The sequence below is a fragment of the Vibrio sp. B1FLJ16 genome (genome assembly GCF_905175385.1).
GTDB lineage: Bacteria > Pseudomonadota > Gammaproteobacteria > Enterobacterales > Vibrionaceae > Vibrio.
On sequence record NZ_HG992750.1, the window covers coordinates 1614503 to 1695417 of the forward strand.

At 45.4% G+C, this 80915-nt stretch carries 66 protein-coding genes and 3 pseudogenes (1 of these 69 cut by a window edge); 27 read left to right on the forward strand and 42 right to left on the reverse strand.

Going from position 1 to position 80915, the window contains the following annotated elements:
• The 3 genes and pseudogenes from KHN79_RS21205 to KHN79_RS21215 all read left to right on the forward strand — a co-directional run.
• On the forward strand, positions 1-206 hold the end of the coding sequence (locus KHN79_RS21205; protein WP_182011141.1) for an AraC family transcriptional regulator. Its footprint begins 637 nt before the window's first position; only the last 206 of its 843 coding nucleotides appear in the window; its start codon lies beyond the left edge, outside the window; its stop codon occupies positions 204-206.
• A gap of 354 nt (positions 207-560) precedes the next feature.
• Complete coding sequence (locus tag KHN79_RS21210) at positions 561-1157, forward strand: response regulator transcription factor (RefSeq protein ID WP_182011140.1); 597 nt, start codon at positions 561-563, stop codon at positions 1155-1157.
• 197 nt (positions 1158-1354) lie between these two features.
• Positions 1355-1778, forward strand: a pseudogene (locus KHN79_RS21215) (GNAT family N-acetyltransferase).
• A gap of 88 nt (positions 1779-1866) precedes the next feature.
• Here KHN79_RS21215 and KHN79_RS21220 read toward each other — a convergent pair.
• From KHN79_RS21220 to katG, 6 genes and pseudogenes are all read right to left on the reverse strand, one after another.
• Positions 1867-3667 (reverse strand): annotated as a pseudogene (locus KHN79_RS21220) (amidohydrolase).
• 136 nt (positions 3668-3803) lie between these two features.
• Positions 3804-4895: a nucleotidyltransferase family protein gene (locus tag KHN79_RS21225; protein ID WP_182011138.1), complete on the reverse strand. Its 1092-nt coding sequence runs from the start codon at positions 4893-4895 to the stop codon at positions 3804-3806.
• On the reverse strand, positions 4879-5781 hold the full coding sequence (locus KHN79_RS21230; protein ID WP_182011137.1) for an HprK-related kinase A: 903 nt from the start codon (positions 5779-5781) through the stop codon (positions 4879-4881). The genes KHN79_RS21225 and KHN79_RS21230 overlap by 17 nt, the downstream gene beginning before the upstream one ends.
• A gap of 12 nt (positions 5782-5793) precedes the next feature.
• Positions 5794-6096, reverse strand: a complete 303-nt coding sequence (locus tag KHN79_RS21235) for a hypothetical protein (protein WP_182011136.1) — start codon at positions 6094-6096, stop codon at positions 5794-5796.
• The gene (locus KHN79_RS21240; RefSeq protein WP_182011135.1) at positions 6096-6929 is read right to left on the reverse strand and encodes a hypothetical protein; all 834 of its coding nucleotides are present in this window, start codon (positions 6927-6929) and stop codon (positions 6096-6098) included. Before KHN79_RS21240 ends, KHN79_RS21235 begins: the two co-directional genes overlap by 1 nt.
• Before the next feature lie 452 nt (positions 6930-7381).
• On the reverse strand, positions 7382-9553 hold the full coding sequence (katG, locus tag KHN79_RS21245; protein WP_182011134.1) for a catalase/peroxidase HPI: 2172 nt from the start codon (positions 9551-9553) through the stop codon (positions 7382-7384).
• A gap of 303 nt (positions 9554-9856) precedes the next feature.
• Here katG and KHN79_RS21250 point away from each other — a divergent pair, with 303 nt between their 5' ends.
• Positions 9857-10942: an AarF/UbiB family protein gene (locus KHN79_RS21250; RefSeq protein WP_182011133.1), complete on the forward strand. Its 1086-nt coding sequence runs from the start codon at positions 9857-9859 to the stop codon at positions 10940-10942.
• Between the two features lie 485 nt (positions 10943-11427).
• Here the strand turns inward: KHN79_RS21250 and KHN79_RS21255 are convergent, their stop codons facing one another.
• Entirely contained in the window at positions 11428-14175 is a 2748-nt protein-coding gene (locus KHN79_RS21255) for a M16 family metallopeptidase (RefSeq protein ID WP_182011132.1), read from the reverse strand.
• Between the two features lie 313 nt (positions 14176-14488).
• Here KHN79_RS21255 and KHN79_RS21260 point away from each other — a divergent pair, with 313 nt between their 5' ends.
• Positions 14489-16375 (forward strand): methyl-accepting chemotaxis protein, encoded by a 1887-nt coding sequence (locus tag KHN79_RS21260; protein WP_182011131.1) that lies wholly within the window; start codon positions 14489-14491, stop codon positions 16373-16375.
• 82 nt (positions 16376-16457) lie between these two features.
• On the opposite strand, the gene KHN79_RS21265 is transcribed toward KHN79_RS21260, so the two are convergent.
• A complete protein-coding gene (locus tag KHN79_RS21265; RefSeq protein ID WP_182011130.1) occupies positions 16458-16907 on the reverse strand; it encodes a DUF302 domain-containing protein in 450 nt (149 codons plus the stop codon).
• Positions 16908-17084: 177 nt separating this feature from the next.
• On the opposite strand from KHN79_RS21265, the gene KHN79_RS21270 reads away from it, so the two are divergent.
• Together KHN79_RS21270 and KHN79_RS21275 are read left to right on the forward strand one after the other, a co-directional pair.
• Entirely contained in the window at positions 17085-19076 is a 1992-nt protein-coding gene (locus tag KHN79_RS21270; RefSeq protein WP_182011129.1) for a U32 family peptidase, read from the forward strand.
• A gap of 33 nt (positions 19077-19109) precedes the next feature.
• On the forward strand, positions 19110-19487 hold the full coding sequence (locus KHN79_RS21275) for a hypothetical protein (protein WP_182011128.1): 378 nt from the start codon (positions 19110-19112) through the stop codon (positions 19485-19487).
• Between the two features lie 566 nt (positions 19488-20053).
• Here KHN79_RS21275 and KHN79_RS21280 read toward each other — a convergent pair.
• From KHN79_RS21280 to KHN79_RS21290, 3 genes are all read right to left on the reverse strand, one after another.
• Positions 20054-23167 carry an efflux RND transporter permease subunit gene (locus KHN79_RS21280; RefSeq protein ID WP_182011127.1) on the reverse strand — a complete coding sequence of 1038 codons (3114 nt, stop codon included), beginning with the start codon at positions 23165-23167 and terminating at the stop codon, positions 20054-20056.
• Positions 23164-24486, reverse strand: a complete 1323-nt coding sequence (locus KHN79_RS21285) for an HlyD family efflux transporter periplasmic adaptor subunit (protein WP_182011126.1) — start codon at positions 24484-24486, stop codon at positions 23164-23166. Before KHN79_RS21285 ends, KHN79_RS21280 begins: the two co-directional genes overlap by 4 nt.
• A gap of 127 nt (positions 24487-24613) precedes the next feature.
• Complete coding sequence (locus KHN79_RS21290; RefSeq protein ID WP_182011125.1) at positions 24614-24964, reverse strand: EF-hand domain-containing protein; 351 nt, start codon at positions 24962-24964, stop codon at positions 24614-24616.
• 372 nt (positions 24965-25336) lie between these two features.
• Between KHN79_RS21290 and KHN79_RS21295 the strand changes: the two genes are divergently transcribed.
• Both KHN79_RS21295 and nqrM read left to right on the forward strand, forming a co-directional pair.
• Positions 25337-25804, forward strand: a complete 468-nt coding sequence (locus tag KHN79_RS21295) for a NifB/NifX family molybdenum-iron cluster-binding protein (protein WP_182011124.1) — start codon at positions 25337-25339, stop codon at positions 25802-25804.
• A 49-nt stretch (positions 25805-25853) separates the two neighbouring features.
• The gene (gene nqrM / locus KHN79_RS21300; protein ID WP_182011123.1) at positions 25854-26063 is read left to right on the forward strand and encodes a (Na+)-NQR maturation NqrM; all 210 of its coding nucleotides are present in this window, start codon (positions 25854-25856) and stop codon (positions 26061-26063) included.
• Here nqrM and KHN79_RS21305 read toward each other — a convergent pair whose 3' ends face one another.
• Positions 26064-26345: a DUF134 domain-containing protein gene (locus tag KHN79_RS21305; protein ID WP_182011122.1), complete on the reverse strand. Its 282-nt coding sequence runs from the start codon at positions 26343-26345 to the stop codon at positions 26064-26066.
• A gap of 49 nt (positions 26346-26394) precedes the next feature.
• Between KHN79_RS21305 and KHN79_RS21310 the strand changes: the two genes are divergently transcribed.
• Positions 26395-26790 (forward strand): PaaI family thioesterase, encoded by a 396-nt coding sequence (locus KHN79_RS21310; RefSeq protein WP_182011121.1) that lies wholly within the window; start codon positions 26395-26397, stop codon positions 26788-26790.
• A gap of 259 nt (positions 26791-27049) precedes the next feature.
• Here KHN79_RS21310 and KHN79_RS21315 read toward each other — a convergent pair whose 3' ends face one another.
• Both KHN79_RS21315 and KHN79_RS21325 read right to left on the reverse strand, forming a co-directional pair.
• A complete protein-coding gene (locus tag KHN79_RS21315) occupies positions 27050-27826 on the reverse strand; it encodes a choline kinase (RefSeq protein ID WP_182011120.1) in 777 nt (258 codons plus the stop codon).
• Between the two features lie 144 nt (positions 27827-27970).
• Entirely contained in the window at positions 27971-28504 is a 534-nt protein-coding gene (locus KHN79_RS21325; RefSeq protein WP_182011119.1) for a GNAT family protein, read from the reverse strand.
• 117 nt (positions 28505-28621) lie between these two features.
• Here KHN79_RS21325 and KHN79_RS21330 point away from each other — a divergent pair, with 117 nt between their 5' ends.
• On the forward strand, positions 28622-29638 hold the full coding sequence (locus KHN79_RS21330) for an IS110 family transposase (RefSeq protein WP_182011118.1): 1017 nt from the start codon (positions 28622-28624) through the stop codon (positions 29636-29638).
• A 346-nt stretch (positions 29639-29984) separates the two neighbouring features.
• Here the strand turns inward: KHN79_RS21330 and KHN79_RS21335 are convergent, their stop codons facing one another.
• The 14 genes and pseudogenes from KHN79_RS21335 to KHN79_RS21395 all read right to left on the reverse strand — a co-directional run bounded on the left by KHN79_RS21335 (position 29985) and on the right by KHN79_RS21395 (position 42651).
• A complete protein-coding gene (locus KHN79_RS21335) occupies positions 29985-30518 on the reverse strand; it encodes a cysteine hydrolase family protein (RefSeq protein ID WP_021706455.1) in 534 nt (177 codons plus the stop codon).
• Positions 30519-30655: 137 nt separating this feature from the next.
• On the reverse strand, positions 30656-31207 hold the full coding sequence (locus tag KHN79_RS21340) for a hypothetical protein (protein WP_182010477.1): 552 nt from the start codon (positions 31205-31207) through the stop codon (positions 30656-30658).
• A 156-nt stretch (positions 31208-31363) separates the two neighbouring features.
• On the reverse strand, positions 31364-31825 hold the full coding sequence (locus KHN79_RS21345; RefSeq protein ID WP_182010478.1) for a GNAT family N-acetyltransferase: 462 nt from the start codon (positions 31823-31825) through the stop codon (positions 31364-31366).
• 26 nt (positions 31826-31851) lie between these two features.
• Positions 31852-31989, reverse strand: a pseudogene (locus KHN79_RS21830) (DUF3265 domain-containing protein).
• Between the two features lie 409 nt (positions 31990-32398).
• The gene (locus KHN79_RS21835) at positions 32399-32536 is read right to left on the reverse strand and encodes a DUF3265 domain-containing protein (protein ID WP_079858596.1); all 138 of its coding nucleotides are present in this window, start codon (positions 32534-32536) and stop codon (positions 32399-32401) included.
• A 518-nt stretch (positions 32537-33054) separates the two neighbouring features.
• Positions 33055-33381, reverse strand: coding sequence for a hypothetical protein (locus KHN79_RS21355; RefSeq protein ID WP_182010479.1), 327 nt, complete (start codon positions 33379-33381; stop codon positions 33055-33057).
• 157 nt (positions 33382-33538) lie between these two features.
• Positions 33539-33850, reverse strand: a complete 312-nt coding sequence (locus KHN79_RS21360) for an antibiotic biosynthesis monooxygenase (protein WP_182010480.1) — start codon at positions 33848-33850, stop codon at positions 33539-33541.
• 345 nt (positions 33851-34195) lie between these two features.
• On the reverse strand, positions 34196-35194 hold the full coding sequence (yjfF, locus tag KHN79_RS21365) for a galactofuranose ABC transporter, permease protein YjfF (protein WP_182010481.1): 999 nt from the start codon (positions 35192-35194) through the stop codon (positions 34196-34198).
• Positions 35187-36212, reverse strand: a complete 1026-nt coding sequence (gene ytfT, locus KHN79_RS21370) for a galactofuranose ABC transporter, ATP-binding protein YtfT (RefSeq protein WP_182010482.1) — start codon at positions 36210-36212, stop codon at positions 35187-35189. Before ytfT ends, yjfF begins: the two co-directional genes overlap by 8 nt.
• A gap of 7 nt (positions 36213-36219) precedes the next feature.
• Positions 36220-37728, reverse strand: a complete 1509-nt coding sequence (gene ytfR / locus KHN79_RS21375; protein ID WP_182010483.1) for a galactofuranose ABC transporter, ATP-binding protein YtfR — start codon at positions 37726-37728, stop codon at positions 36220-36222.
• Positions 37729-37792: 64 nt separating this feature from the next.
• On the reverse strand, positions 37793-38752 hold the full coding sequence (gene ytfQ, locus KHN79_RS21380; protein WP_182010484.1) for a galactofuranose ABC transporter, galactofuranose-binding protein YtfQ: 960 nt from the start codon (positions 38750-38752) through the stop codon (positions 37793-37795).
• A gap of 316 nt (positions 38753-39068) precedes the next feature.
• The gene (araH, locus tag KHN79_RS21385) at positions 39069-40058 is read right to left on the reverse strand and encodes an L-arabinose ABC transporter permease AraH (protein WP_211907292.1); all 990 of its coding nucleotides are present in this window, start codon (positions 40056-40058) and stop codon (positions 39069-39071) included.
• 17 nt (positions 40059-40075) lie between these two features.
• Positions 40076-41593 carry an L-arabinose ABC transporter ATP-binding protein AraG gene (gene araG / locus KHN79_RS21390; protein ID WP_182010485.1) on the reverse strand — a complete coding sequence of 506 codons (1518 nt, stop codon included), beginning with the start codon at positions 41591-41593 and terminating at the stop codon, positions 40076-40078.
• Between the two features lie 59 nt (positions 41594-41652).
• The gene (locus KHN79_RS21395; RefSeq protein ID WP_182010486.1) at positions 41653-42651 is read right to left on the reverse strand and encodes an arabinose ABC transporter substrate-binding protein; all 999 of its coding nucleotides are present in this window, start codon (positions 42649-42651) and stop codon (positions 41653-41655) included.
• Positions 42652-43027: 376 nt separating this feature from the next.
• On the opposite strand from KHN79_RS21395, the gene KHN79_RS21400 reads away from it, so the two are divergent.
• The 6 genes from KHN79_RS21400 (at position 43028) to KHN79_RS21425 (ending at position 48918) form a co-directional block, all read left to right on the forward strand.
• Positions 43028-44725: a ribulokinase gene (locus KHN79_RS21400; protein ID WP_182010487.1), complete on the forward strand. Its 1698-nt coding sequence runs from the start codon at positions 43028-43030 to the stop codon at positions 44723-44725.
• A 36-nt stretch (positions 44726-44761) separates the two neighbouring features.
• On the forward strand, positions 44762-45463 hold the full coding sequence (locus KHN79_RS21405) for an L-ribulose-5-phosphate 4-epimerase (protein ID WP_182010623.1): 702 nt from the start codon (positions 44762-44764) through the stop codon (positions 45461-45463).
• Positions 45464-45473: 10 nt separating this feature from the next.
• Positions 45474-46976 (forward strand): L-arabinose isomerase, encoded by a 1503-nt coding sequence (gene araA / locus KHN79_RS21410; RefSeq protein ID WP_182010488.1) that lies wholly within the window; start codon positions 45474-45476, stop codon positions 46974-46976.
• A gap of 208 nt (positions 46977-47184) precedes the next feature.
• The gene (locus KHN79_RS21415) at positions 47185-47697 is read left to right on the forward strand and encodes a hypothetical protein (RefSeq protein WP_182010489.1); all 513 of its coding nucleotides are present in this window, start codon (positions 47185-47187) and stop codon (positions 47695-47697) included.
• A gap of 65 nt (positions 47698-47762) precedes the next feature.
• The gene (gene araC / locus KHN79_RS21420) at positions 47763-48602 is read left to right on the forward strand and encodes an arabinose operon transcriptional regulator AraC (RefSeq protein ID WP_182010490.1); all 840 of its coding nucleotides are present in this window, start codon (positions 47763-47765) and stop codon (positions 48600-48602) included.
• A 70-nt stretch (positions 48603-48672) separates the two neighbouring features.
• Positions 48673-48918, forward strand: coding sequence for a DUF3297 family protein (locus KHN79_RS21425; protein ID WP_182010491.1), 246 nt, complete (start codon positions 48673-48675; stop codon positions 48916-48918).
• A 262-nt stretch (positions 48919-49180) separates the two neighbouring features.
• Here KHN79_RS21425 and KHN79_RS21430 read toward each other — a convergent pair whose 3' ends face one another.
• Both KHN79_RS21430 and KHN79_RS21435 read right to left on the reverse strand, forming a co-directional pair.
• On the reverse strand, positions 49181-49543 hold the full coding sequence (locus KHN79_RS21430) for a hypothetical protein (RefSeq protein WP_182010492.1): 363 nt from the start codon (positions 49541-49543) through the stop codon (positions 49181-49183).
• Positions 49544-49673: 130 nt separating this feature from the next.
• Positions 49674-50129, reverse strand: a complete 456-nt coding sequence (locus KHN79_RS21435; protein WP_182010493.1) for a hypothetical protein — start codon at positions 50127-50129, stop codon at positions 49674-49676.
• Between the two features lie 438 nt (positions 50130-50567).
• Between KHN79_RS21435 and KHN79_RS21440 the strand changes: the two genes are divergently transcribed.
• The 3 genes from KHN79_RS21440 to KHN79_RS21450 are packed head-to-tail and all read left to right on the forward strand — an operon-like array spanning position 50568 to position 54938.
• Positions 50568-51347, forward strand: coding sequence for an ABC transporter ATP-binding protein (locus KHN79_RS21440; protein WP_182010494.1), 780 nt, complete (start codon positions 50568-50570; stop codon positions 51345-51347).
• Entirely contained in the window at positions 51334-53835 is a 2502-nt protein-coding gene (locus tag KHN79_RS21445; protein WP_182010495.1) for an ABC transporter permease, read from the forward strand. The genes KHN79_RS21440 and KHN79_RS21445 overlap by 14 nt, the downstream gene beginning before the upstream one ends.
• Positions 53835-54938 carry a lipocalin-like domain-containing protein gene (locus KHN79_RS21450; RefSeq protein WP_182010496.1) on the forward strand — a complete coding sequence of 368 codons (1104 nt, stop codon included), beginning with the start codon at positions 53835-53837 and terminating at the stop codon, positions 54936-54938. The genes KHN79_RS21445 and KHN79_RS21450 overlap by 1 nt, the downstream gene beginning before the upstream one ends.
• A gap of 252 nt (positions 54939-55190) precedes the next feature.
• Here KHN79_RS21450 and KHN79_RS21455 read toward each other — a convergent pair whose 3' ends face one another.
• The 4 genes from KHN79_RS21455 to KHN79_RS21470 all read right to left on the reverse strand — a co-directional run bounded on the left by KHN79_RS21455 (position 55191) and on the right by KHN79_RS21470 (position 59718).
• The gene (locus KHN79_RS21455; protein ID WP_211907293.1) at positions 55191-56159 is read right to left on the reverse strand and encodes an ABC transporter permease subunit; all 969 of its coding nucleotides are present in this window, start codon (positions 56157-56159) and stop codon (positions 55191-55193) included.
• Complete coding sequence (locus tag KHN79_RS21460) at positions 56159-57010, reverse strand: taurine ABC transporter ATP-binding protein (RefSeq protein ID WP_182010497.1); 852 nt, start codon at positions 57008-57010, stop codon at positions 56159-56161. The genes KHN79_RS21455 and KHN79_RS21460 overlap by 1 nt, the downstream gene beginning before the upstream one ends.
• 31 nt (positions 57011-57041) lie before the next feature.
• A complete protein-coding gene (gene tauA, locus KHN79_RS21465; RefSeq protein WP_182010498.1) occupies positions 57042-58073 on the reverse strand; it encodes a taurine ABC transporter substrate-binding protein in 1032 nt (343 codons plus the stop codon).
• A gap of 214 nt (positions 58074-58287) precedes the next feature.
• Positions 58288-59718 carry an aminotransferase class III-fold pyridoxal phosphate-dependent enzyme gene (locus KHN79_RS21470; protein ID WP_182010499.1) on the reverse strand — a complete coding sequence of 477 codons (1431 nt, stop codon included), beginning with the start codon at positions 59716-59718 and terminating at the stop codon, positions 58288-58290.
• Positions 59719-59952: 234 nt separating this feature from the next.
• On the opposite strand from KHN79_RS21470, the gene KHN79_RS21475 reads away from it, so the two are divergent.
• From KHN79_RS21475 to KHN79_RS21500, 6 genes are all read left to right on the forward strand, one after another.
• On the forward strand, positions 59953-61431 hold the full coding sequence (locus tag KHN79_RS21475) for a PLP-dependent aminotransferase family protein (protein WP_182010500.1): 1479 nt from the start codon (positions 59953-59955) through the stop codon (positions 61429-61431).
• 237 nt (positions 61432-61668) lie between these two features.
• The gene (locus tag KHN79_RS21480; protein WP_182010501.1) at positions 61669-62394 is read left to right on the forward strand and encodes a TSUP family transporter; all 726 of its coding nucleotides are present in this window, start codon (positions 61669-61671) and stop codon (positions 62392-62394) included.
• Between the two features lie 50 nt (positions 62395-62444).
• Complete coding sequence (locus KHN79_RS21485; protein ID WP_182010502.1) at positions 62445-63206, forward strand: SDR family NAD(P)-dependent oxidoreductase; 762 nt, start codon at positions 62445-62447, stop codon at positions 63204-63206.
• 578 nt (positions 63207-63784) lie between these two features.
• Positions 63785-64342 (forward strand): alkyl hydroperoxide reductase subunit C, encoded by a 558-nt coding sequence (gene ahpC / locus KHN79_RS21490; RefSeq protein WP_182010503.1) that lies wholly within the window; start codon positions 63785-63787, stop codon positions 64340-64342.
• A 175-nt stretch (positions 64343-64517) separates the two neighbouring features.
• Entirely contained in the window at positions 64518-66086 is a 1569-nt protein-coding gene (gene ahpF / locus KHN79_RS21495) for an alkyl hydroperoxide reductase subunit F (RefSeq protein WP_182010504.1), read from the forward strand.
• 423 nt (positions 66087-66509) lie between these two features.
• A complete protein-coding gene (locus tag KHN79_RS21500) occupies positions 66510-68081 on the forward strand; it encodes an arylsulfatase (protein WP_211907294.1) in 1572 nt (523 codons plus the stop codon).
• A 133-nt stretch (positions 68082-68214) separates the two neighbouring features.
• On the opposite strand, the gene KHN79_RS21505 is transcribed toward KHN79_RS21500, so the two are convergent.
• Both KHN79_RS21505 and KHN79_RS21510 read right to left on the reverse strand, forming a co-directional pair.
• On the reverse strand, positions 68215-69453 hold the full coding sequence (locus KHN79_RS21505; RefSeq protein WP_182010505.1) for a DEAD/DEAH box helicase: 1239 nt from the start codon (positions 69451-69453) through the stop codon (positions 68215-68217).
• A 254-nt stretch (positions 69454-69707) separates the two neighbouring features.
• Positions 69708-70709 (reverse strand): arginine deiminase-related protein, encoded by a 1002-nt coding sequence (locus KHN79_RS21510; protein WP_182010506.1) that lies wholly within the window; start codon positions 70707-70709, stop codon positions 69708-69710.
• A gap of 1032 nt (positions 70710-71741) precedes the next feature.
• Between KHN79_RS21510 and KHN79_RS21515 the strand changes: the two genes are divergently transcribed.
• Positions 71742-72449 (forward strand): DUF445 domain-containing protein, encoded by a 708-nt coding sequence (locus KHN79_RS21515; protein WP_182010507.1) that lies wholly within the window; start codon positions 71742-71744, stop codon positions 72447-72449.
• 74 nt (positions 72450-72523) lie between these two features.
• Here the strand turns inward: KHN79_RS21515 and KHN79_RS21520 are convergent, their stop codons facing one another.
• The 6 genes from KHN79_RS21520 to KHN79_RS21545 all read right to left on the reverse strand — a co-directional run bounded on the left by KHN79_RS21520 (position 72524) and on the right by KHN79_RS21545 (position 80914).
• The gene (locus KHN79_RS21520) at positions 72524-73000 is read right to left on the reverse strand and encodes an Lrp/AsnC ligand binding domain-containing protein (RefSeq protein ID WP_182010508.1); all 477 of its coding nucleotides are present in this window, start codon (positions 72998-73000) and stop codon (positions 72524-72526) included.
• Positions 73001-73466: 466 nt separating this feature from the next.
• Positions 73467-73715 carry a hypothetical protein gene (locus KHN79_RS21525; RefSeq protein WP_182010509.1) on the reverse strand — a complete coding sequence of 83 codons (249 nt, stop codon included), beginning with the start codon at positions 73713-73715 and terminating at the stop codon, positions 73467-73469.
• Positions 73716-74252: 537 nt separating this feature from the next.
• A complete protein-coding gene (gene putP, locus KHN79_RS21530) occupies positions 74253-75746 on the reverse strand; it encodes a sodium/proline symporter PutP (protein WP_182010510.1) in 1494 nt (497 codons plus the stop codon).
• Positions 75747-75879: 133 nt separating this feature from the next.
• Entirely contained in the window at positions 75880-76587 is a 708-nt protein-coding gene (locus KHN79_RS21535; RefSeq protein ID WP_182010511.1) for a 1-pyrroline-5-carboxylate dehydrogenase, read from the reverse strand.
• Positions 76588-76598: 11 nt separating this feature from the next.
• Positions 76599-79730, reverse strand: a complete 3132-nt coding sequence (gene putA, locus KHN79_RS21540) for a bifunctional proline dehydrogenase/L-glutamate gamma-semialdehyde dehydrogenase PutA (RefSeq protein ID WP_182010512.1) — start codon at positions 79728-79730, stop codon at positions 76599-76601.
• A 371-nt stretch (positions 79731-80101) separates the two neighbouring features.
• Positions 80102-80914 carry an AraC family transcriptional regulator gene (locus KHN79_RS21545; protein ID WP_182010513.1) on the reverse strand — a complete coding sequence of 271 codons (813 nt, stop codon included), beginning with the start codon at positions 80912-80914 and terminating at the stop codon, positions 80102-80104.
• Position 80915: the final 1 nt, after the last annotated feature.

The following is an 80915-nucleotide window of genomic DNA, read 5'->3' on the forward strand; positions in this document are numbered from 1 at the left end:
TTAGTCGCGCAATACGATGCCAATCAGCAGTTTACGATATCAATCACAGCAACAATCTCACATTTTCTGATCTGGCCACAGATCTGGGCTTCAGCGACCAGCCACACTTTCTGCGCGAGTTTAAGAAATTGGTGAATGTGACCCCACTGGATTACCAGAACAGAGTAAAAGAAAAGACCTATTTAGAGCGCATTCACTGTTATTAAATGCACTTTCAAGGTGCAGAATTTGCTCCATTTTCGTACAACACAGAGATAGGTTTAATAGTTCTGGCAGCTACGTAGAGCAATTCAGTAAATCTAATAGTCAGGCTTTGTAATAACATTTAATTATGGCATCAAAGTAACCCATAAGATTGGTAATCGGTTGTACAACCTCCTAGTTTACGCCAGCTAACCCCACTGTCAGATAAGACATAATCAGAAGTCATTTTCGTTTTTAGAAAATCTCGTTTTCATATCCCCTGCATTCAATCTGGCTATAATTCAATCAATGTCAGAATGTGATGTCAGACAGTACTTCCAGGGAATGGGTCATTCAACTATGAAAAGGCTCGAACTATGTCAAAACAACTAACAATTCTAATTGCCGATACTCAGCCAATTTATCGAGAAGGACTAAGCGCTGCGATTACACAGAGAATGGATGTTAACGAAATCATCTTTGCTCGCACACAGGCTGAAGTTCTATCTGCATTACGAAACCATACTATCGACCTCATCGTTATGGATGTCGTACTGCAAGATTGTAATGGCCTCCAACTGGCTAAATCTGTATTCAGACGAGATTACCAAGGTGCAATTGTATTTTTGACTGCGCAGGATAATAACCATTACTCAAAACTGGCTTCACAAATCGGTGCGCACGGTTGCCTGAGTAAAGATGAAGATAGCCAGGTTGTTATTGATGCATTAATTTCAGCGTCTAAAGGCTACCGTGTTTTCAAGAACAACTTCGTCTCAGATAGCATTACGTTGTCAATGAGAGAACAGGTCGTCCTCGATTACTTAATGAAAGGCTACAACAATAAGAAAATTGCCAACATCCTGTCGTTAAGTGACAAGACCGTCAGTACATATAAGCAACGAGTACTTAAGAAATTTAATGTCTCTTCACTCATGGAAGCTGCCAGTCTGAATCAAGCCTCCGCTCATTAACAAGAAGCTTTCTGAGTCTAAAGTCAGCACGCAAAGTGCTGACTTGTGTCATTCTAAATCCTTAGCAAGCACTGCTACCCGCTCACTTCATTTGTTTCCCTGCATCTTCTACAACCAAACTTTAAGATAACACTTATTTCCTGGCACAATTTGCACTACAGTAGATATCTGAAATGGCCAGATAGTAAAGATGAACAATGCCACAGATTAATTTTACTAAGGGACCTGCCCTCTCAGCAGCAAAAAGAATTAACAGCGGGCTTCGAAACCCATAGCGAGATGCAATCCGCACCGCCTTTCCATAAAGAACGTTTGAACTGGACAGTACAAAATGAGCAAGGCAATCTCATCGCAGCGCTCACCGCTGATTTACTTTGGGACTGGCTTTATATCGATGAACTCTGGGTCGATGAAAGCTGCCGGGGTACAGGTATGGGGAAACAGTTGATGCTCCAAGCAGAGGAGTATGCAAAAGCCCAAGCTTTATCAGGCTTATGGCTTTGGACACAAAGTTGGCAAGCTCCGGCTTTTTACCAGCGACTCGGTTTTGAGGAATTTACTCGCTTGGAGAGCTTCCCTAAAGGCCATAGTCGGATAGGGCTAAGAAAGCCACTCTCATAGATCATACTTGTTTGTAGAGAGCTGATATAAAGATAGGAAGCGCGGTGGCTTCCTATCTAAATGCTTATAACTCATATCGGAATTAAACTCAGTGGGAATGATGCAATAGTCCCGCAGAAATCATCGCAGTAGTAGCGATTGCCTGACAACGTGCAGAGCTTATACAACTATCAGCCGCCACTTGTTGATCACTTGAGTACACCGTCTGACCTTTTTTTTATCGTTTCTAGCACTTTGATATCGGCCAATGTTTCAGGTTTTACCGTTAATGGGTTTTCAGACAAAATGACAAGGTCGGCCAGTTTTCCTACTTCCAGAGAGCCTTTGCTTTTCTCTTCTTTGTATTGAGTCGCCGCCCATAATGTTTGTGCTTTTAGTCCGTCAAGCGCGGACACACGCTGTTTTGGCCCCAATACGTGGCCCGTACGGCTGACACGGTTCACTGTTGCTGAGTAAACGCGCATTGAGTTAGGTAAAGCAACCGGAGAGTCATGATGAGAGGTGTAGATCATTCCCAGATCTCGCGCCCATCCGGTCGGTGAGATATTCTCTGCACGTACTTTGCCTAAAACAGAATTCATGTGCCAGTCACCCCAGTAAAAAGTGTGCATTGGGAAAAACGAAGGGAACACACCTAAGCGCTTAAATCTCTCAACTTGATCTTTACGGGCGGTCTGGGCATGAATTGCGATAAAACCTCTGTCAGGTATACCATGTTTTGCTTCACTCGCTTCAACCCCATTCAACAGCTGATCGATAGCCGCGTCACCATTAACGTGCGTCAGCAACTGCCAGCCATTACGCTGTGCTAGTTCAATAAGTTCAGCCGCCTTCTCATCACTCATGCTTGGATAACCCTTATAGCCCTTCTCCTGACCAACAGGGGGAACGAGGTAAGGCTCAGTCAGCCATGCCGTCTTGCCTTGAGGCGAACCATCAAGATTGAGCTTCGCTCCCGCGACACGAAATCCGTTAGAATACTCACTTGAGTAATACGGCGGAGCGATGACCTCCTGAGCGACCTGGATATCCGGATAAGCAGCGACGTCGATAGGTAGCTTTTCCCGCTGAGCTAAGTCATACATGGTTTTTACTGCGGACGTAGAAGCCCTGCCTTCCTGAGCCGTCGTATAACCAAAGCTCGCATAAAGCTCCATACCTGCTTTGAATATCACTTCATTTTCTTTTGCGTTGAGTTTTGCAAATAACGGCAGCAAGGTTCCGAAGAAAGCGGTTTCTTCCAGTACTCCATTCGGAGTTTTTCCGTCACTCTCACGACGGATTTTACCACCGTCAGGATCAATGCTCTCTGTCGTGAAACCAGCCAACTCTAACGCTTTAGAGTTCAGCGTTGCTAAATGACCTGATTGATGAATGATAAGAACAGGAAGATCTTTTGATACTTCATCCAGCTCCTGTCGCGTAGGATGTCGTTGCTCTTTTAACTGAGAGTCGTCATAACCAAACCCCAGAATGATTCCGTGCTTGCTGTTTTCAGGCTTCGCAACCCAAGTTCTTAGTTCTTCTTGTAACGAAGCAATGCTGTCCACGTTGCCGTCAGGAGCTGCGAGTAAATTCGCCGACAGAGCCTGAACACCAGTATTAAAAACATGCCCGTGGCCATCGATAAAACCGGGGATCATCGTCCTGCCATCTAAATCAACAATCTTTGTACTGTCATCTCGTAATGCCATGAGCTCTGATTCTTTACCAACCGCCAATATACGACCATTCTTAATCGCTAAAGCCTCAGCGCTTGGGGCAGAGTCGTTCACGGTTACGATATAGCCACCAACATAAATGGTATCAGCGAAAGGTTTTGTTGGACTTGTAGCAACGGATGTACAACTGATCGAACTTAAAGCTAATGCCAAAGGTAAGATTCTCATTATGTTTCCCTCAAGGACTGGCAAAAAACGTAATAATACGTGCTTGGTTTCTGCTAATTAGGCTAGTTCAGACCAGGCCATTGTTCACTTAATCACACTGTAAAATTGAAGACCACACGAAAGAATAAGAGTTACCTCAGATGATATCCCGTACTTCTTCTTCCTGAATTTTCAATTTATCTATCGACTTCTTAGTCAAGTGTGGGATGAGCAGCCTTAGCGGCATTCTTTTTAAATGCCCTCTCAGGTAAAGCACGCCTTCAGAAAAACTGTGGCCAAGCTTTTTGTGTGGTGGATACATAGACGTGAAAACGTTTAAAAAGCAAAAATCTAAAATAGAGAGATAGAATTTATTAGGCTTGTAGCGGTCGTAGTGCTCAAGTACTGTGGAAGGGATGGAAGCGTTATAGACCATCTTACTGTAGCGAAGCGCCAAGTATATCGATTCTTCATTACCAATCTTACTTTGCAGATCGATTAAGTCGTCCCAGAAGTTCTCTTGCGCAGAATAATTTTCGATCAGAATCCATATATCATAAAGATCTCTCAGACCCTTGTGATATTCACTTTCATAAAACAGGTGAATAGCACTATGGATGAGCATCGCATGAGGTTTTAACACTTTTTGAAAGGGTCTTGAGTCCATCGGAACTGCTTGCTCAAACAAGTATTTTCCATCGACGGTTTCTTTAAGAGTTTTGGGCAAAATATTGAAATGCACGTCCAGTTCAACCTGGCGGTAAAGATGCCTCAACGGTGGAATTTCTTGTGACCAACTGCGATAAAATTTTTCGTCATAGTTACTGATTTTTGCGGAGACCCAACTATTGTCCTTAAACGCAGCTTCGACTCGGCTTATTGCCGACTCTTCTACCAAAATGTCGATATCACTCATCATACGGCCTGAAAAACCAGTCATGCCATTCAGATGGTAAGCGCCGCCCTTTAAATACATCCATTGCACATTCAAAGGTGTAAGGACTTTGGTTATCTCTTCAGCTTCAATTTCCAGCTTTCTTCTTTGATTTTCATAAAACAGTGACGCGGAAGATAAATGTGATGTGAATTTTTTCGGCAACGAAGACCAGTATCCTTTGCTTTCACAAAGATACTTTAATTGAGCCAACATGTTGAAATATCGGGCTTCAGAAACGATGTCCGAAAGAGCTGAAGGGGGAACCTCCAATAACTTTTCTGGTTTAACTAATACATCAACTAGCTTTATCACAGTAGTCCTCTTCACTCAGATACCCACTTAATGCCTGCTCACACGCTTTTAAATCGCTGTACTCAACATATACTGTGTCGCACTCTGTAACCAGACGTTTCGCGCATTGAAAGCCTTTCATATTCAGCAAACCAAAATTAAAACTGTTCTGGATTACTTCCGTTAAAGCAATTGGGCTCTGAACAGTCTCAATAAAGAGTTTTTCATTTTGATTGTAATTAACAAAGACTATCAGCTTAGGGGCTACCGGCGTACTCGCTTGCTCAATGCTAGAAAGAGGAGGCTTAAGCAGACAGATTGTCCCTTTATGCGTATCCACAGCAATTCTACTAAAGTGAGAATCATCAAAATACGGTTTGATTACATCTATCGATTGATTTTTTAAACTGATAGGGCGAGATAACCCATGCATTTGTAGGGTTTCCGGGTCAATCATTGCGAGTTCGTCAGACAACAAACGCCAACCTTGAGAAACTAGATATGCGCAAAGCGTACTTTTACCCGACCCAGAAGGCGCGGCAATAATAATGCCTTTACCATTTTTTTCTAACGAAGCGGAATGGATCAGCAAATATTGATGCGCCTGAGTAGAAAGAACCCAATTCATTCCCCACTCTAACAGGGCGTGCGCCTGCGATAACGGAAGAGGTTTAAATGGGGAAAGATTACAGTATCGAAACTCTACTTGAGGCTTGAAAAAACGTCTGTGCCAACTGCTGTGTTTAACCGATATTTGATAATCGACAAACACGTCTTCAGTACTGGTTATCAAGTTTTTGTCGTAGTGATTAAAAAGATAGTCTCCTAAAGAGGAGACATCTGACTCAATTTCAAACGTAAACTTACCGACCTGTAACAGGTACTTTTTAGTTGTAGAAAAAATCAAATACCTAATCCTTTACTTATTGAGCAAAACAATCCTCATTGAGATCAGTTTAGACAAAATTTCATTAAAGAAATGAGGGGTGAGTTCACGAACTTCTTCGATAGATTGATATCTGTTGCAATCGATTAGTGCCCCTAAAGTATCAAGTATCGTCTTTTCACATAGTAAGGTCTCTGCAGTAATCGGACTAAAAACAACGACTCTATCACCCTTACAGAATGTGCATTCATTCAGAGTAAAGGCTTCATTTATTTTAATATCTTCTATCTTAATATCTTCGAAAGGATGCCTAACAGCTTCCAAAGGATTACTCATCACACATCCCAATCGTCCCAAGTATTAAGATCATCACTCAATGCCTTCATTGGCTCTGAATAGGCGACCGAACCAAAACGGAACATCATACGGGCTGCACTACCAGTACGTGTTAAGCCAGCGAGACAAGCATCTGCACTATCTTGCAATGTTACTGCAAACCTACCTAACACATATTGTTCGTCTCCGAGGTAAGCAAGTGGGGTCGGATGGAACAAGCCATTCAGATACGCTGCAACCATAATCGCATGAAAATTAGGCACATTTTCAGTGAGGTTCACCATCTGACTTTCTCTGGCATCGTCTAGATTCTTATCAAAGTCCAACGATAGGTTGAAATCCGTATTCTGTAAGGCTTGCAACAGAGTTGGGTTATCACTGAGTTGGTTAATCCTGTAAGACCACGAATCCCCGTTCTGATCGAAGAAGTCCCCTTTTCTCCAGCTCTGAAAAGCAGTAAGAGGAAATATTTGAAAAAATAGCGTATTTGCAGTTATGCCCCGTTTAGCCAGTTCATCTTCAACAAGCTTATTACCACCAGAAAAAACATTCTGCCAATACGTGATATCTCTAGATTCACACCCTATCTCCGAAGGATTTGATGGGTTACCGGACAGAAATACAGTAAGACTACACTGCTCACGATAAAGCCCTGTATTACCCCACGCTGTTGGGCTTTTTACAGACAGTATTATTGGCGATGCGATCGCCGCAGAACGTAAGAATCGTCTTCTAGAGAAACGAGATGCGGCGTCCTTAACTTCGCTAGTCTGTACCCCCACTGGTACTGACTCATCCGTTTTCGTTGAATTTTGATTTGTTTTGCTATCCATAGAACCCACCAATTTGATTTCGGAAGAGCATTATTTGCTCAATCAAATACAGTGTAGCTTAACTATTCTTCATCAGTGAAAAAATTACGCTACAAGTAGAATATATTTTGACCATTGATTGATAATCATCAAGGTGCACCTCAATACTAAGTATAGATGCACAAATTGCCATCTCACACATATGCTGGCCCATTAACCATGAACAATTTTAATTTCATTAAGTTAACTGATCTTTAAGCGATAATTTATCACCGTTAATTTACGGCTTTATCAGCAAATTCTTACTAATGAGAAGAGCCATTATTGTCTTCATGAAAGTTTTGCGTCACAAAGTGAGTCTATTGAAATTTAGTCCCCCTCTCCCCCAAAAGAATTGAATAAAAAAACCAGCAGATTTACTGCTGGTTTTTGACTGGTACTGGACAACCCGGTACTTGAAACGAGTTTGTTCGTTAAGCGATATCGAATCGGTCAGCGTTCATCACTTTAGTCCAAACCGCGATGAAGTCTTTAACAAATTTCTCTTGGTTATCGTCTTGTGCATACACTTCAGCGTAAGAGCGCAAGATAGAGTTTGAACCAAATACTAGGTCAGCACGCGTTGCGGTGTATTTCACTTCACCACTCTTACGGTCACAGATATCGTAAGAGTTACGACCTGTTGGCTTCCAAGTGTAAGCCATGTCGGTTAGGTTAACGAAGAAATCGTTAGTCAGTACACCTTCACGCTCTGTGAACACACCATGCTTGCTGCCACCATGGTTGGTACCAAGTACACGCATACCACCAAGAAGAACAGTCATTTCAGGTGCAGTTAAACCAAGCAGTTGAGCGCGGTCTAGTAGCATCTCTTCAGGTTTCACTGTGTAATGCTTCTTCTGCCAGTTACGGAAACCGTCTGCAAGAGGCTCTAGTACGTCGAATGATTCCGCGTCAGTTTGCTCAGCAGTTGCATCACCGCGGCCTGCCGCAAATGGTACTTCGAAGTCGTAACCTGCCGCTTTAACCGCTTGCTCGATACCAACGTTACCTGCAAGAACGATAGTATCTGCAACGCTGATACCAAATTCTTCAGCTACTTGAGTCAACTCACCTAGTACACGCTCTAAACGTGCTGGCTCGTTACCTTCCCAAGCGTTTTGCGGAGCAAGGCGAATACGTGCACCGTTCGCACCACCACGAAGGTCAGAACGACGGAATGTACGAGCGCTGTCCCATGCAGTAGCAACTAAATCAGCAACGCTTAAGCCTGTCGCAGCAATTTTAGCTTTAACAGCGGCAATATCGTAACCAGTCACGCCAGCAGGAATTGGATCTTGCCAAATCAAATCTTCAGCCGGTACTTCTGGACCTACGTAGTTTGATTTAGGGCCTAAGTCACGGTGCGTTAATTTGAACCATGCACGCGCAAATACTTCGTTGAAGTACGCTGGATCTTGGTAGAAGCGCTCTGAAATCTTACGATATTCAGGATCAACTTTAAGCGCCATATCTGCGTCCGTCATCATAGGGTTGTAACGGATTGAAGGATCTTCTACATCAACAGGTTTATCTTCTTCTGCAATGTCAACTGGCTCGTACTGCCAAGCGCCCGCTGGGCTCTTTTTCAGTTCCCACTCGTGCTCTAGTAGCATCTTGAAGAAGCCGTTGTCCCATTGCGTTGGGTGAGTTGTCCACGCACCTTCGATGCCACTGGTCACAGTATCACGACCAATGCTGCGAGAAGTGTGGTTGTTCCAGCCTAAGCCTTGCTCTTCGATATCAGCCGCTTCTGGCTCTGGACCTAGCTCAGCTGCGTCACCATTACCGTGTGCTTTACCTACAGTGTGACCACCAGCAGTTAGAGCAACAGTCTCTTCATCGTTCATTGCCATGCGAGCAAAAGTCACGCGCATATCTGCCGCTGTTTTTAGTGGATCAGGGTTGCCATCAACACCTTCTGGGTTAACGTAAATCAAGCCCATCATTACTGCTGCCAGAGAGTTTTCTAGGTCACGTTCACCAGAGTAACGGCTACCTTCGCCGCCTGATTCAGCCAACCACTCTTTTTCAGAACCCCAGTAAGTGTCTTTCTCTGGATGCCAGATATCTTCACGGCCGAAAGAGAAACCAAAGGTTTTAAGACCCATTGATTCGTAAGCCATGTTACCAGCCAGAATCATCAAGTCAGCCCAGCTTATTTTGTTGCCGTATTTTTTCTTAAGTGGCCAAAGTAGACGACGCGCTTTATCAAGGTTCGCGTTGTCTGGCCAAGAGTTAAGAGGAGCAAAACGTAGGTTGCCGGTAGAAGCACCGCCACGGCCATCCGCGTTACGGTAACTACCCGCTGAGTGCCAAGCCATACGAATCATCAAGCCACCGTAGTGACCCCAGTCTGCTGGCCACCACTCTTGGCTGTCTGTCATTAGCGCTTTGAGATCATTTTTTAACGCTTCGACATCAAGCTTTTTCAGCTCTTCACGATAATTAAAATCTTCGCCTAATGGGTTAGTTTTTTTATCGTGCTGATGAAGGATGTCTAGATTCAGTGCATTTGGCCACCAGTCCATAACAGTAGAACCTGTGGATGTCATGCCACCATGCATCACCGGGCACTTGCCTGCTGAATGGTTGTCTTTACTCATAAATTCTCCTTAAAGAGATAAAACGTCTAAGCGTAAGTGAATATCATTGCCGTTACGCTACCATAAGCTTTAAACGACATTTCAATCAGTTATCTCTATTAATACCATTTAGGAACGGTACGACAAGCAAGTCGGAATGGGACTACATCAAATTCAAGACCCTCCTCACATAACCACACTAATAAAAAGGTTATTTGACAAACTGCTCCTTATGCCTCCTCCTTAACTTTATGAAACAAGGATGATTTCTTTAGCAGCACTGATGATAAAATGAACAGTATTGACTCGAAGACGGATCTCAACATGAACCAACGCCAACAGCAGCAACTGTATTTTGAACAAAGCGGAAAGAACCTCATCGTTGGTAATATCGACGACTGTCCTATACCGCCGGAACAACTTGCGATAACAACCGGAGAATCGCCTTATGTAATCGAAGCTTTTCAGAGTGGGTTGACGGCTGAGGTCTTTCGAGTTCGGTTTGAAGGAAAAGACTATACGCTGAAAAAGAAGCGCCCAGAGGCAAAAGTAAAGAACCTCGACGGTCAGCTATCTTTCCTGAATGAAGTACAGCGCCGATCCGATTTGCAAAAACGGAAAGACTGTCCGGACACAACTGTCGATTTCGAGTGTATCGTACCAACAGTTTACGCCGACTATCGTCTCGGAATCATTCTGTCTGATTGGCTCGAAGGTGATCCTGTCAGCGCCGTATCTTCTTCCTTTCTTTATCAGCTTTTCTCAACCTTATCTGCATGTGAAAAGGTCGGTTTATTTGAATGGGATTTGTGTAGCGGGAATCTATTGATTGATAGCGACCAAAAACTGTGGCTGTTCGATTTCGGCTACATGTACCCGTTTGATCCATTGACGGAACTGAACAGTGACGGGCTTAATGCGCCGATATTTCAATTTTGCGAACGCTTTGAGACCCGGTTTCTGTCCGGCTGGCTTGTAAATCATCGGGGCTCACACCAGGAATCATTGGCTCAGTTCAAAAACGTTAAGCAAGAAGCGCTTAACATCTTGCTTGAGCAAAGCCGGTGGCTACGTAAACACAACGCGAGCAAAGCCGTTATTCAGGCGAAAGAAGCACAAATAGCTAAGTACCAAGCGGCCTTGCAGGATAAAGAAAGCTTAGAGAACTTATTTCTTCTTGAGATGTTCCGCTCTCACGTGCTGGATATCGAAGACGACCTCGACGGTAAGAGCTGTACTGCGACCACATTAAAACGAGTAAATACCGTGCTTGAGATGATCAACGAGCATTACGACCTCCTTAAAAGCCAAGGTGCGCTTTTCTATCACAATGAAGGAAAAACCAAATCAGAGTTAATTGATGACTATCAGGAAAAACTGGCTTTGGTAGAGAAGTATCAACTCGATTAACATCGCATATAACATTCGCTGGAATGTTCCCTTTCGGTCATTCCATCGAGCCTTAGCGAGACTAGGAATCTAATATCAGCACCCTGAGTAGAGATAGAAATATCTTTGGCAATATACCCAAATAACTTCAAGATGCTTGGTTCAGCGAGAATGACTTGGCTTACAGGCGCGGAAACGATTTGAAGATCTAGTGGTTCTAAATCAAAAATCGTTAACAAAGACTGTGAGCCAAGGCAACTCGCCCTTCGGGAGCGTGTCACTGACACGATTTCTGCGTCAAATAACTTGGAAATAGCTCGCTATTCCGCTGCGTCGTTCTTTTGCAACTGAAAGCCTTGAACTTGTGTCAGTGACAACGCTCTGAATCCTGCACCTTGAAGTCATTTGGGTATAGCGTACTAGGATAGAAGATCCTGAATCACGCTCCTTCGTCGCTGTTCAGGATGACTAACATCTGTAGTACGCCGAATGCTGTCAACAATCCATTACAATGGATTCAAAATAATAGTGCTACGTTTAACCTGCGGTCCAAATGCTGAAAGGGCACGAGCCTTAACCTCTTCCAGGGTGATGCTTTGAGCCGCTTTTTCAACATCCAACAGTTCTTTCAGCCCGTAGTCATGCACCAGATAACGGCCATATAGCCAGGCTCGCTGACTAGGGTTATCCTCCATTCCCTGCATCGCCACCACCAGTTGTCTCACTGCGATATCTACCTCTTTCTGCGAAATATTAACGGCCAGGTCATCAAAAACTTTGTTCAGCTGACTGTCCATAATCGCTACATACTTTGGGTCTACCTGCGACTCAAAAAACCAGTGAGAGACTCGCTCACGATCCTGAATCATCGGATAAACACTCGGGTTATAATCCAGACTTAACTCCTCTCGCAGCTGATCCAGTACTCGCGCCGAGCTAATACGGTGCAAGATATCAACTATCATGGTGTCTCTCCCGCTCTGAGCATCATAGTTAGCGTTGGTCAAAAGCTGCAGGTAAAGCGAAGATGGTTCATGTCCATCTGTAATGACAGATCGAGCCGGCGCATCAGGTTTTAACGAGACGTGATAATCAATCGGCTTACCCGGGCGCATCTCGATTGAAGCGACATACCTTTTCAGTAGGGGTTCAAGTTGCTCTGATGCCAAGTCGGCGACAATCACCATCTTGAAACCATCATTGAAATTAAATAACCGTTTGTGTACCGCGAGTATCTGTTCAGAGGTCACGGGATCAACACCATTGCTGTCTAACATACGATGGCGGCTATCCGGCATATACACGTTCCGGTTCGCTTCCTGAATCAACTTACCCGTTGGTGATGCAAAGAACGCGCGCCGTTGCTGTTTAAATTCTTGCTTTACCGCGCTCAGTTGACGTTCATCCACCTTTAACTCTGTGGTCAAGTTATAGATCGCATTCAACGCAGTCTCTAGGCGCGTTTTTTGAGCCGTCACTTTTACTCCGTGGCTGGTACTATCAAGCATCGGGACAAGAGAAATATTGTTAGTACGTAAGTAACTGTCTAACTCAGAACCAGAAAAGTTCCCTAGCCCACTTCTCACTGTTGCCATAGTCGCGATTTCGAACGCCGGATAAAGTGGCTTATCCAGCGCGGCTTTTCCCCCTTGGCTGGCAAAGTAAATGTATGCGCGACCAGCGGCTTTTTTATCACTTTGGAACCACACTTCCACGTTATTTGAAAGTGTATAGACCTTAAAGCCACCGGCTTCTTCACGCTCACTAATGATGCTGCCTTCCTTTACGGGTTGAAGGAAGGCGCCAGATTTCTCTGTCATCAACAATGGCTTTTCTCCGGCCCGGAGATAGGCAGTATTCAGTGCAGTAAAAGCACCGGAGAACTGTGCACGTGTTTCATTCTGCCCCATGCCGATAGAAAAATTCGGTTGCTGGGATAAAAGTTCGCTGATCTGAGTGTTCAACTTTTCTATCGTAGCGCTGTCGAGAAACGTTTCCAGACTGTAAGCGTAACTCTGCTTAGACTGGCTCACACTGTTTTGTTCTAATTGAAATACCCGTGATTCAGCGTAGCTGTCTGGTTTACGCTTACTCCAGTCTGAATCGAGATTGGCTAACTCACCTTGCCAGTTGGCCAGAATGCTGTCTAACTCGATTTGCGTCACGCCATTATCACGTAACGAAGACAATGTGCGCATAAGTAACTCGTGCATCTGTTCACGGCGCTCTGGCGAAAATGAGAGGCCGACCGCCATCACGCGGTGGTAGTTAGAATAATACGACTGAGCGTAGGCGTACTGAAATGGCACCGCCGCATCATTGAGATCAGCAATCAATCGCTGCTGAATTAACTGTCCAGCGACTTCATCCAGCCATTCCTGATGCTGCTGCTCAATAGTCTGGCGACTGATAGCACCCCGCTCAATAACAAGGTGCAAACTGGGTGATTCGGTTGAATTACTCGGCAATATTTCATTCTTCGTGTTCACTCGTATGTCACGGCGTTTTTTCAACACAACCTCAGAGCGACTTTCCCAGCTGGCGAATGTCTTATTAATCAGGTTTGAAAGTGATTCGAAATCCACATTACCGGTAACGATCAAGTCAGTGTACTGAGGTTGATACCACTGTTCATGGAAGCTTTTCAGACTGGCTGCGGTTGCATTTTCAATCGACTCCCGCGTACCAATCGGCTCATGTTCTCCATAAAGAGTGCCTTCTACAGACGCTTGATAAGCGTTGAGAGCAAAAGATTTATCATCCGGATTTGCCCGGCGCCACTCACCCATTATCACGCCTTTTTCTTTTTCAACTTGTTCTGATGAAAATGTCAGGCCATCACCGATGTCCCGCATCCAGGTTAAAGCTTCTTTCAAATGAAGATTATCAGCGAGATCCAACTTGTATGTTGTCAGCTGATAGCTCGTGAATGCATTGATATCTGCGCCAAAGCTCCCGCCAGACTGCTCGAACAGCTTAACCACTTCATTACCAGAAAAGTGGGTACTGCCATTAAACGCCATATGCTCGACAAAATGTGCGTACCCTTTCTGGTTTTCCTGCTCCTGAAACGAGCCGGTGTTCACAACCATACGAATGGATATCTCTTTATCTTGCGTCGGGTAGACGTGGTATCTCATTCCGTTTGAGAGCTGATTGACGTGCCAGTTCGTATCAGCCTGAATCGGCGTTGAGTAAGGAGCAGCTGAACAGCCAGACAGCATTAACGCCGAGAGTAACAAGACAGTACGCATAAAAGAGATCCAGTTTGAGGACTATGTCACTCAATATAGTCCTCATTATATAGCCTTGACATAATAGACAGGGTTTAAACCAGAATTCGCGTTCTAATTCCCACCTTCGATAAAGTGTTGACGGCTTTCAATCACACACAACGCTATGTAAGACAATTCCTACAAAAACTCAAATACGAGACATTGAGTCAGTATTTATTTTGAGCTATGAAATATAATCCGAAAAACTGTTCTTAGTCTCTCCAAACACTTTGCGTGTATGGCTGGATGAGAACGAAAACAACTATTAAATTAAAGATCTATTCCTATCACTATGTTGAAAAATCTATCATTAAAAAACAAACTGGCTATCTCTGCCAGTGCTGCCATTATTCTCGGGGGGATATTGGTAGAAGGTTTGTCTTTTCGGGATTCATTGCAAAGACTGGAGGTTGATGTCACACAACGCCTGGAGAGTACCAGCGCCTCTTACAATCAATATGTCAGTGACTGGATAATCTCTAAAGAACGTGCATTGGCATCCCTTTCACAAGAGTCAGAAAAATCAGCAATTGTGACGCACCTGAAGCAGTTGCGGGACTCGGGCTCATTCGACAATGTCTTTATCGCCTACCCTGATGGTTCACAGCAAAATGCTAATGGTGTGGTTTTGCCGCCAGGCAATAACGACCCACGTAAATGGGGTTGGTATATCAACGCGAGTGCCGAACCAACCAAAGTATTCATGGACAACCCTACAGTAGCGGCTGCAACGGGAGCGAATGTGGTGTCGCTGGGCAAAGCGCTACAGCTTCATGGACAAAAAGCGGTACTGGGCGCTGACGTTGAAATCGCAGACATCCTCAATAGCCTGAATAAGGTGATCCTACCCGGCGAAGGATACATGTTCATCGCTAACGATGAAGGTAACATCTTTACTCATAATGACAGTAACCTACTTAACCAACCTGTAAGTAAACTGGGCTTACAACACAGTGATATATCAACCGCGTCTGGCATGGAAGCGCAGCATCGAGTATCAATTGATGGTGTCGATCATGTGATCTACGCACGCCCGATTGAGGGAACCAAACTCACGACTGTCACTGTGCTGGATCATAACTCTTTGCTTGCACCACTTTACGAGGCAGTCTGGGGGCAAGTTATCGCGACTAGCGTAGTAGTGATCATCTGTGTGGCTCTGTTTAATCTGCTTTGCAACATTCTATTCCGCCCACTTTATAACGTCTCTAATGCCCTGTCTCAAATTGCTAACGGTAGTGGTGACCTAACACAGCGTATTAAGATTGAAAGCAGAGATGAAGTCGGAGACCTGGCAAGCAACTTTAACCAGTTTGTCGAAAGCCTCCAGTTACTTATCGGACATATTCGTCAGCAGGCAGAGGCTTTGCGTGAACAGTCTGAAGCGGGCACGTCGCGAGCAAATCAGTCGGTGGCAGATTTAAACCATCAGCAACAAGAGATCACCATGGTTGCGACAGCCGTGACAGAGATGGCATCCGCTACTCAGGAGATCGCTTCACATGCCGAGCAAACCGCGAAGGCAGCACTGGATTCATCATCCAGCACGCAAAATGGACACAGTTTGGTCATTAATACTAAAACGTCTATTAACAACCTCTCGTCCGAAGTAAACCAAGCCAGCGTCGTCATTGGTGATTTGAATCAGCACGCACAAGATATCTCAACGGTACTGTCCACCATTCGCGACATCGCAGAGCAGACCAACTTGCTCGCTCTTAATGCCGCCATTGAAGCGGCTCGTGCAGGTGAACAAGGACGCGGTTTTGCCGTTGTTGCGGATGAAGTGCGTGTACTGTCTCAACGTACTCACACCTCAACAGAAGAGATTCGCGCCACTATTGAAACCTTGCAGCAAACGACGCAAAAAGCGGTAACCATCATGGATAAAAGCTCTCAGCTAGCACAAGGCTCAGTAGATGATGCCGACCGCGCAGCTTCGGCTTTGGATGAAATCAATTCGGCGGTAGCGCTCATCAGTGATATGGCCACTCAGATTGCCACCGCAGCCGAAGAGCAAACTCATGTAACCAATGAGATCACCCAAAACGTGACATCAATTAAAGATGTTACTGACCACTTAGTCGTGGGGGCTGAGACTGCAAAACATCAATCTACCGATCTCAAGTCTCAGGCTGATGAACTGAACTCAAAAGTCGCGACATTTAAACTCGCATAACTTGCTGTCACACTGAGTCCAACACAAACCCCGCCACAATTGGCGGGGTTTTTAATTATCGAATACCAACGTACATAACTAGTTACTCCACAGCAGCGCTTGCCAAATTTTTCAGAGCTGCCGAGACCTTATCCAGCATCTCGTCACAACCAACCATATTGTGACGCTCTTTGAGATAGTAAGGATTGTTATAAACCAGCCAGGTTTTGCCACTAAGGTCTTCATAAAACAAGATTTTTTGCGGTAAGTCGATAGCAACTTCCTGAGCACAAAGGATTAAAGGTGTCCCGGCTTTCGGGTTACCAAATACAATCACCTCTGTCGGCTTTAAGTCCATATCAACTTTTTCCGCATTACCCTGATGATTAATGCGCGCAAAAACATTGAAGCCCTTCTGTTGTGCATTCGCGACAAACTTATCCGCGGTATCTTTTACTGAGTGTTTACTCTCCATTCGAACCACACTCTCTGCGGCCAGGAGCGAAAATGAAGTTAACATGGCCAACAGAATGATAATCATCGGTTTAAACATGACAAAATCCTTACTCGTTGCACTGTAAGAAAACTATAGATCAAGTCTTGTAGATGACCACCAGCAAGCAATCCTCCTTGATTAATTGACACAGATTAATAAAGCATCAACTAACCGAGCAACAACAGCGTGAAATACGTAACATGCGCCACCTGTTTGTTGAGTAAGAGAAATGCAGTGACACGCGATCAATTTGAGTTATTGGCACCCGGTGGCGATTTAGAAGCAATTAAAGCAGCAATCGCAGCAGGCGCAGACGCCATTTACTGCGGGCTGGACCGCTTCAATGCCCGCAATAGAGCAGCCAACCTCACGCTGGATAACTTAAACGGCGTATTAACACTCGCACACCAGCACAACTGTAAAATCTTCCTCACTCTCAACGTATTGATTTTAGAGAGTGAAATTCCGGCGATCGTGCGCCTGCTCAGTCAGTTAAATACGACCTCCATCGATGGTGTGATCGTGCAAGACCTCGGGCTGGCTTACCTTCTTAAACATCACTTTCCTGATTTAGATGTTCATGCTTCGACTCAGCTCAATACCCATAACGAAGGGCAGATTCTGTTCCTCAATCAGTTAACGGCGAGTCGCGTTAACCTTTCGCGTGAGTTAAATATCGACGAGATAAAACACCTCGCTCAGTTTGGTCGTGAGCATAACGTGATGATGGAAGTGTTTGTTCATGGCTCTTACTGCATCGGATTCTCGGGTATTTGTTATATCAGCAGCGCACGTAATGGCGCTTCTGGTAACCGTGGCCGTTGCAGCCAGCCTTGTCGCGAGCAGTACCAAACGACAAAAGCCGGCCATCACTGCCCGCTTAACCTAAAAGACAACTCCGCCTTTGGTGACCTGCAAGCCCTTGCCGATGCAGGTGTGTACTCGTTAAAAGTAGAAGGCCGAATCAAGAAATCGCACTACGTTTACACAGTGGTCGATAACTGGCGTCAGCAAATTGATCGCCTGTGTGACGGTTTAGAGCTATCTGACGATACGACTGAGCTTTACACCGTGTTTAACCGTGATTTCTCCAATGCCTTTTTACAGGGCAACTTCGGCAAAGCAATGTACATCGACAACCCGCGCGATCACGCCGTCAAACACTTCTCTAAGATTTATCAGTGTCAGTCTGAGAGTGAAGTCCAGCAGGTTAAAAGGAAGCTCTACGATGACAAAACGGCCATCATCGAGAAAGTCGCTACAAAGACGCAGGGTTTTGATATCAGCTCCGCTCAGGATTCTGGCAGCAGCTTGAAAGGCGCAATTGACGTACCGGATATTCCGCAGCTCACTCAGCCCGACCCCATTCAAGGCGCGCCAAAACTGTCGGTGCTGGTCTCTTCTGCGCAGGATGCCATGCTAAGTGAATATCAAAATGTCGATGTCTATTATCAACTGCCAATGGGGTTAGCGGGTGAGTTAACAGCAATGGTCGAGCTATTCCAAGCAAATCCCGCTCTAAAACCTTGGTTCCCGGCAATTTTGATTGGTGATGATTTCCAAGCCGCGCGAAATTTCCTTGAGACGATTCAACCTGAGCTTCTTATCACCAATAACTCCGGCGTGGGTATGATAGCGCTAGAGCTTGACTTAGACTGGGTTGCAGGGCCGCAAATGAACACCACCAACTCTTATGCGTTGAAGTGTTTGCAGGAAGAATTTTCCGCCAGCGGCGCGTTTATCTCCAATGAAGTGAACATGAAGCAGATGCGCCATATCAAACGCCCACAATCCATGCGCAGCTTCTACAGTATCTATCATCCGAATACCTTGCTTACCAGCCGCCAGTGCCTGTTTCAGCAAACCGAAGGCTGCCGTAAAGTGAAGGTAAACAAAGGCTGTCTAAAGCGTTGTGAAAAGCGCACGTCAATCATCAACCTCAAAGACAATCCGTATGTGCTGCAAAAACAGAAAGGCAGTCATAATTCCCTCTATGGCGAACACCATGTACTGAACCTGCAAGTGTTGCAGGATTTGCCACAACTGTTTACCGACGTGCTGATTGATCTGCGCGATATACAGACCGAAACCAGAGTATCGGTCACCAAGCCCGAGCTGATAGATGCCTTTTTGAAGCAACTCTCCGAGAGCAGCGAGCAAAACATGCAAACCTTACAGAAGATGGTTCATCCAGCCACCAACGCGCAGTACTTGAAAGGGCTTTAACAGCGAACCTAAATTCAAAGAGCCAGATATTAGATGAAACAAGAAACACTTAACTACTTTAATGACTTGAATTACACCATCACGACACAATCAGATGAGGTGTATGAGCTAAATCAGAACCGCACCGGACTAACGGTCGAGCTTAATTTTTCGGTATTGAACCAGGGAAAGCTCCCAGAATTACAAGTACAAAATACCGATAAAAAGCTGTTCTTCTTAGCGCTCGGCGACGTGGAACAAATCGGTATTGATAACTTAGAACCATTCTTTCTAAACCTCGATGAACACTGCTCGCTGGTCGTACTGGAAGAAGAGTTCTTTGAACAAAGCATGAAAGAGATTTGGATGTTCTTAGCCAAAGACCCGCGCGAACGCGATGCCTTTAAAGAGAGTAAGTACTACAAAGGCTGAAACGGTAATACCTATTCATCGCTAACAAGGCTGAGATGAAGGTTGACTGTCAACGGTTTAGCTCCTCCGTATCGCAAAGGATCTGGGTATCTCAAGGCTCTACTAATATCGAGCTGCCGATATGAGTTATGTCAAAAATATTGACCGAGAATCAGCAGAAGTCAGATTAACAGTAAGCAATAAAAAAACGGCAGTCAGTGATAGGGTTAATCGACAAATAAACCCTACATATACCCAAGTAACCTCAAGATGCTCGGTTCAGCGAGAATGGCTTGGTTCGCAGTCACGGCAACGATTAGAAGATCTAGTCATTCTAAATCAAAAATCGTTAACAAAGGCTGTGAGCCAAGCCAACTCGCCCTTCGGGAGCGTGTCACAGGCACTACTTCAGCGTCAAATAACTTGGAAAGAGCTCGCTATTCCACTGCGTTACTTACTTTGTGAATAAGCCTTGAACTAGCACCAGTGACAACGCTCTGAACCCTGCATCTTGAAGTCACTTGGGTATAAACTACCATTTTCATGCGGAGCCGAATTACTCGGTTCGGACTGTAATCCCAAGGACCTCAGAGGTTAGGTTGCGCCTCTAGCCCATATTGTGACCATTTAGTTAGCTTTAAATCATCCAAAATAAGCAGCACGCAAGGCACAACAATTGACGCGAGTAACGTGGCTGAGACTAAGCCAAACGCAATACTGGCAATTAGCGGGATCAGAAATTGCGCCTGTGTGCTAGTTTCAGTTAACAGTGGAAGTAAGCCTGCAAAAGTGGTTAACGAGGTAATAAATATCGCTCTGAATCGGTCACGCACCGCCGCTCGACAAGCATCTATCAAGCGCTCGCCTTGGGTGAAATTCTGCTTAATAAAGTTGACCAACAAAATGTTATCGTTAACGACAATACCCGCTAAGGTTGCAAAGCCAACCAGACTTGGAATAGTCAAATCAAACCCCATACCTAGATGCCCCCATACCACACCAATCCAGCCCATAGGTATCGCCAGCAGCACTGCGATAGGTTGGGTGTAACTTTGGAAAAGGAAAACTAAGATAAGATAGATCCCCACCAGGCCAAGAGCAAAGAAGGTCGCTAGTGAGGAGCCCGTATCTGAGCTTTCTTTATCCTGACCTTGAGAGGCAAAACTGACCTCTGGGAATTTCTGTTGAATTTGCGGAACAAATTCACTATTGAACTGCAGCATGACTTCACGCGCATTGGCAACCCGAGTATCGATGTTGCCTTGGACAACCACCGTATTCATCCCATTAATGCGGTGGATCCGTGAGAAACCTTGTTCTTTGTCAAACGTCGCCACACTTGATAGCGGAACAAGGGTTCCATTACCTGCCGTCACCATCAAATTATTCAGCTCATACAGGCTAGCTTGGTGAGTAAACTCATCCAATCTCACACTAATATCCACCAGCTCACCTTGTTGGAAAACCGTCAGATCAGTGCTGCCTTTTACCGCACTGCGCAGCGTTTGAGCAACATTGGAAGCATTAACTCCCATCACGCCGGCTTCATCTTTAAGGTTAACGTGGAATTCGGTCCTACCCTCACGCAGATCGGTGGAAAGGTTATAGACACCATCAAATCCCTTCAACCACTTCACAAGCGAGCGGCTAACTTGATTGAGCTGTTCTAAAGAATCCCCTTGAACTCGAATATCAATACCATTGCCGGCAATGCCACGTTCTTTATCGGTGAACTTGAGTGAAACGACATCTGCCGTGGGTCCTACTTTTTGTTTCCAATCTTGAATTAGATCTTTAATGTTCTGCTGCCTAAACTGCGCTGGTAGAAGATCGGCACTGACGGTTGCCATGTGCGGCCCCGATTCATTGGCATCAGAATTTGAGTTGAACATGATGGTGGTGCTCGCGACCAAAGGTTGTGAGCTTGGGTATTTCTCTGCGTAATCTTGATTGAGATCTTCAAGCGCGGTAGATACTTTCTCTACCACCGTCTCTGTCTGGCTAAGTAAAGTACCCTGCGGGAGCAAGATGCGCGCTTGCAGCACATCGCTTTCCAAAGCAGGCATGGCTTTGAATTTCAAAAAGCCTGACGAAATAGAAGCTGTCGAGATCATCACCACCATCACCAGTATCCCCAGTGAAAGATAAGGCGTATTCATCGCTTTGACACTCACTGGCACGAAAAATCTATCTCTGATATTTTCAAACCCAGCAATGAATTTATCCCGTATAGGGTTGGAGCGAAATTCAGTATGGCTGTGCGCCAAATGAGACGGCAGGATCAAGAAAGCTTCTGTCAGACTGACAAGTAACGTAATCAATAACACGATGGGAATATAGCGTAATACTTCGCCCATATTACCCGTGAGAAACATCAGCGGCCCTATCACCATGATGGTGGTAGCAAACGATGCGATCACACCAGGGAAAACTTGCTTGGTGCCTTCAACCGCAGCGTCAAACGCAGACAATCCTTTTTGCCTCTTGGCTGCGATGTTTTCTGCAATGATCAAAGAGTCATCCATTAGCAGACCAATGGCAACAATCAGCCCGACCAGCGTCATCATATTCAGGGTATAACCGAGAAGTTGTATCGTAAAAATAGCGCCAAGAAATGAAACCGGCAGCCCCATGGTGACCCAAAAGCTAAAGCGAATATTAAAGAACGCCCACAACATCAAAAATGCCAGTGCCAACCCTTGTACGCCATTGCTGGTAAGAATTCTCAGGCGTTCAATAATGTTAGTGCTGGAATCTTGCGTGATGGTTAAAGCGACGCCTTCAGGGGCTTTCGCTTGTTCTTTTTCAACAATGCTGACGATCGCATCCTTAACCGTCAAAGTATCCTGAAATTGTGTTTTAGACACCTGAAGCAAAGCGGCACGCTGGCCATTGAACAGGATTTGATTTTCATCGGTACTGAACTTCTGCTGAATAACGGCAACATCACCCAAACGAACCTGAGTCCCCGCCTCACTGGATTTAATCACAATATTTTCGAAGTCTCTGACGTTACTACCTAAGTGGTCGAAACGGACACTGATCTCTTCCAAGTCATTACTAAATACACCAGCCGGAGTGCTAATACTTTGCTGTTGTACCAGATTGGACAAGTCAGACACACTCAGGCCGTACTGTTGCAACTTCCACTGCGACACGCGAATTTCTATTTCTTGATCCGCAAAACCGCTCACGGTCACCTGCGTGATCATTGGACTGCCTTTTAGCTTGTGTTTAATTTGTTGGGCGTAAAGATATAAGTCCCTATCTGACATATTGCCGGTAATAGCGACACTGGCCACCGTCGCCACTCTGTCCAGTTTCGACACCGTCATCTGCTCAACCCGATCCGGAAAGTCATTTATGGCGTTAACCTGCTGCTGAATATCGCTGGTTAAGGTGTCTATGTCCTCATCATCACCGATTTCCACATTGGCGATGACCAAATTCTCTCTGGCATCACAGCTTAACTCTTTAATTCCACTCAGCTTATCGAGTGAGTCTTCTAACGGGTAACACACCTCTTCCATCATCTCAAAAGGAGACGCGCCCGGATAAACGATTCGAACTTCAATATTTTTGGTCGGGGTGAGCGGAAAAGTGTCTTTCTGAAGTTTGGGCAAGGCAAAACCCCCTAACAGAAGTACTGCCATCATCAGTACATTGGCGCCAGTGGCGTGTCGTGCGAAAAAAGCGATCATAGCTTGCCCTCTTTCTGAATCGCATTTACAGCTTTAAATCCGCTATGCGTATCCAACCAGAGGCCGATTTTCTCATCCGGTTGCGGTTGTAAAGACATCCCCTCAACGGCGGGAGAAAGTTTACTTAGTGCAACCACATCACCGAATTCCACGCCAGATTTGATCACCGCAACCTGCCCTTGGATAAAATCAACGCTCACAGGTTTGATTCTCAGTTTTCCTTCAGAGACAGTGTAAACTTTACCGTCATGAATGGCGTTTATCGGTAGCAGTACTTGTTGCTCCATAACCGGAGCTTTAAGCGTCACTTTAACAAAAGTCCCTCGAATAAGTGGTGGTTTCTCACCCGGGATCGCTTGCTGATAAGGCTGATTGATTTGAGCGACGAGGCTTTGACTTTGAGTCTGAGCATCGATTTCACCTCCGGATCGGCTGACCGCGGCAGGCCAAGTGATCACTTTATCGCCAGCCTGGAGCTCGACTGTCGCGCTCAAGTTGCTATGAACATCTTCGTCAAGCGAGTCTAAGTGATTGGAATTTCTTAGCGGGCGCATTTTACCAAGCGGAAACTGCGCGCGTACCTCGACGGCGTCAATGCCATCCGCTTTGAGCAGCAACTCCCCCTTATTGACATACTCAGCAAGCCCAACCAAGGTTTCAACAATGCGAATATCAAACGGGGCTTTAATCACGGTTTGTTCAAGATCGCGGTTTGCGAGAGCAAGTTCCGTTTGTAATACCTTCTGCTGGGCTTGATTAATCGCTAGCTGGTTTTTTTGAGTCTGGAGCTGTTGCTGGCTACTAAGCAGCTCTTTGGTCGCGCGGTCTTTCTCTGTTTTGGAGATATGCCCGGTCTCACTTAATTTGATTGAGCGTGCATATTCTGACTGTTGTACCTGAAACTCTTTCTCTGCAATCTTGAGTGAATCGATAATTGTTTGTTTTGTCAGCGTTAGTACTTCAAGCTCTGCCTGCAAGCGAGCAATAATGAGCTGATAAGAGGCGGGATCGATTCTGAGGATTTCGCTATCTTTACGAATAATGGTGCCAGTTTTGTATTGCTCGGAAACCCATACAACTGCGCCGTCGAGTTCGGACTGTGCCTGCCAATCTTGAGCGGGTTCAGTATGCCCATATCCGAAGGCTGAAGGTTGGATGTTTCGTGGCTCAACTTTCAGCACTCGCACCACCTTTTTAGGGGCGGCAGTACTCGCTTTGGGCGGTTCGGCCTTCATTCTCGGTGCCACGATCAATAGCGCGATGCCTAGTAAAACAGGAGGAATAAACAACGCCCTCTGCAACCAACTGTATCCAGTCATAACGATTCCTTTACCCTAGGTATATTAGCTGTAGCTTAAATAAAAATTAGCATACAGCCGTAAACAACTTTGCACTCAAGGTCTCAAAATAAGTCAGGCCTCGCAATGGAGACCTGATATTTTTAACTTACTGATTGTTTTTACCTTTGCCCATTCCAGCTCTAGGAATAGCTGCGCTTTGATGAGCGATAAACTCTTGCTCAGAAATAACACTGTCTAAATTCTTATCTAGCGAAGCAAACGTATGGCTTTGATTGATATTTTTCAACTTACGCCCCTCCTCTGCTCGTTGAGCAATACGCTCAGACCGCGCTTGATTAAACTCAGCTTCCGTTATCTGGCCATTGCCATCCAGATCAAACTGTGAAAATACTGGACGCGACATATTGTTGTTCATGCCTTTATTCATTCCACCAGCCACGGCTCCGAAAGCAATAGCGATGCAGAGTAACGCAATTATTGTGCTTTTGATTTTCATGACGTTTTCCTTCTCTTAAACCTTCTATTTAAGGATATGCTAATGTAGGTAACGTTACGTAATGTGATGTAAAGGTGTGTAAAGATGACTAAGCAGTTATCGCTTAATGTTCGGAGGGATATAGGGACAAGTCTTGCGTTTTGCCAAATATCACTTTTTGTATATCAAAAATACCTGACTATCTGTAACGTATTTTGAAACGTAGCAAGCTTCAGGGCATAACTTTGCTAGAGCTGCATTCATGTCAGTCAAGGCACTGAATAGCCGCTCAAAGTAGTAATACGGTGGATCCTAATTTTCCATAATTAGTTATTGGCATATGCCAATAACTAATTGTATAGTGTTCTCCTTACACAGATAAAGGAGAACACTATGTTGTTTGCCATTCCCTGCCGCGAATCTTCTCTTTCCAATCATTTTGCCAAAGCCCCTCAGATTATGCTGTGGGATAACCAAACCAATGCCAAACGAATCCTTGAGCTGCCTAAGTCATCATCGTGTTGTGGTCATAAGCACTTTTGGCGTGAAGTATTGCAAGATAATCAGGTGAATGCTGTTGTCGTTCGTTCAATTGGTTCGAATATGCTGAGTACACTATTTAAGCTCAATGTTCGTGTTCTGAGTGCACCGCGTGGGTTCTCTCTGGAGAGCTTTGATGAAAACCAATTAACTCCAGTCACTCAAATTGAATTTGCTCGGCCGTCAGCGAATAAAAATAAAGCAAGCTGTTCAAGTCAGAGTAAATCACGTTCTGCTGTGATTGGTATGCGAGAAGCATACAGTGAACGAAGAGTTACAGACCTCGAGTACTCACTAGTAAGCTTTCGCCACAAGCGATGAATCACTTGGCGAAAGCGTTTAAGTTACTCAACCAACCAGAGAAAAAATAATGATATACCTAATCAGCTTTGTGACTTTTTTGGTTGTTGTGGTCTTGATGGCGATAGGCGTGATGCTAAAACGTCAAACGATACAAGGCAGTTGTGGTGGGCTGGCTAGTATTGAAATAGAAAGAGAGTGCAACTGCGTCGAAACGTGCGATGAGCATGCGCGTGTACTTTACCAAATACAGGAACCGCAAGTGCCTTTTAGGTTCTAGCTATGATTCGCGACTAAACATGAGTGCATGACCATGAACTAAGCTCTGAGCTACTTTGGCACGAGCACGCTTTACGATATTGCCAAATGTCTGCCTAGAGACTCCCATGCTAGCCGCTGCTTCTGCTTGACTGAGATCTTCGAGATCGGCCAGGCGCAGAGCTTCGAGTTCCTCGGCCAACAGCTCAACTTTATCGAGTTGAGAAAGAGGCACGCCATTAGGTTTAAAACACTCGTATGGCGCGCTTCGGCAAATGTTGCGCTCTTTTTTTGGTCTTGCCACTTTGTTTACACCTCTAGTCTTATCGTCTTTTCTAACCGAGTAGTATTGTATGTCTATTTATATCCCCAAAAATCACCAACAATGTGCGGTTTGCTGCCAGCCTTTTTTCAACGATCATAGTGCCATCCACTTTGAGTTAACGGCTGACGGAGGTGTTGTGGGGCAAATTGTACCAACTAAAAAAGTGCAAGGCTATCAAGGTGTCATGCAGGGCGGTGTGATAGCTACATTGCACGACGCAGCAATGACTCATTGCCTATTCGCTCGTGATGTTTGCGCTATGACAGCTCGACTTGATGTTCGCTATATCAAGCCAATCCCTCTCAATTCAGTAATTCAGCTTCAGGCTCATTGCTTGATGGAAAAGAGGGGTATGTATTTAATGCAGAGTCGCATTTTTATTGGTGGGGACTGTTACTCAGCTGCTGAAGCTAAATTTATCTAATACCCTCGACATACTTGAGATGCTTGCAATCGCGTTGTGAGACAACACTGTACTAACCTCAATGTGACTGCTCAAATAGCATTCTGTGGAGTCCGATCCACTGTTGTCAGAGAGAACTATTGTTGACAAAAGAGGGAGTTCATGTAGCCCAATTAAGGTGGGAAGCGCGCTACTACAACACTCAATTTGAACGCCTTAATCACTAAGCCTAACTTAAACCCAAAATACCACGCGTGCTGAATCCCTCTTGAACTGTTTGTTATAACGTTTTTTCCACCGAAATCAACCAACTAGGTACATTTTCTCTAAACCAATTGAAGTACATAGAGGCTGATGATTTACCTCGAAATGTCAAGATATTAGTGACTTCGACAACCAACCAAACTTTCGCAAGAATCAAATGTCTTTGCAGTTTATCTTGGGACAACTTGGAAGAGTATTGGACGTATTTTTCTACTATTGACTCATAATCACGGCTTGTTCCTAAACCTCTAACCAAAGGAGCCAAATCAATTGCAGGACTACCAAAACCAAACCGCTCCCAGTCAAACAAAACAAGTTCGCCATTACCTCTAGTACCCCAGTTCCCCTCATTGCTATCGCCCGATATTAGTCCTTTAAAGTCGAATAACTCGAATGATAAATGCTGAACAGTTCTTATAGAATCTTGGGTTACCTCAGGCAAGTTTAATCTACTCAATGCAAGGTCAGTAGAGCGTGAATCCCAAGCGTGGTTCTTTACTGGAAACTCTGGCTGGAACTTCGAATTATGAATGAATGCTAATTGCTCAAAAGTACTTTTATTAGCGTGTAGACCATCGAACGTAATACTATGGGGAATGTACTCGATAACTAAGTTATTGCCACTAATATTAAGTAGTTTGGGAGTATTTACACCATCTAATGCCGTAGCTGCAAACTGATAGAAATTAAGTTCAACATCAGATGCATCTCCTTTATAAATACAAGGCTCGCCCTCAAACTCCCCAATTGAAACATGAGCCGCCCCCATTTTGGATAAGTCCTGTTTTCCCATATGCTTCCCTGCGTTATAACGCCCGCTTAAGGGGTGAACAACGCAATACTGATGCCGCCGCACACCACCTTAATCACAAAAATCAACGCATAGTAAAAATGCCACGCGTTGTGAATCCCTCTTGAACAATTGTTGTGTTTTGGCTCAAATTTTACGACTTAACCCATAAATTGCGTGATCAACAATACGACCATTTAGGTTTTCCGAACGAGTGACAATACCCTCAAGCCTAAAACCCAAACGTTCACAAACATTGCGGCTTGGCTTATTTTCGACTGCCGCTGATATTTGAACTTTTTGCATGTTTAGCTCAGTGAACGCAATTTCAACTAACTTGGAAACTGATTTGCTTACAATACCATGACCTTGATATTCAGAACTTAGCCAGTAGCCAATTTCCACTTTTTCGAGATCGTAATCAATGCTATTAAAACTAATATTGCCAACTAATTTCTCAGCGTAGAAAATAGCACAAACAAGTGATTTCCCCTCAGCGTAATCATGCAGAGATCGTTTTATAAAGCTAAGAAAGAAATCTTCGCCATCTGCGTGTGGAGGCCAAGCCAACCAGTGACTTAAATATTTGCGCTCTCTTGTGACTATTTCGAGATACAAAGGGGCAAATTGGGGCTCTACCAAAGCAAGTTGCAACCCTTTTTCAACTTCCAGTGTAAACATGATTTCCTCTTAAAAACACAACGCCCTATTAAGGTGATGAGATGTTCTCCCCCTACCACTTCACATGACTGTAAGCCATGCTTGGAGTGTTCAGATCCGAAGCAGAAGGAGAAGACCATGACTCAGCATAAAATCATCGGCATCGACTTAGCAAAAAATATTTTCTTTCTTTTTGAAATCAATCATAAAGGAAGAAACCTCAGTCGTAAAAAACTTCCACGAAGTAAACTACTTGACTACATCGCAGCGCAAACTCTCTGCATCATCGCGATGGAAGCTTGTTCTGGTGCGCATTACTGGGCTCGTGAGTTCGAAAAGTTTGGCCACAAACTCCTCCTGTATCCGCCCCAGCATGTCAAAAATCAACGTCGTAAACAAAAGAATGACTATAACGATGCTGAAGCGATTGCTGAGCTCGCTCTATACCAACGAAACTATACCGTTCCACACAAATCCATCGAACAACAAGACATTCAATCATTGATTCGAATGCGTAGATTATGCGTAACCGAGAGAACCCGATTGATTAATCAAGTTCGAGGCCTCCTTGCTGAATACGGCATTGTTATATCTAAAGGAAAAGCCTCCTTTAGACAAACCATTCCTGAAATAATGGAAAATTCTGAAAACCTACTCTCGCCAACTTTGCGTGAGCTGCTAGCCCATCAATACGAGCGTTATTTATACATCGATGAACAGATTCAATGGTTTGACGAGAAACTCAACCAAACGGTGAAACAATTCGATAATGCCAAACGACTCATGTCGATCCCTGGTTTCGGGCCTCTGACTAGCCAAGCTGTCGCTGTATGGCTCGGCTCAGGCCAACAATTTAAGACTGGGCGAGATGCATCCGCTGCAATGGGGCTGGTTCCAAAACAAGATACCACGGGCGGCAATGTCACGCTTCTAGGGATAACTAAGCAGGGCAATACTTACATTCGCTCTTTACTCGTTCACGGCGCAAGGGCGGCTTTAAGGCGAGCCAAATTCAAATCCGATAAACTCAGTAAGTGGATGTTGGACATCCAAGAGCGGCGAGGAGCCAATCGTGCCGCTGTCGCCCTCGCCAATAAATTCATGCGGATTGCCTGGGCAGTCACAACCAAGAAAGAAGAGTACCAACCAGCATAAGACAACAACCATCACCACCCCTTTGCAAAGTACGTAGTGAGATGAATATCAGGATAAATCCTACACGTTGAAAACCTTGTGCTCACACTGACTTTTAAAGTCGATAAGGTGATTAGGACTTCGTGTTCGACTGCCTCATCTTGGCCAAGGCAATAGCCGCTAAAACAGGCCGTATATATGGTAGTTAACCTGCGCTTTTAATCACACTGCTCACTTGCAAAACTGGGGGAGACCATATATGTGAAGCACGCAACCACGACACTCAATTTAACCACCGTAATCACCAAACTTAACCCAAACTAAAAATGCCAAGCGTGCTGAATCACTCTTAAATTGATTGTTAGCCCTATGCCCAAAGGTTGCGCGCCTCTACCGCTTCGATTTTGACACCGAAACTAGAAATACTAGATAACGTGGCATTGTGATGCTCTCGAATTTGAGCCCCACTGGCGTGCTCCTTATCATGAGTTGTGTGAGCATCCGAAACCAAAGTTACGGGATAGCCTAAACCTGCAGCTCTGCGAATGGTAGTATCAACGCAAAACTCTGATGCGTAACCACACACAATTAAGCTATCTACATCAAGTTCATTCAAAACACTTTGAAGATTAGTATTCAAGAACGAGTCTGGTGTTGTTTTGCGGACGAAATGGTCACCAGTTTGTGTAATTAAGCTGGACTGCAATGCCCAACCAGCACTTTCGTATTCAATAACAGATTTAGTTTGCTCGTGCTGGACAAAGATAACTGGGACAGACTTAGCACGCGCCAATTTCGTAACCTCATTAATTTTGGTGAGTACGATTTGTGATTCAAATGGTTGAGGTTCCGGGTCGAACAGAATCGACTGAACATCAATAACTAATACTGCAGATTTCATTATTTTCCTCTGATAGGGCTAACGCCGCATTAAGTGGTGAACAACGCGACCACCCAACCTAAACCTTGCCACATTTAGCACTGAAGCTGACCTTGACTGAAATCGCCAAGCGTTGAGAATCCGTCTTAAATGCTTTGTTATGTAGCGGACTCACGTCCGTACAATACGTCATTTCTATGCTCCCAGAAGTCCCATAGATCACTCTTGGTTTTGACGATCAAAGATGTGATTTTCTCCATCGAATCTTCCGTGAATTGCGCATACTCTTGGTTCATGCCTTTCTTCGACATTTTGAGCTTTATATAAGTATAGCCCTCGACATCTGTAGCTTCCCAATTAGCATGCACGACCATATTTCTGAGACGACCACTCTCATTTAGATTTGTAATGATTTGCTCGTAGCCGTCTAATTTACGATCAAGACCCACCTGAAAATCATCACAAAATCGCTTCAATAAATCTACTTTTGACGAATAATTAAGCTTATTCAACACTATTAAACCTGGTGCATCAGAACGATCTGTAAAGTGTTCGCACAAAACTGAATCGAGTTCTGATTCTAATGAATTGAAATACATAACGATTAAACCAATGTAAGGTAATATCCGATCTAGATGTTCTTCGGATTTATCTTCGTCATCAATACAATGAGAAAGGTGTTGTTGAAACTCTACTAGCTTATTTTTCAATCGCTTAATCCTTATTTCCGCTTAGCTACATAACGCCGCGTTAAGTAGTGAGCAACGCCACCACAGAACCTAGACTATTGTGCCATAAACACTTAAGCTAAACTTTGAACTGAAAACGCCATGCGTTGGGAATCTGCCTTAAACGCTTTGTTATATTTATTTTTCTCGAACCATTTGTGGGTATCCACTTTGGGCTACTTCATACACACGAAATCCAAACTTTTCATACAATTTTATCGCTGAGGTATTCTGAGGATGCACACCAAGCCTTAAACCCGAGACTGAGTTTTCAACCAAGTGTTGCATCAAAGAAGAAGCTACGCCTAAACCTCGATGTTCCGGATGCACAGCGATCGCAACTTCAGGGTAGTCAGCATATTTGTGAGTTTGGCTAGATTTGTGGCGTAATTGGATTAAACCCACCGGCTTGTCTTCAGATGAAAAAGCAAAGAAACCAAGGTCGCCATCCTTGCCCCAGTTCGCATAATACTCTTTGATATGAGGAATATCCAAAATATCAGGCTTGTGGTCTGGCTCATTATCAGGAGTCCAAAGCGCTATCAATAGAAACTCTTTCTGTAATTCTACATCCGATTCTTTAACTAATTGAAATCGCATAACTTACCTATAAATATAACGCCCAGTTAAGGGGTGAAGCACGCAATACCGATGTTACTGCATGGCACTTCAACACCGAAATCAAACGCATATCAAAATGCCACGCGTGCTGAATCCCACTTGAACTGTTTGTTAGCACGCTGCTCTTTAAGCCTTTGGCACACGCCAAGATATTGAAATATAGCACGAAACTAATGAATTAAGACACTGAAACCAAACGGGCAGCTGCCAAACTCGAAACTAACTTTAAGCGAAAGTTGGCAAGAAGAAAAACATGCTTAACTGCCCTTTTTCACCGCTTTCAAATTAGCAAAGAATACGGGCTTCGAACTCGAACAACAGCGACAAAGAAACGCTTGTTTTGCCGAAAATTTCTCAGCGCCAAAGAAACCACGCCAGAGAAATAGCCCGAAAGTTAGAAACCGTAAACGGTGAAATCCAAGCGAAAACTATACATCTAGTGCCACCGGAGCGAACGTGAAAGGCACATTTGATCAGGTGCAAAGCGAGGAAAAGAAACCAATAAAAACAGAAACTTTTAGCCTTTGATACCAACCTAGTGCTAACGCCCAGTTAAGGGGTGAAGCACGCAATAACCAAGCCGCCGTATTGCACTTCAACACCGAAACCACCGCATACCAAAAATGCCACGCGTGCTGAATCCCACTTGAACTGTTTGTTAGCACACTGCCCTTTTGGCTTTTGGTACACGCCAAGATATTGAAATATAGCACGAAATTTATGGAGTAAAACACCAAAGCCAAATGGACAACGACTAAACTAGAACTCAGCCACAAAACGCAAGTTGGCTAGAAGAAAAACATGGTTAACAGCCCTTTTTCACCGCTTTCAAATTAGCAAAGAATACGGGCTTCAAGCTTGAACAACAGAAACAAAGAAACGCTTGTTTTGCCGAAAATTTCTCAGCGCCAAAGAAACCACGCCAGAGAAATAGCCCGAAAGTTAGAAACCGTAAACGGTGAAATCCAAGCGAAAACTATACATCTAGTGCCACCGGAGCGAACGTGAAAGGCACATTTGATCAGGTGCAAAGAGAGGAAAAGAAACCAATAAAAACAGAAACTTTTAACCTTTGATACCAACCTAGTGCTAACGCTTTGCTAAGGGGTGAAGCACGCAATAAAGATGTTTCTGCATGGCGCCATAAACACCTAAACTCACCGCAAAGCGAAAATGCCACACGTGCTGAATCCCTCTTAAGCAACTTGTTATGCTCGTCTTTCCAGCAACTCTGTAATGCCCTTTTTGAGTTCATCCGACAGACGTTCGAACTGCTTTGCTGCAACCAAGTTTTCTTCACACATTAGCATAAGCTGAATAAACGCCTTATTACGAGAATGACCATCAAAGATAAGCCTCATTTGCTTTTCAGATGTTTTGGAATACTGACACATGAAATGAAACCTTTCCCCTGCCAATTCTGACTCGTTAGTAATAGTTTCTATAACGTCATTCAGCTGCCTAGTGCAATATAGCTCAATAGCTTCATTTTTAATCTCGCAAAAGACCTTCCAATCAGACTCTTTGATACTCATGCTAGCCTCCATAAAGTTCCATTTTTCAGCATAGAGCATAACGCCCAATTAAGGGGTGAACAACGCCTCCACCCAACCTAAAGCATTGTGCCATAAACACTAAATTTGAAGTAGAAACAAAAATGCCAAGCGTTGTGAATCCCTCTTAAATTGCTTGTTATAACCACATGTTCTCACGGACTTCATAGTGGCTAACATGACGATCTGGATTCAATTTGTACTTTTCATCCTCTGGATACAATTTGGCGACACTGATGTCTTCACCAGAAAATGCTTTGATACATTCAAGATCTTCCCAATAAGTCAACAACGTGATTTCAGCAATATCGCCTAAATCTCGATTTAAAATTTGAGCACCAAGGAAACCTTGTGTACTAGATGTATCTTTGATACCTGTCTCATACAGGTATGCAACAAACCCTTCTTCATACTCTTTAGGGCAAGTAGCTTTCCATTCCCTTGCTATCATAAATACTCCATTTTATGCCGTGGTTATAACGCTTTTTATACGGCTTTTAGCCGCTTTTCATACCCCCATAATGCAGTCTTTTGAATCACAGTTCAATTTATAATCAATAGGTTAATGAGAGGTATGGGGTATTAGATTGCAAAATGACGCATAGTTTTTAAAAAGCTTACTTCTACACTCCCTCGGATAACTACAGGTAAGGCAAACGTACAGTTCCCCTCAAAACTGCATGTTTTATGTTTTTAAATTTTAAGTGCTAAGAAGGGATCTGAATTTTAAACTCAGATCCCCTGTAACTTATCAGCCTACCATTACGAAAGCCTTTCTAATTTCTGTTAACAGCGCTTAACTGGTTGCAGATTTCAGTACTGCGGAATTGGCCACTTGTTTGCGCCGTTCGCCCATGACCAACAACAGGCGTTGTAAGCCAATAAAGCCAAACAACAAAATGCCAACAATAATTTTTGTCCACCAAGAACTTAGCGTACCGTCAAAAGTAATATAGGTCTGAATTAAGCCCTGGATAAGCACACCAAACAGCGAACCCAAAACCGTTCCTACACCGCCAGAGAGCAGCGTACCGCCAATCACAACTGCTGCAATGGCATCCAGTTCTACACCAACCCCAGCTAACGGATAGCCCGCAGAAGTGTAAATTGAGAACACGATACCTGCGCAGGTTGCCAGAAACGTCGACAGCATATAGATGCCAATTACTGTGCGTCTTACCGGTACGCCCATTAGCCCTGCCGAGGTTGCATTACCGCCAACCGCATAAACGTTGTTACCGAAACGTGTGCGGTGTGCAAGCAGCATCCCTAGTACCACCACCACCAGCATGATGACCGCCATTAAGCTCAAACGCCCTCCTCCCCAGATATGCCAAGCGGTACGGGAAAGATCTTTATACACCGGGTCCAAAATCGGTATAGACTGCTCGGAAATCAGAAAGCTCGCCCCACGCAAGAAGAACATCCCTGCCAGGGTAACAATAAACGCCGGTATTTTTAGCGTATCAATGATCCAGCCCATAAAGCCGCCAAACAGCATGCCCATGACGAGCACCGTAAACATTGCTACCAGTGGGTCAACATTCCAATCGCCGATCATTTTCGCCAGAAAGACCCCGGTAAACGCCACCACCGATCCCACCGAGAGATCAATCCCTCCGGAAAGGATAACAAACGTCATCCCGACAGCAAGAATCCCCAAAAAGGCATTGTCGGTCAGAATGTTACAAATCACTCTAGTTGACATAAATGCGGGAAATTCGAGCGCACAGAACACATAGCCGACCAGAAAAACACAGATGGTAATGAACAGAGGAAAGTTACGTTTAATCATGATGGAATTTCCTCTTAACAGCTTGGATCACCGCCGGAGACTGCATGACCAGCACCAGTAACACGACGACGGATTTAACAATATGGTTCCACTGCGGCTGATAGCCGGAAAGCAAAATGCCTGTGTTAATACTCTGAATGATGAAAGCGCCAACCAGAGCCAGCAGGAGGTTAAAGCGGCCGCCCATTAGCGACGTACCACCGATCACGACCGCAAGGATGGCGTCCATTTCGAGCCATAAACCGGCGTTATTTGCATCGGATCCTTTGATATCCGCTGCCACAATGATCCCGGCAAGCGCCGCCATCAGACCGCTCAGCACATAGACTGACATCACGATCACAGGGGTATTAATTCCGGCATTTTTTGCAGCCTTGATATTGATACCTACCGATTCAATAAACAGCCCTAATGCGGTCTTCTTGGTTAAGCACCAGATACCTATCGTGGCGATAATCAACAGAATGATCGGGGTCGGAAGGAGTAAAAATGAACCACTACCAAACCAAGACAGAGTGTCATTGGTAAAGGTAACGATCTGCCCCTGAGTGATCAGCTGCGCGACGCCTCGTCCTGCCACCATGAGGATCAACGTGGCGACAATCGGCTGGATCTTAAATACCGCAACCAGAAAGCCATTCCACAGACCGCAAACGACGCCAGAGAGCAGTGCGCAAACTAATATCGTCGGTGGCGAGTAGCCCTGTGAGGCCATACTTGCCAAGACCGCGCCACTAATGGCCATCACCGCCCCAACGGACAGATCGATACCGCCTGTAGCAATCACCAATGTCATACCTAGTGTGAGCAGAGCTACTGGCGCTCCGCGGTTAAAAATGTCGATCACACTGCCGAACAGACGCCCATCCTGAATATGGATGGAGAAGAAGTTGTCAGCGATGATCGCGTTAACGATAAATAGGCACAACAGTGCCAGCACTTGTGGCGCACCTTTGGGCAAACTAAATCTGGATTTAGTTGGTGCGTTAGTGCGAGTTGAATGATTAATTGTTGTCATCGGAACCTCACATCGCGATTGCTTGCATAATGGCAGGAACGGAGAGATCTTCGGTTTGGATTTCCGCTACCTGCTTACGATCCCGCAGCACTATCACCCGGTCGGCGTAACCAACTAGTTCTTCCAGCTCGGAAGAGATAACCAGTAAAGCCAGACCGTTGGCACACAAGGATTCGATCAGACGAATGATCTCTGCGTGTGCGCCAACATCGATACCACGGGTAGGTTCATCAAGAATTAAGAATTTAGGTTTGGTTAATAACCAGCGGGCCAGCAGAACTTTCTGTTGGTTACCACCAGACAGAAATTCAATCGGCTGCTCAATATTGGGTGTTTTGATGTCCAGTTGTTTGATAAAACGTTGAGACATTTCTTCCTGTTCAGCACGGGATATAGGCCGGAACCAACCGCGTTGAGCCTGTAGAGCTAAAATGATGTTTTCCCGCACCGATGCCGCACCGACAATACCGTCGGTTTTACGGTCTTCCGGACAGAACCCGAAACCATGCAGTGATGCCTGCCGGGCTGAGTTCACTTTTGTCAGGCGATTTTTCAGTTTGCAGGTACCGCTGTCATTAGACTCTATACCAAAGATAACCTTAGCGGTCTCAGTACGCCCTGAGCCAAGTAAACCCGCAAGCCCGACTATCTCACCGGCATGAACTTTAAGGTCAAACGGTTCAATCGTGCCGCGTTTTCCGTAGTTGGAAAATTCCACCACAGGCTCATCACTGAACTTGGTTTTGCCTGCACGTTTAAGTGCGTTATCTTCCAGTTCGCGCCCTAGCATCAGCTTAACCAGTTCAATCTGAGGAAGCTGGCTTGTTTCTCGCGTACCGACTAACTCGCCATTTCGCAACACGGTGATACGGTCGCTGACTGCATACACCTGGTCGAGAAAGTGGGTGATAAACACCAGACTGATGCCTTTTGCACGCAGATCGCGCATGATGCCAAACAGCATTTCTACTTCGCTGCTGTCCAGACTGGCCGTTGGCTCATCGAGAATTAGAATTTTCGCCGAAAGCGATACTGCTCTAGCGATAGAAATGACTTGCTGTATGGCAACAGAAAAACTGTTGAGTGGTTGGGTGACGTCCAAATTAAGACCATAACCGGACATGATTTGGCTGGCTTGCTGCGCCATACTTTTACGGTCGACAAGTCCCCATTTTTTCGGTTCGTTACCAATAAACAGGTTATCCATAACCGACATATTAGGTAGCAGGTTCACTTCCTGATAAACCGTTCCTATTCCTAACTGCTGCGCATGCGCGGTGTTTTGCGGTGAAATGGATTGCCCATCAAGGAAAATATCACCCGCGTCCCGTTGATATACCCCGGTGAGCGTTTTGACCAAGGTTGATTTCCCAGCCCCGTTCTCGCCGAGTAATGCCATGATCTCCCCTTTTCGCAGTGAGAAATCGACATTTTGCAGTGCCTTAACCCCGGGGAAATGCTTGCTAATCCCTTGCGCTCGTAAGACAACGTCATTGTTACCTAGATCATAAGACATACAAACTCCAAAGCCTCTCATCAAAAGTCGATGAGAGGCCTATAACTAAACGTTAATCATAGAATTAATAACCAAGGTCTTTTTTCATTTCGAGCTGTGACTGTGCGTCTTCAGGTAAATAAAGTTTTGACTCAGTCACTATTTTCTTAGGTGGTGTAGCGCCATCATTTTTATAAGCAAGCAGAGCGTCAAATGCAGGGCCAGCCATATTTGGCGTCAGTTCAACCGTCGCATTTGCCTCACCACTCATCATGGCTTTAAAAATATCAGGTACCGCATCAATAGAGACCACTAAAATATCTTCACCCGGTTTTAAACCGGCTTCTTTAATCGCTTGGATTGCACCGATTGCCATATCATCGTTGTGTGAGAATACCGCGCATATATTTTTGCCGCCATTTTCCGCTTTAATAAAGCTTTCCATGACTTCTTTACCTTTACTACGAGTAAATTCGCCAGACTGGGTACGGACAATGTTCACATTGGAAGCCTGGCTGATTGCTGCGTTAAAGCCTTCTTTACGGTCGATAGCCACACTTGCGCCAACGGTTCCTTGTAATTCCACTACATTACAAGGCTTATCTTTAACGGTATTTAGCAGCCACTCACCGGCTACTTTACCTTCAAGTACGTTATCTGCAGTTACGGCGGTCATATAAAGTGAGTCATCATCAACCGTGATGCCACGGTCTAAAAGAAAGACCGGAATACCATAGTCTTTTGCTTCTTCAAGTACTGGGCCCCAACCCGTCTGAACTACAGGTGCAATAAAGATCGCATCCACACCCTGAGCAATAAAAGAACGTACCGCTTTAATTTGGTTTTCTTGTTTTTGCTGTGCGTCAGAAATCTTCAACTTAATACCGCGCTTTTCTGCCTCGACTTTAGAAACAGCAGTTTCAGCGGCGCGCCATCCTGATTCTGAACCAATTTGTGAAAAGCCAACCGTAAGAGTATTAGCAAATACGGACGCAGACATACATAGACTGCCGATAGCAGCCGCTAAGGTAAGTTTTTTTAGCATAATCGTTCTCTATCTCTTATTTTTAATTTCACGTTAAGGTATTTGTAAGGTATTGCATTGGTGTTTATTTTTTATACCAACTTAAGATAGATAATAGATTTTACAAGAGGTTAGATCTTGGTCACAGCTAGATTCAGATAGCAATAAAGTCCATTTTCGTAGCAATTTTATAAATAATTTAGCGTTTGTTAATACAATAGTTAATATATTTATCAGTTACTTTTATTCATATTAGATCGATAAAAAACAAAAAGGCTCCTTAATAAATAAGGAGCCTTGTAGATAAATATAATTTATTTGGTCGTTAGATTTTAATCTATGCCTTTGACGTTTGCTTGTAGCGGTCAAAAATAACAGCCGCTAGCAGAATTAAACCACGAACAACGTATTGAGCAAACGGAGACATGTTCAATAGGTTCATCGCGTTTTCTACCGTACCCAGAATAAGTACACCAGCGATAACGTAAGATACTTTACCGATACCACCTTTCAGAGATACACCACCAAGTACACAAGCAGAGATAACGACTAGCTCAAAACCAACAGATGTCATTGGCTGGCCAGAAGTCATACGAGCAGCTAGGATGACACCAGCAAGCGCTGCCATAAAGCCAGAGATGGTGTAGATCATCATCTTAGTTTTTACAACGTTAACACCTGCCAAACGTGCCGCTTCTTCGTTACCACCGATAGCTAGCGTGTTACGGCCATAAACTGTGCGGTTTAGTAGGAAAGTGAAGACAGCGAAAGTAATCAGTGTTAACCAGATTGGCGTTGGGATACCGATGAAAGATGAGTTACCCAGAGCAAAGAAGCTCTCTTCTGTGATACCAACTGCTTTACCATCAGAGATGATGTAGCCAAGACCACGGGCAATCTGCATGGTAGCCAGCGTTGTGATCAGTGCGTTGATTTGCAGCTTCGCAATGACAAAGCCGTTTAGTAGACCAAACGCCACACCAGATAGTAGACCAGCGCCCACACCCAGAACAACACTGCTTGTCGCGTTAATAGCCACAGCGGTAACAACACCAGAACATGCGATGACAGAAGCAACAGAAAGGTCTAGGTCACCACAGGCAAGACAGAACAGCATGGCACACGCCACCATACCACTCATCGAGATGGCCAGACCCAGACCTTTCATATTGATAAAGGTTGCAAAGTATGGAACGAATAGGCAGCAGAGCAAGAACAGACCTGCAAACACCATTAGCATTCCAAACTTATCCCAGATTTTACCGAAGCTGAAGCCACCAGATTTTGCTTCTGACTCCATAGATTTAGTAGGGGTAGATACAGACATAATGATATTCCTTAATATTAAGCGGCTGCCGAGTCTTCTTTATCTAGCATTGCCAGACGAAGTGCGGTTTGTTCATTAAATTCGTCACGTTGAAGTTCACCCGTTACCTCGCCGTCTTTCATCACAACAACGCGGTCAGAGATACCCAACACTTCTGGTAAATCGCTGGAAACAACGAGTACCGTTACTCCGTTTTCTGCCAGCTTAAAAATCAGTTCGTAAATTTCAGATTTAGCACCTACATCGATACCACGGGTAGGTTCATCCAGTAAAATCACGCTCATCGCGGTTGACAACCAGCGACCAAGAATCACTTTTTGCTGGTTACCGCCAGACAGCTTGCCAATTGGCTGCTCTAACGATGACGCTTTTACGTTGAGTGCCTCTTTCTGTTTGGAAGCGTTTTTCTTTTCCCAATCAAAGTCGATAAGGCTCTTAAACTTCAGGTGCCAAGGGCGAGCACTGATATTGGTGTTCTCCTGAACCGACATGATAGGGACGATGCCGTCTGCTTTACGGTCTTCAGAACAAAGGGTAATACCTGCACGAATTGCATCTCGTGGGTCTTTAACACCGATTTTGACATCGTGTAAATAAAGTTCGCCGCCGGTCTTTTTATCTGCGCCGAAAATAAGGCGGGTAAGCTCAGTACGACCTGCACCAACCAGACCAAATAAGCCAAGCACTTCACCTTGCTTTATATCAAGTGAGACAGGTGCGGTTAGCCCCGGGCCTTCAAAGTTTTCAAGGCGTAAACCACTCTTACCGTGTTCACGTGGGCGGTAGTTATAAATGTCACTGATTTCACGGCCGACCATCAGCTCAACTAAGCGATCGTTAGTCAGCTCTGAAAGGTCATCAAATGATTGAACGTGCTGGCCGTCTTTGAAGATCGTTAACGCATCACACAGGTTAAAAATTTCTTCCATACGGTGTGATACATACATAATGATTTTGCCGGCATCACGTAGTTCACGGATTACTTTGAAAAGGTTTTTGATTTCACGCTGCGACAAGCTACTGGTCGGCTCATCAAATGCAATGATTTGTGCGTTGCGGCTCAGTGCTTTGGCAATTTCTACCATCTGCCACTGGCCAATAGACAGCTCTTTTAGCTGGCAGGAAGGGTCAAAGGTTTCCCCTAATCGCTCAAGCTGAACACGTGCATTTGCGTTAAGTGTTTCGGTATCTACAGTGCCGCCTTTAGTTGGCAGCTGACCAAGGAAAATATTTTCAGCGACAGTTAATTCGGGAACCAGGTTAAGCTCTTGATAGATAATTGCGATACCGTGATCCAGGGCATCGTTAGTAGAATTCAGCGCAACTTCTTTACCATCAATAGCGATATGACCTTCAGTTGGTTGGTGAAAGCCACTTAAGGTTTTCAGTAGCGTTGATTTTCCTGCGCCGTTTTCTCCCATCAAAGCGTGTACGCTACCTGCGTCTGCTCGGAAGCTAACATTATTTAATGCCTTAACACCCGGGAAGTGCTTCGAGATGTTTCGAAACTCGATGTATGAAGGGGACTTCGCCATGACATTCTCTCCGTTAAATCAGTTGGTGACGGCCAAGTTAGCCGTCACCGAAAGTGAGCTTATAGCCCTTTTTTCGCTAGTTCGTCTCTGAAGTTGTCACGAGTGATAAGGACTACGTCAGTTACTTCCACGAATTTAGTTGGTTCAACGTCTTCTTTAACCCACTTGTAAAGAGATTCGATACTCTTGTAGCCGTGTACGTCCGGGCTAGGAAGTAGAGAGCCGTAGAAGCCAGTTGCACTAGACTTCGCAAGTTCGTTAACTGCATCAACACCGTTGATACCGATACCGATTACGTTATCAGCGCCAAAGCCTTGACCTTCAGTTGCGCGTACGCCACCTAGAACGGTGTTGTCGTTCATACCAACAACAAGCCATTGTTTAACATTTGGGTATTGAACCATTAGAGAGTTAGCTGCATCCAATGCACCCGGGATATCGTTGGTTTTGGTTGGCACACGATAGATTTGGTCAGCAGGGAAGCCAGCCGCTTTCAGTGCAGAGATTGAACCGTCAACACGGCGACGTGCTGTATCCAACTCATCGGCAGTGATCGCCATTACGCCTGTGGTTGAAGCATCCCAGTTACGTTTCTGCATTTCTTTGTAAAGCTCAATACCTTGGCGTTCACCGATAGCTGTTGCAGCCATCATCACCAAAGGTACATTTGTCATTGGCTCGCCTTTAGCATTCAGGAACTGGTCATCAACAGTCACAACTTTAAGGTCGTAACTTTTCGCTTTCGCCATGATTGCAGGACCTAACTTTGGATCAGGTGTACAGATAACGAAACCTTTTGCGCCCTGAGCCGCTAGAGTGTCGATAGCATTGAGGGTTTTTTCGCCATCAGGCACAGCCATTTTTACTACTTCAAAGCCTAAATCTTTACCGGCTTTTTCAGCAAATGACCATTCAGTCTGGAACCATGGTTCTTCAGGTTGCTTAACTAGGTAACCTAGTCGCATGTCGTCATTTGAACCAAAAAATGCGTTAGCAGAAGCACTAAGCATGGTTGCGCCAGATAAGGCAGCGATTGTGAGTAGTTTTTTTAATTTCATTATTATCCATCCACTGGTAGAGGTAAGTGTTCGCAGTAAATATTTATGGATTTAGAAATATTTATAAGTGACAAGAATCACAGCAGAAAAAAGTAGCGTTTTTGTCCATTCATTTAGCAGCGGTGAACATGATGCGGATCTCAAATGGGGCGTTTTGGTGCATGAGTGATCCATAAAAGTGCGTAAGGAAACGTTATCCTAGCCATATCTAGTGTGATTCAGGTCAAACTTCAGTCTTAGGCGGTTTTTATTGTCATCAGCACAAAATCCATACCGTGGCAATTTTGTCCATACATGTAGCAAGCGGTGTCATGGCTGAATAATCCATGCAGAGGTATAAATTATAGAAAAATAGATAACCCTACATGGAGTTGTTATGAAGCAATTAGCGACACACCCTGCACATGTTATCGGTTTGGATTTTGGTTCAGATTCGGTTCGTGCGCTTATCGTCAACGCTGTAAGTGGTGAAGAAGTAGCCTCTGGTGTTACTTACTACCCGCGTTGGATGGAAGGCAAATATAGCAAGCCTGAGCAGTCTCAATTTCGTCATCACCCGAAAGACTATATAGAAGCAATGACTCAAGCGATTCGTGAAGCGCTTGCAGTGGTTCCTGCTGAAATTGCACAGTCAGTTGTGGGCATCGGTGTGGATACAACGGGTTCTACACCAGCGCCGGTTGACGCAGAAGGTAACGTTCTCGCTCTTTTACCTGAGTTCGAAGAAAACCCGAATGCCATGTTCATTTTGTGGAAAGACCACACTTCTGTATCAAAAGCGGATCTAATCAATGAACTGGCTCATGGCGGCGAGTTTATCGACTACACCAAGTACATTGGCGGTATCTACTCTTCTGAATGGTTCTGGGCGAAAGCGGCTTGGGTAAGCGAACAAGACGAGCAAGTGGCTAAACACGCTCATAGTTGGGTTGAGCTTTGTGACTGGATTCCTGCGCTGTTAAGTGGCAACGAGCACCCAAGTAAATTCCGTCATGGCATTTGTGCTGCTGGTCATAAAGCAATGTGGCATGACAGCTGGGGCGGCTTACCAGATCAAAAATTCCTTTCTGCGATTTCTCCAACCCTGGATGGCATTCGTGAGCGTATGTTTGATGAGGTTTACACTTCTGAAGATGTCGCGGGTTACTTGACGCAAGAGTGGGCTGAAAAACTTGGTCTACCGGTTGGTTTAGCAGTCGCGGTTGGTGAATTCGACTGTCACATGGGTGCAGTAGGCGCTGGTGCAGGTGAGCACGACTTAGTAAAAGTTATCGGTACGTCTACTTGTGACATCCTGATGGTTGATGCGGACAAAGTTGGCGACAAGACCATCCACGGTATCTGTGGTCAAGTGAAAGGCAGTGCGCTTCCAGGTCTAATGGCGCTTGAAGCGGGTCAGTCCGCATTTGGTGATGCTTACGCCTGGTACAAACGTGTACTGATGTGGCCAATCCAACAACTAGCGAAAGATAACCCTGAAGCAGCAAAAGTGATGGAGCAGCTTGATGACGCCATGATCCCAATGCTTGCACAAGCAGCACAGGAATATGGCTTCAATGAAAACTCGCCATTAGCGATGGACTGGCATAACGGCCGTCGTACTCCTTACGCGAACCAACGCCTAAAAGGTGCATTCACAGACCTCAACCTTGGTTCTACTGCACCAGCAATGTTTGCAGCATTGGTTGAATCGACCGCTCACGGCGCAAAAGCGATTGTTGATTGCTTTGTTGATCAGGGTATGGATGTTGAGCGTGTTATCGCTATCGGCGGTATCTCGCAAAAATCGCCTTACGTGATGCAGATGTGTGCGGATGTTATTGGTCGCGAAATCGCAGTAGCAAGCTCTGAGCAATGTTGTGCGCTTGGCGCAGCAATCTTTGCAGCCGTCGCGGCGGGCGTATATGAAGACGCACAGCAGGCACAAAAAGCAATGGCTAGCCCAATCAGCCAGGTTTACAAACCAAATGCAGCAGCGGAAACGGTGCGCAAACAGCGTTACGCAGGCTACCGTGAGCTGGGCCAGCACATCGAGCAAATTTCAGAATCGAAACTTTCTCAGGAGCGCAGCTAATGGGTAACCAAGCTTTTTTTAAACCAAGAAGAGCGCCTGAAAACACTGCGTCACGACGTTTGGCAAGCCAACCTTGATTTGGAGCGTCACAACTTAGTGACGTTCACTTGGGGCAACGTTTCAGCTATCGATCGTGAATCTGGTTTGGTGGTGATTAAACCAAGCGGCGTAGCATACGAAGACCTAAGCGCAGAAAACATGGTGGTGGTCGATCTGGAAGGTAATGTGGTTGAGGGAGATCTTAACCCATCTTCTGATACCGCGACTCACCTGGTGATGTATCGCACTTACGCAAAAATTGGTGGTGTTGTGCACACGCACTCACCGCAGGCAACCGCATGGGCACAGGCAGGTAAAGCAATCCCCGCCCTAGGCACCACTCATGCAGACTATTTCTACGGCAGCATTCCGTGTACTCGTGCGCTGACCAATGAAGAAATTGCGAACGATTACGAACTGAATACTGGCGTTGTGATTGCTGAAACCATCGGTGATGAAAATCCAATGGCAATTCCGGGCATTCTAGTCAAAGAACATGCACCGTTTTGTTGGGGTAAAGACGCTCACAACGCGGTACATAACGCAGTAGTGACCGAAGTGGTAGCAGGTATGGCTCTGCAAACACTGCAAATCAATCCTTCTGTGGAATATATCAATCAAGCGTTGCTCGACAAGCATTACCTACGTAAACACGGGGCAAATGCATATTACGGTCAGTCAGCAAAGAACAAAAAATAAAGGGTAAGTCATGAAAGTATTTAACGAAAAACAAGTTTGGTTTGTTACTGGTTCACAAACGCTTTACGGACCAAAAGTTCTTGAAAACGTAGCACAAGACAGTGCTCAAATCGTAGCAAGCTTTAATGAAACAAGCGCTATTTCAGTGCCTATGGTTGATAAAGGTACGGTTAAATCGCCAGACGAAATTCTAAACGTATGTCGCGCAGCAAATAACGATCCTGACTGTATCGGTCTGGTTCTTTGGATGCACACTTTCTCTCCAGCGAAAATGTGGATTGCAGGTCTTTCTCAACTGAACAAACCATTCCTTCACCTACACACTCAGTTCAATGCAGGTCTTCCATGGGATGACATCGACATGAACTACATGAACACGCACCAAAGTGCGCATGGTTGTCGTGAGTTTGGTTTCATCGGTACACGCATGGATATCGACCGTAAAGTTGTGGTTGGTCATTGGCAAAACCCTAACGTTCACGCAGAAATTGATGACTGGTGTCGTGCGGCGATCGGTATCGATGCAGGTCAAAACCTGAAAGTAGCTCGCTTCGGTGACAACATGCGTCAGGTTGCGGTTACAGAAGGTAACAAGGTTTCTGCTCAAATCCAGTTCGGCTATGAAGTTAACGCTTACGGCCTTGGCGAACTAACAGACGTAATCCAGTCTGTATCAGATGCAGACGTAGCGCGCATGCTTGATGAATACGCTTCTACTTACGAAATGAAGTCTGAGCTACTGACTGATCCTACGCTGCTTAAACTGATGCAACACGAAGCTCGCTTAGAAGTGGGTATGGAGCGTTTCCTTACAGATGTGGGCGCAAGTGCCTTTACTAACACGTTTGAAAACTTAACGGGTCTAGGCTCTCTACCAGGCCTTGCAACCCAGCGCCTAATGGCGAAAGGCTTCGGCTACGGCGGTGAGGGTGACTGGAAAACATCGGCTATGGTTCACATCATGAAGCAGATGGGTAAAGGTCGTGAAGGTGGTACTTCGTTTATGGAAGATTACACCTACAACTTCGGTGCAACGGATCAGGCTCTAGGCGCACACATGCTAGAAGTGTGTCCAACCATTGCTTCTGCTAAACCTAAGCTAGAAATCCATCGCCATACTATCGGCCTGAAGTGTGATGTTCCTCGACTGCTATTTAGCGGTAAAGAAGGTAACGCTCTGAACGTTTCTGTGATTGATTTGGGTAACCGCTTCCGCATGGTTGTGAACACAGTGAAAACCGTTAACCCACCACAAACTATGCCTCACCTACCTGTGGCACACGCACTTTGGGAACCAATGCCAAACCTACAAGTTGCAGCGGCAACCTGGATTCACGCAGGTGGCGCACACCACAGTGCATACAGCCAACAAGTGAGTGTTGATACACTAGCGGATTACGCTGACATTCTAGGTATGGAAATGGTTGTAATCGATGAAAACACAGAAACTCGTAAGTTCAAGCAAGAGCTAAAAACTAACAGCTTGTACTACCGTTTAGCTTCTGGCGTTTAATCAATAACCCCCTCAGCTCGCTGAGGGGGTATTATACCAATCGTAGTAAATAACTGGTCATTCTAGCTTGTTAAAATACTCGATAACTGCGTTGAAATTTTTGATTGTAGAATAACTACTTATCGAAAAATCTCGCCTAGTTCTCTAGCATTTTCCCTACGCTACTTCTGATCACTTATTTACTGTGATTGGTATTATCGAGGTAATTATGACGGTTGACGATTCCCAAGTTGCACATGCTTTAGATATTCACAGTCATCAATGGACGCTGCGCGTAGCCGAGCTATGTCCGACACAGTTTCAACTCTTTTATGGCGAGAAGCTTGTCTTTCATGGCCATCTTGAGTTGCTTAACAATGGTGAGCAGTTAGATTCTTCGCAAGCTGAATGGAAGTATCGTCACCGTCAAAATCGTATTGAACAGTGGTGCCAGCTGCAGCACGGGGATAAATTATCCATCAACATGAATTATTACTTTCACGAAAAAGCAGTGGTTATTGAGTATTTAGCTCGTAACAGTATTCCAACGCGGCTTGACATTCGTCATAAGATTACGCCGTTAGAATCAGACGTAAAAGAATCATCTAAACAAGTGAATTTATCCGATTGGCAGCGACGCAGGCATGGGCTTCCAAGCGAGTCAATTCGCCGCTCAATAAAACCCGATCTGTTTCGTGAAGCTTTTTCCGCCACTCAGTGGATCGTATTAGATAAAATGTGACGTCGAAAATCGCAATACTTTCGGCCTCAACATACACTAGACAAAATTCTAGTAACTGTTGATCTATGCAAAATACCGATCCTCTCAAGCCCGGATATGATTTTGATGCACATTTAGTTGCAGGTCTGACGCCAATCATCGAAGGCGATGAACTCGACTATACCATTGACCGTCAAAATGGTATGAAAGGGTATATCATCAATATCACTAGTAAAGGTGAAGGTACTATTTTCTCTGGCGAACATGAGTTCCATGTGAAAGCCGGCGATATCCTATTGTTCCCACCAAGTGCAGCACACCATTACCGCCGTAAAACCGATAACGCTTCGTGGTTCCACCGCTGGGTCTACTTTCGTCCACGTGCATTCTGGAACGACTGGTTAAGCTGGCAAGAAGAGCGCAACGGTGTTTACGTAACAAGCGGTTTATCTGCTCAAGATATTGACCATATTGAGAGTCTGTTCGTTGATATTGAATACACCGCTAAGTCAGATCTACCGTATCGTAATGATCTCGCGATTAATTTACTCGAACAACTGCTGATCCGCTGTAAGTCATTGCAACCGGACGTAGTGAGTAAAGCGCTGGATCCACGGATTGTTCAAGCGACTAACTACATGACCCAGAACCTGAACCAAGACTTTACACTGGAAGAGATAGCGGCACATACCTGTTTGTCTCCTTCTCGTTTGGGTCACTTGTTCCGTGACGAAATGAAAATGACGATAACCCAATGGCGTGATGATCAGAGGATCAGCCGAGCCAAGCAGTTGTTAGTCACGACGCACTATTCGATAAATCATATCGGGCGGATTGTCGGCTATTCCGATCCGCTCTATTTCTCACGCGTATTCAAGCGAAAAGCAGGGGTCAGCCCAAAGCTGTTCCGAGAGCAGATTAGTTAACGGTTATCTTGAACCAAGCGCTGACACTGTCTACAATGGCGCACTTTCTTTACGGATTCCAGGTCAGAAAATGAACGACACTACTAAACCAGATTTACCAGATCGCCTTGCGGGCAACCCACGTAGCCCATTCTTTGTGAAAGAGTGCTTTGAGCACCAAATCGGTATTCGTTTCAACGGCAAAGAGCGTACTGACGTTGAAGAGTACTGCGTGAGCGAAGGCTGGGTTAAAATCGCGTCTCCTAAAGCAAAAGACCGTTACGGCAACCCTATGCTTATTCAGCTTAAAGGCACGGTTGAAGCGTACTACGTGTAAGCCAACCATGTTGTATCGATCTTAAAGCTCAGGCAATATCGCCCTAGGCTAATAAGTTCCGGAGGGATCTGAGTTTGACTCGGGTCCCTTTTTTAATACTTAAAATTCAGTATCTTAACAATCTAAACTTTAGTAAAAAACGCACGATGATTTTCAATTAACTTTGGCATAGAAAACTAACGAGTAACAAAAGGCAAGACCTGACCTCGCTAATGATTGTAATTGACCCTTATCTCGATATCGCTAAAACGCAAATGTATCGTTACGACGAGTGTTTATAACGATCTAACACTTTCTGCATTTCCAACCTATTTGGCGTAGCATGTTTTTCAACCATAAGGTCAATAAAGTCGTAAGCATCTAAATCAGTTAAGTGATCAATAACACTTGGGTCAGCGTTCTTATCGAGCAACCAATAAAACTCTTCCAGATCATCTTTAAGAATTGCACCGTGTATCGGCATAGCTCGTTTAGCCATATTTATGTCATTACCACTATCTAAATATAACTGAGCAAAGTAATATTTACGTTCTGGATTCAGGTTAAGAAGAGAAGTTACATCGAAGTTTTCACTAAGGTCTTGGTATACTTTTTCTGAATACCCAAACACCTCAAAATAAGTCATACAGTTATCACTACTAAAAAACTTCATGGAGCCGGACATTGCGCACCTTAATAGTGTGTCTTCCCTTGGGCGTATAATTATCAGCACACTCAAAATCACCAATACGGTAAAAATAGCTTTCTTTGACATGCTAAACCCATACTCGTTTACTAATGATCTGTTCATATCTAGGTAAAATAAGTGGGTTTTTAATAGCTATTCCTGATAATAATATATTTAAATCTGACTTGAACCTTTGATTAAGAGCATCTACTACGAATTGGTAAATCTCTACGTTCCTGAGGTCTTGTGTAGTCGCATGATGAAAAAAGTGAGGGCCCAGTGAAGTTATTAGCTTCTCTATTACTTTTTTAAATGGAGCTCTTGGGTTAAGGGTGGATTTCCATAACCCCTTCACAATACCAATTGAAAATGAGGCATCAATAGCTTCTAAAAGGAGAGCTTGAGCAAAACTTATCAACTCAGTTGTGATAGATGCCACCATAATTTTATTTCTATCAGCTGGAAAAAAACGAATGAGGATTTCTCTTGCTTCCTCTTCATTGAATATGATCTCGGATTCCTTGAATACCTTTAGCGTGTTCACCGACTTATCCTTGTTCCCTCGTTAACAATCGGTTAATTTTAATCCACCGTATCTCAGGCTTAAATTTCCGAGCAACGTTTTGAGAGACATAAAGAATTATTGTGAAATTGATAAGATGGATTCTTACCTCCAGCTTCGAGAAACATTTGATTTCGCCGACTAAGAATACTTTTTATTATCTCCGAATAGGCATGATGCACAATTATGTGTTTTCCATACTCGAAGTTATTCGTGTTTTGCTAATTTAAGTAAAAAATCTAAGTAACTTTTGTCCAGAACCTTCACGGCGGGCGCTCTTCACGGCTTGTGATCACCAAGCGATTCTGTCGTACCACTACTCTCCTAATCCATCTGGTCTCGTTTTGAGTACAAATTGTCTAGACTTCATAGATAAAAAACGCCAAAAGAAACAACTCCGCATCGACTCAGGGAGAGAGAATGGGACGTCCACTTGTCACACTTAAAACAGCCAGCAAAAGCTTTGTTGATGGTAAAGAGACGCACCGCGTACTGGAAAATGTCAATTTCACTCTGGCAAGGGGAGCAAGTATCGCATTAACGGGGGCAAGTGGTAGCGGGAAAAGTACCCTTCTCAATGTGATTGCAGGCTTTGAGCCTCTCACTAATGGTGAGCTATGGTTGGATGGAGAAAACACCGCCGCATGGAAAGACGCACAATGGAGCCGCTTTCGCTATCAGAAACTCGGCGTGATCTTCCAGCAATTCAACCTGTTAACCCCACTCAATGTTAAGCAGAACATTGCCTTTCCACTGCACCTGAACCAACAAAAATGGAACGAATGGTGCGACTATCTGGTGGAAACATTAGGTATAAGCCCCCTGCTCGACAGACATGTCTCTGCCTTATCAGGTGGTCAGCAACAACGTGTGGCAATAGCGAGAGCCTTAGCCCACAAACCTAAACTCTTACTTGCTGATGAGCCAACAGGCAACCTCGATCAAAAAGCCGGTTTAGAGGTTATGAAGCTGCTCAGGGAAATAACTGCTCAGGGTAACACCTCGGTACTTTTGGTCACTCACAGCCCGGAGTGTGCCGGATTTATGCAGACCCATTTACGTTTGAATAATGGCTGCCTGAACAACGGACGTTTCAGAAATGATCAACTGACAAATGGTCTCGCGTCTGATAAGAACCTTGCTCACGAGCACCATACTCCAGAGCCGAAAAGCCGCGATCTGCACCATGATGAAAACTAGGCTAGCGCATACCCAGCTGACCCTTAACTTGTTTGTCTCGCATTACCGCCAGGCTCCCTTACAGGCAGCTGCGATTCTGATTGGGATCGTGCTGGCCGTGACGTTATTTGTTGCGGTGCAGGCCATCAACCTCAATGCCAAGCGCAGTTATGCGCAGTCCACCGAGCAGCTAAGTGTACAAGCACAAAACCTGGTTGTTCCTCCTGCCGGTCAGCGCTATTTACCCGAATCACTCTACTTTTCACTAAGACAGCAAGGACTGAGCGCCTCACTGCCGGTGATTGAAGGAAAAGTCAGGGATGAACAAGGACGTCGTTGGTCTGTACAGGGGAGTGACCTGATTGCGGCACTCTCGTCGCGGTCCCGTTACTCCGGCGATGCCGATGACAAGCACGATGCTTCCCTGTTTGATAGCGCCTTGCCTCTGCCTGAGCTCTTGGCTGGCGAGCCGATTGTCATGATAAGTCAATCTCAGTATCAGAGCGTGGGGGAAGTTGCGTTCATGATTCTGGATAACATAAAAACCAAAGTCATCGTACTGCCTGATGAATGGCAACTCGGCAGTCGGATGCTAACGGATATTGGTTTCGCCCAGCAGTTACTCAACAAACAAGGGCAGCTGAGCTATATCGCCGTTTTTAGAACAGATGGCGATACAGACAGAAATGCGCTGCCGAAATGGCAGAGTCTGGTCGGCGCAAAGGGGCAATGGATTACCAACAACCAGAGTACCGATCTTGGTTCGCTGACAGAAAGCTTTCACCTCAATCTCACAGCAATGAGCTTACTGGCGTTTGTGGTCGGTCTGTTCATCGCCTACAACGGTGTGAAGTACAGTTTACTTAAACGTAATCGTCTTTTGGTACAAATCCAGCAAGCCGGCATTGCGCCGACAATTGTGTTTGCAGCTTTGTTAGTAGAACTGACGATTCTGGTTACCATTGGCGCTTCACTTGGTTTCGTTTTAGGTATGCAACTTAGCCACTGGCTGCATCCTACTGTCGCACTGACACTTGAGCAGCTTTATGGAGCAACCCTGCTGCCAGGCACCTGGCAGTGGCAATGGTGGGCACAGGCTCTGTTACTCACTTTAGCAGCAACGCTGCTCGCGTGCTGGCAACACTTTAAACAGCGAATTCACCAGCCACTTTCTTCTCATGGCGGATTGTATCAAGCCCCAGAAACATCCAACGAGAATCAGCTCTTCATCATCGGCACAATACTCACCGTGTCCGCGTTGGCGGGGTTATGGATAAGTGAGCATCACCGCTTTACCATGCTATGGCTCGGCGTGTTAGTGGTATCTATTCCTTTGTACCTGCCGAAAACACTGGTCTCGTTAGCGCGCTGGAGCGAACAGCGCACTACATCCGGCTTACTCCAGTACCTGTTTGCCGAGCTGCTCGAACTGGTCTCGCCCCTCTCGCTCGCTATGATGGCTTTATTGCTCGCAGTGACTGCCAATATCGGCATGAATACCTTAGTCGGCAGCTTTGAATCTACCTTGAAGCAATGGCTTAACCAAAGACTGCACGCGGATATTTACGTCAGTCCGTCACAAGGTGAAATCGCCAGTGTTGAGCATGCTCTGGAGCATTTCAGCAACGTTGAGAAGGTCTATAAGCAGTATTATGTCGACGACAATCTGCAAGGTTTACCCATCTTGCTTGGCACCAAAGATAAATACACCTTAGAGCAGACTATGGTGTTTAAATCTCACGTTGCTGATTTCTGGCAGCGCTTCTACCGGGGTGAGTTGGTTGCAATCAGTGAACCAACCGCGGTGAAACTCGGTTTATCCCTCGGCAGTCAACTTAAACTCGATGCGCTGCCAAACAAGATGCTTAGCGTCGGAGCCATTTTCTTTGACTACGGCGCTCCCAAAGGTGAAGTTTTGCTCGCTCCTAAACTGTGGCGGGAGAATGGTTTTACCGATTTACCAGTTAGCCTTGGCATCAAAGTCTCAGGTGATAGAAAAGCGATGTACGAACACCTGCAACAGCAGCTGAAACTGCATCCAGGCCAGCTCTACGATCAGGCGAAAATCAAGTCCACAGCCCTGGAAATCTTCTCACAAACTTTTGCAATTACCCGAGCACTCAATAGCGTAACCTTAATGGTGGCCGTGATTGGTTTGTTTAGTGCCTGCTTCATGTTGCTCGACGCCCGTACAACTGCCATCGCAAGGTTGTATGCACTAGGCGTAAACCGCCGTAAGCTGATGGCAATGGTCGTCGGGCAAATCGCAGCTTTAGTCAGCTTCACGCTGGTTATCGCTTTGCCGCTTGGCGCATTAGTCGGATATATACTGACTGATGTTGTAACCCTGCGCGCTTTTGGCTGGAGCTTAACTTACCTCTGGAGCTGGAGTGATGCGCTGAGTATCGCCTGCATCACCATTGTCGTTGCAGTTATCGCGACCTTGATTCCTCTCTGGCGCTTGGTAAGCAAACCAATGATGGCAAGTTTGCAGAGCGAGGTGCTGTGATGAAGTGCATTGTGAAAAGCCTCATCCTGATTCTCGGCTGCTTATCTATTATTGGCTGTGAAGAACCCAAGCCACGAGATATGGGGGCGTTATTAGGGACAAATGAAGCACAAAGCGATGCATTCACTCCCGTGGTGAAAGGCGTTGAGCTCACCTTCCCGGCCGATCACCGGGCCCATGACGATTTTCGCCATGAATGGTGGTACTTAACCGCGAACCTGACCGATGAGCAAGGTCAGCCGCTTGGTCTTCAATGGACACAATTTCGTTTCGCAGCCGCACCTCAGACAAATGAGCAGCAAACAAACAAAACTACATGGCAAAGCCAGCAAATTTACATGGCACACAGCGCTGTCACCACCAGAGATAAACACTACGCTGATGAAAAATGGTCGCGGGGGCAGGCTCAGTTTGCAGGAGTAGACGGCTCGCCCTTTCGTGTGTATCTCGATGACTGGCAATGGAGGTCGTCAACCGATGACCTATTCCCTGCAACCTTAGTCACTCACTCCCGGCAGTTTGCTTACTCACTGACGCTGACCAGTAATGCGCCCTATCAAAAGCAGGGAGACCGGGGTTACAGCACAAAAAGTGCCGATGGTCAGGTCGCATCCTATTACTACAGCCAACCGTTTATTGATGTGAAAGGAGAAGTCACCATTGACGGCAAAACTCATCAGGTGTCGGGCAAAGGATGGATAGATAGAGAGTGGAGCTCGCAATTTTTGCTCAATTCCCAGCAAGGCTGGGACTGGTTTGCGCTCAGGTTAAGTGATGATACCAGCTTAGTCGTGTTCCAGCTTCGCGATTCAAAAACAGGACAAGCCAGTTACTCACATGCAAAGCTGATGCATAAAGATGGTACAGGAACCACCATCGGGCAAAGCGGAATCCGCTTACAAGTGATCAAGCAAACGAAGATTCAGGGACGAAATTACCCGACAGAGTGGCAGCTTTCGATTCCGATCCAACAAATTGACCTCACGGTTACAGCACTCAACCCAAACGCCAAAATGCCGCTGACGGTACCTTACTGGGAAGGTCCGGTAACAATTGAAGGCTCTCATTCAGGAACTGGCTATATGGAGCTGACAGGTTATTGAAGCTGACAATCACCCTTATTTAGTCATTCCAGCGAGCCTTGGCGAGACTAGGAATCTAAAATCAGCGCGCTTAAAAGACAGTGAAATATCTTTGACTGCAGAGTACTCGGGCAGAAGATCCTGAATCACGCTCCTTCGTCGCTGTTCAGGATGACAAGACTCTGTAACATGCCAGCGGCTGTTAAGCGATCGGCATGAAAAAGGCCAGCAGTGAATGCTGGCCTCTAAAAACACATTGTCAATGAGTGACGTTTAGTACCCTTTCCAAGGCACCAGCTTTTTCTCCAGATAACGCATGAACAAATCAAACGCATAGGCAATCACACCGATAATAATGATACCGGCGATCACAACATCGGTAACCAAGAATTCTGCGGCGTTCAGCACCATAAAGCCGATCCCCGCTTCAGCGGCGACCATTTCACTTGCCACCAGCGTTGTCCAGCCAAAGCCGATACCGATACGCAGACCGGTCAGGATTTCCGGCATCGCACTCTTAATGATGACGTGATAAAGCACTTGAGCTTTAGTAGCACCCATTGAATACGCTGCCTGAATCTGCTCACTGCGTGCTGAGTTCACTCCCGCCCGGGCGCTCAGTGCTATTGGCGCAAACATCGCCAGGTAAATCAGCGTCACTTTACTGGTCTCATCAATACCCAGCCAGATGATCACTAACGGCAGGTACGCAAGAGGAGGCAACGGACGGTAGAACTCAATCATAGGGTCGAAAATACCGCGAATCCAGACATTAGAACCGATAAGAATACCGATTGGCACAGCGGTAACAACAGCAAGGAAAAAGGCACCAAACACACGACCGAGACTGGCCGCCAGGTGATCCGTCAGTGATACGCCTGAGAATCCGTTAACCACCAAATCACCAAATCGCTCTATCACCGCACTGGGAGCCGGTAAGAATAGTGGTTTGACCCAGCCCATCTCAGTGACTAACGCCCACAATGCGATAAAGAATACACTCGCGATGACAGAAACAATACGCGAATCACCCTGCCCAGGCTCACCATAATAATTACCTGGTACCAGCGTTTTCTTCTTAATCGCATTGACCAGTGCATAAAACGGAGGCGTTTTGTGAATCACACTGTCCTGTTTGCTTTTTTCAACAGGTGCTTCTGTTGTCTGCTCTCTCTGTACGCATTCTTGTTTCATCTCCGGCTCCGCCGTCGCTGTTTCTTTCAAAATAGCTGCCTGGTTCATTACGCCACCTCCGGCACTTCATCCTGGTGAATGATGGAAAGGATCTTTTCACGCATCTCGATAAAATCGGGCATGGATTTCACTGCTCGCGCATCCCGGCACTCAAGAAAACGCTTATTGAAATCCAAATCAAAGCTATGAGTAATGCGTCCCGGTCTTGGTGACATCACAATAAGGCGTGATGCCATAAATAATGCCTCTTCGACACTGTGAGTGATGAAGAACATCATTTTGTTAGTGGTCTGCCACGCATCAAGCAGCAGCTCTTGTAAGGTCTCACGGGTTAACGCATCAAGCGCACCTAATGGCTCATCGAGCAAAAGAATACTTGGGTCATTGGTTAAAGCCCGGGCAATACCCACACGCTGCTGCATACCACCAGAAAGCTGATACACCTTGTGATGGTGGAAACCCTCCAGACCAACCAATTCAAGATACTTAGCCGCACGTTCCAGGCGCTCTTCTTTGCTAACGCCTCTTAGTTTTAAACCAAAGGCTGTATTTTCGATTACATTCAGCCAAGGAAATAACGCATGCTTTTGAAACACCACGCCCCGGTCAGCGCTTGGGCCATTTATCTGGTCACCAATATCACGTCCCATGACAACGCGGGGTAAGCCTTCCACCGATGAGTCGCCCAGAGTCAGATACCCTTCTGTCGGAGTGATAAACCCAGCCATCAGATTCAACAGTGTCGTTTTGCCACAGCCAGAAGCCCCGAGTGCAACCACCAGATCGCCCTGCTCTATCTCTAGATTCACACCCGATAGTGCCAGAACAGGCTCTCCACCCTGACGATCTTCATACACGACAGATACGTCTTCTATTTTCAGTGTTTTCTCTGCAGACATACGCTACTTCCTTGTTTTGCAATGATTGTGATTATTGAGCTTTTGCAGCCTGAGCGTAGCTTGGGTTAACAAATACGCTGTAATCCGGCATCAGTGCTGATATCTTCTTCTCTTTCAACAAGAAAGCAGATGTTGCTTCGAGCGCTTTCGTCGCACCGCCTTCTTTACCACAGCCCAGCCACTGACAAGAAAGCTGAGTATCCACGTCCAGGAACTCGTACAGGCTCATTGCGTCAACCACACCTTCTGGCTCGCCGCCAGACAGCTTCGCAACAGAGATTGCGATCGGGTCATTCGCGCTGAAGGTTTCTTTCCCTGCACGGTACTGCTCATCAACGTTAGCCACAACCGAGATAAACTTGGTAACAAACTCACCGTTTTCAGCCGCAAACTGCTTGTTCGCAATCATGCCGTCGAAAGTTGGTTTTCCCCACGCGCTAAGCTGCTTAGAGCTGATAAGCACGCTGCCGTCCTGCTTGATTTTGCCTAAAGCCGGATCCCAGATGAAAGCACCATCAATATCACCGCGCTGCCAAGCAGCCATAATCGCGTTTGGTTGCATGTTGATTAGCTTGACGTCTTTCTCGCTCAGACCAAATTGTTCAAGAGCAAACAGCATGTGAAAGTGGGTAGTAGAAACAAATGGGACTGCGATGCGTTTGCCTTTCAGATCAGCAGGAGAGCTGATGCCGCTGCCTTTTTTCACCACCAACGCTTCTGCATCTGCGATGTTTTCCATTACCCAGACCAACTCCATCTCAACGCCGTTACTTGCCGCGCTGGCAATCGGGCTTGAACCAGCAACGGTCATATCAACAGCACCTGCCGCCATAGCTGTGATCGCTTTCGCGCCCGAATCAAACTTGCGCCATTTGATGTCGTAACCTGTTTCTTTTTCAATTAACTTCTGGTCGATGGCATACTTCATCGGGTTAAACATTCCCTGGTACCCGATGGTCACTTCTTTCGCTGCCCAGGTATTCAGTGAGCAAAGCAAAGTGCCGATTAATACCGTTTTCGTCGCCAATTTGGTTTTCAATGATTTATTCATCAGTGTCTTCATGTCCACTTCCTTATGTGCTGTATGACATCTTCACATTACGGACTGAGGTTGTAGTTAGGTAGTACCAGAGTATTTCTTTATTGGTCCAGTTACGCACCAATACAGTGCGCTAAGTTAGTGCATTTAGTGTCATGCAAATAAAACGAAAAAGCGCCTTGGCAATCCACTGACGGGATCCCCAAGGCGCTTATATAATTATGGTTTTAAGCAGACGTTAAAGCACGGGCTCTGCGACTTTTTCGGCAATAACAGCCTCTATCACATTCGCAATTTCATCCGCCTGCTCCATCGTAAGTGTCAATGGCGGGCTCAGACACAGTGTGTTATTAAACCGTTCAAACGATCGGTTGGTACGACCGATGAGTACGCCCCGCTTCATGCATTTAGCCACAATGTCAGCAGCGACCGCTTCTTTGACCGGCTCTTTACTCACTTTGTCTTCCACCAGCTCAATACCGAGGAAAAGCCCCTTGCCTCGGACATCACCAACCATTTCATATTTCGGTTTCAGCAGCTGAAGTTTCGCCATCAAATAATCACCAACCTGTGCGGTATTCTCGATCAGGTTCTCTTCTTCAATGATTTTTAAGTTCTCCAGTGCCGCAGCCGGACCGATTGTACAGCCCCCAAAAGTACTGATGTCTCGGAAATACCCATACTTATCAGACGGATCATCCTTGAACTGCTGGAACACTTCTTCCGTTGTTACCGTGCAAGAGATAGCGGCGTACGCTGAGGCAACCCCTTTCGCCATCGTAACGATATCCGGCCTGATGCCGTAATGCTGGTAACCGAACCATTTACCGGTGCGACCCACGCCACACACGACTTCATCTACGTGGATCAGAATGTCGTACTTTGTACAGATGCGCTGGATCTCTTCGTAATACCCTTCCGGTGGTGTGATCACTCCACCACCTGCGGTGATCGGTTCTACGACAATCGCGCCGACCGTTTCAGGCCCTTCACGTAAAATTACCTCTTCCAGTTGCTGCGCGGCTTTGACGCCGTAGCTCTCAGTGCTATCGTCTCCAAGGGAAGTAAACTGACTGCGGTACTCACAACAGTGAGGGAACTCGACAAAGCCCGGTGTAAACGGACCGTACTGTTTTCTGCGCTCTTCTTGCCCGGTAGAGCTCAGGCAAGTAATGGTCGTGCCGTGATAATCGCGCTCGCGGTAAAGGATCTTATGTTTTCTTCCGCCATATTTTTTATGCGCAATCTGGCGCACGATTTTGTAAGCTTTCTCATTCGCCTCTGAACCAGAGTTAGAGAAATACACACGGCTCATGCCCGGCATTTTTTCAATCAGTTTGCTCGCAAACTCAGCCATCACCGGAGATCCCGCGGAACCTGCAAAATAGTTCAACTGCAGTGCCTGATTTTTTATCACCTCAGCAATTCGCTCACGGCCATAACCAACATTGACACACCAGACGCCACCCGAACTCGCATCTAAATAACGGTTGCCTTTGATATCCCAGACATACTCGCCTTTACCATGCGACATGATAAGCGGTGACTGGTTTTCAAACAGCGCGTGTTGGGTTAAGTGATGCCAGACATGCGCTTTATCCCACGCTTCTACCTGTTCAACATCATGCTGGGCTGGCTGCTGTGCCAAATGTGATTGTCCGTAATCCATAAACACTCTCCTTCGATTTGCTTCCACCTTAGACAAACACCTTGTCTGGCAGATAGATCCAGTTGCAGCTTTTTATGGTGACAAACCGAATTTGATACGGCTGGCAAATGACAAATTAAAAGTTGGTATGTTTGATGCTTACATTCTCTTAACAAGACACGATTTCGTTAACAAATGCTATTTCGTTAATACGCAGTTTCTTTAAAAAATAGCGACAACGTCAAAGGCTGGGTTATGAAAAGTGAATATCTGATGCACATACAGTTCTCCCCAGAGAGAAGCTTGCAGGAACAGATAAGGGAGCACTTACTTGACGCAATGCGTAAAGGCGTCTTTGAAGATAAGGCTCTGCCGTCCTGCCGTAAGCTGGCATCAATGCTACGGGTATCCCGCAATACCGTTGTGCTTGTGTATGACAAGCTGGTTGATGAGGGCTATTTAATGGCTCAGGAACGCAGCGGTTACTATCCGAATACTGAGGCATTAAACGAAGGTTTAAGTTTAAGCAGCCCTTCAGTAACATCACGTAACGACGCCATTCTTGGTGCAAAGCCTGCCCATTTCTGGACCAACCGGATCAAGAAAGACCTGCGCAGTCAGCGCAATATATCCAAAGCGAAAAACTGGCAAGATTACCCGTACCCTTTTCTGTTCGGCCAACCGGATCACTCACTGTTCCCTCTCAACCACTGGCGTGAATGCTGCCGGTTATCGCAGCGTGCAGGTGTGGTGAAAGACTGGATATCAGACTCTATCGACAGCGACGACCCAGCACTGATTAAGCAATTACAAAACAACGTGCTGACAAAACGCGGCATACAAGCCCATCACGAAGAAATTCTGGTGTCCATCGGCACACAGAATTCCCTTTATCTGCTCGCAGAGCTACTGGCAAATGAGGACACATCCATCGGCGTTGAAGAGCCTGGCTACCCGGATGTGCGTAATATCTTTGCCTCACGCGGCGCAAATATTGTTCCTATTGGCATAGACTGCCAGGGTATCGAAATTAACGACAAGCTGAAGAAATGTGATTATGTCTACGTGACGCCAAGCCATCAAGTGCCAACCAATGTCACCATGTCGATGCAGAGACGTCAGGCATTGCTGGATGCAGCAGAAAAATATGACTTTGTGATCATAGAGGATGACTACGAAAGTGAAGTCAATGTACTGAGTCAGGCGAGCCCGTCACTTAAAAGTCTGGATAAACATGGTCGGGTTATTTACATCGGCAGCTTATCCAAGTCTTTGTCTCCGGGACTCAGATTAGGTTATATGGTGGCTGAGCGACCTCTGATTCAGGCAACACGTTCGCTCAGGCGTCTGATGTACCGCCATCCACCAGCCAACAACCAACGCACCTGTGCCTTGTTTATTTCTCTCGGGCATTACGATACCTATCTGCGCAAGCTGAAGAACTGCTATCAGGAACGCTGGACAGAAATGCGTACGTCGATAGAAAAGCACCTGCCGCAATGTGTCACCACAGAAACCATGGGAGGCAGTTCATTCTGGCTGAAATTACCCAAACATATCGACTGTGAAGTGTTTGCGAAAAAAGCGCAGGATGTTGGCGTGCTGGTAGAACCAGGAACCATTCACTTTGCCCGTTTCCACATTGATAGCCGGAGGTACATAAGGCTGGGTTTCTCCGCGATCGATAAAGACAAAATAGACGCAGGGATTAAAAAGCTCGCTTCGCTGTTATAAACCAGCCATTAGAGAGCGGTTTACAGCAAGATAAACCATACATCACAAACATAAATTTTGGCGTTATTTTTATTATTTTTCATGTCCTTATCTGCACCCATAAATAACCCCAACTGGTACTAAAGAAACCAGTCTGGCCCAGGTAAAGTAACTTACAGCGTTAACCTTTATTAATAAGAACGTGATTAATAAAAAAGTGGTTAATGAGAAAGTGGTTAATGAGAAAGGAAGTACGACGTGTCAGAATTTATCATCATTTCTACATTAGTTGTCGCAGGGTTTATAAGAGGCTATACCGGTTTCGGATTCTCAGCCTTGGTCATCCTTGTACTTTCTTCGATGTATCCCGTAACGGACATGGTACCTGCAGTGCTGCTGTTAGATCTGCTAGTTTGCTTGCCTCTGGTCTCTTCTGCATGGAACAAAACCGATTTTAAAGCGCTGAGCCCCCTGCTTTGGGCGACCGGACTTGGCGTACCGTTTGGCTATCTTTTATTGCTCAACCTGCCGGATCATCTGCTCAAGGTTATCGTACCTGGGGCCATACTCGCACTGGCCGCACTCAGTCACAGCAAAAATGCCCTGTCATTACGGCTATCACGATCACCTGTGTTGTGCGGGTTTATGTCAGGCTGGACAACCAGCGCAGTATCCGCCGGAGGAGCACCCGCTGTGATATACATGCGCTACAGCAATATGCCAATTGAGGCGCAGCGCAACAGCCTGATCAGCTATTTCTTTCTCACCACCTGTTTTGTTGTCGGGAGCAGTTACGTAATAACCAAGCAGTGGCACTTTATGCCGGATCACCCACTAGGTTATGCGCTGATTGCGATGACAGCATTAATGGCGGGGAAACTGGCTTTCAAATACAAGAACGTAAAAATAATTCATCAAGGGGCATTCTATCTGATGTTAACCCTATCAGCCCTGACTCTACTTCGAGCGGTTTGGATGCTCTGACGAGACCCTCTAAATAATTACGGATGCTAAAACGAATAAGGACATTGACTATGAATTTACCTACTGTGTTTATCACCGGTGCAACATCAGGCTTCGGCCAGGCAGCAGCCCGGTGTTTTGGTCACGAAGGTTACCAATTAGTACTGACAGGCCGACGCAAGGAGCGATTGGATGCGCTCGCAGATGAGCTGTCTCAGGCGTGTGATGTCCATGTTGCGGCTCTGGATGTACGGGATGCTGAAGATGTAAAAACGGTAATTGAACAGTTACCGGAGCAATTTAAGAACATCGAAATTTTAATTAACAATGCCGGTCTGGCATTAGGAGCAAGCCCTGCTCACCAGGCTTCCTTAGACGACTGGCATACCATGATCGACACTAATGTCACCGGCCTTGTTAACGTCACCCATGCGTTGCTGCCAATACTCCTAGAACAGCCTAAAGCGACAATTATTAACTTGGCGAGCATCGCTTCTAACTGGTGTTACCCGGGCGCGCACGTCTACGGAGCGAGTAAAGCGTTTGTTGCCCAGTTTTCACGTAACTTGCGATCAGACTTCGCAGGTACGGGACTTCGTGTCACCAGTTTAGAGCCGGGCTTGTCGGAAAGTGAATTCAGTTTAGTGCGCTTCAACGGTGATCAGGATAAGTACAACCAAATTTACGATGGCACTAATCCTCTTCAGCCGGAGGATATTGCTGACATCATGCTTTGGGTTGCGGAGCAGCCAAGCCACATCAACATTAACAGTTTAGAAGTGATGCCTACCAGTCAGGCGTGGGATAACTTCAAAGTAGTTAAACGCGCTTAAGGCCTTATTAAAGAAACGTACTAGCGAGCGAAGAAACAATACAAGCAAAGCAGCCACAAGGAGTTTTGCTTTTCTCACCGCCTAAGAGTGCTTTTCAAAGCTCCACTCTAAACGCTAAAGGGAAGCCGAAGCGCAAGCCCTTTCCCCGTCAACCAGACCAAAACAGAAAACCCGTTAAATCACTCACTAAAACGGGTTTTCAAACTGTAATGCGCAAAAAACATCAGAACCGGATGACCAAGCGACTTTAAATCGTTTGCGCAACCAGCTATTAAACACGGTCACACGCATTAACATTAAATTAACATCATAATAACAAACAATAAACTTACAGTACCTGAGTTGCGATGAATAAATGCAGACCCATCGATACTCACCGGTGAGTGCAAAGCAAAACTCTATGAATAGTCGGTACAAAATCGGCGTAATAGGCTTTGTCTATTTAGGAAAATAGGAATCAGCTATCAATAAGATAGCCAAAAGCAATTTTATTTAATCTTAGTCCGGTGCCAATATACTTACCGAAAGCAAGAAAAGATTTGCTAACCCGATAAAATAACCGAAAGGAAAGTAAAGTAATGATCAATACTAAAATCAAACCATTTACAGCTACAGCGTTTAAAGAAGGCGAATTCGTACAAGTTACAGAACAAGACGTTCTAGGTAAGTGGGCAGTATTCTTCTTCTACCCAGCTGACTTTACATTCGTTTGTCCGACTGAACTAGGTGACCTAGCTGACCACTACGCAGAACTACAAAGCCGTGGCGTAGAAGTTTACTCAGTATCAACTGACACTCACTTCACTCACAAAGCATGGCACGACAGCTCTGAAACTATCGGCAAGATCAACTACTACATGCTTGGCGACCAAACTGGCAACATCACAAACAACTTCGGTGTGATGCGTGAAGGTCAAGGTCTTGCAGACCGTGCTACTTTCCTAGTTGACCCAGAAGGTACTATCCAAGCTATGGAAATCACTGCAGAAGGCATCGGCCGTGACGCAGAAGACCTACTACGTAAAGTGAAAGCTGCTCAGTACGTTGCTGCTCACCCAGGTGAAGTATGTCCAGCTAAATGGAAAGAAGGCGAAGAAACTCTAGCTCCTTCTCTAGACCTAGTAGGCAAAATCTAATTCTAGATTAGTCAGCCTAGGCTCAGCCTAAGAAACTGGTTCAGTCTAAGAACCAGACCTAATTTGAGAACACTCCGGGTTAGATACCTTGACGACCTTCTGCCCGGTTTGTTCTCTCCTCATTGTTTTTATCCAGAGTAACCACTCTTCTGTCTATTTAAAGGTAATAACGACTATGTTAGACCAAGCGATTCAACAACAACTTAAACAATATCTGGCTAATGTAAAAGAAGACGTCCGTCTAGTGGTTAGCCTAGATGAAAGCAAAGCGGCCAACGATATTCTGTCTCTGGCGAATCAAATCGCAGAAATGAGCGACCTTATTACTGTTGTTCGTGATGACGCGGCTAGCGATCGTAAGCCAGTAATGGCGGTAACAAACCCGACGAAAGGCACATCGCTTCGCTTTGCAGGCCTGCCTATGGGTCACGAATTTACATCTTTAGTCCTTGCACTTCTTCACTCCGGTGGTCATCCAATCAAGCTTGAGCCAGAAGTGATTGAGCAAATCGCTGCACTTGATAAAGATCTGGATGTAGAAATCTTTATTTCTCTATCTTGTCAAAACTGTCCTGATGTTGTTCAGGCATTCAACATGATGGCTGCTATCAACCCGAAAGTGAAAGCGACAATGATCGATGGTGCTTTGTTCCAGGACGAAGTTAAGCAGCGCGATATCATGGCTGTACCAAGCGTATTTGTTAACGGTGAGCTATTCGGCCAAGGCCGTATGTCACTGACTGAAATTCTTAATAAAGTAGACGACGGTGCAAGCGAAAAAGCAGCTAAAGCACTGGATGAAAAAGAAGCATACGACGTACTTGTTGTAGGCGGTGGCCCTGGTGGTAGTGCAGCAGCGCTTTACGCGGCTCGTAAAGGTATCCGTACTGGTGTTGTCGCTAAGCGTTTTGGTGGTCAGGTTATGGACACCATGGCTATCGAAAACTTTATCTCAGTAAAACGTACTGAAGGTCCTAAGCTGGCAGCCGATCTTGGTGAGCACTTAAAAGAGTACGACGTTGACGTAGTAACTGAACAAGTCGCTAAGAAAATTATGGGTGCTGCGCATACTGAAGATGGCCTTATCCATGTTCAGTTAGAAAGTGGTGCAACACTTAAGAGCCAGAGCGTTATCCTAAGCCCAGGTGCGCGCTGGCGTGAAATGAACGTACCAGGCGAGCAAGAGTACCGAAACAAAGGTGTTGCATACTGCCCACACTGTGACGGTCCGCTGTTCAAAGGTAAGAAAACTGCCGTTATTGGTGGCGGTAACTCAGGTATCGAAGCGGCTATTGACCTTGCCGGTATCGTGGAGCATGTAACGGTTCTTGAATTCGCTGACGTACTACGTGCTGACCAAGTACTTATCAACAAAGCGAACTCACTGCCAAACGTTGAAATCATTACAATGGCACAAACCACTGAAGTTGTTGGTGATGGCAAGCGTGTGACTAGCCTGAAATACAAAGACCGCAACACAGATGAGATCAAAGAGATTGAACTGTCAGGTATCTTCGTCCAAATCGGTCTAGTTCCTAATACTGAGTGGCTGAAAGACTCTGATGTAAACTTGTCTCCACGTGGTGAAATTGAAGTAGGCAGCCATGGCGAAACCAGCATGGAAGGTGTATTTGCAGCAGGTGACGCAACAACAGTACCTTACAAACAGATCATCATCGCGATGGGTGAAGGTGCAAAAGCAAGTTTAGGCGCATTTGACTACCTGATTCGTAAACAAGGTTAATCTCCGAATCTCCCGTGACAAAAAACGCACCGCGTTGATTTCTCGGCTATTAAAATAGCCTGCCAGATGAAAATCTCAGAGAAGAAACTCTTCTGGCAGTAAATCTTATCGGGGCGCGGTGATAAATTTCCCGGGAGTATACCTAAGTAACCTCAATTACTCGGGTATTACAAAAAGAAAGAAGCCCAAAGATTTTGCCAGCAGCCCTCTATCTGCTGGCTTTTTTTATTTGAAGAAAAGTAAGTAACAGCTACGACTATTGACCACTTTTTTGTATCGACAGTAACTCAGCCTTAAAAAGAACCGGCTGATAAACATCTACAGATCCCAACCACTACATAAAAAAATCTATTCAAACTCAAACCGAATAAAATCATTGCACTATACTCTCGTAGACAGCAAGTAGCATATGGAAACGAGTCTATGAAAATTAAGTCAATTGCAGCAATGATAGGAGCAGCTTTACCTGTAACGGCTCTGGCCGCTGAAAAGCCAAATATTGTGGTAATTTTCGGCGATGATATTGGTTGGCAGAATGTCAGTGCTTATGGCTTGGCGACGATGGGGTATAAAACACCTAACATCGACAGCATTGCGAAAGAAGGCATCATGTTTACCGACCACTATGCTCAGCCTAGCTCTACCGCGGGCCGTGCAGCATTTATTACTGGGCAATACCCGATTCGTTCGGGCATGACTACAGTCCAAATGCCAGGCGGTACGTTAGGGCTAAAAAAAGGCTCGCCTTCCCTAGCTGAGGTGTTAAAAGAAGCAGGCTATGCGACTGGACAGTTTGGTAAAAACCACCTGGGCGACCAAAACTTTTCCTTACCAACTGTCCATGGTTTTGATGAGTTCTTCGGCAATTTGTATCACTTGAACACCCAAGAAGAACACGAACAGAGAGACTTCCAGAATTTTGCTAAAGCATATTCCGGCTCAGTAGAAGAGTATGAGAAAAAATTTGGTACTCGTGGCGTATTACATTGCTTCGCTACGGAAACCGAAGACAAAACGGTTGAGCCTAGGTTTGGGGCTGTTGGTAAACAAAAATGTACTGACACCGGTCCTCTGGGTCAGGAGCGTATGAAGAACTTTGACCGTGAGGAAATGCTGCCAGCGGCAGTCAACTTTATCGACAAATCCATCAAAGACAACAAGCCATTCTTTACCTGGATTAACACCAGCCGCATGCACTTGTACACACGCTTAGATGAAAAATGGCGCTACGCTGCAGAGCACCTTACTAGTGAATATGACCTCTACGGCAGCGGTATGATGCAACACGATGATGACATTGGTTATTTACTCGAAGAGCTCAATAAAAGAGGCTTGACCGAGAACACCATCATCGTCTACTCAACAGATAACGGTCCTGAACACTCTTCCTGGCCTCATGGTGGTACTACACCATTCCGTGGTGAAAAGATGACAACCTATGAAGGCGGGGTCAGAGTACCAACTATGGTCAAATGGCCAGGCGTTATTCCTGCAGGGCAAGTACTGAATGGTATTCAAGGGCATCAGGATCTCTTTACTACTCTAGCCTCTGCTGCGGGGGTTAAAGATGTTAACGAGAAGATGATTAAAGAGAAAAAACAGTTTATCGATGGTGTTGATAACTTAGCGTACTGGAAAGGTGAATCAGATAAATCTGCGCGTAACTCTATTTTTTACTACTTTGAGAGTCAGCTGTCAGCCGTTCGCCTTGGCCCGTGGAAGTTCCACTTCGCCATTGCTGAGAACTACTATGACAACCTCTTACCATTAGCTAAGCCTAAACTGTATAACCTACGCGCGGACCCGTTGGAAAGTTACGACTCGGTAGATGCGAACGGACATTTAGTGCAAAAAATGTCGTGGTTGCTGGCTCCGGTAAGTGAAATGATGCAAGAACATGTTAAAAGCCTTGTGGATTACCCCCCAACGCAAGGAGGAACGACGTTTGACATGACAAAAATGATAGAAGACGCGATGAGCTCTACGCAGCGTTAGCGCTCATTGGATTTTCCTTTGCAAAGGAAAATCGACTGAAAAGGCGAATGATATGTTCGCCTTTTTTATTATTATCCGTCTGATCGAACGCCGCCTAGAAACTGGCGATGCCGTTAAGAGCGTGGCTTTTTGTTTACTTCGCACTCGAAGCTTGGCGTTTAGGTTTGCCTTGGAACTGCTTAATGCTCTTCTTAGCATTAGTTCGGCGGTTGGCTTTTTTATCGCGAGGCGCGCGTTTGCTCTCACCTGTCGAAGGTTTGTCCGTCACAGGAAAACCTGCCAGATCTTGCACTGGTAATGCACGTTGAGTGAGGTTGCGAATCGCGCTCAGTGCGTCCATTTCACCATGGCATACCAGCGACATCGCCACACCTTGCTCGCCCGCGCGAGCTGTACGCCCTACTCGGTGAACGTAAGTTTCTGCATGCATTGGCAGTTCAAAGTTGATCACTACAGGCAATTGCTCAATATGAATGCCGCGCGCTAGTAGATCGGTGGCAATCAGCACCTGTGTTTGCCCGGATTTAAACTGAGCCAGTGCTACTTCTCGCTCATTTTGACTCTTATTGCCATGAAGCGCATTGGTCGAAATACCCGCTTTGATTAACTTTTTCGCTAAGCCATCGGCGTTCTCTTTCGCACCGATAAAGACCAACACCTGCGTCCAAGCATTTTGTTGGATAAGTTCAATCAACGCCTTGGTTTTACTGCCTTTGTTGACGAGGTACAGCGTTTCAGCAATATCTTGGTTGGTGCTGTTTTCTTGATGCGCTGCCACCTGTTTCGGTGCGCGCATCAACTGCTTAGCTTTTTCCTTCAACTCTTCAGAGAACGTCGCTGAGAACATCGCGGTTTGGCACTGGTTCGAGGTTTGCATCGCGATGTTCTGTACATCTGGCCAAAAGCCCATGTCTAGCAAACGGTCGCCTTCATCCAATACTAGGTAATGAATATTACTCAAATCCAAGCCGTTGTTTCCTAGGTCAACCAAACGACCTGTCGTCGCGACAAGGACATGAGGATCGTTCGCTAACGCTTGCTGTTGTTTCTCTTTATCAACGCCGCCACACAAACACACTGCGTTGAGTTCAAGAGCTTGACCAACTTGGCTAATCGCTTCACTCACTTGCATTGCCAGCTCACGCGTTGGCACAAGAATTAGCGCTTTTTGCTGAGAATTTACATTGAGTTTTTCTAACAAAGGCAAAGCATAAGCAAGCGTTTTTCCGCTGCCTGTATTCGCCAATGCCAACACGTCTTTGCCGGCTAACAGTTCAGGAATCGCTAACGCTTGAATATCGGTCGGCTTCTTGAAGTCTTTTGGCAGTGCGTGAATCAGCTCGGAACTCAATGAAAGAGTAGAAAATGGCATTAGCTAAACCTTGTACTTTTGGGTGAAGAGGCAATAAAAACAATGAAGATGCGGTAAAACGCAGGCGCGGACTTTACCACAATCTGTTAGGTGAACCATCCTATTTTAGGCGCTTAAACCAAGCGTCGCCTATACAAATCGTCAGAAAACAAAAAAGCCGTTAGTCTGTACTGCCACAGAGCTAACGGCTAAAAAACCATGAAGAGAACGCTTCGTCAGCACTTCACTGCGGCTGACAAAAAATGTGTAGTTTGTTAAAGCACAGCTTTGCGACTCGGTAAGAACACTTCGCCCAACATACAGCGAACCGAGCCACCACCAATAGATTCAATGGTAGTCACATCAAAAGGTAATAACTTACCGTGCGTCGCCAACTGGTTTCTTTGCGCTGGTGAGAATGCATCGTAGGACGATTGAGACATCGCAATCACCTTGTCACCATTCACGGTTTCCAGTTGAAGAATATTGCCGCAGAACTGGTTCATCTGTTCAATCGAAATTGAAATCACTTGTTTATCTTTTGCCAGTGATTTCATGACGAAGCGACGCTCAAACTCAGGGATCACTTCATCACAGATAACGCAGAACTGCTCACCAATCGCCATCATTACGTTGGTATGATAAATCGGCGACCCAGATGGTAAACGAGTCTGGAAAGAGATCACATGGTCGTAACCAATACGGTTTGCATAATCTTCCAGAACTAAGCGGTCACAACGCTGTGACAGTGCCGCGTAAACCGTCTTATTAAAGTGATCAAAAATCATCACACCAGTACTTTCCAGATACGCTTGTTCGCTTACGTATTCCGTTAAACTGTCTTGCTGGTGTACTTCGCGGCCGGCTTTAGCTAATGCAGCTACTAAGGCGTCTGGGCGAACTTCATTCTGGCGGTTTTCACAAGCCATCGGGAATGTATATAACGTTCCGTCACACGTCGTACTGAACCAGTTGTTCGGGAACACTGCATCTGGTGTTGCAACGTCAGACAACGGGTAGTCAAACTCCACCACCTGAACGCCTTCCTGACGCAAAGTCGCTACCATCGAAGCAAATTCAGCCATGGTTTTTTTCGATACGTCTTCTTGACTGAGCGACACCTGATTTTGAAACTCATTGTCTTTCGCAGTTTCTTCGTTAAAACGAAACTCTTTAGGTGGCACCATCACTACGCAGTTTGCGGTATGGCGCAGAGCACTTTGTGTGCTTTCTTCGTTCCCATTAGCAAATTGGGGTACTGATTCGTGTAATAGCATCCGATACATTCCTTATCACTAGAATGAGGAGATTGTAAATACATTGTTAACCAAGATTTTACTGTTTTCACGATTATTTCATCCCCTCAAAAGGAACTTTTACTGCCAAATAGTAAATATACAGTAATAACTCTCCCCACCTTATCGGCTTGAAATTTTATGTGAAGCCGATTATGAATCCAAAAAATCCGTGTTATGTCTTCAAATTATAGTCAATTTTACTGAGTTAGCTTTAACAAATAGACAGTTCATCATTTATCGGGCTTTAACCTCCTTAAATTGCCTTTATATAAATCTCAATAAAAAACCCAAAAACGTGAATATAAATTCAGCAATTTCACAAAGTATATGCGGATAATTTCAGCGAGATGCACTCGCTTCCTTCTGAGTACTAAAGTCAGGTTATAACCTGATGCCCAGTAGACTGGCTGAGCTCTTAGTAGCTCTAATCCAGAGAAAGACGGAAGAATACGAATCAATTCTCATATGTGGGACAGTTATATGGGATAAAGATCACGCTTACTCTGTTAGTATCGCACCTCGTTGCGTATCTAACATTGACAGATCCATTGGCTTAATTCATTTATCCAGTCACTTCTTGATAAGCAACTATACTTAACAAACAGTTGTTCTAGGGTCTTAAAAGCCCAATAGCTGTAACTGGAGCCGAGTATCTAAAACTAGCAATAAGGTGGTTAGCTTATGTGTAGTAAATGTGGTTCAATGCAGATCGTACAAGTTAAACCGAGTTGGACTGATAAGCTATTTGGCTTCTCAGAGAAGTGGAAATGCCAACTTTGTAGTAAGATCTTCCGCATCTAAAAAATAAAAAATACTCTTAGTTTTCTAAGAAAAAGCAGTGACCCGACACTAACTAGTCGGGTTTTATTTTGCCTTCTCCCCACCAACTCCTCAGACCAAGCCCCTCGCCCGTAGAGAAGTCGTTCTCGCTGAACCTAGTATATTGAGGTTATTTAGGTATAAAATCAGCCCCACTAAATTCACTGTTAAAGTCATACATTACTGATCATTATGAACAAAAGTTTGTTAACGAATGTCCTCGCTGTGGTATTGATGGGCGCTGGCCATCATCTTGACAACGACTATCTTTGGTTTGCAGGTTTATTCGCATTTTCTGGTGCTATTACCAACTGGCTTGCCATCCATATGCTGTTTGAAAAGGTGCCTGGACTGTACGGCTCTGGTGTCATTCCGGCTCGATTTGAAGAATTTAAACTGGCAATCAAAAATCTAATGATGGAGCAGTTTTTTACTGCCGCGAATATTGACCGCTTTTTGAATAAAGAGATGACAAGTGGCGGTAGCATCAACCTCCAGCCTGTGATCGATAAAGTTGACTTCAATCCTGCTTTTGATTCTTTAGTTGAGGTAATCGAAGGATCTCAGTTTGGAGGCATGCTGGCGATGTTTGGCGGTGCAGAAGCACTCCAACCGATGAAGCAACCTTTTGTTGAGAAGATGCAGCAATCTTTAGTTGAACTCAGCCAAAGCGACTCAGTGAAAGAAGCACTGAAAGAGCAATTTGAGTCACCAGCCATGATGGATGAAATCAAACAAAATATCGAAGGCATCATTGATCAACGCCTTAGCGAACTCACACCAGCACTGGTCAAAGAAATGGTCCAAAAAATGATCAAAGAGCACTTAGGCTGGCTAGTAGTCTGGGGCGGTGTATTTGGTGGCTTGATTGGGGTTCTGACCACATTAATCAGTGGCTAATAGACTGGTATTCTGAACAATTCTAAAAAGGAGCAGCTTGCTCCTTTTTTGATCTCTATAGCATGGATGTGTCTCTAGCCGAGCAATTCGGGATTCACGCCAAATCCGGTTTTATGCTCTTCAATCACCACTTCACTGCGCGTCTGAATCACACCTGGTAGCGTACCAAGTTTACTCGACATAAATTCCTGATAGGCTTTCATACTTTTGACACGGACTTTAATCATGGTATCGAAATCCCCGGAAAGTGAATAACACTCTTCAATTTCCGGCATTAAAGCCACCGCTTTAGCAAACTTCTCAAAAATCGAGAAGCTGGTTTGATCAAGACGGATATGAATGAACACCTGAACGTCCAGACCTAATTTTTCTGCATTGAGTTCGGCGTGATAACCATTGATATAACCTTCCTTCTCTAACCTTTTAACCCGGTCAGAACAAGGAGAAGTGGTCAAGTTTATCAGCTTTGCAAGTTCAACAACTGGAATGCGCCCTCGCGCATGAAGCACTCTCAAAATATGTAAGTCAATTCTGTCCAATTGATAACTCATTAACCTGTCCTAGTTACAACTTATGGGGCTTAACAGTAATCGCTCAAACTGGATTTGCAAACCGGCAAATGAACAAAGTATGAAATCTGCTTTGTTTTCGTATTGGCTCAGCACAAAAAGCGGACACTACAACTATGTCAACCGGTGCCAACAACGTAAATTAAGAAAGAGAATGACAGAGAATGGACTGACTTAAACGCGCAGACAAAAGAAGTTAGCCAGACGTAATCAACAGGAAAGTCTGTAAAGCGAGATACAGGTAATTTAGAGATGAATTGCTAGTGGTGCTAATCAAGAAAAAATTGAACACAGTAGAAACGTATTCATTGTCCTTAAAAGATGAAAAATACAACGCCATTACTGAGGGACAGTATTGCTATAAGGAATAAACTTTAAGCAAATCTAGCTGGTCCATGAGCCATTATTTCACGTTCTGAACGGCCCTCAGTATCAGCATCAGTCAACATTACACCATTGCTGATGTTTGTCTTGTCGGGTGCGCTATGACTTCGCCAATAGCACGATGATTGCAACAACGGCAGTAATACTGTGGCTCCATTTCATAATAGTGCTGACCCGAAACAAACTTCACCATCAGTTGGGTAAAGATCAGTACTTTCCCTGAAAAAGTTTCGTCTGGTTGCGCATCACAACGTCTCATGATCACTTTGTGTTGAGTCGATTTTCTGCAAGCTGCGCAGTATATTTGTGGCATTTCATGGTCTCCTGTCTATCTTTGCGGTTATTGTCATTGACATATTTTGTTCAAAATAATTCCATGTTAAAAAACACAGTTGCCTATTTTGCGTACTATCTTCAAAAATTAGGCTCTATGCGTTAAAAAACTGGGGTATGGATCAGACATCAATTTATGTTCCACTTCTATAAGAACAATCGTCAATCAGTGTAAGAATACGGCGTAAGACAAATAAGCCTTTGTTAGGAAGGACTATTTCATCATTAAAGACATACATTAACTGTCACTGAATTGTTAGTTTTTAGTGTTTTAAATGAACAAATTACAGAGTTTTTCAGATATTTAGCCCGTACTGCCTGTTCAATAGAATCGAGCCTACATGACATGCATGCCTTACAAGTAAACAAAGTAAAGAAGCGGTCTCGATAAAATCGAAACTCCCCTAATACTGAGTAAAACGGATACGTACTGATACTAGTAGTTAAATGGAAGGGTCAGATAAAAATAAAGCCCGCTTTAAAAGCGGGCTTCAGTCATTTTAGTTATCGAGATTTATTAGTCTAAACTAACTAACTTTTGCTTGTATGACTTGTGTTGCTCCAGTACGTCGTGCGCAGCACCGCCAGTCATCTTACTTACAACAACGATAGCGAGTGTTGAGAAGATGATTCCCGGAACAATCTCGTAAACATCAAACCAACCGCCTGACAGCTGTTTCCATACAACGATTGTGATACCACCGATAAGGATACCCGCTAATGCGCCGTTACGGTTCATACCGCTCCAGTAAAGGCTAAGAACAACCGCTGGACCAAATGCCGCACCGAAACCAGCCCACGCGTAAGAAACCAGGCCTAATACTGAGCTGTCTGGCGTCATCGCAAGGAATAGCGCGAGTAGAGAAATTACGATTACACCGATACGGCCAATCATTACGATCTCTTCTGAAGACGCGCTTGGCTTAAATACCTGCTTGTAGAAGTCTTCTGCTAATGCTGAAGAAGAAACAAGAAGCTGAGAGTCCGCTGTACTCATTACCGCAGCCAGAATCGCTGCCAGTAGGATACCTGCGATCACTGGGTGGAATACAGTGTTCACTAGTAGCATGAAGATCTTCTCACCATCTTCCAGTTGCGTACCCGGATGACCGGTTACCCATACCAGACCAACAAGACCTACCAGCATTGCACCTGCCATAGACAGCGCAGTCCAACTAACAGCAATACGACGAGCAGTCGTTAGATCTTTGTTTGAGCGAGAAGCTTTAAAACGAGCCAGAATGTGCGGCTGACCGAAGTAGCCCAGACCCCAAGCAGCTAGTGAGATAATCGCGATAGCGGATAGTGGCTCGCCTTTCACGTCATTCCAAAGCGTTAGCAGTTCTGGGTTAATGCTGTGCATGTCTGAAGAAAGCTGGCCAAAACCACCTTCCATTACCGCGACAGGAACAATCATCAGAGCTGCTGCCATCAGTAATCCTTGTACTAAGTCAGTCCAGGATACCGCAAGGAAGCCACCAAACAACGTGTAAGAAACCACACACACTGTACCAATGATTACTGCGTACGTGTAATCAAGGCCGAATACTGTTTCAAACAGTTTGCCCCCTGCTACCAAGCCCGAGCTGGTGTAGAAAAGGAAGAAAAGAAGAATGAAAAACGCAGAGATAGTCTGAATCAGTTTTGAAGTATCGTTAAATCGACGTGACAGGAACTCTGGCAACGTTAGTGCATCTGTCTGGATGCTGTAAGTACGCAGGCGTTTTGCACTGATTAACCAGTTCGCCCATGTACCAATAAGCAGACCACCAGCCAGCCAAAGTGCCTCCATACCCGCAGCGTACGCGTAACCCGGCAGACCAAGCAGCAACCAGCCACTCATATCTGACGCACCTGCCGATAACGCAGCAGGCCACGGACCTAAGCTACGGCCGCCCAGGAAGTAGTCAGATGAGTTGGAAGTCCGTTTATACGCGATAACGCCAATGGCAACCATAATTAATAAATACGCCACAAATGTGGACGTGATAGCAAAGCTATTTTCTATCATTTGATAGTCCTCGTTATAATAATTTCCTTCCTTGTCTCCTTTAACATTTTGCTGTCTCAGCAATGCGTTAAAGCAAGAGACACCAATCTGGATAAGCCCTCTGGCTTAATCCAGACTGATATCACAAGTCAGGTTAGTGAGCCTCGTTCCCCAACTCCAGAAGAGTTGCGTTACCACCCACCGCAGTAATATTTATCGTTCGAGTACGTTCAGTTATAAAACGTAACGACAGATGAGGATCATGAGCCAGTTTTGGTGACTCTAAATCCGTTTCAGAGACTAGGCCGACGATGGCACCATCGCGCTTAGCCAGTTGAAGATTGAGCGCATGCTCAACCTGAGAATGCCCAACATAACCCACACTACGTACATCGCTATCAAGTAACTGAGCTGACGCATCGTACGCAACAACCTGGACTAAGTTAGATGGGAAGTTAGTTGACGACACAGCTTGCGTAACCAGCTGGTTAAGCTCTGCATTGTCGCTACAAATCACAACGCTGTTACCTGCAATTAAGGCACAGGTGATCATTGCAAAAGTACTGTATAACGCATTTGCGGAGTTTTCAGTGTTGTTCTCACAAACCACCAAAGCAACACCGCGACCGGCAGCATACAGCTCGTTAGTCTCACCCGTAGGCCCTACTAACTGATGAGTTTCTGCAAGAAGTGTGGACGCCTGTTGCAGATGGTAAGAAACCACTTTAGCAACGACGGCGTTTTGTCCTTCAAGTGCAGATTTAAATGCCAGAACGTGCTCGCATTTGTAATCAAAATCGGTCAGATTCCACTGTTCCCACGCAGAAAATGCATCTTTAAAATATGTGATCTGATGAACCATAATGCGACTCCTTATGCGTTTTCTGCTTGAGCAAGAAGTTGTTGAGTAAAGCGGTACAGGTAGTGCGGACCACCAGCCTTCGGACCGGTACCAGACAGACCCTGACCACCAAATGGCTGAACGCCCACTACAGCACCAACTTGATCTCGGTTGATGTAGCAGTTACCTACACGTGCGTGTTTTTCAATCCAGCGGTAAGTGGTTTCATTACGGCTGTGGATACCCATAGTCAGACCAAAACCAGTTTGGTTGATCTGCTCAACAACGTTTGGCAGTTCAGACGCTTTAAAGCGAACGATGTGAAGAATCGGACCAAATTGCTCTTCTTTAAGCACGTCAATACCAGAGATTTCGAACGCACTTGGTGATACAAAATCGCCGTTCTGACACGCTTCATCCAGCTGCAACTCAGCAACTTTAGTTTGTGTCTTATTCATGTGCTCTAGGTGAGCCAGAAGTTTTTGCTTCGCATTTTGGTCGATAACAGGACCAACATCCGTTTTATGCAGGTATGGCAAACCGACATGCAGCTCTTTCATCGCACCCTTGATAAGTGTGATAATGCGATCTGCGACATCTTCCTGCACGAACAACACCCGCAGCGCAGAACAACGTTGACCAGCAGAAGCAAACGCAGAGCGGATAACATCACGTACTACCTGCTCTGGTAGTGCCGTACTGTCGACGATCATCGCGTTTTGGCCGCCAGTTTCAGCGATAAACGGTACTGGCTTAGCAGAACGCTCTGCCAGTGTCACATTGATACGCTGCGCCGTTGCCGTAGAACCAGTAAATGCCACACCAGCGATTGCATCGTGAGAAGTCAGTGCATGACCAATTTCACTACCGCGACCAGGAAGCAGCTGGATGACGCCGGCAGGGAAGCCAGCTTGTAGCATAAGTTCAATCGCACGAGCAGCAATTAAGCTGGTTTGCTCTGCCGGTTTCGCAACTACAGTGTTACCTGCAACCAGTGCCGCCGTTACCTGACCAAGGAAAATTGCCAGAGGGAAGTTCCAAGGGCTGATACATACAAACGCACCCAGACCTTCACGGCTCGAAATGCGTTTCACACCATCAAAACCTTCCAGTTCAAATGGTTGCAAGTTCTGCGCTTGTTTTGCGTAGTAACGACAGAAATCTACCGCTTCACGAACTTCATCAATGCTGTCGTGAATCGTCTTACCCGCTTCTTGGTGACAGATAGCCACCAGCTCCGCCAGGTTCTGCTCCATTAAGTCAGCAAGTGCTTCTAAGCACTTCGCTTTCTGCTCAATCGCGGTACCTTTCCATTCAGGGAAAGCACTTTGCGCGGCTTGAATTGCTGCGGAAACATGATCAAGAGTAGCGAAAGCAACTTTACCAACTTCAATACGACGATCGTAAGGCGCTGTAACGATCTCGGCTGCGTTCTCCTTGATCATGCTTTCGGCAAATGACTCGCCGTTGATCACAGGACCCGCAGTCCATTGATTTGTCAGGAAGCTTTCAACCTGGCTCTCAAATGGTTTTGCTTCACTGTCGATATCAATGTTAACGCCGTAAGAGTTTTTACGCTCTGGGAAAATACCCGTTGGCAATGGAATCTTGTCGTTGTGCAAAGTATCAAAAGCAGTCAGCACATCCACTGGGTGGTGCGTTAGCTCATAGATAGGGCAACGAGCATCAACCAGACGGTGTACAAACGAACTATTCGCGCCGTTTTCAAGCAGACGACGAACCAGGTATGGGAGCAGATCCGCATGGCTACCAACCGGCGCGTAGATACGCACTGGCTGACCGTATTTGGTCATCACGTGGTTGTACAGTGAATCGCCCATGCCGTGCAGGCGTTGGAACTCGTAATCTTTGTGCTGTGCCATAACAGCAATCGCCGTCACAGTGTGCGCATTGTGACTTGCGAATTGAGGGAAGATATTGCCACGAACGCTTTCACTCAACAGGAATCGAGCACAAGCTAGGTAAGCAACATCTGTCGCTTCTTTGCGGGTATATACAGGGTAGTTTTCGTATCCTGCTTGCTGAGACCATTTGATTTCACTATCCCAGTAAGCCCCTTTAACCAGACGCAGTGGGATAAGATCGCCTTGCTCTTTTGCCAGGGCATTCAACCACACAAGCACTGGCAACGCGCGTTTCGAATAGGCTTGTACTACAAGACCAAATTTACCCCAGCCTTTAACCATATCGCTGCGGTAAATCTTTTCGAACAGCTTAAGAGACAGTTCAAGACGGTCAGCCTCTTCCGCATCAACAGTGATGGCAACGTCGACTTCAATCGCACGTTTTAGCAGTTGCATCAGCGTGTCATAAAGCTCAGTCATCACACGCTCTTCATTCGCCACTTCGTAACGAGGGTGCAATGCCGATAACTTAATCGAGACAGAAGGAGCTGGGCTGGTCTCGCTACCGTAAGTCTCTCGACCTACAGCTTCGATCGCCATCAGATAATCTTTGAAGTATTTGTTTGCATCCGCCGTAGTCAGCGCTGCTTCACCTAGCATGTCAAATGAGTAAGTAAAGCCTTTGTCGCGCATTGGACGACCATTTTTTTGCGCTTCTTCAATCGTGCGGCCACGAACAAACTGGTGACCCATGATCTTCATCGCCTGATACATGGCTTTACGGATCACTGGTTCAGAGAATTTGTTTACCAGACGGTTAACAGCCTGACTCGGGCTCTGGGTGCCTTTTTCGCCAAGACCAATCACTTTACCCGTTAGCATCAAACCCCATGTTGAGGCATTCACGAATACAGAATCAGAGTTCTTCAGGTGAGATTTCCAGTCCGCAACACTCAGCTTATCTTTGATCAAGGCATCAGCTGTTGCTGAATCAGGGATACGCATCAGTGCTTCAGCAAGACACATCAGCAGGATACCTTCTTGCGTATCTAAGCTGTATTCCAGCAGCAGTGCATCAATCATCTGAATTGACTTCTTATCGGAGCGGATAGCTTCAATAAGTTGGGTCGTTTGGATAGTGATCGCCGATTTTTCTTCCTCTGTCGGCGTCGCTAGCGGCAACAGTTGCTCTAGCCATTGAGACTCGTCCACCATATACAATGGCGAGATCAGTGACCACAACTTATCAAGCGGCTGCTCGACAAATTCCGGTGTCAACACGTTCGTAGCTGTAAACATGTGTGTTCCTCAATCTCACTCCTCGAAACCGCTTCGAGGATCATCAATGGCTGGGAGTGTATTTTGAGGCCGACAAGAATACTTGTCAAAAACTACGGTATTTTTGCTAAAAACTCGCTTTTATAACAAAACATCCACACAATCACACTCAAATAGGCAATATTTTGTGTTGTAAGTTTTAAATATTCCAGTTTAATCACAACAAAACATCATTGATATCAATAATTTTGTAGACATATTTACGTTTTTAATACGATACGAAAGAACATATTGTACGACTGGGACGGTTTAAAGCAGAAACGGCAGGGATGCCCTTAACAGAAACAAAAAGACCATGCTTTAGCATGGCCTTAAATAAGAAGCTCCCAACTCTATCCAACTTGTTTTTTATATTGGGAAGGAGATAAGCCCTGGAGACGAGTAAAGGTGTGAGTAAAAGTGCTTTGATTAGAGAAGCCAGTAAACTCTGCAATCTGTCCAAGGGATAGCTGTCCTTGTTTAATAAGCTCTCGCGCCATATCGATACGTTTACCTAACACGTACTGATGAGGTGTAATCCCCATTTGATCTTTGAACAAACAGTGAAACTGGCTTTCACCCAGAAACACACGGCCAGCGAGTTGAGCCACACTGATCTTATGGCTCAGGTGCTGCTCGATATAACGATCTATCGCTTCCAGATCAAAACGTGATTCTTTGCGGGTGGTTTCAAAGGCAGAAATATGTCGCTGCATCAAAGCAATGACCGTATCATTACACGCACGGCTTAGCAGAAGATCATCAGGATGGCTGCGCATCTCCTGAACGAGCATCTGAATCAGCTTCTGGATCTGACTATCTAGTTTGAAATAAAGATGTGAACGTTCTAGGTTATTGATTTTATCCAACATCGCAGGATCGTCATTGGTCGGCTTTGGCATGTTGAGTACCAAAATATCCGACTGATTTATCACGCCTCCGAAAGCATGATCAGAGCAAGCAGTAACCACACATCCCTGCCCCGGACCAACTAAATTTCCCTGACCACGCACTTCAAATTCAGCTTGCCCTTTCAGCCCAATAACAATCTGAGTGTAAGAGTGATCGTGACATTCCATATAAGACGGAAGTGTGATCAACTCGGCAGGACGAGGCTGCACACATTCTTTATCTAACGGGGCTTTCGGGTTATCTGAATCACTCATT

Excerpts from the sequence above, each read along its gene's own strand:
- KHN79_RS21210 (WP_182011140.1), top strand. The coding sequence starts at position 561 with ATGTCAAAACAACTAACAATTCTAATTGCCGATACTCAGCCAATTTAT.
- KHN79_RS21235 (WP_182011136.1), bottom strand. The coding sequence starts at position 6,096 with ATGAGTAATCCTTTGGAAGCTGTTAGGCATCCTTTCGAAGATATTAAG.
- KHN79_RS21240 (WP_182011135.1), bottom strand. The coding sequence starts at position 6,929 with ATGGATAGCAAAACAAATCAAAATTCAACGAAAACGGATGAGTCAGTA.
- katG (WP_182011134.1), bottom strand. The coding sequence starts at position 9,553 with ATGAGTAAAGACAACCATTCAGCAGGCAAGTGCCCGGTGATGCATGGT.
- KHN79_RS21250 (WP_182011133.1), top strand. The coding sequence starts at position 9,857 with ATGAACCAACGCCAACAGCAGCAACTGTATTTTGAACAAAGCGGAAAG.
- KHN79_RS21255 (WP_182011132.1), bottom strand. The coding sequence starts at position 14,175 with ATGCGTACTGTCTTGTTACTCTCGGCGTTAATGCTGTCTGGCTGTTCA.
- KHN79_RS21260 (WP_182011131.1), top strand. The coding sequence starts at position 14,489 with ATGTTGAAAAATCTATCATTAAAAAACAAACTGGCTATCTCTGCCAGT.
- KHN79_RS21265 (WP_182011130.1), bottom strand. The coding sequence starts at position 16,907 with ATGTTTAAACCGATGATTATCATTCTGTTGGCCATGTTAACTTCATTT.
- KHN79_RS21275 (WP_182011128.1), top strand. The coding sequence starts at position 19,110 with ATGAAACAAGAAACACTTAACTACTTTAATGACTTGAATTACACCATC.
- KHN79_RS21280 (WP_182011127.1), bottom strand. The coding sequence starts at position 23,167 with ATGATCGCTTTTTTCGCACGACACGCCACTGGCGCCAATGTACTGATG.
- KHN79_RS21285 (WP_182011126.1), bottom strand. The coding sequence starts at position 24,486 with ATGACTGGATACAGTTGGTTGCAGAGGGCGTTGTTTATTCCTCCTGTT.
- KHN79_RS21290 (WP_182011125.1), bottom strand. The coding sequence starts at position 24,964 with ATGAAAATCAAAAGCACAATAATTGCGTTACTCTGCATCGCTATTGCT.
- KHN79_RS21295 (WP_182011124.1), top strand. The coding sequence starts at position 25,337 with ATGTTGTTTGCCATTCCCTGCCGCGAATCTTCTCTTTCCAATCATTTT.
- nqrM (WP_182011123.1), top strand. The coding sequence starts at position 25,854 with ATGATATACCTAATCAGCTTTGTGACTTTTTTGGTTGTTGTGGTCTTG.
- KHN79_RS21310 (WP_182011121.1), top strand. The coding sequence starts at position 26,395 with ATGTCTATTTATATCCCCAAAAATCACCAACAATGTGCGGTTTGCTGC.
- KHN79_RS21315 (WP_182011120.1), bottom strand. The coding sequence starts at position 27,826 with ATGGGAAAACAGGACTTATCCAAAATGGGGGCGGCTCATGTTTCAATT.
- KHN79_RS21325 (WP_182011119.1), bottom strand. The coding sequence starts at position 28,504 with ATGTTTACACTGGAAGTTGAAAAAGGGTTGCAACTTGCTTTGGTAGAG.
- KHN79_RS21330 (WP_182011118.1), top strand. The coding sequence starts at position 28,622 with ATGACTCAGCATAAAATCATCGGCATCGACTTAGCAAAAAATATTTTC.
- KHN79_RS21335 (WP_021706455.1), bottom strand. The coding sequence starts at position 30,518 with ATGAAATCTGCAGTATTAGTTATTGATGTTCAGTCGATTCTGTTCGAC.
- KHN79_RS21345 (WP_182010478.1), bottom strand. The coding sequence starts at position 31,825 with ATGCGATTTCAATTAGTTAAAGAATCGGATGTAGAATTACAGAAAGAG.
- KHN79_RS21355 (WP_182010479.1), bottom strand. The coding sequence starts at position 33,381 with ATGAGTATCAAAGAGTCTGATTGGAAGGTCTTTTGCGAGATTAAAAAT.
- KHN79_RS21360 (WP_182010480.1), bottom strand. The coding sequence starts at position 33,850 with ATGATAGCAAGGGAATGGAAAGCTACTTGCCCTAAAGAGTATGAAGAA.
- yjfF (WP_182010481.1), bottom strand. The coding sequence starts at position 35,194 with ATGATTAAACGTAACTTTCCTCTGTTCATTACCATCTGTGTTTTTCTG.
- ytfT (WP_182010482.1), bottom strand. The coding sequence starts at position 36,212 with ATGACAACAATTAATCATTCAACTCGCACTAACGCACCAACTAAATCC.
- ytfR (WP_182010483.1), bottom strand. The coding sequence starts at position 37,728 with ATGTCTTATGATCTAGGTAACAATGACGTTGTCTTACGAGCGCAAGGG.
- ytfQ (WP_182010484.1), bottom strand. The coding sequence starts at position 38,752 with ATGCTAAAAAAACTTACCTTAGCGGCTGCTATCGGCAGTCTATGTATG.
- araH (WP_211907292.1), bottom strand. The coding sequence starts at position 40,058 with ATGTCTGTATCTACCCCTACTAAATCTATGGAGTCAGAAGCAAAATCT.
- araG (WP_182010485.1), bottom strand. The coding sequence starts at position 41,593 with ATGGCGAAGTCCCCTTCATACATCGAGTTTCGAAACATCTCGAAGCAC.
- KHN79_RS21395 (WP_182010486.1), bottom strand. The coding sequence starts at position 42,651 with ATGAAATTAAAAAAACTACTCACAATCGCTGCCTTATCTGGCGCAACC.
- KHN79_RS21400 (WP_182010487.1), top strand. The coding sequence starts at position 43,028 with ATGAAGCAATTAGCGACACACCCTGCACATGTTATCGGTTTGGATTTT.
- araA (WP_182010488.1), top strand. The coding sequence starts at position 45,474 with ATGAAAGTATTTAACGAAAAACAAGTTTGGTTTGTTACTGGTTCACAA.
- KHN79_RS21415 (WP_182010489.1), top strand. The coding sequence starts at position 47,185 with ATGACGGTTGACGATTCCCAAGTTGCACATGCTTTAGATATTCACAGT.
- araC (WP_182010490.1), top strand. The coding sequence starts at position 47,763 with ATGCAAAATACCGATCCTCTCAAGCCCGGATATGATTTTGATGCACAT.
- KHN79_RS21425 (WP_182010491.1), top strand. The coding sequence starts at position 48,673 with ATGAACGACACTACTAAACCAGATTTACCAGATCGCCTTGCGGGCAAC.
- KHN79_RS21430 (WP_182010492.1), bottom strand. The coding sequence starts at position 49,543 with ATGACTTATTTTGAGGTGTTTGGGTATTCAGAAAAAGTATACCAAGAC.
- KHN79_RS21440 (WP_182010494.1), top strand. The coding sequence starts at position 50,568 with ATGGGACGTCCACTTGTCACACTTAAAACAGCCAGCAAAAGCTTTGTT.
- KHN79_RS21445 (WP_182010495.1), top strand. The coding sequence starts at position 51,334 with ATGATGAAAACTAGGCTAGCGCATACCCAGCTGACCCTTAACTTGTTT.
- KHN79_RS21450 (WP_182010496.1), top strand. The coding sequence starts at position 53,835 with ATGAAGTGCATTGTGAAAAGCCTCATCCTGATTCTCGGCTGCTTATCT.
- KHN79_RS21455 (WP_211907293.1), bottom strand. The coding sequence starts at position 56,159 with ATGAACCAGGCAGCTATTTTGAAAGAAACAGCGACGGCGGAGCCGGAG.
- KHN79_RS21460 (WP_182010497.1), bottom strand. The coding sequence starts at position 57,010 with ATGTCTGCAGAGAAAACACTGAAAATAGAAGACGTATCTGTCGTGTAT.
- tauA (WP_182010498.1), bottom strand. The coding sequence starts at position 58,073 with ATGAAGACACTGATGAATAAATCATTGAAAACCAAATTGGCGACGAAA.
- KHN79_RS21470 (WP_182010499.1), bottom strand. The coding sequence starts at position 59,718 with ATGGATTACGGACAATCACATTTGGCACAGCAGCCAGCCCAGCATGAT.
- KHN79_RS21475 (WP_182010500.1), top strand. The coding sequence starts at position 59,953 with ATGAAAAGTGAATATCTGATGCACATACAGTTCTCCCCAGAGAGAAGC.
- KHN79_RS21485 (WP_182010502.1), top strand. The coding sequence starts at position 62,445 with ATGAATTTACCTACTGTGTTTATCACCGGTGCAACATCAGGCTTCGGC.
- ahpC (WP_182010503.1), top strand. The coding sequence starts at position 63,785 with ATGATCAATACTAAAATCAAACCATTTACAGCTACAGCGTTTAAAGAA.
- ahpF (WP_182010504.1), top strand. The coding sequence starts at position 64,518 with ATGTTAGACCAAGCGATTCAACAACAACTTAAACAATATCTGGCTAAT.
- KHN79_RS21500 (WP_211907294.1), top strand. The coding sequence starts at position 66,510 with ATGAAAATTAAGTCAATTGCAGCAATGATAGGAGCAGCTTTACCTGTA.
- KHN79_RS21505 (WP_182010505.1), bottom strand. The coding sequence starts at position 69,453 with ATGCCATTTTCTACTCTTTCATTGAGTTCCGAGCTGATTCACGCACTG.
- KHN79_RS21510 (WP_182010506.1), bottom strand. The coding sequence starts at position 70,709 with ATGCTATTACACGAATCAGTACCCCAATTTGCTAATGGGAACGAAGAA.
- KHN79_RS21515 (WP_182010507.1), top strand. The coding sequence starts at position 71,742 with ATGAACAAAAGTTTGTTAACGAATGTCCTCGCTGTGGTATTGATGGGC.
- KHN79_RS21520 (WP_182010508.1), bottom strand. The coding sequence starts at position 73,000 with ATGAGTTATCAATTGGACAGAATTGACTTACATATTTTGAGAGTGCTT.
- KHN79_RS21525 (WP_182010509.1), bottom strand. The coding sequence starts at position 73,715 with ATGCCACAAATATACTGCGCAGCTTGCAGAAAATCGACTCAACACAAA.
- putP (WP_182010510.1), bottom strand. The coding sequence starts at position 75,746 with ATGATAGAAAATAGCTTTGCTATCACGTCCACATTTGTGGCGTATTTA.
- KHN79_RS21535 (WP_182010511.1), bottom strand. The coding sequence starts at position 76,587 with ATGGTTCATCAGATCACATATTTTAAAGATGCATTTTCTGCGTGGGAA.
- putA (WP_182010512.1), bottom strand. The coding sequence starts at position 79,730 with ATGTTTACAGCTACGAACGTGTTGACACCGGAATTTGTCGAGCAGCCG.
- KHN79_RS21545 (WP_182010513.1), bottom strand. The coding sequence starts at position 80,914 with ATGAGTGATTCAGATAACCCGAAAGCCCCGTTAGATAAAGAATGTGTG.